An 86,245-nucleotide genomic window follows, 5' to 3' on the forward strand; every position below is an offset into this window, starting at 1 on the left:
AGACTAAAAACGCCACTTCTAGATGTCTTCGTCTTTGTAACCCACCTCGTGTGGTCCTAAAAAAATCGGGCGCAAATACTTAATGCGTATTTGATAATTATATAAAAATAGTATAGTAGACAAAGAGTTTAATTGAATTTTTATACACGATGCTTTATAATATTCCATAGAAAAACCTATAAAAAGAAAGCAGGGTCATGATGAAATCAGAAATACTTGCGGCTATTGAGGAAAATAAAGATCGTTTTTACGAAATCAGTGCATATATAGGGGCCAACCCTGAACTTGGTCATGAAGAATTTAAAGCATGTAAAATTTTAACCGATGAGCTTAAAAAACAAAATTTTGATGTTGTAATTGGAACAGCAGGTCTCCCTACTGCATTTGAGGCTACTTTTGATAGTGGTAAACCAGGTGCAACAATTGGGATCATGTCGGAATATGATGCACTCCCTGAATTAGGCCATGCGTGCGGACATAATTTAATTGGTACAATGGGAATTGCAGCTGGAATTGGCTTATCAAAGGTTATTCATGAGACTGGTGGAAAAGTGGTTGTTTACGGAACACCGGCAGAAGAAACAAAAGGTGGAAAAGTAACCATGGCCGAGCAAGGCATTTTTGACCATCTTGATGTAGCCATGATGGTCCACCCTCTTAGCCATTATGAAAAAAGTGGTGCGTCCCTAGCGATGGATGCAATTCAATTTGAATTTTTCGGGAAAGCGGCACATGCAGCGGCAGCCCCCCATGAAGGAATCAATGCGCTTGATGCGGTTATCCAAACATTTAACAGTATCAATGCATTGAGACAGCATATTACATCAGACGCACGCATTCACGGAATTATTTCTGAAGGCGGACAAGCTGCTAATATCGTGCCGGATTATGCTGTGGCACAATTCTATGTTCGCGCTGCTTCTCGTGCTTATGTAAACGAGCTTGTGGAAAAAGTGAAAAAATGTGCCCAAGGTGCCGCCCTTCAAACAGGTGCGACAATGGAATGGTCATTTTATGAGTTTTCCTATGATGACATGGTTACAAATGAAGCTTTTTCAGATGTCTTCACTGAGACACTAATTGAACTAGGCGTAAATCCGGAGGAAATTCATGAACGTGCTGACGGTGGATCACTTGATATGGGAAATGTGAGCCATGTTGTCCCTTCTATCCATCCATATGTAAAAATTTGTGATGAACCATTTGCTTGCCACACACATGGTTTCCGTGAAGCTGCACTAAGTAACCAGGGAAAAGAAGCAATGATCCTTGGTGCCAAAACAATGGCCCTAACTGGTTATAAAATTTTAACCGAACCACAAGTATTAGAAAACATAAAAGAAGAATTTGCGAAAAATAAATAAGGAACCATAGGGACGGTTCTCTTGGCACCCCAGCCAAGGAATCGTCTTTTTTGTTCTATTTTTTATAAGCAGTAGTGAATTGATTTTCTACTTAAGTGTAGTCATGGTTCTCTTACTCTAAAGTGAACTATCTCTTTTTCACTAGTTTCTGGAAGATAGACAAGATGTAATCTACCTGTAACGAAACTGTAATACTAATCTATTTTTTTGGTTCATAGTAATGAGTCATAGAGAGTTACCCAGCACTTAAAATGACTAGGAGGACTATTACTATGAAAAAAATACTATTAGGACTAGCTATCTTTATAGCTTCTCTATTTTTTGCAGATCAAGCGTTTGCATATACTGTTCAAAAAGGTGACACGATGTCTGACATTGCACGTATGCATGGAATGACTTTGGATGAATTAGCAGTGATGAACCCTCAAGTGGAAAATTTAGACCTGATTGTTGTCGGGCAAAATATAAATACGGAATTAAAACATGATAATGATCCAATATTATTTGAAGGTATGCATATTGAGAAAAATGAAGAAGTTGTTGTTGCTACGCAAGAAACGGTAAAAACTGAGCAAATTGTGACAGAAGTTAAGAGTGTTTCAAGTAACTATAATTTTTCTCCTGAAGAGTTAGATTTATTAGCGAGAATTGTACGAGCTGAGGCTCAATCGGAGCCATTTGAAGGTAAGGTAGCTGTTGCGGCGGTTGTATTAAATCGTTTAGAAAGTCCGAAATTCCCTGATACGATTCAAGGTGTCATTTATCAGCGTGGCCAGTTCCAACCTGTACGAAATGGAGCAATCAATAAAGCTGCAGATGAAGAGTCGAAAAGAGCGGTGCATGCAGCACTAACTGAAATGAGACATATTGCAAAAGAAGCATTGTTCTTCTATAACCCTACCATTGCCACTAGTCGTTGGTTAGATTCAAGAACCACAGCGGTGAAAATCGGACGACATGTGTTTAAATATTAACTTAGATTTTAATTAACTTCGAAAATAAGTAGGAAAGCCTTGATTCGAAAGGTTACCTGTTAAAATAATATGAATGCCTGAACCCTTCGGTTCAGGCATTTTTGAATTTTTTACCTTATTTTCATAAACTGCATTCGCTGGTTAAATAAAGTCGGATAGGATAAAAATCCAAGCATGATGCTTGTCACCGCTGCTGTTGTTAATAGTAAAAAGAGAACCAATAATTGAAATTGAACCGCTTGGATTGGATTTGCTCCTGCAATGATTTGGCCACTCATCATCCCAGGAAGCTGAACCAGTCCAATTGTTTTTTGGCTTTCGATTGTAGGAATCATGCTAGCCTTAATTGATGTAATGAGCTGTCTATGTATTGCTTGTTTTGGCGTACCACCCAAGGAAAGAATTAGCTCAGTTTGTTCCTGATGGGTATCAACCTCAGCTGTAAATCTGTTTAAAAATAAAATCGCAAGTACCATGGAGTTGCCAACTACCATTCCACTGATAGGAATAATATACTGGGCAGTTGCCGGTGTAATGTGAAATCCTAATAGAATCGCCTGAGTGAGAACCTCCATAAAAACCAAGGTTGCAGCAATTTTCCATGTGATACCCTTGATTGCCTTCCCTTTTTTTCTCGCATTCTGAGTAGCCGCAACAATCATTACAACAACCATTAGAAAAATATAAATGAGACTCTCCGTTTCAAAAACAAATTTCAAAATATAACCAACCGCAAATAATTGAATGATTGAACGGATAACCGCGATTGTAGTATCTTTTTCCAAACCTAGATTAAAGGTTTTGGACAAAAAAATGGGAATGAGAACAAAAATGAGTGCGATTGCTAATGCAAGTGTACTCATGCCATCTCCCCCTTCACAAATTGTTTTACTTTTTCATGAGTTGGAGATTTCAATATAGTGCTCTTCCCCGTTTCAATGACTTCCCCTTCCATTAACACCCAAACGTAGTTTCCAATGTCAATTGCCTGCTTTAGATTGTGGGTAATCCAGATCATGGTTACCTTGTACTTCTGATTAATTTTTACAATAAGTTCCTCGATTTCAGTTTTAGAGACCCGATCCAATGCCGATGTGATTTCATCTAGCAACATAATTTTCGGATGATTCACAAGCGTACGGGCAATGGAAACCTTTTGACGTTGTCCGCCCGATAAATCCCGAACATCTCTATGTAAAAATTCATCCTCTAATCCAACGTCATCCAGTAAATCCTTTGCTACTTTTTCCTCCAGTTTTTTACCTTGGAGCGTTAACGGTAAAGCTAAATTTTGATAAACAGTTCCGTTTACCATTGGTGCATTTTGCAGAGCAATACCGACAAACCTTCTTAATTCATGTGGCTCATATGTATGGATGTCTTTTTCATTTATGTATATTTCACCGGAAGTTGGAGACAAAAGACCATTACAAAGCTTCAAAAGTGTTGATTTCCCCGCTCCTGAAGGTCCAACTAAGGTCGTGATTGTTCCTTCATAAAAGGAACCTGTAATATTTTTCAATATATGCTTATTGTCCGCATGGAAATTCACACGATTAAAATGAATGGTTGGTTTAAATGTTTGCACATGGGGTCACTTCCTTTAACGCGATATCTATAAGATAACATACACGTAACATAACTGGAAAAATTTTAATTCATTATTGTTATTATGTACCTTTTTTATCAATCAACATTTAAAATATGGATCAAAAAAAGGAGACTATATGAAATACAGTCTCTTAAATCATTATTGTGAAACAACTTCTACTGCGAGTTCCTCATGATAAATCCATGCGTTCTGCTCTGGGGTTGTCGCTCCAATCCATATAAACAGTGGATCTGGACCGTGTGATCCATTGAAAGTGACAACGAGATGCTTGTACAGTTTGAGATTATATTCATCCTCTTCACGGAAAAAGGAAAGTTGCGGATTGTATAACCGATTTCCTTCAGTGTACTCGTTTCGATATTCACTGTATTCAGGTAAATCTTCGGGGCGCTTTACTTGGCTGAAGGTGACGACAATTTTTCGCGTTTCAAAAAATAATGATACATATTCGTATGATAAACCTGCTGTTCGAATCTCAGGTGTTACATTCAATTCTGGGTGTTGGTTCGCGATGTGGTAGACGGAGTCGAAAACATAAGCGGCGCGTTGTCTGGAGATGAAATTTCTTTCGGTGATAAGGGCATGCTTACCCTCTCTGTCTTTATAAAAACGCTCTAATCCATGTTTTATCCCTTTTATAATTAATTCTCTTTCAGCACTGCTTAAATAGAACTCATTACTAGAATCTAGCAAAACTCAAGCCTCCCTATTCTATCATTTTTCTTATTATACCCTTATGGGGATGTCGAAAAGTGTTAGATTCTAGGAATAATCATAAGTGACTTATATTTTTATTCCGTTTTTATAGAGATGTTTTTGTAACAAATAAAGAGTAGTCCTCCATATTAGAAGATTACTCACTTTCATTTATTAATTTCTACTCCGAACCGAGCAGGGGCTCCCCACTCTCGGGGCAACCCCTTAAAGAAAAATGTTCTTCTTTTAATTGTCTAAACCACTCAAAACATATTTTACTTCTAAAAACTCTTCAATTCCAATATGGCCACCTTCACGTCCAAGACTACTTTTTTATCACTGAACCGTATCGAGATTGAGAACTCATACCCCTTTTATTGTTTATTCTTATATCCGTTCCCAAATAGATGCAATTCCTTGGCCCCCGCCAATACAAACAGCGGATACACCATATTTTCCTTTTCTCCTGTGTAATTCTTTTGCAAGGGTATGTGTGATTCGAGTACCGCTAGCTGCTAGAGGGTGACCTAGAGCAACCGCACCGCCATTTACATTCCCAATTTCAGGATCAAATCCCAGCTCCTTTTGACAGGCTAAATACTGAGCCGAGAAGGCTTCATTAATTTCAATAAGGTCTAAATCTGCCACTGTTAGGCCTGCTTTTTGTAAAGCAAGTTGAATAGCTGGTACAGGACCAATTCCCATATATTTCGGGTCTACGCCAACTACTCCCCAGGAAACAAGTCTTGCAATAGGGTTAAGCCCATTTTTTTCAGCATATTCGCTTGTTGTTACAATTACAGCCGCTGCTCCATCTACCATTCCACTTGCATTACCAGGAGTAACTACACCATTTTTACGGAATCTAGGTTTTAATTTCCCGAGTTGTTCCAGACTTGTTTTTCGAACATGCTCATCTTGAGCAATCACTTTACTACCTTTTTTCTCTTGGATTGTAACTGGTACAATTTCTTCCTGAAGATATCCTCTTTCAATGGCTGTTAATGCTCGTTCATGACTCAAGAGGGCATGGTTGTCAACCTCTTCACGCGTTAGGCCAAATTTTTCGGCCAAATTTTCTGCTGTATCTGCCATTGTACAATCTCCAACTGTGTCATACAAACCATCCCATACCCAGTCTTCAATGACAGGACCTCCAAGTTTGCTTCCCCACCGCATACCTGGTATAACATGTGGTACATTACTCATACTTTCTGTTCCACCTGCGAGTACTGCGTTAGCCTCCCCTGTCAAGATATAGCGGGCAGCTGTTAAGATAGCTTCTACACCACTGCCGCATAATCGGTTAATCGTCAATGCTGGTACGTGAAGGGGCAAACCTGCCTTTAAACCAACATGACGAGCTAGTAAATGCGCGTCTTTACTGGACTGCTGTACGTTTGCGAATACGACTTGTTCGATATCCTCAGGATTGATATTTGCTTTACGAATTGCCCCTTTTGCAGCTTCCAGGCCTAAATCAGTTGCGGAAATCGCCCTGAAGCTTCCGGACATTTCGGTGAAGGCCGTACGTGCCCCCTCTACCAATACGATATTGGTCATCCTTACCCTCTCCTTTTACAATTTTTTTAACGGCGTATCTTAACTGATATAACGTTCAGCCTTAATGACGGTATTGGCAATTCTCCGTTTCACTTCCACTAAGTTTACAGAACTGCTCATAATTAAGCGACTGGCTGTTCGAGTAAATAATTCATTATCACCAAGGTGATTAATGATATTCAAGGCCTTGAGGCCTATCTGTTGAGAGATTTCATGGGTATAAACCACTGTACAATCATATTTTAGAGAGTTTTGTTTTTGGCCAGTCTTTTGAATGGCTTTTTCGGTTCTTAGTATTGAACTTTCAATTGCATATATAGCAATCGCTAAATCAGCTAAAAAAGCAGCAGCTTCTTGTTCGACATTAATATTGAATAAGGATTCTTCTTGCATCGATAGGACAGTGGCATGAAATAATTTTTTCATTAATTGCAATACCTGTTGTTCATGCTGAAGAAGCCCATCTATGACAATATCACCATCTATTTCATCTTCTTCTAATTTCAATGCAGTTGTCGCTATGACGATTCTATTAATTTCGTTTGTTCCTTCAAAGATTCTAGTAATCCTAGAATCACGATAAAGTGTTTCAATTTCATATTCCTCCATGTAGCCGTAGCCACCATGAATTTGTAAGGCCTCGTCAACAACAAAATCTAGAATTTCAGTGGACATGATTTTATTGATCGAGCATTCCATTACATACTGGGATATGATTTTCCCATAGTCATTACTGAATTCATTCCTTTTATTGAATCCGTTCTGCATTGAACCCGCCGTTCTATATACCGCACTTTCATTTGCAAATGTTTTAATCACCATATCTGCAATTTTGTTTTTTATTAAATTGAAATTCGATAGGGGCTGATCAAATTGGAGACGTTCATTGGCATATTTTACAGCTAGTTCAATCGCACGTTTTGCTGTTCCAAGAGAGGTTGCAGCGATTTTATGACGGCCTATATTTAGAACATTAAATGCAATAATATGCCCTCTTCCTATTTCCCCAATAACATTTTCAACAGGGACCTTTACATTGTTTAAGATAAGGGAGCGTGTTGAGGAACCTTTAAGTCCCATTTTCTTTTCTTCAGGACCTGTTGAAACACCTTCATCATTTTTTTCTACAATAAAAGCGGTAATCTTCTGGCCCTCCACTTTTGCATAAACGATAAAAATATCAGAAAACCCAGAGCTTGTGATCCATTGTTTTTCTCCATTAAGAAGATAATAGTTTCCACATTCCGATAATAAAGCTGTCGTTTTTAAACTCATGGCATCTGTCCCGGAAGATGGTTCTGTTAGCGCATAAGCTGCAATTTTTTCACCACTTAAAATTTCAGGAAGGTATTTTAATTTTTGTTCCTTTGAACCAAAATAAGCGATGGGTAATGCACCTATACCTGTTTGACCGCCAAAAGTTATGGAAAACGAACGACCAACCGCCATTTTTTCAGAAATAATTGTGGCACTTACTTTTCCTAATTCTAGCCCCCCATCCTCAGAAGGGATATCTGCTGCAATAAGACCGAGTTCCCCGGCTTTTTCCATGAGGATTAATGTTTCTTTAAAGTCTTGTTGTTCAATTTTCTCTAGCTTGGGATGGACTTCGTTCATAACAAATTTGCCTACCATGTTCTCTACCATTCTATGTTCATCCGTAAAGTCCTCAGGAGTGAAAACATCAATTGGTAATATCTCGTTGTTCAAGAAACTTGTATTTTTCTGTTTTTCAATCTTCATGAACATATCTCCCTACAGTATCAGCCTTTAGAATCATCCTTGCACGGATATCATCAGGGATTGGATGAGCCTTTGGCTTTTCTTTAAAAGAGGTCCATGCTCGCACTTCGTATCCTTCAGCAGCAATTTTGTCCCCTTTTTCAAATACATGCTTTATTCTAAAAGCTTTGTTATATAATTCTTCTACATAGCTTTTGACCGTCACGTGATCCTCAAATAATAGCGGCATATTAAATCGACAATTCGCCTCTAATAATGGTACCCCGATTTGCTGTTCGGCAAAAAGTTGGGAAGCAGGAAGACCTATCGCTGAAAAGTACTCATGTGTAGCTTCATCCATCCATTTATAAAAGTTAGGATAAAAGACAATTCCAGCAGCGTCTGTGTCACCCCAGCGTACTTGAAATGAATAGTTATTTTTCATTGAATTTCACCTTTCTGTATTAATAATCGGTTCATTTTCCTGTGCATTTATTATGTCACGAAGTTTTAACTTTTGAATTTTTCCGCTTGCAGTAACCGGAAAATTTGTTGTGAAAACGATTTTTTCTGGAACTTTATATTTTGCTATATTTTCCATTAGGTACTTTTTGATTTCTTCTTCACTGCTTTCGATACCATTTTTTAATTTAACTACTGCACATACGATTTCTCCCATCGTCGAATCAGGTATCCCTACAACGGCAGATTCAATTACTTTTGGATTCTTTGCCAGTACAGCTTCAATTTCTTGGGGATAAATATTAAAGCCTCCCCGAATAATCATTTCTTTTTTTCTGCCGACAAATTTTAAATATCCATGATCCGTTAACACCCCTAGATCGCCCGTATAATACCATCCATCTTCATCGATTACAGCAGAAGTCTCTTCGGGCATTCCATAATATCCTTTCATTAATCCAAAGCTTTTTATCGCAATTTCTCCTATTTCTCCAACAGAAACTTCTGATCGATCATCATTCACTATCCTCAACTCAACCCCTGGAATCGACTTTCCAAGTGTCTCAAGTATATTTCTTTCTTCATCATGATAGGCTGTCAATGTGACAGTGGCAGTCTCTGTAATACCAAATGATTGACAGAGATTCATACCCAATCGATCGCGAATTTCTTTCACTTTCAAAGGAGGAATAGGTGATGCCCCCACAATTCCTGTTCTTAAAGAAGAGAGATTGAACCGATTTAAATTTTCTTTCTCTAGTAATTTTATAAACATGGCTGGGACGCCATGAAGGATCGTAACATTCTCTTTTTCTATTAATGTAAGAACTTCGTTTGGCAAAAACCTTTCAAGCAAAATGATTCTAGCTCCTACAAATACCGCACAAAACAAATTTACAGCCATTCCAAAGATGTGGAACAAAGGCGCAGGCAGAATGAGAACATCTTGTTCAGAACAGTGTAGCTCAGAAGCAATTGTAACCGCTGATTGGACGACACCACGATGGGTAATCATCACCCCTTTCGGCACGCCAGTGGTTCCTGAAGTGTATAAAATACAAAAGATATCGTTATCAACGTCGATCCTAGTTTCTTCTATTTTATATTCCTCATCAGTTATTAACTCTTGATAAGATGTAAGCCCATCCCTATCAAACCTAACGGTAATTATATCTGGTACAATAAACAAAGCGTCTTTTATACCGAAATTTTTATCAAACTCATCTGTAACAAAAGCCATTTTGGGCTTTGAATTCATTAAGATGTGTTGAATTTCGTATGCTTTATATTTAGGATTAAAAGGAACGATTATGGCCCCAATTTTCGCTGCGGCAAAATATATTACAATGGTTTCATACCAGTTTGGAAGGGCGATAGCCAGCCGCTCCCCTTTGCTGATTCCGAGTCTAGAGAGTGTAGCTGCAAGTCTATCAGCGTCTTGTTTGATTTCACCATATGTTATCCGTTTATTTGTATCAAAAATGGCTTCTTCATCAATAAATTTATTTGCCGTCTGTTCCAAAAGACTGTATACAGATAAAAACGTTGAATCCTTCAATATACACCCACTCCCTCTACCTCCATTTCGGAAGGTTGATAAAAATAAAGTATCCGGATAGTTCGTTTTCGGATACTTTATTTTCATTTATTTGTTTTTGAATTCAGTAGTTTACTTTCCAGCAAAAACTGGTTTTCGTTTTTCAACAAACGCCCGAAGACCTTCTTCCCGATCTTCTGTTGAAAACGCATTAGCAAAACAAGAACTTTCTATAATTAATCCTGATTCAAGATCTGTGTTGCCGCCTGTATTTACCGCTTGTTTCACCATTTGAAGAGCAACTGGTGGTTTTTGTGCCAACTTATTAGCCCAATCCATTGCAGTCTCAAGTAATTCCTCCTTAGGAACGACTTTATTGACAATGTGCAGCTCCAATGCACGATGAGCATCAAACATTTCACCGAAATAGAGAAGTTCTTTTGCAATTCCTTGACCCACTATTCGTTGTAATCGTTGTGTTCCGCCTCCGCCAGGTATAATACCAAGCCCCACTTCAGGGAAAGCAAATTTTGCTTTTTCGGAACTTATTCTTAAATCGCATGCCAGAGCAAGCTCTAGGCCTCCCCCAAGTGCAAGTCCATTTAATGCTGCGATGACAGGCTTTGTCAGATTTTCAATTTTTGAAAAAACAAGTCTTGAGCTTTTATTCATTTTATTAATGCCGACTAGATCAAGATTTGCCATCTCATTAATATCTGCACCTGCTACAAATGCTTTTTCTCCACTGCCAGTAAGAACAATTGACCGCACTTCATCATTTGCTTCAAGCTCATCAAATAACGTTGCTAATTCTTGAAACACCTTCGTACTTAAAGGATTGACCGGTGGACGATTTATTGTCACTACCGCTACATGATTTTCAATATCACAAAGTAAAAATTCAAAACTCAATATATTCGCCTCCCTTAATTATTCGTAATCGTAAAATCCAGCACCCGTTTTCTTCCCATGTCTTCCTGCTCTTATCAATTGTTTTAATAGAAGTGGTGGTGCAAAATAGTCATCGTTAAATTCATCTTTAAAATATTCCATTACATGGTAACCAATATCCACCCCAGCAAAGTCTTGAAGTTCAAAAGGTCCCATTGGATAATTAAGGCCTAGCTTAACTGCTTTATCAATATCTTCATAAGAAGCAACGCCTTCTTGGACAAGTTTAATTGCTTCAATAAATTGTGGAGTCATAATCCGATTGACTATAAATCCAGGTGAATCCTTCTTTACCTCTACTGATTCTTTTGATAGTTTCTTAGATAACGCTTTCAATTCTTGGACTGTTTCATCACTTGTTTTATAGCCTCGTACTACTTCTACTAATCTCATTAGCTGTGCTGGATTAAAAAAGTGCATACCTGCAACAAGCTCTGGTCTGTTGGTTGCAGCGGCAATTTCTGTAATGGACATTGAGGACGTATTAGTTGCTAGTATTACGCCTTCACGAACGATTTGATCAAGTTGAGCAAACACTTCTCTTTTTAAATCTAGATCCTCTAGCACCGCTTCAATAACGATGTCAACTTCCTTCAAATCTTCTAAGTGAGTAGTTGTTTGAATACGTCCCAAAGCTTCTTGTTTCTGGGCTTCCGTTAGTTTTCCTCTTGCAACACTTTTTTCCATAAATTTGTTCATTCGATTTAAAGCACCTTCTAAAAAGCGCTCTTCAATATCACTTAGAATAACATTAAATCCATTCATCGCTGCAAGGTTGGCGATACCAGCTCCCATTGACCCGGCTCCCACAACACCTATAGTCTTAATTGCCATCATCCCATCTCCTTAAAAGCTATTATAATAATTTTCTGTAAACTTATTATAGCTTTAAACGGTACCTATTTAGTACCTACACGATGTAGGAAAAACCTTGCTATTATTCATCAAATTTATGGTTAAATCATTTTTTTACTCATATTAATCGTAAACTGCAAACGATAAAAAATTTTTATTTTGAATATAATAATGTATTTCGTTCTATTTCTTTCCCATACATATCATACAGTTTAAATGCCATCATTAAATTAAACCGTACTTCGGCATCGCTGAGTTGGATGTCTAAGAGAGATTCAATTTTTTCAATTCGATAAAGTAAGGAACTTCTATGAATGAACAGTTCCTCTGCAGTATTTTTGATATTGCCATTATTTTGAAGAAATGCATGCAGGGTGTTTAATAAATCTGTCGTCTTCCCTTCGGAATAAAAAATCAATGGGCCAAGCTGATTGTTGACAAATAAATCAACCGCTGTGGAATAATTTAAATGGTGAAGGACTGTATATGACCCAAGTTCACTAAATAAGGAAAAACCTAAATAATCTAACCTGCTTTTTAAAATATTTAATGCCTGAATAGCTTACTGGTAACTAATATAATAATCATTGATATTTTCCGTCTTATCCCCTACACCCATTAATACTTTACACTGGACAGTTGTTTCTTTTGCCCAATTATTTATTCGTTCATAAAGGGTATTCCAGTATTTTTTTGAGAGATTGTTTTCATCTTTTAACGGTACAACCAGTATATATTTTTCATCGTGATTACCAGTTAAAATAGATGAGTCAAATTCTAGTAGATTCGATTTTATAGAATCCCAAATGATGTTTTTCTTCTCCTGTTGATCAAAAAGGTTGCTGTCGATTATTTCCTTTTGATCAAGTGAAATGGAAAGAACAGCGAGATAATGGATTTGTAACAGATTCCATTGAAAAAGGCTGGCATATTGAAAAATGCCATCTTCTTCTTCGATTTTTTCCACTAACAATCTGCTAAAAAAACTATCTTTTGCTTGTTCATTTGCGTCTAACACTAGTTTTTGCTTAATAAATTGGATCGAACATATATTTCGTGCAACTTCAATTGTTAAGCGGTCAATTTCATCCATTTCCTGTTCCTGGCTTTGTACTGCCAGATACCCAAGTAATCTTCCTCCTCCATTAATCATCCAAAGGGTAATTAAATCTAAACTATTCGGAACTTGGATCGTAAAATAATCAAGACCTTTTGATGTTCCTTTCCCTGTTCTCGCTATTTCAGTAATTTGTTCTAAATAGCTTTCATTTTCCTGATGTGGTTCGATTCCAACAGAAATTGGTCGTAGAAAACGGTCAAATAATAGTACTTGGTTATGAAATAGGTTTGATAACATGCTCGTAATCCCATCAAAGTTGTCCTCCTCAATTGTTTCCTTTACAAGGGATTGTTGATAGTCTAATAGAAATTGAAGACGGTTTTTCTGCTGTTTCTCATTGTTAAATAGCCTTGCATTTTCCAAAACCGCCGCAATTAGGTTGGACAAAAGCTCTAACATTCTCAAGTCATTTTCTGTAAAAACTACCTCTTTATTATTTACAATATGTAAGACACCAATTGTCTTTAAATCAATAACAATTGAGACTGATAATTGTGTTCCACCTGGTTTCTCCAAATAAGGAAAGTATTTATTCAAATGATAATTTTCTTCAATCACGATCCTTTTTGAATGCTTCATCAATCCATAGGATGGGGGTTGGAAATCAAAACAGTTCTCCTTTTCGTTATATAAATAAATACAGGCAAAATCTGCATTTGTTCCTTTCCCTGCTCTTAAGTTGATCTCCTCTACGTGTTTTTCTAATGGGGCATTAAGTGATAGATTTTTGCTAATCCATTCAATCCCTTTAATTTTATTTAACTCTAGGTTTTTTTCACGTGCCATCGACATGGCTACTGCAATATCTTTCCCAAATTCCTCGAACGGTGCTTCCATTTCTAGCAAAGGAACATAATTCAAAAATCCAACAATACAAAATCCATATTGAAAATTATTATAGTTAAATGGTACCGTAAACCAAGTTTTAACATTAGCTTGTTTTAGGATTTTAGAAAGCATACAAAGCTCTGGCGGATCTCCGTTCTCAATGGTTAAACTTAGGCTTAATAATTTTGTTGAACATTGATTAATAGGCAGTGGAAAATAATCTGTCACAGCCGGTATATTTCCACTCCATGCTTTTGGAAGAAAAACTCCATCTTCATTTAGGATGACTCCAACAAAGTCACAGTATAATTCCGACCGAAAACTTTCTGTTAAATATTGGAGAACTTCTTCTTCTGTGTCAAATTTTATCAGGTGTCTTGCCGTAGAGCGTAAGTGATTCTCTAATTTTCTCATTAATTTTTCTTTTTTATCGATGGTCACAGTGGCAGCTCCTTTTTACTTATAGTAGTTATATTTTATAAGTAATATATCGAATTTGCAAAATATTAAAACTATTATTAAATCTTTATTTGACTCAAAAAGCCCCAAGGTTTTAAAACCCTGGGACTTAATAGTTAAACTTTAATTGTTATGCTCCGGTTTTGATCCCTAAGTAAGCGGACATAACCTGAGGATTGCTGCTTATTTCTTGACTAGTTCCATCTAAAATAATTTTTCCTTGTTCTAAAACATATGCTCTGTCTGCTGTTTTAAGGGCAGCCTTTACATTCTGTTCTACTAAAACCACCATTGTTCCTAACGTTTCTTTAATAACCACAAGCGTCTCCAAAATTTCATTAACAATTTTAGGAGCAAGGCCCATGGATGGTTCATCCAATAAAATAACCTTTGGATTTGACATCAAGCCTCTTCCAATTGCGAGCATTTGCTGCTCGCCACCGCTTAGATTCCCTCCAAGATTGTTCAAATGTTTGTCTAGGTTTGGAAACATAGAAAGTATCTGATCTAGATTTTCTTTCGCATGCTTTTTCTCTTTAAAATATTTGGAGTACATTCCAAGCATTAGGTTTTCCTTCACTGTTAGATTTGGAAAAACTTGCCGACCCTCAGGTACGAGACTTAAACCTTTTCCTACGACTTTATGGGCGGGAGAGCCACCAATCACTTCATCGTGAAGAACAACAGTTCCAGCGGACGGACGATAGAGACCTGCCAACGTATTTAAAAGGGTACTCTTCCCAGCTCCATTTGCACCGATTATTGCAACAATTTCACCTGGTTCAACGTGAAAGCTTACATCGTGAAGGATTTGGATTTTACCGATATGAGTAGATACATTTTCAACGTTTAACATTAAACGGCCTCCTCCCCTAAATAGGCAGCAATCACCTTTTCATTTTTTTGGATTTCTTCTGGTGTCCCTTCCGCAATTTTCTTTCCAAAATCAATGACGACGATTCGATCAGCCAGTTCCATGACAGTTGTCATCTTATGTTCAACGAATAAAAAAGAACAACCCTTCTTTTTAAACTCTTGAATATAGCCGGCCATTTTATTTGTCTCCGTATCATTTAATCCAGCCATTGGTTCATCTAACATAATAAATTCAGGTTCATAGACAAGTGCCCTTGCAAATTCCAATTGTTTTTGCTGCCCGAATGATAATTGCCCTGCTTTTTCATATATTAAATCCTCTAGTTCAACCATTTTAATCAATCTTAATGCCATTTGATAGGCAAGTTTTTCGTCCTTTTTAATACGTGGTAGGCGGAATGCTGCATTAAGAACATTCGTTTTCAACTTAACATGGGCTCCCATCATGACATTTTCAAGCACTGTCATATTTTCAAAGATTTGTAGATTTTGAAACGTCCTTGAGATTCCCATTTGTGCCAAGGTTGAAATCTTTTTTCCTGTTAAGTTCTCGCCTTTGAAAAAAACCTCTCCAGTTGTCGGAGGAATAAAACATGAAATCATATTGAACAATGTGGTCTTTCCAGCGCCATTTGGCCCAATAACCGCCACCACTTCTCCAGGCTTGACATGAAATTCAACATCTGAAACGGCCGTAACTCCACCAAATTGTTTTGTTAGCCCCTTTACCTCTAGTAAATTTGACATGTTAAGCACCTTCTTCAGTCATTATTTCTTTATGATCATTTAAGGATTGTTGTTTTTTATTTCTAATCCTTTTAGAAAGCTGAATGAATACATGCATAAGTCCTTTTGGCATAAACATCATGAATAAAACAATGATTAAACCATAGACAACGATTTCTACCTCTCCACTGATTCCAAAATACGTATGACCAACAAATCGAATGAATTCATTCAAAAATACAATGAGTGCAGTACCTAGTATAGCTCCCCAAATGTAGCTTGCTCCCCCAACCATGACCATAATTAAAAATAAAATCGAAGTCGTGATGTAAAATGTGGGAGGAGAAACAAACGTGATATAATGTGCATAAACACTACCTGCAAGCGATGCAAAAGCTGCGCTTAAGGCAAAAATCGCAACCTTATATTTTGACACTTCTACTCCTAATGTTTCAGTCGCAATTTCACTATCATGTATACTCCTTAATAACCTGCCAACATGGGATCGAACAATATTTAAGGATAAGATTAAGACAAGAAAAGCTAAAATCCAGACAAAAAAGTAGAAAACAACTTTGTCTGTAAGCGACAGCCCAAAAATGGAAAGAGTCGGTATTCCAATTAAACCCGCAGCACCACCTGTCCAATCATTTAGTCCAAGGACTAGAATGAAAAATATGATGTTAATCCCGATAGTGGCAAGTGCAAGGAAATGCCCCTTTAATTTTAAAATAGGTATCCCGATTACATAGGCTATCAAAAATGTAGCAACTATCCCTATCAACATCGAAAGCCATGGTGATAGTCCAAAGCTTACCGTTAATACTCCGGATGTATAGGCACCCATTCCAAAAAATGCCGCATGTCCTAGAGAAATCTGTCCTGCAAATCCAATCAATAAACTTAAACCTACTGTTACAATTGAATAAATTCCAATTAAAATGAATAGCGTAAATATATACTGAGATGTAACAACCAGTGGTAATAGTAAAATGATGAGTCCCACAAACAAGAGGGGCTTCCAGCGGCTACCATATAACACATTTTCCAGCTTCAACATCAATATCCCCTTTCGTTATACTCTTTCACCAGAACCCCTGGCAAAAATTCCATTTGGTTTTATAAATAAGACAAGGATGAGTACGAGGAATGTAATGGCATCACTATAAAATGTTGAGATATAAGCGCCTGAAAATGTTTCTAATAATCCGACTAGTAGTGCGCCCGCTACAGCTCCAGGAATACTATGCATTCCCCCTATAACCATCCCAACGAACCCTTTGATCCCGATAAGAAAGCCCATTTCATATGTTGCATCCGTAATTGGGGTTATTAGAATACCAGCAATGGCTCCCAAAGCTGCAGCAAGTGTAAATGCTAAAGCCGACAAGGTGCTTGTATTAATTCCCATTAATTTTGCAGCTCTTGGGTTTCTTTCACTTGCCCGTAATGCGGAACCAATATAGGTTTTTTCAAAAAACAGATAAAGTATGGCTAAAAGAAAAATTAATACCCCAAAAATAACAATGCTCTGTGGATTTATAACAGCCCCCATAAATTGAATTGATTCTACTGAAAGAATCGGTGCGAGCTGATGTGGATTTGTTCCCCAAACGATTAAACCCATGCCCTTTAAAAAGATAGACAGGCCAACTGTAATAATGATTAAAATAATAACCGTGGTATTTCTTGCGTAAAAAATGGCCGTTCTTTCCACAATCAAGCCAATAGCTGCTGTAATAATAATGGCAAGTATCATTGCTGCTACCATTGGCATCCCGGCATTTACAAAGGTAATACAAGTAAGGGCCCCAATCATTGCAAATTCGCCCTGTGCAAAGTTTAAAATTCCGGTTATGTTATAAATTGTTACAAATCCGATTGCCAACAATGCATAAATGCTTCCAACTGTTAAGCCCGTTACGACATATTGCATCAATAAGTCCATACTTTAGCTCCTTCCTTAAAAGCAATAGTAGAAAGATAGTAATGGCAGAAAGTTATTATTCTGCCATTACATTTTCTATCCTATTAAGCGGTGTTCCTTTAATTAATCCTTATTGAATAACTACTCATTATACTTCCAATTGTTATTCTCAATCTCTAAAACTGAAAATCCATCTTGATTTGGACCTACATTTTCCGATTGTAAATCAAAGGTTCCTGTTAATCCTTCATACTTTTCTTTTTTAGTCTTTAGATAATTATGAATAGTTTCAGCGGTTGTATTTCCTTCCTTTATTGCTTCGAGTACAAGGTAGAATCCATCTGCTGCATGTGCTGTAAAATTATCTGGATCACTATTAAACATTTCACGATATTCTTCACGGAAGGCTTTTAATCGTTCTTTTTGATCACCATCTGGTAATTGGTCGACTACACTTAATTTACTCCCGATTATAAACAGATTTTCATTATTATCTTTCACCTGATCTAAGAAACCTTGGTTAGCAGAAGCTGATGATTGAATCATAGGAACGTCAAATCCCAAAGCTTTAAAATTTCGTGCAACAATTCCGGCACCCGGTGTTCTTGACCATACAATGACTACCTCCGGATTCTCTTTACGAACATTCGTTAATTGAATGGTCATATCTGTTGCAGTAGCATCAAATTCCTCATGGGCTACAATTTCAATGTTATTTTCCTTTGCTGCTTCTTCAAATGGTGGAAGTCCGTCTACCCCAAATCCATCACGAGCATTTACCCATGCAACCTTCGTAGCATTTTTTTCTTTTAGGAATTTTATGATTAATTCTGCACTCATATAGTTGCTAGGTGCCATTTGGTAAATCCCTTTGGTTTCTGGATTTACAGGGGCAACGGTTAATAATGGGATTCCAGCAGCAGAAATTTTAGGCAAAATGGCCATTGACGTACTTGCTTGAGTAGCCCCGATTACTGCCACAACACCTTCTGAAATCAATTTATCGGCTGCAATAACTGCCTTTGTGTCGTCCGTTTCATAGTCTTGCATTATGATTTCTATTTTCTTTCCATTTATCGGTCCCTCTTCATCCAACTTTTTCTGAAGCAGTTTTACATAATTTGCTTGTGTTTTCCCTAAAGTGGAGGCTGGACCTGTTTCAGCAAAGATTGCTCCAATTTTTATAACCTCACTATCCTTCCCACCCGAACCTCCTCCATCAGTGCTTTCGGTATTACATGCTGTAATGACTAGCAAAATACTTAAAATGATACTGAGAAAACTAAATTTTTTCATCTCCTATTTCCCCCTAATTTATTTTGTTTCTATTAAAAATAATAGAAAGTAAAGCACTGGAGCCTATTAAAATTCATTAAGACGATTCTAGTTATCGTAGTTGAAGCTCAGTTCTCAATCGTTTTTGAAGTTCAATCTTTTTTATTTTTCCAGACGGAGTCATGGGGAAGTCATCAACTAGAAGGATTCGATCTGGTATTTTATAGTCCGCAATTTTTTCCTTAATAAATTGTTTTAACTCTTTTTCCGTTACCTTCATACCTTGCTTTACACGTATACAAGCACAGGATATTTCACCTAACACGGTATCTGGTAACCCTACAATTGCTATGTCCATTACTGCCGGGTGGGTATAGAAATATTCTTCTACTTCACGTGGATAAATGTTGTATCCACCCCTGATGATCATTTCTTTCTTTCTTCCAACTATTCGAATATAACCATTCTCATCCATAGTTGCGAGATCGCCAGTGTAATACCAGCCATTTTCATCAATGACTTCATACGTTTTTTCCTGATTATTGAAATACCCTTTCATCAGACCAAAGCTTTGGCAGACCAGTTCACCTACTGTATTCATACCTACTTCATATCTGTTTTGGTCAACAATTTTAATCTCAACTCCTGGTAAAGCCCTACCGACTGTTTCCGCTCTCAAAATATCATCATCTTCAAAGCCTGTTAGGGTAAGCGTTGGAGAGGTTTCCGTCATACCATAGCCGATGATGATATTACAGCCCATTTCCTTTCTAATCCTCTTAATAATTTCAACAGGTGCTGGTGCTCCCCCCATTTCACCAGTTCGTAAGGAGGATAAATCGTAATTCTTAAATGATGGATGGTTTAATTCAAGAACAAACATGGTAGGCACACCGGGATGAATGGTAACCTTTTCTTGTTCAATTAGAGATAAAGCTTTCTCTGGCTTAAAGGATTCCATTAAAACCATTCTGGCTCCGGAGGATATGGCTCGTAAAACAAACATAAGACCCATGACATGAAAAACAGGTGTTGGCATTAAAAACACATCTTTCGGTGTACACTTCATCCAGTCTGCACCAGCTACAGCAGTATGTACCATATTTTTGTGTGTCAACATGGCACCTTTAGGTTTTCCAGTTGTTCCTGAAGTATAAAGGATGGCAAAGACATCTTCTTTGTGGTCAATAGGAACATTGGTAAACGGGTGAGCTTTCCCTACTTCAAGTAATCTATCATAGCCAATAACTTCGTCTCCCTCGAAACGAACCCCTATTAAATGTTCTAGAGAGTTTATTTCCTGTTTTAGTCGGTTGTATTGTTCATAGTGATTTATGTTGTCAAACTCTTTGGGGAAGAATACTGCTTTAGCCCCCGAATTTTGAATAATATACTCGACTTCTTCTTTTCTAAAACGTGTATTAAATGGTATAAGAATCGCACCTAATTTTGCAATTGCAAAATCTATGACTATAAACTCATGCCAGTTAGGTAAGCTTACTGCAACCCGGTCACCCTTGTTAATTCCAAGTTGTTTAAGACTGCTTGCTATATATGTAGATTCCATATCTAACTCGGAGTAAGTCATTCGTCTCTTCCCATCAAAGATTACCTCGTTTTCGGGGGCTGACGAAGTGACCGCCTCAAGCAGACTTGAGACCGGCATATCATATCGATTTTCAAACACGAAAGAGTCACCATCCTTACAATTTATTGTAATCGTTTTCAAATTCACAGAAATTACTAAGTCCAAATTGATCGTTGAATATTTTCTTCTATATTACCTAAACTAGGTCTATATATCTAAAATTTCAAATGTTCTGATACCTTATTTTAATTATAGGTGATGAAATTTCAAAAGAATACCAACACGATAAACGAAAAAGCATTAGCATTTTCATCAGATTTGCGGAAAAATAATATGTTTTCCGTTACATTCTTTCAATGCATACTAAAATAGGGTGACCGCCTTTGGAGTCACCCCTAAGAAAAAACCTTAGAAAAGTACATTTCATTAGTTAGTATTTGAAATGACATTGCTTTGTTGAATGATCTCGCTCGCCATAATTGCTTTTCTAATAGGCTCGGGAATTGAAATGGCTTTTAGGTTATCTTCAGAGATGCTTGCGACCGCACGAATCTGATAGCCATTCGCAATTTGCTTATCGTCTTTATAAAACTCATGTACAAAATGGATGACTTTATCACGCATTTCACGAATCGTGGTTTCAATGACTACATCGTCCTCAAAATATAGAGGCTTTTGAAAAGTACACTTGGACTCAAGTAAAGGTATACCTATTCTTTCATCTCTAACTAATTTTGATAATGGAAAACCGATACTTTCAAAATAATAATGTGCTGCCTGATCCATCCATTTATAAAAATTAGGGGAAAATACAATCCCTGCCGCATCGGTATCCCCCCACTCCACCCTAAAGTGATATTTGTGCACCTTCATTTCATAACCCTCACAATCTTTTTCGTATTCTTCCTTCTATAATAGTACTTAATAGTTTCATTTGCTACATTGACGTTTCTCCATATGGAACAAAAGTGTAAGAAGAGTAAAAAGAGGCTGCACTAGGTGCAACCTCTGACCTTTCAAAAAAGTAAATTTAGGGACTCATCAACTAAAACTTAAATCCAAGTATTTTATTTAAATAGATCTTTTGTTGCACATATCCATGTTTTTGCCATTAGCATATTACCCGCGGTGTTCATATGTACACCGTCAATTGTAAGTGGAAAGTCTTTCTTATGTTGCAAGAACGTAATAAATGCCTGATGGGTTGGAACGACAACTGCGTAATATTTTTTAGCTAATCTATGGATGATTTCAATATAAGGTCTTAGCAAGATATTTCCTTTTCCCTGAATATCCTCCGATATCACCGTAGGCTCCATTAAAACGATTGAAGCTTTGGTTTTTTGCTTAATATTATTAAGTAGATGTTCTAACACTTCTTCGAATTGTTGCGGTAACACTTGTTCTATTTCAGGAGAATCCACTTGTCTCCAAACATCATTGATACCAATTGAAATTGAAGCTATATCCGGTTGAAAGGAAATGACATCGTGCTCCCACCGAACAGCCAAGTCTGTAACACGATTTCCGCTAATCCCTTTGTTTATAATTTCCAAATCTCTATCTGGATTAGTAACCTTCAAGTAATCATGAAGCAAACGTACATATCCAGTTCCAATCGGATCACTCTCGCTAATGCCCCACCACGTGATACTATCACCAATAAAGACAATTCGTTGTTTCATGCTCTCCCTCCTACATCTACTTTATCATTCCATTGGTGTAAGTAATCCTCTAGCTTTTCACACACATAATTCAGATAAAAAGCAATCAGGCTAAAGGGATCTTTCATTTCTAAATCCGAGTGGACCTTCAATTGTTCGAGCTCTCTTTTCCAACGCTTTAAGTCAGAGATAATTAAATGTAGATCATCAAAACTTTCAACTTTTTCAGGATCTATCAGCCGGCTCGGAAATAATGGCACATTCCATTTCGATACTTCCGAAAGCGCTGATTCCAGTTTTTCAAGAACTTCTTTGACAAACTTTTGATGCTCATGAAAGATGGAATAAAAGTCTTCTTCAATGTCTTCAATAGAATCACCCCACGTTAATCGTGCAAAATAATAACTGTTCATTAACTGTAAAGATTCCCATGGAAAGTTAAAATCTATTTGTTTGGCATTTTCCTTTGGTAGATATGGAACAATGAGGTTGACCATTTGTTTAATTCCAAGCTTGGAGTAGACTTCAATATCTTCATGAATTCGATGAAATAACGGTGGAAATAGATCACCTAACATAAAGTGATCGCTATAATATTCAAAAATCGTTATTTCTTGTTGAGAGGCTTTCGTTACATGACACCATTTTTGTAAAGCCTTAAATGCTCTTTCCTCATTCGTAAAAGATTGCTGATAATTCCTACCCCAATAGGCGAATAACGTATTTACTGTTTTAGAACTATCCAAATTACCTGGTAACTCTAACATATCCCAAGATAATCCCGCATTGTAAGCTATATGTTCTACTTCAATTCTGGGAATCTGATTTTTTACTTGTTCAGTAAATTCAATGTAACGGGCTAAAAAGTGATCGTCATCCTCTATCCCAAAATCGGCTGGCCATAAAGATAGTCGGCTGACAGAAGGTGTTTCTATAACATAATTATTTATTTTTTCAATTAGCAAGCCTTTCCAGCTATCATCAGAAAAATCAATCTGTTTTTTTTCTGAAACTGAGATACTTTTTAATAAGTAGTGCATACTATGTCCGCCAATTGTAATAGTCAGTCCACGCTTTTCAATCTCTTTTTCTACTACATGTTGTACTTTGTCCCATAGCATAAACGTAAAAAACAGTTCATTCAGATAGTGTTTCGCTGCCCAATCGATTACTTTTAGTAGAAATGAAATATCATCATAATTTTCAATAACTAAGCCTCTTCTTACCATTTTTCCGCTATGGATTTCTGACTTTATAAAACAAACTTCCTTGTACTCGCTTTTTTCTTTAGATAAAAAGTTAACCCACTTATATCCAAAAAACTTTTTACAGATATGATAAACACCATAAAGTACAGATCTCGCATTTGATCCGATAATATAAATCTCGCTTCCCTTTTGAACAAATCGAAAAAAATCCCCTATGGGTTCATCTTTAAATTCAGATTGTTTTATTAAGCCCTGTTCAAAAAAATCTTGTTCCAGTCCTAACACAAATGAATAAGAAATGTCCTGCCCGACCCGAGCTGTATACTTAAGCAACTCTTCTTTTGCAAATAGAATTGGTTTATCATAATTTAGAATGCTACATGAAACCGCCATATTGTACCTCCTTACTCTAGTAGCGCTTGATTTAATTCCCTTAAAATTAGACCTGAAAGGATAATGGCATTCGTCCAACCACTTTCTATCACATATGCACCCCATCCAGTGTCACCATTATTGCCAAAATACTCCTCACCATCTAAATGAAAAGAACGCATCCAGCCACCATTAAATTCCTTTTTAGGAGAAATGATTTGAATGCTGGATAAAAACCGAACCAGTTTCTCATTAACCTCTTTTACCGCTGGGTCCCCAGTTGCTTTCCAAGCCTCCCATGTATTCATGAGTAAGAAGTTATTCGTATACAATTGATCTGCAATCCCTTCATTATTCATTCGGAACACACCCGTATCCTCTGTACCATATCGTTCGGGATCTGGATTATCACTTTCCTCAATTCCACCAAGTTCATGTTGATTGTCGACTAAGTAATCAAGAATTTCATATAATCCTTTCCGAACGGTATCATCCTTTGTAACACCATACAATTGAGCTAAGGATAATAAGAATCTACTATATCCGGCCGTTTTACTATACATGAACTTCAAATCACGTTTATTCTCAAGCATTGTTAACGTGCCTTGATAAGCAGTTTGTAAAAACAGTTCATCCTTTGAAACATAATAGGCTTGGATAAAGGCAGCATGGGCAATCGATTCAAAATGAGGGTTCATACTAGCCAGGGTTGAATTTTTGAAATAAGCAGTGCCATTGTCAATTAGTTCTTGTTCACGAATACATTCCAATCGCAGTCCATTTTTATTTTGCGTTTGTAAAAGAGCATAGGCCGTTAATAAGCCCCTCTCTTTATATATTTGTTTACCTGATTTACGGTATAAATATAATAGAACCAATGCTACCCAACTATTATCATCCGAGAATAGTTGATCTGGTTTATTCCTCGGGCTTTGAAACCATTTCCAAAAACCATATGTACCTGAACCCGGATCTGTATCCTGATAGCCCTCTTCAAATAAGTAGTTTAGTAAATTATGAGATTTTTCTACCCATTTACGTTCCTTCTTATATTCTCCGTATAGGTAAAATAAAAGTGCAGTATGTGCGTGACAATCTGGTCGAAAATCCATACTAATGTCGCTTCGAATCGAATGGACATTTTCATAAACTCCGAGACTTCCATCTTCCTTAGGTAAAATACCAGAGTTTAAAAACCAACTCATACCCTTATCAATTGTTTTTTCAATATCAAATTCCTTTGAAGGTTGAATTATCGGTTGCATAAACCTAAGTGGCACATGATACTCCATTTGAAGCCATTTGATAACATGGTTCCATAACCAATTTGGTCGTAATGTCCAAATCTGTTCATTCCCTAAAAAGGAAAACGACGAAAAAACGGATTTCCCTTTCCCATGTTTTTTCACAACTATTCCAGGGTATTTCCCAACTTCATCAGTTATATGGGTCTCTTCAAAATGACCGATATCCAGAAGTCTTTCCGTGTCAAAGGTAAATCCTGTTAAAAAGGGACCTTGCCAATCAAGGAGCTGACCTTTTTTGCAATATTGGCTATCAGTCGTGATCACTAGTTTTTCTAAACGACGATTAGTCACTGGAAAGTCCTGCTTGAATCCAAAAAGGCGAGACGATGGAAAGTCATTACAATTGATAAGCTCACCATATAAAGTCCCTCCTTGTTGTACAAAATCCCAAAGTGTTTCTAGCATTTCATACGATAATTTCATTGGCGTCCCATTGTCATTACCATTAATAAAGATAAACGAATATTGACTAAGGTTCTGTTGTAAAAGTTGATTGATATCTGAAAAATAATGATTGAATTTAACAAAGCTTTTCATTTGCATACTTTTGTCAACGAGAGCGATCAATACGTATCCACTCCACTCTTTAACTTAATCATATTTTATGAACTTTTGGCCACTCGAGTTCAATTCCAGCCTTCACTAACCGCGACTGAAAATCCTTTCGTTTTTCTTCCAGATTTCTGACTTCATGTGGCAAAATACTATGTTCAATACAATAGGCCGCGAGATGGCCTGCAGCTTCCCCGATATTCCATTCCACTGGATGCAGTCGATAACAGCCATTTGTCAGATGAGTGGTCCCGATATTCTTACTCGCAGGCAATAAATTTTGAACACGGATAGGTATTAAACTGCCAAGCGGAATTTGGAATGGATGGGCTGAAATATCAATATATGTATCCATACCTGTACTCGGATGAAGATCTAAACGGTAGCTCCCAATCCCTACGCTATCGTCAAAATAAGTAGCACTTTCTTTCCCCTTAATTTCACCACTGATATGCTGTTCCTTCACTGTAAATTGTGCTTTAATTCTTCGTGATTCACGGATATATGGGTACATTGCTAAACCATCTTCTGTTCCTAAAATATCTTTTCTTAACCGTATACCAGGATACCCTTTGCCACCATCTGGACGAGGTGCCTCCGTTTGCATCCAATAAAGAAGAGACAAACTTAACTGTTTGGCATTATATAGATGCTTTTCTTTCTCGTCATCGGATACATCAATGATAGGACCTAACCAATAATCATTTTGCGGCCAATTAACAATTGTAATATCACTTTGAAACGTACCTGGTTCAAAATGATTTTTATCGATAATTCGACGGTAATTCCATAATGAAAAGCGATTTGCTTCGTAAAATAACGAGTACTCAATCGGTTCCAATGTATGAGGCACTAGTCCCCACCAGCTTAATTGCTTGGCTGGCCAAAATTCAGCCTGGTAGTTTTTCCAAAATTCATATTGAACAGGCTTCTCAATAGTATGATCTTCGCCTTCAATATGATCAATCGCAAAACAATAGGTAAATGCCTGCATATTAAAGGGGTCTGCATCCTTTGCTGCATGAGCTTCACCTGTTTCGTTCCGTGATTCAGCTCCAATGACATACTCAACACCGGCAAGTGGTAAGACATCTCCCATTTCCGTTGCATCTAAAAAATACTTTCCTTTTAACAGGTAGGAGTGCCCAGTACTTGAATGCTGAACAGTAACTGTTTGTACCTGATCTTGTTCAGTTTCTGCTTGAATGATATTATACTCTGTTAATAACGTTAGCTTTCCATTGCTTATATACGGAGCTAGCATGTCGTAAAGCACCCTTAATGCAACTCTTGGCTCGTGACTAATTTTGCTGACAATAGCATTACCAGGATTAAATTGATCATTCGTTCGTTCGAAGGATTTTACTGAAAAATTAGTATGATAGTATTCTCTTATTTTTCTTCGGAATTTCCGATAGCTTCTCGTTGCTCCAAAGCTTTCAATCCAAGGATGCTCATCTGGTGGGACCCCTTGGTTTGTTAATTGACCACCAATCCACTTCGTCTCCTCGGTTAAAACCACGTTTTTTCCAGATTGTAAAGCAGATAATGCAGTAGCACATCCTCCGAGACCTCCACCAATAATCACTATATCTGCCTGTAGTTCTTTTGAGACTGTCAATACATCACCTCATTTTTGTCCAGTTTACATGTGATTAAATCAATTTTACGGGTGTTTTTTTCTCGAAAGATTGATAGGCTGCTAATGCCACTTCTACCGCTTTCAATCCTGATTGCCCTGTTGCTAGTGGGGATCTTCCTTCTTTAATACTAGCAACGAAATCCTCAATCAGGCCAGCGTCCATATCATCTCCCCAGCCAACCCACTTGACCCCATCCTGATTGGAGTAGAAATCGATTTTTTGGGAAAACGCGTCAATCTTTAAAGTGCCATTGGTACCGATAATTTCCATTGTTACATCGCCCCAGGTAGGATAGGAACTATTTCTTGACCAACTGCAATCTAGAGAGGCAAACATTCCGTTTGTAAATTCCATTGTAAGAATTCCACAATCATCTATCGGATGGTCAATATAGACATTCCCAATTTCAGCGTAAACTTCTTTCACTTCTGCCTCTGTAAACCACCTCATAATATCGACAACATGAACCGTATGGTCAAGTACCGCGCCACCACCCGATTTCTCCTTATCAATAAACCAGCCCCCAGGATTGGTTCCCCGATTTGTTCCTTTAATGGCTAAAATATCCCCTAATACTCCTTCTTCAATCGCTTTTTTAGCTTGTTGAATTGGTGTATTAAATCGGACAGGAAAAGCTGTTCCCAACAGAACTCCGTGCTTTTCACATACACTAATCATTTCTTCTATATCTTTTACATTGGTGGCTAATGGTTTTTCACATAAAACATGCTTCCCCGCTTTAGCTGCAGAAATTACATGCTGATGGTGAAAACTGTTTTCGGATGTCACAATAACTGCATCAAGATCAGTATCAAGTAAATCCTGATAATTTTTATAATAAACTGTATCAAAAAGCTGTGAGTATTTCTTGCCTCTTTCTTCATTTTCATCGGCGATACCAGATAATGTGACACCTTCCATGTCTATTATAACGGATGCATAACTATTGGCATGCATATGGGCAAAGCTAATGATTCCAATCTTCATGTCAGTTCTCCCCCTTTTGATAGAGTGACAGGTAACCCTGTTTTTAAAGATTTAAGGGCAGCATCTGATATTTCCAATGCTTTATATGCATCTTCTGCTGTAACAATCGGAGTCTCATTCGTTTTTAAACATTTCAAAAAATGCTCAAGTTCAACATAATACGGAGACTTTTTCAAAGGGCTTTGAGGTACTTCAACACCATTTTTTTCCTCATCTAATTGTCTAATCGAAAGTAAAACAGGCTCTTCTTTTAAACTATCATATTCGATAATCCCGCTTTTTCCCGCAAATTCAAATTGAGTTGAAAAAGTTTGGTGTGCCCATGAACCCTCAACATGTGCGATTACTCCAGATTTAAACACCAATGTTACAATGGCATAATCAAGATGTTCAAGATTTCTTTCAGCAATTCCTTTCGCAAATACTCGCTCCACTTCCCCAAAGGTCCAACGTAGAAAATCAAAATCATGGATGATTAAATCTAGTATGACCCCACCACTTTTCGTATGGTCTGAATACCAATCGCTCCATCCTGCTGGAAAATTTCCACCTCTTCTAGTTCGAACGACCCCAATATCACCAATTGCTCCCTTAGCAATAAGCTCTTTTGCTTTTGAGTACTGAGGGAAGAAACGAACAACATGCCCGACAAATAATTTCACATTTTTCTTATCACAGTACTCCAGCATTTCTTTAGCATCTTCAAGTGTGTAAGCTAATGGTTTTTCGCATATGACATCGATTCCAAAATCTGCTGCTTTCATCACATACTCTTTATGCAAAAAAGTCGGAACACAAATATCCATTACATCAATCTGTTCGAGAGTGTTTACCGCATCTTCTACCGTATTAAAAATCTTCGTATCATGACCATTAACAATTTGTTCTGCTTGCTCTTTTCTTACATCAACGATTCCAACAATCTGAACATCATCCATCGAATAGTAGGATTTGGCATGCTCCATCCCCATTGTTCCAGCGCCAATCAATAAAACATTTTGCATAAAATCGACCTCTTTCCTCAATTTCCGGAAGTTACCTTACAAAAAGATTTATACATCTATCGAACCATTTGCAATAACTTCTTTAAACCAGTGGTAGCTTTCTTTTTTTATTCGCTCTAATGAATGAAAGTCTACATATACTAGACCAAAACGTTTGCCATAACCTTCCGCCCACTCGAAATTATCTAATAACGACCATGCTAGATAACCTATGATAGGTATTCCCGATTCAATGGCTCTACTTACAGCAGTTAAATGTTGCTTATAATAGTCAATTCGATCTTGATCATTCACTTTCCCATTGGCAAGTTCATCAACACAACAAGCTCCATTTTCAGTAATAAATAGCGGTACATTCCCATAACGCTCTGCTAGATAATGAAACACTTTATAAAAGCCGTCTGCATAGATGGGCCATCCGATATATGTGTGGTTATAATCGATTTCAATATTCTCAATATCTAGCAATCCAGCATTTTCTTTATAACGAGCGACATTACCGGAATAATAATTAACACCAATAAAATCAATAGGCTGTTGGATGATCTCCATGTCTCCGTCTTCAATATGGAGTTCCGCGCCTTTCTTTTTAAACCACTCCACCAAATATTGTGGATACTCTCCCTTAAAAATTGGATCTAGAAACCAATCAATATTATGTCCAATCTCTCTCCTGCAGGCTTCGATATCTTCTATTCGATCACTAAAAGGTTCCCTCCAAGTTGTATTCGTAGCTGTTCCAATCTGGCCTTCTATTCCTAGTTCTCTAAACACCCTAACAGCTTTCCCATGTGCTAACACCAAATGATGGGAAACATCTACAGCTAACTGTAGGTCCTGATACCCTGGTGCATGAACGCCTCGATAATTTGATAAGAAAGCAGCACATAAAGGTTCATTAATGGTTTGCCAATATTTTACCTTCCCATTGAACTCTCTAAAGATTGTTATTGCATATTGGCTAAAAGCCTCAACAGTATCTCGATTTGCCCAACCACCTTGATCTTGAAGGGCTTGTGGAAGGTCCCAGTGGTAAAGAGTAAGCATTGGCTCGATTCCTTTTTCCACCAATCGATCTACTAAATTATGATAATATTGCAAACCAACTGAATTAAGTTCTCCTTTTCCATTTGGATAAATCCTTGGCCACGACACTGAAAAGCGGTACACATTCGCACCTAATTGATCCAATAAGTCAATATCCTCCGGATAACGATGATAGCTATCACATGCGATGTCACCATTATCACCATTCTTCACTTTACCAGGGGTATGGGAAAAGGTATCCCATATGGATAACCCTCTCCCATCCTCAAATGCTGCTCCTTCAACTTGATAAGCAGCCGTCGCAGTCCCCCATTTCATACTTTTTGGAAACTGAATAATAGGCAAACGTATTCCCTCCTATTAATAGATATAATCACCAATTAAAATTACCCGCTGTTGCAATTCGGTGGTAAAAGTGGTTTCCTAAAGATCCCTCTAGTATTCCGTTTGGACCATCATGTACTAATCTCTTTTCCTCTAATTCTTCAATTCTATCGATTGAACCATCTAACCACTGCTGGATCCTTAATTCTGTAGTTTCCATTCGGGCTACTAACCCTCCATAGCGAAACTCGATAATTTCCCAACCAAATGGTTTATATAAACTAAACCAAACTTCTCTATGCTTCGTATGAAGAATTCGAACCTCGTTAGCCAATTCTTTAACGACTCCTAAAAGGTCGGACATTACTTCCTTATCACCTTGGTCATATGCAGCCTTCAACTGGATTCCTATTTCTGCCTTTATACTTAGAACATTCGCTAATTGTTCATAGAACTCAAAAATGACAATTGCGTTAGCATTTCTTTCCTTTGCGGCCTTTAATTCAGGAGCAAGCTTTTGATAATGTTCATTCATTTTTAACCCACGGATATTCTCATCAAATAGTCCAAAAAGAAGATCTTGCCACAATAGGAACTTTGATGCATTTGATGAGTTCAAATTATTTTCCATCACACCTGGAGTTTCATCTAATTGATTAAGGACGAGAAAATCATCAATATGATTCCCCGTACAAAAATGAAAGCGCTGCGCTAAATGTTCTCTTGTAACTGATTCGTGATAAGTATGCTCCGCATAAAGCTGGATGACAGGAAGTGCAGTTGTTAATGGAGTTTCCGCTCCATTGTCTCCCCATAACGTTGTAAAAACTTCTTGTAATCCATCTTTTTTACACGCGGTCAATGCAGCCTCAGTTGTGACAAATGCTCTTCCGTAATTTGGAGAAATTCCATTCCATGTCCATGCCCCACCAGCAAAAATTGTATCTCTCCCTAACTCTTTATGTTTCTGGATATAAGAACGGTAAAATTCTTCATCCGCATGATAGTAGTCCCAATAAACAAGTTGAACATTTTCTGGTATAGAGTCAATTGCTTCTTTTGGAATATGAACGTCTTCATCATAATATTCACCGTGTTTCGACCCTAAACGGAAATACATGTCACTCCAAATCATTGGCTTTAAGCCTTGACGTTCAGCGATTGATACAACTTGGTCTAAATGTTTGTTCATGATCTCAAAGCGGTTCTCATATCCATTTTCATCTAAATATCGGCCAAGCCCCAGCTGATGAGCTTCATCCATCCCAATGTGAATTCGGTTTGATTTGAATGGTTTTGAAGCTGCCTTAATCATACTTTCAATAAATTGGTATGTTTTTGATTCACCAACTAATAAAATATCAGCTGTATCTCTCATATCTTTTGCATAGCCCCATTTTAATGCCATTGTTAAATGGGCAAGGGTCTGGATACAAGGAATCATTTCAATACCGAGGCTTCCAGCATATTCATCACAAATTTTTAATTCGTCTTCTGTGTATCTGCCACGCATATACCCGAAATATGGATATTCCGGAACCTCATAGGTATCCTCTGTATAAAGCATAACGACATTTAAGCCCATTACCGCTAATTTCCTGAGAAGCCCTTGTACTTCATCTACTTTTAATACTGCATTTCTAGAAACATCAAGCATGACACCACTTGTTTGAAATTGGGGTTGTTCTGTTAACTCAAATTCACCATTTTTTTGATAATTCTCTAACCACAGACCAATTGCACGATAGAAATGGATTTTTTCCTGATAGCCAATTTCACCTTTTCCATCCTTATTGCTAACATGAATAGGACCCACCCTTTGAGTAACAGTTATCGGCAATCCTTTTTCATGTAATTCAATACCCAAATCATCGGTCAATAATACTAAACCTTCAATAATTGAACTAGTTTCACCCAATAAATGAATTTTCATATTTGATACCTCTTTTCGTATTTTTACTATTCGATTATTGATTATGCTGAAAAACAATTTCTCCTCTTAAAATCGTGTAGTCCACTTCCAATTTATTCGATAAAATGACAAGATCAGCATCATATCCAACAGCGATTCTGCCTTTTCGATTACTAACGCCGCATACAATTGCTGGATTATAGGCAGCCATTTGAACAGCCTCTTCAATCGGAATCCCGCAATTGTTAACAATATATTGAACCGCCTTGTCTAGAGTTAAAGAACTTCCTGCAAGACTGCCATTCGCCAATGTTACTTTTCCACCTTGTTTGTAGACGGTCTTACCACCAATTTGATGACAACCATCTGGTAATTGATTCGTTCCAGTGCAATCGGAAATTAATGTGATTTGATCAATACCCTTCATTTTGTATAGCAGTTCTAGGATTTTTGTATGTACATGAAAGCCATCTGCTATGACTTCACAGTGTAATTCTTGTAAATCAAGTGCTGCAAACGCGGCAGTTAATTCGCGATGTGTAATCGGAGCCATCCCATTAAAACAATGCGTAACTCTCGATAGTCCGTATTGAATCGCTTGTTCGATATCATCATATGATGCATCTGTATGTCCTGCCGAAATGGCCACCTTGTTTTCATGAAGGACCTTCATAACCTCTCTTGCATTTGGAAGCTCCGGAGCCAATGTTACAATTCGAATCAAATCATCTGCCAAATGAAGGATGGAATATAAATCCGCAATATCAGGATCTATTATGTACTCTGCTTTTTGAGCACCTTTATATTTTTGATTAATCCAAGGCCCTTCCAGGTGAACACCCAACAGTTGAGCACCACTTCGTTCTTCGGTGACTATTTGTTTACTTAATAAAAGGAAGGTTTTAATATCCTCTAATGTAGCTGCCCTTGATGTTGACAAGAAACTTGTCACACCAAAGGATGGGAGCCCATCTTGAATGCGATAAAAACCTTCCTTTGTACGGTCCATAAAATCATCACCATTTAGACCATGTATATGTGTATCGATAAAACTAGGACAGATCCACCCATCTATTTGATAGAAGGGCAGATCCACATTTTTTAAATCGGCCGTTGTGCCAATGAAATTGATTTTTCCATCTTTGATTTCTATGACCATATTTTTATATACTTTTTTATCGGTAACAACATTTCCTTGTAAGTAATAATGGTTACGCATCATTTGACTCAAAATCCTTTCCATTTACAGCCTATTTTCTTTATAAAATGACTTATTTTTTCATAGACCTTACGAAAAGTGAATTAATTTTGTTAGTGTCGTAGATTCCTTGTTAAACAGTTTTTCAAATTCCTGTGGTGCCTCACTAAATTCAACAGTTTCTGAAATAAACGGACCGACATCAATCCGTTTTTCCTTAATGAGACGAATATATTCTTCAAGGTTCCTTCCTTCTGTCCAGCGAATATATTCATAAGGATAATCAATGGCTTCCCTTTCATAAACTTTGTCGTATCTTCCGGGACCGCCTGCTCGTGATATGAGTAGTTGAGCTTCTTTACCAAACATTAAGTCTCTTGGAAAGTCTGGCTCAATATCACCGACAATGACTGCCTTCCCTTTGTTGCGAATCCATTTCAAACATTCATGAGTGAGTGGAGAGCGTTTACCTCCCGCACATAAAAGGACCGCATCGGCTCCATGAGCTTTCGTATCAATCTGAATGGCCTCTTCCATTTCTTCTATAGTGGCAAACGATTTGATATTTCCTTTCTTTATCATGTCTACTCGACTTTCGTGGAGATCATACGCTATCACATTATAGGCTGCTGCATTGGCTATTTTAGCAATTAATTGCCCTAAAACCCCTAAACCTACAATCACAACTGTTTCACCAAATTGCAGGTTAGCAATTCTTAGTGCATGAATCGCTATTGCTCCTAGTCCACCTAGAGCTGCTTCTTTCGGGTCCACTGATTCGGGTACCTTAGCATACAATGTTTTCGGCACTTGTAAATATTCATCATGGTGAACATAGGGTGCACCGTAACAAGCAACGAGATCCCCTTTTTTAACATCGGTGATTTCGCTACCACATTCAACAACTTCACCCATCGCACTGTAGCCAAGGTGAACCTGTTTGTTTTCGCTATTTGAAAGTATCGTTAGTTCTGTGCCTGGGGAAATGACTGAATACAATGTTTTGACTATAATATAGGAAGGTTTTCCTTCTATACTTGGTATTTCATCTTCAATGATTTCAATTTTCTTGTTGCGAGCTACAATTCTTTTCATTTGAAATCCTTCTTCCATCGATTATTTAGCTAACCATTTTGATAAATTCGCTTTTACAAATTCATCATCATGCAAATGCGGATAACTAGCATAAACACGATCTAACTCTTCTGCTTGACCTGGGCTTAATACTTCTCGATCAACTAAACACCAATTTCCTTGAAGCAATCCCTGTCTTGCTAAGATTTCATTAATACCAGCTATGCTTCCTTTGAAGCTATTTCGAGAATCAAATATCGCTGCATTGGCATCCGTAATTTGTTGACCAAGTGTCAATAGCTTTTTTGGAATGGCATCTTTATCTCTGACCTTTTTCACTTCCTCAAATGTCTCAACAACTCGTTTGGTCCAAACTGACCAATGTCCTAGAAGACCACCAACGATTTTCTTTTCCACAGTTTGATTGCCGACATTAAATTCAAATGTTGTTACCAAATCATTTATGATATTATCGTCATTTCCTGTATATAAAGCAATTTCTTCATTTCGAGGAGAATTGCAAACGGCACGAACTACATCTATTGAACAATATCTGTCAAACGGAGCAATTTTTATCGCATACACATTTGGAATGGCAGCAAAACGCTCCCAAAATTCGTATGAGAAAATTCTTCCGCCAACAGCTGGTTGTAAATAAAAGCCGAATACCGGGATAATTTCTGCTACTTTTTCAGCACGTTCCAGTAACTCATTTTCAGACAGATGGTTTAAACCACCCATACTCAAAAGTCCTAAATCATAGCCAGCCTCTTTGCTAAAAGACGCCTCCGCAACCGCCTGTTCTGTAGGTCCACAAATCCCAGCAACCATGATAAAATCATCAGGAACATTGGCACGTTGTGTTTCTTCAAGGGCAATCGATAACACCTTTTGATAAAGATTGAATTCAGGATCACGAATTTCAAACTGCGTAGTATGAACGCCAACTGCAATTCCACCGACACCAGCATCGATGTAGTAGCGAGTTAATGCACGCTGTCCTGTTTCATCAAGCTTTCTTTCTTCTGTTAATGCAAGCGGATGTGCAGGAATCACAGTGCCCTCATGAAGCTTTTTCTTAACAGCCTCTTTTAACATTAAAATGCACCTTCTCTTTCTTGGAAATGAGTTGGTTTATTGATGGTTTGCCCATCACTAACGACCCAGTCAGCAATCATATCAATCATCTGTTGAACTGTAACCTTTGGATAGCCAAATAATTTATGAGCATAAGAAGCATTGTTAAGTAGTGCTGTTGGGCTTTCACTATTTACAAATAACGGTTCCTTTTCCATTCTTTTTCCGAATTCATTTGCTAACCATCTGACTGAAAGCGTCTCTGGTCCGGTCACATTGATGATTTGTGGAGGATGATTTGTATGTAATAATGAGCGAATGGCATATTCATTTGCATCCCCTTGCCAAATGACATTTACATTTCCCATTCTTAAATCAATTGGTTCACCCTTGAATACGGATTTTGCAATTTCAAGTAAAACTCCGTATCGAAGATCGATTGCATAATTAAGTCTAAAAAGGACAACTGGCGTTTGGTGTTTATGTGAAAAATAAGTAAGCACTCGTTCTCTTCCTAAGCATGATTGTGCATATTCACCAACCGGATTTGGAGACACGTCCTCCGTACAACCATTGCTTAAAACAGAAGTTAAAGGATAAACATTTCCTGTAGAAAACGCGACGATCCGTGAGTCCTTAAATTTTTCAGCCACACGACCTGGAAGGTAAGTATTCATCGCCCATGTACGATGCTCATTTCCGACCGTTCCAAACTTTGTACCTGCCATAAAGATAATATTTTTCACATTCGGAAGGTTTTGAAGGTCTTCCTCCTTCAAAAGATCTGCTTTGATTGTTTCAATTCCATATGCCTCTAATTCTTCTATTAAACTCTCATCTGTAAACCTCGCAACACCAATCACTTTTTTAGGCGAGCCAGACTGATTAACAGCTCTTTTCGTTAGTTTTGCTAAGGTCGGTCCCATTTTCCCACTTACACCTAAAATCATGATGTCCCCGTCGAGTTGCTGGATGTCCTTAATTAAATCTTCACTTGGCGTCGACATTAAATCTTCTATTTCTGCAATCGTTTTCATTTAAATCCTCCTAATATACACTTTTTGTGTGTTCTTGTTCAGTAAATCATTCTTATTTACTAATTACATACATTTTATATTCGACTATATTAAAAGACAAGTCACTTAAAGGTCTTTTAATAAATACATATTTTTATTGACAATTGAAAGTGTTCCTCTTAATCTAAGAGTAACATTATTTAAAGACATTTCTTTAATATGTCTTTTACTGGAGATGAAATGATGAATACAAACCAATTATCAAATAACGCTACGGAAATTATCATCGGAATCGTGAGTCCTGAGGCATTAGTGAACGAAGTTATGAAAGCGCTTGAATCGTTTCCTAATTTCCAACCTTTCTTTCTTCATTCCACAGCATCCACGATTGATACAAAGGATATAGAAAATTTAATTAATAAGGTTGAAGTACTCCTCTTTATGGAATTCCCTACCTATTTGAAGGCCAAACAGCTTTTCAATTTTGCAATTCCAACCCATTATGTTCCGTTAATGGGTACTGGCCTTTATCGTTCATTATTTTTAATAGAAAATAAATATGATATTAGGCACTTGTCAATTGATACAGTTGAAGAGAAGTATATCCAACGGATTTTATATGAATTAGGCGAAACCAATTATGAATTTACATCCATTTCTCCATACAGCCAGAATAATTCATTCGAGGCGATTGTCCAATTTCACCAAGAAAATTTTCAAAAACATAGATCCATTGCGATTACCGGTACTGAAGAAATTTCCCTAAGATTATCCGAATTAGGAGTACCGAACGAATGGGTTATACCTACATACCAAGACTTAATTGTTTCTCTTGAGCGAGCACTGCTTGCAACAGAAGCACGCAAAAATAAAGAATCTCAAATTGTGTTTGGTATTATTGATATTGATAAATTTGATAAAGCTACAGAAAAATACACAACTGAACATGAAGTCCAATTATTTAAGTTAAAATTTCAACAAATGATGCTAAATTATACAAAACTACTTGATGGCCATCTGATCAATTCAGGTGGTGAAGAATTTTCATTTATCACAACACGTGGTATCTTCGAACGAGAAACCCGTGGATATAAATTCATCCCATTATTAAACTCAGCAAAAACAGAGTTAGGTGTATCCATTAGCATTGGTGTAGGATTTGGTCTCTCCGCTGCTGAAGCAGGTAGCCATGCAAGAATGGCCCTTCGTCAATCCAAAGAATTAGGTGGCAATGTCTGCTACATCGTTCGTGAAGACCAAAGTGTCATCGGTCCAGTTGACATTATCACGGATACACAATATGAAAAATATGATCTATCCATTACAGATGCTGAGTTACTTTATAAAGCTGAACAAGCAGGAATGTCAGCAGCATATATGACAAAGCTAATGGCTCGAGTAGCACGTCATAAAAAATATGATTATACTGCTCAAGAGTTAGCTACCACCTTAAACATTACAACACGAAGCGCTCATCGAATTCTATTGAAGTGGATGGATGCCAACTTAGTCGATATTGTAGGCGAAGAAAAGATCACCTACAAAGGGAGACCAAGACGTATTTATCGACTTAGCTTTATCTTAGATGAAAAGGATTAAAAGGAATGAAACGGCGGGAATTGCTTCACCCGCTGTTTTTAAATGTGTCTTCTTGTTAACACACCTATATGTATACCTTTCTCCCCGTCTCCCTGCTTTCATTTGCCGCTTCAATAAAACGAATAATTTCATACGTTTCATGTAATGGTACTCTCGTTTTACTGTCCTTAAAAAAATCCAAAACATTCTCTAACAAACTTGCATAGAAGGGTTTTGAGGAGGAGTTTACTGATACATACTCACTACCTTTTTCAAAATGAACAATCGCACCGAAATCGCCATTTCCGCTTCGATTCCCTCTCACAGTGGAAAATCGACCATCTTCCCATTCTGTAACAATCAAATCAAAATCCAGATTGGACATAGACCGTACATGCTTCGCTCCCCCACCTAAAATCGTATAGAGCATTTCAATCGTATGAATCCCATACCAAAAATAGCCTGGTTGGGTGTCAATTATCTCCATTGGTCCAAAGCAGTCCGCTCCTATTATTCTACCTTTATCCTTAATAGCAAGAACTTTAGTTAGACTTTCTGAAAACCGTAATGCTGAAGAACTCATAAGCGGCGTGTGATATTTCTCGGCAAGTTCCACCATTTCTGCAGCATCAGCACGATTTAAGCAAAATGGCTTATCAACGAAAATCGGTTTCTTAAATTGGCATATTTTGCTGACTTGATCAAGATGAACCCTTCCATCCACTGACTCTAATAAAATGGCATCACATTGCTCTGCCACTTCTTCCATCGTATCAACGATTTGAACACCATATTGCTCCACTTCTTTCGTAATTGAGGCAATACGGGAATAACTTAACTCAAAATCAGATGATTCGACTGGACAGGCCATAACTATCTTCCCACCCTCAATATAAAATGGGTGGGAAGAATCATTCAATAATTTTGTAAAAGCCGTTGCATGTGAAGTATCGAGGCCTATCATTCCTATTTTTAAATTCACACTAAATTCACTCCTTAACGCAACAGGAAACTTATTTTAGACCTGAAAGCTGTATACCTTCTGTAAAGTACTTCTGGAAGAATAAGAAGATTAAGAATGTCGGTATAAATGAGAGTGTGGCCCCAGCCATTTCAATACCGAAGTTTCCTTCTTTGCTCAATGTTGAAGCTAGACCTACAGTGATTGGGTACATCTTTTCATTTGTCATATAAATTAACGGCTGAAATAAATCATTCCAGTTACTTACAAACGCAAACGTTCCAACAGTTGCGATTGATGGAAATGCTAGAGGCATATAAATTTTGCGAAACACTTGAAAGTCATTGGCCCCATCCATACGTGCAGCTTCATCCAACTCCATAGGAATTCCTTGCATGAATTGGCGAACTAAAAATACACCCATAATTGCCCAAAGTTCCGGAACAATCAATGATTGGTATTCATTAATCCAACCAAATTTAGAAAACATGATAAATTTTGGAATGATAAGGAGTTGGGAAGGAATCATAATGACGGCCATGAACGTCCAGAAAATAAATTCCCTTCCGATAAATTGCTTTCTTGCGAAAATATATCCGAGTAACCCTGCGAAAAACATTTGTGAAAAGACTGGGATAATTGTGATTACGACAGAGTTAAAAATCCATCTTAAGAAATTATCGTTACGAAATAGGTACGTAAAGTTATTTATTGACACACTATCTGGAATCCAAAATAAGGGATCCATCGCTGCATAGGTCGTTTCTTTAAGGGAACTTAATACCATGATCAAAAATGGCAGAAGAAAGCAAAATCCCAAGAAGTACATGACAAGATATTTTAATATTTTTTTTAACAAGTTCGTTCATCTCCCTTACAATCACGCTCTCCTTTAATAAATACCTTGATCCTTTCCAAAATATTTTTTCTGAATAAGCGAAATGATTAAGATTATCGCAAATAATACATAAGATAAAACGGCTGCATAACTAAAGTTCAAATTCGTGAATCCTAATTGATATAGATAAAATACAATTGTACTTGTCGAGAAGTTTGGTCCCCCGTTCGTTAATAAAAATGCAGAGTCAAAGATCTGGAACGAACCAATTGTTGTAATGATTAACACATAAAAATGAATCGGTTTTAATAATGGGAAAGTAATCATCCAAAAGGATTTTAACGGTGAAGCACCATCGATTTTTGCGGCTTCATACATATCTTTTGGTATGGACTGTAGCCCTGCAAAATAATAGATCATTGTACTTCCAGAGACTTTGAAAATACTCAAACCTGCCAATACAATCAGGGCTTGTGACGAATCAGATAAAAACAATTGGGCATCAACACCCAAAAAGCTAAGCAAGTAGTTAATAAATCCTGATTTCGTTCCTGAAAATAGCCATTCCCAAATACCTGCTACTACAACAAATGATGTAACAACAGGTAGGAAAAAGATCCCTTTAAAAAATTTTGTAAATCGAATTCCTGATTTAATGACGAGCGCTAAAATCAAACCAAGTGCCATTGTCGGAAGTATATAATAGAAGGAAAATAATACAGTGTTCCAAATTGATTTCAAAGCAATCTCATCTTGAAACAATTGCTTCCAGTTTCGTAATCCCACAAACTCAGAAGTACCAATAATTCGATAATTAAGAAACGTTAATATGAAACTATAAATAAATGGAATGACTTGAAAGATTAAAAAATGGATTAAGACTGGAGTCAGTACAATATAGACAAGACCATTTCTTTTCCATTCATCTTTCAACCTTTTCTTTAAAGGAGGCTTGACCTTTTTTACATTTGTTAGAGGTACTTTGTTATGAGTTTCTATAACCTTTTCCAAGCTATCACCTTATTTCTTTTTTTGATTAACAATGCATGATTTAATAAATAGAGAGTTTTATTCACCAAGGAATAAAACTCTCTTAATAAGAAGCATTGGTTTACGGCTTCGCTAATTCAGCTTCAATTTTTTCAGCTGCTGCATCTGCGGCTTCTTTAGGAGTTTTTTCTCCAGCCATCATGGCTTGTATTTCAGCCTGAATAAATGGCATGATTGCACGACCTTTTGGATGAATTACGCCAGGTAATGCGTATTGTGTATATTGCGCTAACTGACTCATATATTCATTTGAATCAAAGATATCCTTTGCCTCTTCTTGTACTGGGATGTATTGGGTTACCGTATTAAAGACACGTTGATTTTCTGCATTTGTAACAGCCTTAACAAATTCCGCTGCTGCGTCAGGGTTGTCACTATTGGATGGTACGACAAACATTCCAGTTGTACCGTATGTTAATTGCTTTTCACCAGTTAATGGTGGTGCAATTGCAAAGTCAAAGTCTCCTTCTTTTTCTAACATTGTAATGCTAATTCCAGATCCAAGTTGTGCCAATATTTTTCCACCGAACCATAATTCATCTTGTGTGGTTGCTGTAATAGAATCCTCTGGAAGATATCCTTTTTGATAGAAATTGTTAATCATCTCGAACGCTTTCAAACTTTCTGAGCTATTGATCAACACTTCATTGTCCTCTGTTACAACATCTCCTCCAGCTTGCCAAATCCATGGATAGATTGTTCCGTTCATGGAACCTCCACCTAAATAATTTAATGCATAGAAATCTTTTTCTTTTGCTTTAGCAGCCCAAGCTTCAAACTCTTCCCATGTTTTTGGGAGATTTGCTGGATCTTCACCTATTGCTTTAACGACGTCTAGATTATAGATGAATGTATACGCTTCTTGTAAAACTGGCAATCCGTACTTCTTACCCTTCCAAGTTGTAGCCGTTAGTGCTGTATCAACGTAACCTTCAAGATCTGATTCGTCTAAATATGGATCCAATTCATGCAACATTCCTACATCTGCATATTGTGGCATTTGGTCAGGAATAGCATAGAAAACATCTGGTCCATTGTTAGCGGCTAGTGCTGTTAGTACTTTTTGATCTCGGTTAGCCCAAGGAATTGTTTCAATATTAACCTTTACATCGGGAAACTCTTCATTGTAATTTGCAGTGATTTCTTTCCACATTTCCTCTTCCTTTGTTGCATCAGCTGTATAAGGATGCACCCAAACAGTTATTTCACCATCAACTTTACCTGAATCTTTCCCTTTATCTGGAGTTGTTGACGAATCATCACTACAAGCCGAAAGAAGTAAACTACCTGAAAGCAATAAAGCCATGAACGAAAAACGTTTCTTTTTCATCTACGAATTACCCCCTATTAAGTTCATTAATAAAATTTTTTTAGCTAAAAACCTTCCAATTTATCGTTGTTTTTCCATCCCCCCTTTTAAACTGCTACCTTTCTTTGACTGAAAATACTCATAATTGGAAGCGGTAACAACGGATATTAAAAAAATATGGAGCTTCTCTTGCTTGATATCTCTTATTCTAGTTTGTTTGGCATATTGTGACAAGTCTATTAAAGGTCTTTAATAGGAAATGAAATTTAATTTAGTTCCTATACAAAACATTATGCTTACACATAGTTCCATCCTTGTGGAAATGGAAATGAAATCGGAAAAATATCCTTTACATCTAAATCACCAATTTTGTTCCCTTTTAAGATTAACTCTTCGATGTCATGATTACTCATGATAACAGAGTATCCTTTAAATGTAAGGCGCTTATTGTTCTTATCTACTGTTGATATTTCTAGCTTTCCTTGCAAATATGGGCCTAGTTGGTTTAACAATACATCCAAATTCATAATCTTCATTGTTCCTGGATATGTTTGTTCTACCTTTTCCAGTAAGGAGTCAAGTTTTTGAACAAGGTCCCTTTCAAAGGTAGGTAGGTTCAATACCAATGAATCTAGTCCATATGTAAATGCTTCTGATAGTAGGGTAAGGATTGCTACTGGATCTCCTCCCCATTCGATCACGCGAGAGTCCACCGAATCTTGGTCATGGTATGGTAACCCGAATACTAAAAAAGCTTTTATTTCATGGTTCTCTTCAGCTACAAGGACCTTATGCTTCATTTTAAAAATACTCGCGAACCCAGCAGCCTTATTAAGCTGAGCCATTTCATAAATTGTTTGTTCATAACGTACTTGTCGATTATGGCTTAGATTTCTCAGTTGAAACCAATCATAAGGACCCAGCTCGCGTACTAAATAAGACTTGTTAGATGCAAGATCCCCTTTCCTAATCTTATATTGATTCATTTTCCCATAGAAAGTACAACCTTGCTTAATATAAATTGGTAAATCACCAGAAATAAATAGAACGGATGCGCCAGACTTATTCACATGTTCAAAAATCATTTCTAAAAGTGTATTAGCTAATCCTTGTCTCCGGTAAGAAGGTTCCGTACAAACAGCACCAATTGAATAAGCCTGTACCTCAGCATCTCCAATATGTAGAACAGATGGAACTAATCCAATAAATGAAACTAGTTGATCATCCATAAAGGCACCATAGGATTGGTTTAATGCAGAAGAGAAAACTTGTGGGAAAGCAACTCCCATTGACACATGCCCTTCTTTACGAAAAACCTTATCCGCTAAATCAATTGCCTGTTGAAAGTCATTTTCTTCTAATAAGCGGTATTCAACCATTTGTCCACCTCATCTCTGAAAATTGTTAAATTGGAATCGTCATATCTCCCAAAAATGAAATCGCTAACATTCAATTCATGTTATAATACAACTAAACTAGCTATGACTTAATTTCTATTTTATTTTATTTTCAATAAGTGACAAGTCTATTAATTGTCTTTAAATAGGTTCAGATCAATTTTTTACATCTTTTGTGAAATGTGGTGATTTATTTGGGTGGCTGGGAGAAATTTAATACCTTTGCGATTTGGATGTTGAAGATAGCTTATATCAATATGCTGTGGATTGGTTTTACGATATTGGGATTAGGAGTGTTTGGTCTGTTCCCTTCGACGGGTGCAATGTTTACCATTACTCAAAAATGGATTCGTAAAGAACCTGCTGAGAAGATCTTTCATACGTTTTGGAATGCCTATAAAAAGGAATTCATTTTACTTAATAAATATGGCTTATTTTTTATTCTCATTGGTTATGTATTAGTTTATGACTTTATGTTTGTACAAAAGAATATAGATAAATTACAATTGCTGTTTCCAGTTCTTTTGTTTTTGGCAATTTCGTATATTGTAACTTTATTGTATTTCTTTCCTGTATACACACAATTTGAAATGAAATTCTTTCAATATATTAAACAATCCTTTTTGATTGCTGCTAGTTCCCTATTAGAAACCATACTTATTTTGACAGCATGTATGCTTGTCGGCGTACTCATTAATCTTATACCAGGGCTGATACCGTTTTTTACAGGAAGTGTAATAGCAATTGTTATTACATGGTGTAGTAACCGCGCCCTTTTCAAAATTAATCAAAAAAAAAAGATAGTCACCTATTAACTATCAAAAAGTCAATCAAGAGTGTCGATATCTTTAGACACTCTTTTTTGTGTGCATGTTATCACTTTCATTCGTTAAGGGACTTAAAGTCCGTTAAAAGTCTTGATTATTCCAATTATTCTTTTAAACTTTAAAGTAGCCTTGAAAGGGTTATCATTATGTGCTCATCTAAGGAGGATATCAAAATGGAATTCAGTCAATTGCATTATTATGTACCTACTCCAAAAGCAAGTGAACCATCTGTAATAAAAAGAGATGTAATAATCTATGGCTCGACACCTGCCGGAATCACATCTGCAATTCAAGCGAAGCGGATGGGTCTTTCTGTTGTCATTGCTGAATTCGGAAAAAATATTGGAGGGATCACTGCTAGTGGTTTAGGTGCTTCCGATATTGGTGCTAAGGAAGCAATTGGAGGTTTATCGAGAGAATTCTTTCAGGAATTAGGAAAGTATTACAACACAAACGAACAATGGACATTTGAACCTAAGGCAGCCAAATATGTATTTGAAAAATGGCTAAATGATTATGAAATTGAAGTAATTTTTAATCAACACGTAAATGAAGTTAAAAAAGTGAATGGTAGGATAACAGAAATTAGTATGGAAGATGGAACAACATATAGAGGCAACTTTTTCATTGATGGTAGTTATGAAGGCGACATAATGGCAAAAGCAGGTGTCACTTACATGGTAGGTAGAGAATCGAACGCCACCTATAAAGAGACCTATAATGGGATTCAATTTGGACATCCCCATCATCAATTTGAAAAATGGATTGATCCATATGTAATTGAGGGAGACCCTTCCAGCGGGGTTTTACCAAGCATTACTGAAATAAATCATGATACTCTTGGCTACCAAGGACAAGGTGATCATCGAATCCAGGCATATAATTTCCGTATTTGCTTAACAAAGAATGCTGAAAATCGTGTTCCTTTTCCAAAACCACCATCCTATAACCGGGACCGTTACAAATTATTATTGCGTTATATCCGTGCTGGAGTATGGGATGCCATGAACCTTCATACCATGTTGCCGAATGGAAAGACCGATTTAAATAACTATGGAGGATTTTCAACAGATCATATAGGGATGAATTATGATTGGCCAGATGGAGATTTCGAAACACGTGAAAGAATCTTCCAAGACCATTTTACATATAATCTTGGATTGCTTTACTTTTTAGCAAATGATGAACAGGTTCCTAAAGCAATTCGGAACGAGGTTTCCCAGTGGGGATTAGCTCGAGACGAATTTGAAGAAACGGGACATTGGCCACATCAGCTATATATTCGGGAAGCAAGAAGAATGATAGCAGACTATGTGATGACAGATCATAATTGTTTAGGTCACATGACAGTGGAAGACTCAATTGGACTAGCATCCTATCAAATGGACTCCCATCATGTGAGGAGATTGATTATTGATGGCCGTGTCTATAATGAAGGCGATGTTGAAATACCGATTTCGCCCTATCCGATTTCATATCGCTCGATTCGTCCAAAAGCTGAAGAATGTACAAATTTACTTGTTCCTGTTTGCTTGTCTAGCTCTCACATTGCCTATGGTTCCATTCGTATGGAGCCCGTGTTTATGATTTTAGGTCAGTCTGCAGGGACCGCGGTTGCTCTAGCCTATAAAAATCAAACAACAGTACAAGACATCTCTTACGACGAGTTGAAAACGGAGTTACTCTCTTACGGACAAGTACTCGAATGGGACGATTCAATTGAAGATGACCCAGTGTTACGAATGAAAGAGACATTCGGAAAGAAATAAAGAGAAGGACTACATTTTGATTGCAAAATGTAGTCCTTTTTATTCTTACTCCAAAACCCTTACTATGATTGTTTGCGTCTTTCCAATATTTATAGCTTACGATTTTTTTTTACAAATAACTTGCAAGATTGATAAGAATTTGGGCTTGCTCCTCTGTTAATTTCTTACCGCTTTGAGCTTCTGCCTGGTTGATAAATGCTTGAATCATTCCAGCCTTTGCGTTTGTGTTTCCACTTTCCTCTGCGTCTTGTGCATTTTCAAGCTTACTTGATAATGCATCAGCAAGTCCGGTATCCTTACCTGCAAACTGACGAGCAAGCTCTACCAGCCCCTCGTACGTCAAAGTAACCTGGAAGGTGAAGGTCGTGTTTGCTTTATTGCCAGCTTTGTCTTCAGCAGTGACGGTTATGTCATGGCTTCCTGGTTCAAACTCGTAGGCTGGCCGCTCTATTAACAGTCCTGTGCACGGGTCTTCTGTCAAACCAGACATGAGGTCTGATGCTTTGCAGCTAATTTCAATAGTTTCTGATACGGAATACTCCGGTTGAGCGACAAATTGAACAACCGGGGCTGTCTTGTCGATGCTCACTTCAAGCGTCTGTGGCTCTTCTTTAACACCTGAAAAGTTCGTAGCGTAATAAGTGAGCGTTGTTATGCCTTCCTGAATTATAGGTACTTGAACTGCATTTCCCTTTACCGTTACTTGGTCAACAGCCTGTGCGCCTACAGCTGAATAGGTGATCGAATAGGCATTGTCTGCTGTAATCGAAATAACGGTGTCGCTATTAGTCCAGCCGTTCTCGTTCGGAACTGGATCAAAGCTTGCGAACGTTACAGGAACAACCTTATCCTTAACTTTCACAGTGAAATCGTCATAATACGCTTCCGCTATATTATAACGCGATGTAACAGCTATCAATTTTCCATAGGCCGCATTAGCAGGCGCCTTGCCTCTAAGAACCACCTGTTGCCATTGTGATAAGCGGGATTCGTCTAAATGCGTTTCCAGTGTCGAGATCTCAGCGTTGTTCTTGTCATAGAAGCGAAACATAAAACCTGGCTGACCCGATTCAATGTACAAATTGACTCCTGCTTCGTATTCTTCTCCCGGAATTACAGGAATCTTGTCGCTAATGATGGCTACAGAAGCAGTCCGCAGCGTATCTGTCGTCTTTAAACTATAACTGCCAGTGAAGCTCTTCTCACTGCTAAGCTCATAAGTGTAGCCATTACCAGTAGCAAACATCGGACTCCATCCCGGTATAGCATTCGTACTTCCACTCTCTTCAAAACCGGCGTTATTTATAGGAACCGAAATGTCCGGGAACGGCTCCTTGATCTCCCCGTCCACTTCCATTCGGTAAAGAATGGTGTTTGTCTGTGCATCTGTAAAATAAACGTGGCCGTCTAGACCTAAATCAAAGCGAGATGCATCAGTCAGTGCACGTGACTCCAACGTTTCCGGATCAATCACGGTCAGCTTGTTATTGAAGAGGACATAGAGCAGTCCGTCCTCAGACCATCTGAGAGGATGGTGAGCCCAATGACTGAAATTAAGCTTCGGATAGATTTTCTTGCTTTTTACAACTTGGAATGTATTCGGGTCAAGCGCAAAGATAAACTCATAAGAAGCTCCCCAGATCAATCCGTCAGGCCCTACTGAGAGATCTCCGATAAAGATCGGCTTATCTAAGCCTGGAATGCGAAGCGGAAATTCAGCGACTTTTTCTTCATTTTCCGTATCCCAAACAAAAATCTTCGCTTCAGCTTCAGTTGGCTCTGAGCCAAGACCGCCACGTATAGTCGTAGAGCCAAATAGCTTGCCGTCATGAAACGTTGTGCTTAACACGCTTTGGTTCTCGACAACGTCACGATGCACACGAGTTTCCCCAGTTGAAGGATCATATACTGTTAGAGAACCTCCTAAGGTTCCATAACCAGAAATCGTCGAAATATAGATTTTGTCATTGCCGCCCGTAATGTTTACAAGCCGTTCTTGTTGGTTGCCTAGAACCGCTAGACTTTTCGGATTCGTACTGCTCGGTTCCGCGGATAAATCGTATTCGTATAACGCGCCCTCTGGATATACTCCCAAATACACTTTGTTCCCTACTGTATATACACTGTCAGCCTGCCCAATATTGAACGGCTGAGTCGTATTACTTTCCAGATCGACAAGAGAAGATCTCGCCTGCGATCCTGTTGCTATCAACTGAGTTTCTGAGACCGCACTAAGTTGGTTAACAACTCCTGGCAATCCAGGAACAATAGGTGGGTAGGTATGAACCTGTTTTGTCTCGATATTCATGATTGTTACGCCACCATCATAACGAACGGTTACTAAATTTTTACCGGGCAGCTCAGGCTTGTTCGGAAACTCAACCCAATCCACCCCTCGGAACCCGCTACCGTATGTCATGCCAGTCAATTCTACTTGGTGAGTGGTCAAATCGAATGTTTTCAACTGCTTGTCGGCTAGGAAATACAATTTTCCATCCAATGAATCCGTAGCATGGAGCCCCACTAGATTTTCTAATACAACGTCGAGCCAAGTTTCCGTCTGAGTATCATAGATAAAACCTTCTCCCGGAACCCCGCTGCCGTCCGTATAACGAGCTAGCAAATAACGGTCATCAATGGTGCTTAAGTCATATACCGTTTCTTCTTTTACATTGAGAGAACCCGCAATATTTGTTTTTTCACCGGTTTCAAGATTGACCCTGACAATTTGCTTATGAGCTGTACCTGCATAAATATTTCCACCCTGATAAGCAATTGAACGAACATATTCCTGGTCTAAAGCGCCGATCATCCGGCCATAATCTTTCGTTTGCTTGGTGACAGGATCGTACTGATATACTTTACCTCCTGGATAAGTACCTACGTAAACACGTCCCTGCTCATCCGTTGTAATGCTATTCGGTACGGATTGCCCATCAAATTGGGCTACCAACACTGGTGTTTTCGTTACAGGAGAATAGTTCCATAACTTCGCTCCGCCTCCATCAGCAGCAAGGTATAAAGATCCGTCTGGAGCTATAGTGTGTGCCCATGAGCTTTCCGATGGAGCGATCGGAATGCTGCGGAGCAGCTTGTAATTATCCAGGTCGATGACATTCAAATAGCCTGGTTTTCCTTTCGCAGTGGCATAAAGTACGTTATGCCCGTCTTCCTTACCGACTGTACCGTTAAACACAGCTACCGTATAATTATTAGGATATAGAAGCTCCTCGGGACTACCGTATGTTTTCTGTGAAAGCTTGCTATCTGCTGCTGAAGCTGTTGCTCCACCAAAACCAGCTATAGTGAGAAGTAAGCACATCATGGTTATTAGGGCGCTATGCATACTAATTTTCATTAAAGAGCCTCCTAGATTATAATAGTTAAAGAATTTTCCTTTTATGTATGTCACAGCTGAATTACAAACGCTCACAATAATATTTTTTTAAATTTTCCTCCTTTCAAGAACAAACATTGAACTGGCATATAAGGGGCTAACTACTAGTTACTTCAAACGTGTAGCCTTCCCCTAAGTATTAACCAGTGTTACCTTCCTCGTCACACGCATTACTCCTTTCCCCTTTTGATAGAACTAAAGAATCTATTAAATCTACTTCATTGTATTGATTTCACAAAAGTGAGACAAGTCTGAAAACTGTCTTTAAATGGTCATAATAGAAAACCCGTCTTTGGTATGATATCAAGGTTTTAGACCACCCCTACTTTAGAACTAAAAGTAATATCGTCATTTTAAAGACTAAATTCTTTCATTATCCTTGAGGTGGAATCAGAAAATTTTTAATAGTTTAAAATCCCTTTTTAAGGGAGTATGGAGGTGAGTTTTCAAAAGTTTATATAAGCGATGTCAAAAAAAAGGAGGAATATGCATTGAAAGAAAAATTTAAAATAGTTTCTATCGTATTTCTTGTAACAATACTCGTTTTCTCCACTTTCCCCTACTTCCAGTTATCAGCTTCAGCAGCGGCTGGCAATGAATGGAAAGAACTGATTGTCAAAAATGGTGATTTTGAGACAAAACCAGCATCCGAAACAGAACTTCCATCATGGGTGTATTGGACTGGAGGCTTTAAGACCGGAATGAGCATATCAGAAGATGTTGTATTTGCTGGTAATCAAAGTCTAGCGGTCAATAATAACGGTGTAGTAGGTTTATTCAGCCAAGAAATTGGAATAAAGGAAGGGAATCAATATAAATTAACAGCACAGCTTTATGTCGAAGAATTAACTGGGAAACCTGGGATTTGGCTACGCTGGACAGATGAAAAAGGTACGATTATTTCAAACAACGCACAATATTTTGATGTCCAAGCTTTCAACAAGTGGCAAACGGTAGAAATCCATGCAACGGCTCCTGCAGGAGCAAAAGGACTAAAAGTCTTTATCTATCAATCATCCACATCCAATATGAGAGGATATTATGATGATGTAAAGGTATTTGAAAAAGGATCCAATGTTTTAGATTTCCCTATTGAATACGGTAAAGCTATTAATCATGGTCCTGCTGCTTTGGCTGCTAAATCTCAAGGTGTCGCTATTGGGGATGGAGAACTTTACTATGCAACAAACGGTTCACCAGCAATGTTTTATGCGGCTGATGCTAAAACTGGAAAAAAGATTTTTTCTCAGGAATTGCCAGGTAGTGATGTTGTGTGGGCCATGGTCCTAGGTGCAGATGGAAATGTCTACTTTGCTGGCACCTACAACGGAATTTTATACCGATACGTGGTTGACGAACAACGACTAGAGCAGCTCGGGAAAAATCCATCTGATAATTGGGTTTGGCAGCTCGAGGCTTCAAAGGATGGAAAAATCTACGGGGGAACCTATCCAAATGCGAAGGTATTCGAATATGATATTGAATCTGCACAATTTAAGGATTTAGGAACCTTTTATGAAGGTCAGCAATATGCACGCGGACTTGGAATTACGGAAGAAAGTCTTTATGTCGGAACAGGTACAAGTGCTTATTTAATGAAAATGGATCTGGCATCTGGTGAAAGAACGGAAATTAAATTACCAATTACAGGTGTTTCCACTTCAATTTCGAATATTTGGGAATATGGTAATCTTATTTTTGTTGCCTATGGAACTTCATTGGTGACGATTGACAAGACAACGGGTGAAGAAAAAAATACGATGAATTGGCAGGATGAGAATACATTTGATGGGCTCATTTCATCTCCGTCCCCATATGATGAAAACATACTCTATTTTATTAATAAAAACACGCAACAATTATGGACATATGATATGACAACACATGACACAGAGAAGGTTAAACCAACGGTACAACTACCTGCTACCCCTGCTAAAGCAATACGTTGGATAAAAGATGAGAATGGTAAAGATGTATTAGCAATTATGCATCATCAAATCGAATATTCAATCTATGACCCTACTACAAATTCTGTAAAAGTTAGTTACCCTGATGTTGAAATGCAAGGATTGTTAATGCAAAGCTTAGAAATTGACGAAGACCAAAAGATTTATATGGGTGGGTATCAAGGTTCCTTTGGAGTATTTGATACATCAATTGATAAATACATCCTTCAAGAACGTGATCCTCACCAAATCGAAGGGATTGGATTTTTAAACGGTGATGTTTATCTAGGAACCTATGGCGGTGCCAAAATCTATAAATATGATCCAAACCTCCCTTTTACCTTCTCTGGTGGTAAAAAAGGAGAAAATCCTGAAATGGTAAAAGACATCGAGGAAGACCAAAGCCGACCTTTCACTTTTACATCAGGAGATAATAAACTCTTCATAGGTACCATTTCCGATTATGGAAGGTTAGGTGGCGCACTTACGATATTTGATTCTAAAACCAATGAGTGGAAGACCATTCGTAATATCATTAAAAATCAAAGTATCATTGGATTAGCTTATCAAGATGGGACAGTATTTGGGGGTTCCACTATTGCTGGTGGTCTAGGCATTGATCCAACCGAACCAAAAGCAAAAATGTTTGAATACGATGTTGCAACAGGTACACATGAAGCATTCGATCTCAATGTGGAAGGTTTAGCCAAACCAGAAATGATTGGTGAACTGTCCGCTGGGCCGGATGGAAACATTTGGGGTGTTGCTTGGGGATTGGATGAAACCGGTGTCTATAATACTGTAATTTTTGCCATGAACCCAGATAATCGAGAAATTGTGAAAAGTACACAGCTTTATAAAGGTGTAAACAGAGGAAGCCAATGGCGGCCATTCTTCATTCGTTGGGATAACCAAGGATTCCTTTATACGACAGCTGCTCGTACATTAACAGTTCTCGATCCAGAAACAATGAAAAGTAAGCAATTGATTACAGATAATGTCAATTTGATGGATGTTGATAAGGAAGGCAATATTTATTATTCCTCGGACGAAAACCTGTTTCAATTACCTGTACCGCTTGAAAACGGAACTTTATCTGTCGAGAGTGAGTCATTACTACAAGGTACCGAGCAAAACATTGATTTAGCTGTTACTCTTATCAATGGAAACACGATTGATTTAACCGGAGCTCAAATTGAATGGATCAATTCAAATCCTGATGTCGCTAGTCTTGATAAGGGAAAAATCATTGCAAAAAATGCTGGAACAACTGAAATTTATGCAACGGTCGCGTATAACGGCGGTGAAGTTAGAACGAATACAATTGTGATCACAGTTGGAGTCACAGCCGAGACATTAGCAAAGCAAATAAGTGAACTTGAAAAAGCAGGAACCATTCCACATTCAGTGACACAACAACTAAGCAACCGCTTAGCACAAGCAGAACAGCATTTCAAAAATGGTAAGAAAGATCAAGCCCTAAAACATCTTGGGGATTTCCGTAAGCATCTAGATAACAGCAGCATAGATCGTGAAATCAAACTTACATTACTCAATAATCTAACTGCTATTGAAGAAGCTTTCAAAAAATAATCCATAACAAAAGGTCCTCTGCGTTCGCAGAAGACCTTTTGTTAGTCCTTCTAAAATATCATTTATATAGATTTCCCTTGGTTACCTGGCTTATCAGGTTTCCCCGGTTTATTCGGTTTACCTGGTTTACCTGGTTTATCTGGTTTATCTGGTTTGTCTGGTTTGTCTGGTTTACCTGGTTTACCTGGTTTATCTGGCTTACCTGGTTTGTCTGGTTTACCTGGTTTGTCTGGTTTTCCTGCTTCATTCGACCAGGCGATAGTATAAGTTAAGGTTGATTTACCATCTGTGCCTGTAACTTTTATTTCTGTTTTATCGCTTAATTGTACAATTTCAATAGTGGCACCAGCTTGAGTAGCATCTGCTATGATATCCTCAGTTTGAAGACCAGATAGCGTGTAGTTTAAAGCTCCAGGCTGAAAACCTTCAAGCTCCTCCCCATCAATCGTAATTGATTTTAAGGTTGCATCTGTTTCAGGTACAGCAATTTTATGAAGTTCACTGCCTAATGCATAATAGATGCTTCCATCAACTCCTACGGTCATACTGTTCATGAAATCCTCAACAAGTACTTTATAATCTAGCGTTTCAGGGTCAATCACAATTAGACTGCGGGATAAAGTTGTATATAGCATACCATCCGGACCCCATGCAAGTTGGTAAGGAAACCATTTACTACTATTATATAAGCTTGGGCGAATCACTTTGCTATCTACTACTTCATAGGTTTCTGGATCCATTTTAAAAATAGTTCCTTCGACGGCACCCCATAGGTATCCATCAGGCCCAATTGATAAATCACCAATCATACGAGGAGTAGCATCAATTCCTGGAATCTCAGGAGTAAATTCTGTGATTTTCTCACCTTTTTCTACATCCCAAACAAAAATTTTAGCTTCTTCTGCTATCGGGTTAATTCCTAATCCACCCCATACGGATGTACCACCAAATAATTTACCATCATGATATGCTAAACTAATTATACTTTGGTCTTGAACAACATTTCGTTGTTGGTACCATTCACCTGTATCCCCATCATAGATTGCTAAAACCCCACCTAACACACCATAATCCGGAACAGTTCCAACAAATAATTTGTTATCACCTGATGTAATCGCAAAAGGACGGTCCTGCTCATCTTGGATATCATATTCAAGCTGCGGATTCGTATTTAAGTCCACTGGATGACTTGGGTCAAAACTGTACATGATGGCTCCCACATATGTTCCAAAATACACTGTGTCATTTAAGAATCCGATCCCTTCAGGTTGGGCAAAGGATGAAATATTAACTTCAATTTCATCCGTGAACGGATTATAGACACTCATTCCACGCTGATAGCCGCCCATGTATAGCTTTCCATCTGGACCAGTTTCAAGTGATTGGATGGCAACAGCAGTTGCTGCAAGGTCTAAAGCGACGAAATTCAGTTCATTCGTTTCAGGATTGTATAACATATACTCTCCATATTGTGTAACCATCGCTAATACTGTTTCGCTAGTAGATAACGTAATCCAAGCCATGTCCTTTACGCGCGGAGTATCTGGAAGAATTGGAATGCCTTCAATTAACGTTTCTACGTTTGTATTAAGGTCATACTTGTATAATTGTGTTCCATTTTTATAATAAATCATGTTTGGTTGAGTAGGGTCTGGTTCGGAAACCATATTACTAAATTGGAATGAACCTTCAACTACCAGCGTATCCGGATCAACCACAATCATATTAATAGTCGAAACAGCAACTAGTAGTTTACCATTTACAACCCAAAAATCTTGGATCATTCCATTCTCTCCAGAATGTCCTTCTATGATAAGCTCCTCTTTTTCACCAGTATGTCTATTAATCTTATACAAATGCTTCGTTGTTCCAATTCCAACGTAAATATAATCCCCATCCACTGCTAGGCCACGTGCATAATCCTGGTCTGTAACACTACCAAAATCTTTGAATTTTCCTGTATTGATATCATATTCAAATACACCCGAACCTGGGTATGTTGCACCATAAATTTTACCATCCTCTGTCGCTTCTATATCCCACACCCAAGCGGAAGAAGGGTTCGCACCAAGGTCTTGAACTTCCTTTAATTCCGGTACATACCGGTATAATTTGCCGTCTGAAGTGCCAGCGAAGTAAACATTTTTATCAGGACCAATTGTAATGGCCCACACAGCTTCTGTATTTTCAATCACTTTGGAAAATTTAAGCTCGCCTGTTTCAGCATCTAATACTGAAAAGGTTCCAGGTGCACCATTTGAATGATAATATACCTCATTTTCACCTAAACTATTTTCCTGAATCGCTCCTGCTTGTCCTAATTGAACATGAACCATCTCCCCTAGATTAATAGGATCTGCATATTCACGATCAAATTGAGAATCATCCGTTACTTTTTCAAATGTAACATCGTCAAAATAGACCTCTGTAAAGCTAATGCTACCAGAATAAAATGAAAGTCTTGCATATGCAGCATTCTCTGGAGCTACACTAAATACTTTTAAATCAGTCCATTGATTTTTTGGCAGATTGCCATTTAGTTCCCTATGTTGGGTAATGCTATTATTGTTTGCATCAAAATAACGGATTTCAGATACAACGTTATGTGTCTGACTTACAACATTTGAATAGACCGTTAATAAATAAGATGCCCCCGCTTCAACTGCTATCTTGTCACTCAGAATGCTCACTCCTGCTTTGTCAGAAGTATCAAGTAAATGTACGCTTTGTGCTCCCGAATGAGCTCTATCTGTACTTACTTGAATACCTGGTCCATCAAATTCTGATGCCCACCCCGGAATGTTTCCACCCACAACTGCTTCTTCAAAGCCAGGATTCACCACTTCAGCATGAATATCGTCAACTGGAGGCTCTCCAGTAGAGATTCCTTCTAGCGCCACATCATCAAAATAAGCTTCTGTAATCGAAGGATGCCCAGAGTTGAAGCGAAGTTCAACCTGCGTCGCGCCTTCTGGAACTTCGAAAGGAACTTGAATTTCAGTCCACTTATCTGTTCCTAGAACTGCCGTACCAAAGTTAATAAAAGTTGCGTTGCCTACCTTCTGTCCTTCATCGTTAAAAAAATGAACTTCATAGCCTATATTATGAGATTGCCTAACAACATTCACATATGCTTTTGCAATATAAGACTCTCCTGTCGTAACGGAAATTTTTTCACTGGTTACTTGCAAATTCCCACCCGGATTATTGCTATTTTCATCTTTAAAATATAAACTTTTATTTCCAGTACGGGCTTTCTCCCCACTAAATGCGATACTCGTAGACGGATTATTCGTTACACGACTCCATCCAGGATATACAACTTCTTCTTCAAAGGATGCGTTTGATGGTAACGTTTCTGTAGAATCAGAATCTTTCACAATTTTTACATCATCAAAGTAAGCTTCTGTATTAGAAGGATGTCCTGAATTAAAACGAAGTTCAACCTGCGTGGCACCCTCAGGAACTGTGAAAGGCACCTTGATTTCGGTCCACTGGTTCGTTCCTAGAACAGCTGATTGAAAATTAAGGAAGGTTGCATTTCCTACCTTTTGATTTTCAGCATTAAAATAATGGACCTCATAACCGATACTATGTGATTGGCTGACAACATTTACAAATGCCTTGGCAGTATATGCCTCACCTGAAGTAACAGCTACCTTCTCACTTTTCACTTGTAAATTTCCACCTGGATTATTCGTGTTTGAATCTTTAAAATACAAGCTTTTTGTACCAGTATTTGCTCGATCATCACTAACAGCGATACTCGTTAAAGGATTATTCGTAACAAGACTCCATCCAGGAATCACAACTTCTTCAAATCCTCCATTAAATACTTCACCAGGTAGCGTTCCAGCGGATACCTTTAGCTTACTAGTAGAAGTAAAAGGAGCAATTAATCCAAATAATAGGGTAAAGCAAAATGTGAGCATTACCGTTTTTTTCAACTTTCTACTAAACAAATAACATACCTCCCTTAAATATGTATAAGCGAAACGTTGTTAACCCTCCTTTCGCAAACAACAGGAAGCGTTTACATAAGTTTTTTGTAAGACTTACTCTTATCTCTCAAAAACTTACTTTCTCCCAAACCTTCCTTTATAATGATTCTACTTAACTATATTCCTCATACATATAGGCCGTTTTAACCATACTCTGTCACAAAAGGGACTTTAAGTCTCCATTGGATGGAAATGGTGGTTCAATAAATTCAATTAGTAAAACAAGTTCAAAAATCGTATAGATTTGATTGTTGTATGTTGTCTCTACTCTACAAAAAAAGTCCTCTGCGTTGGACAGAAGACTTTTAATTGCATATTGTATAAAGTTTGCTATTTCCTTAACGTGACGGTTTGGGTGGTTGGCACACATCACATTTTCGTTGGTTATTGTTTTTAAATTTCGTAAATGTTTTTTCAAAATTACTACCGCATGCACATTTAAATAATAACTTTTGGGAAAAACCATGATATTCCGTCGTAAGTAAGCTACTATCTGAATTTTTCTCAACAAATTCTTTAATTTTATCAATAGTCCATCGTTTATTCATTCTCCGACACCTCAATACTAAATCGTTAAATTGTCATTGTATTATTTTTATTTTAGGCAAAAGATTTAACTTTAGTCCTTGTTAAACCAAAGTTCGTCTTTGTTATCAACATCACCATTATAATTGATCAAAATTTCGTCCCCTGCTTTTATATCTGTGTAAGCATAGAAGTCGAATGTGTGATTGTCAAAATTTATTTCATATATGGCATTGGGTTCATAAGAATGATTAAATAACATTCCATAGCCGAGAAGGATCGCAGTATGGTTAATCCCATACTCGAAAGCATAGTCAGCTAGTAAGGTTTTCTCAATGTGTTGATGTTGGTTATTCGGATAAGAAATCACAGGCGCTTCATGGATAAGCTGCCCTTTTTTGATATCTGATGTAGCAAATACTCCTCTATTGAATTCGCCATCACTTAATGTAGATGTTTTTATCTCAATCATGTTGTTTTACCTACCAAACTTTTAAGATTTTCTTTCTAACTGTAACACTAATCCACTAAAATAAAAACCTTAAAACAAAAAAGGATAGTAAACACCCTTTTTAGGAGACCATCCTCTTTGCCTCGAACAGTAACTTTATTCAATAATAATGGTTTGTTCTTTAGTCATTCCATTTGCTTCAACCTTTAGATTAATTTCTCCAGGTTTTTGGGCTTTTAGCTCTCCTGTTTCATAATTGAACAGCGCAGCATATTTACCAGACGTTTCTGCGCGATTAAGCTCTGCTCCACTGCCTATAAATACGGTTTCACTTCCATCCCATTGAACAGTTGCAGGGTAGCGAAGTGGGAAGCTTAGATTGTCTTTTTGATGTCCGGTTGCATTGATTTTTACTGATTCTCCTACTTTTACCCTTGCTGGTGACTGGAGGGTGATGTCCAACAATAATGGATTTACCTCTGCATGGATCCAGTCTGTACCAGAAACAGCACTTTGCCCGTCTGATTGTTCAGATCCTTTAGCCTGAGTAGGTACGGGTGTTGGATCTATACCAAACATGGTCCATTCGTAAAAGCCACCCGCATCACTTGAGCCATAAGGTGCTTTTCCTGAAGGACCGACAACCATATACGGAACGCCTTCAACACGTTCAACACTTACAGTATGAGCATGTCCGCCAACAAAGAGAGCTCCCTTTCCTCCAGACGATTGACGGAATTCTGTTAAAAATTGTTCTAGAAGATTAGATTCTTTTCGGTCACTAAGTTGACTATTTTTCGTTGGTAGCGGGTCCCGAGTCGGATGATGTGCCATTACAACTACGTTTTTCACATTTGGATCTACTGCAGCTTCAGTTAATGCTTTTTTAAGATCAAGCAGCTGTTGGAAATCGCTTGTCCGGAAACTACCACTAGATGAATCCAGTAAAATAAATCTTGTCCCTTTGTGATCAAACGTATAACGATTATTTTCATAGACTTCTAGGAAGTTATCCAATGTACCTGGCCCCATAATTTCATGGTTTCCAGGAATATAATAGATGGGTAGTTTATCCCCAACTTCCTCCTGCAAAATTTGCTCCGCGAGATCAAAATCTTCCTTCCACGCTGTATCAACCAGGTCCCCGTTAATAACTAAGAAGTCTGGGTTTGCAGCTACAATTTGCCTTAGTGATTCTCTTGCCATTTGTACTTGAGAACTATTTGGTGACTTAGCAACAAACTGACTATCTGCAAGTACCGCAAACGTCCAACGACCTTTCTCAATTTCTCCATTTTGAATAATGAGTGGATCTATGTTTTTCGTTTGTTCAGGAACATCGATTGAGGGTGGCACTTTAACAATCACATCATCAAATACTAGTTGACCAGTGTATTGATCGTTTTTGTTTGTTTCAACAGGATAGATTCTCCAAAGCTTCACTGGATATCGTACTCCTTCAGGCACCGTTGCTTCGACATACTTCCATCCAGTCCAATTCACTTGGTCAGCAAGTGTTAATGTATATCTTGTATTTCCTGCATCTTCTATGACTGTACGAAGCCAAGCCCCGTTTCCATCACCTTTTACCCATAGGCCAATTTTCTGAACGTCACCGGGTAGCTCAATCGTTGGTGATGCTTGTAAATAAGCAGCACGAGTAGCCGTTGTTGTTGAAAAATCATATGCAAGCTCTATCCCTTTTCCGTCCCTACCCTCTACATGGCTCATGCTTGCACCAACATCATTTGGGTATTTTGTAAATGACCAACCACTTATATCTTCAAAATCATCGACATTCTTTGTAGCAAGTCCAATTGTAACTGGAAGATATGCTACCTCATCTTGTACGGTGATGGAGATTAACGCAGATGCTCCATTCTTTTTAGGAACTACGGTAAAGCTCCCATCGACATTTTCCATTATTGAAATAATCGTATCATCATAGTCTAAGCTCACATCCCTAGCTTCAATTGGTGCACTGTACCCATCTTTGTCATAGCCGTTAACAGAAAAACTTGCTTGTTTTCCTATTTCAAGACTAAGACGTGCATCCGATGCTTCAATTCTATCTAATTCACCAAGAACAGCAATCTCCATCGAGCCTTTTGCTGACTTCACTTGAGCTTGTGCAATTGCATTTCCAGACTTTTTAGCTCGAAATACTCCATCTTCCTCAAATCCGCCAACATCCGCTGGTAGTGCCTTCCATGAGATATCACCAACTGAAACTGGAGAATAATTTTCATCGTGACCTAGACCAATAAATGTTCGAGTTAAACCTGGAAATACACGTTTACTCTTGTCAGAATCAAATGCCGTTTCAACTGCAAAGCTCTTCAATTCTCCACTTCCAGCCTTTGCAAAAATACCAATTCCATTTGGTACGGAGCGTTCAGTTCCATCTGAAGGCTGATTCACAACTTTTACCTTTTCCGTACCAGGTGTACGAGCAACCATTGTAGTTGAGCCTCCACCATCAAGGTTTAATGCATAATGCACACCATATTCCTTCATCAATTCAGCTAATTCTTTAAACGTCATGCCGCGACTATCTGTTTGACGTCCATCAACAGCAGCTAAAATCATTGTTTTTCGATCCTCTGAAAATCCTACAGCTGTCCGGGGAGCCGATGTTGCATCGTCTAGGTTTGACATGATTTCTCCATTTTCTACAAGTTTAATATTACCTCCAACAGCAAACGAAACATCGATTTCAGACTTAGGAGCATATTCCACACTAACTTCATCGCCAACAGATAAAGTCCTTAATATTTCTGCGCCCTTTTCTCGTCCAACTAATACAAAAGTATTTTCAGGAATTTCGCCACTACCTGCTCCGGCTGATACAGCAGTAACCTTTCCATTCACTACCATTGCCTCATACACAGGACTTCCAGCTTGCGATCTTTCAGCACTTCCCCATACAGATGTGTATAATCCAATACCATCCTTGGATATTCCGTATTGATTAAGGGCATCAAGTGTTATTTCTTTATTGGAAAACTTTACTTTTCCATCTAACAGAATAGTAGAAATATGACCAAGCCCATTTTTGTCTACACTTGCAGTCAGTGTGTGGCTACCTTGTGGGCCTTTAACAATTTCACCTTCACTCACAACAGCACCAAGTGGAGCTTTTGTATTATTAATATCAAAGAAATCACCATTTACGCCTGCGATTGCACCTGCTTCCTTCGCCATGTCAGATAATGGCTTGGCTGACGAAACTCTACCAGGAAATAGTAGGTCTGTTGAAATATTGTCATTTCCAAGTTGGATGGTCATGACTTCTCCGTTTAACCATCCTCGCGCATCAAATCTTTCAAAACTAGTAAGTTCAATACCAGGACCAATTGGTGTATTCGTTTCATTTGAAACGAGTGTTTTTCCCGCTGGGCCAACAAAAATGACGGGTTCTGTTCTGTCAGAAGAGGTTGAACGAGCTTGAGCTACATCTGATGGTTCATTTTCTGCGTGTACAGTAGGCGCTAATGGTACCGTAATTGCAGAGGCAAGTATAACATTTCTCCACCACTTTACATTCATTTGTGAATCTCCTTTCATATAAAATAAAATTTTATAATATACAAAATATTCTTGAAGTGTATTTTCATTATATCAAGAATCTCTTATTAGAATAACTACAGATTATTTAGCTGTTGTTGATGTACTATTAAGTTTTTACAGGAAAAAAGTAGGGAATTTGTTTACAATAATCGTAGAGAAAAAGAGAAATTCGTCGAAAGATAGGTCAATGGTTTTGGAAGAAATAGAGCTGGATTTTTTTAATGCTAAACTCACCTTTAAAAAACAGTAAAAAAGGCCCGAATCTATTTTTTAAAGATTCAAGCCTTTTATAAGGGACAGAACATGCCCTTCGAACCACTGCAACTATAATAAAAAATAAGCTACTAGGGTTCCTATGATCCCCATCCCGATTGCAAATGGCATATTTTGCAATGTAATTCGATATGGGCTTTGTTGCGTACCCATAGCAGTTAATGTTACAAGCAACCCGTATGTTCCTACAGTGAAGGTGGCAACTGAGCCTGTAATTAAAACGAGGGCAATACTCACTGGATTCATCACGTCTAATAATGGTGTTATGATTCCAGTTAAAATACCCACAGTAGCGATTGGGTGAATACCGAACATACTAAAGAAAACAAAGATAACCTGAATTAAGAACAAGATTAGCAACGGATAATCAGAAATATAGAATAGTGGTTTTTGAAGAACTTCCAAAAACGATGTATCCCCTAGACTAGTAGAAAATAAGGATAGTGAGATAAACAATACAATGAAATTCTGCATTGTGTTCGTCTTTGTTTTCCAATTATTCCAGCCAATTGTCCAAAAACTTCTCCTTCTTTTCATGAGTAATGACCAAATGAAAGCAAACGGGAAAATAATGATTGTTACAGTTAAAATAAAGCTTAAGTGAAACAGGTTTCCAATCGAAATAACTAGTATTAGGAAAAAGACTAGTGCAATGATGAACTGGCTCATTTTTTTCACTAATACTTTTTTATTCATTTTTGGTTGCTTATTGATATTTGCGCGTTCAAATTTGTACTTTTTATAATATAAACGTCCAAAAACAGAGTCTAATATGTAGGCAATAATCGCCATCAATAGAAGCCATGGCAAGAGTGTGACATAATCGACCCCTGTAGCAAATATAGAGACTGCGACCATGATCTCCAGTGGGCTCCATAACAGAGCTAACGAGTAACCCCTTAAGGATGCTGTTGTAATAAATGAATTTCGAATCTCTTTACTAAAAGAAGCCAAGCTACTCTTAAGTACATCTTGTGAAATTGTGGCAGCTGATAAATTTAAAAAAGCCGCTAGTATATGTGTAGTTAGTGAACTCCGTGGATAAAGTTTCCCAAGATCCGAGACGTTCACTTTCATCATAAAATTTAAATTCCGGTCGAATCTTCCACCTCTCACAATGCTATTCATCCAAGGTAACATCGCGAGCAGGGTCAATAACGATAGATTTGAAGTTAATAAACTAGGAATGACATGGAACGACTGGCCAGTAGTGAAGAATAAATATCCCCCTACCACTAGAAATGATCCACCGAGAATTTTAAAAAGTCCTGATGCCAAAGGAAATGACACAATCAGCATGAAAATTGCAAGTACTCCCAGTATGTAATTTATAGTCTCACTATCTATAAAAACATTAATTGTGTGGAGTAAAAATACGAATGAATAAAAAATATAAAGATAGCGGAACAATGGGAATTTCATTTTTTCCTCCTTCAATGATGTAAAGGTCAAACAAACAAAGTATAGCATAGGAGGAAAAAACTACAAGAATAATCCGAAATTGTATATGGGAAAAATAAAAAAGAGACTGTACGGACAGCCTCTGTGAATTAATTATTTAGCTTATATTCTCTATTAATCTACTTAATTAAGTCCCTCACCCAGTCGACAAAAATGTAAGCGTTATCAAAATATAGTTCTATATATCTTCAACAACATCTTCCACCCCATCATTACCACCCATCGTAACTTTCGTTTTTAATCGATGTAATCGAAACATCGATAGGAATCCTAGAATCGGTCCGGGTAAAAGAATTAAAAAAGTATATCTCCAGCCAATAATTGATTCAACAAATGGAACAAGGAAAATCACAATTATGGTCAAAACGTAGCCAATAGCCAACTGAATCGTTAATGTTGATCCGACGTACCGCTGGTCTGAATGCTCTGTTATTAAAGCAGAGAACAGGGCTGAATCTGCAATAATACTTACTCCCCATATCACTCCGAATATGGCAACAATCCATGGTGAACTTCCGAAAAAGAATCCGATGAGAAGTGCTATCGTTCCAGAAATGCATAGAGACCATAAAGTTACTTTTTCCCGGCCAATTCGATCGGCGAACACACCGCCAAACCATGCTCCAAAAAATCCGGAGGCTATCACAACAAATGTTACGATTGAAGCGGATGATGAAAAATCGGTCATCCCACTATTTTTAAAACTCTCTGCTAAAAACAATCCAAACCATGACCACATTGCGTAAAGCTCCCACATATGACCAAAGTACCCGTAGTTTGCAAGCCTTACTTTTTGATTTTTAAAAGCACGTGGAATTGCTTTTGGATCAAAGTCTCCAATAGGTAACGGATATGGTCCAACCTTCACAAAAAGCATTAAAATTCCGGATAAAATCGAACACAAGCCCGTAATTGTTAATACCAGCTCCCAAGAAGAAATCCCAATACCTTTAAACAAATGGGGGCCGGCTGAACCAATCGTAAGCGCGCCAACTACCACTCCCATCGCCATACCACGCCGTTTTTGAAACCATGTGGAAACAAGTTTTAACCCCGGGCCGTATACACCAGCCAAGGCAATTCCTGTGATGAAACGGAATAATAGTGCAACGACCAAACTTTTTGCAAGAATAGCTATTAATATTGTTGAAACTCCCGCAACCATAGCTGCGCAAAAGCATAAAATATGAGGCTGGATCCGATCTGGTAGATTCATAAATGCCGAAACCAAAGAACCCACGATAAACCCGAAATTGACCATGATGGTAATATAGCTAACCTCACTGTTACTCAAGTCCCACAAATCCATTAAAGTTGGTAAAACCGCTGTCATGGAAAACCAGGTTGTCATCGTGCCAAGCATGGCAATTGATAACAAAAGCAATTTATTGGTGTGCTTTTTTCCGTATTCGTCCAAGCGGTTCTTACCCATCCAAAATAGCAGTACACATAACCGCCATTCCCTTTAGGCAAAATTCATCATCTTGTTTTCGTACCTTTGTTTTGGTGACACAAATTCTAGGCTGGCAATGAATTGCAGGTTCATTTTTCACCTCTTTTAAAATCATCATGTACCTCCTCGCAAAATTTCCTATTCAGAGTAGGTCTCCTATTGATTGATTTCTCGAACATTTATTCAATTGAATAGTTGTATTATTACATTATTTGGGAAGGTAGGGATTCATGCATCTAAATTTAAAAAGTAAAGACCATATCCGACAAGACCTGCAACCAATTAATTACAGTCCCTTTTCAAGAAAGGTCACTATTACACCTTCCATATTGTTTCCCTATATTTCATAAAATTGATTATCCGGTATGTTAATCGTCTGGCTTTTGGAAATGGGGTAAAATGAAATCAAATATTTTTCTTCATTAATACTAGCGGAAATCTGTTTTACTTCTTTTCGGTATTAACAAAATCCTTTTCTTTCATAATCACACTATGAGGCAAACTAAAAAAGAAGCCTAATTTCCCTATCACGATGATAGAAAATTAGGCTTCGATCCTAAATGATTAGTTAACCGTAAATTTCACTTATCCTAGCTGTAAAATCCCTCAGCTTACACCCTACATCATCTGCTTCACTTTCATAAAATCTTTCTCTTTCTTTAAAATTTGTCTAATCAATTGATCCACTTCTTCCAACTCTGTGCTTGAGTCTTTCCACCAGTTTCTGCTCCAGATGCGGTGGATGGTCCAGCCTTTGTTTTCGAGGAATTTTTGTCGATAGACATCTCTTTCCTTGGCAGACGGAGAACTATGGTACATGGCACCATCACATTCGATTCCAAGTATATACCTGGATTCATTTTCTGGATGTACTACGGCCAAGTCAATTCGATAATTGGACATACCCACTTGGGTGTCTACTTTATACCCCATATCCGTTAACAGTTCGTACACTTGTGTTTCAAAAGGTGAGTCAAAATGAAGCGCCTTTTCCTGTCTGGAAGTGTTCATCTCTTCGTTTAGCTCAGATAGTACCGCTCCGATTCTCTCTTTTTGGAGATTTGAAACAGCTTGGGCATATTCTAAATAGCTTTTGAAAAACTTCGGTCCCACGTTTTTTGTTTTCGATACGTCCAATTCATTTGGTTCAATACTAGAGACAACATAGATGGCTTCTTTTGAACGAGTAACGGCCACATTCAAACGATTTTCTCCACCCTGTTGCCCAAGCGGACCAAATCGATTGTATACCCTGCCATTTTCAGCTTTCGCATAGCCAACCGAAAAGATGATAATATCCCGCTCGTCCCCTTGCACATTTTCAATATTTTTCACAAAAATTTGTTGATCCAATTCTTTTCCCATGACCTGATGATACATGGTATTGAATTCTTCATCTTCCTCTGCCAGCATATCAATGTAATCGAGTATTTTATCCTGTTGTTTCGCGTTAAATGTAATGATCCCAATCGACCTTGTTGCATCCTTTTGTAGAAGTTCCTTTAATAAATGGACGACTGCCTTCGCCTCAACTTCATTACATTGATTAATCCATCTGCCATCAACTTTACGCCATTGAATAGCAGCTGGCTTCTTTAGATGTTCCACGTTTGGCGCGATTTGGATATTACCATTATAGTAGGCGTGATTTGAAAAATTAATCAATTCCTCGGACTTTGAACGATAATGCCATTGCAGTATTTTACTAGGAAAAACCCGTTTTGCTAAGCTTAGTAGACTTTCTGATACAACGAGGTTATCCTCATCAACATCGTCTTCATCGATTTGGATGCTTCCCTTAAACAAATTACTTGGAGGCAATTGTTTTTCATCCCCGGCAATAACAACTTTAGAAGCTCTGTAGACAGATGGAATCCCATTTTCAACCGTTAACTGGGAGGCTTCATCAAAAATGACAAGATCAAATATATTCTTTCCTAATGGAAATATTGCCGATGCCGTTTCGGGTGAGACAAGCCAAACCGGCAATACATCTAATAAACCATCAAGGGCATATTTATTAACAAGCTTACGAACTGGCCAAATTTGTCTTTTCTTCCCCGTTTGGTAAATGATGTCCTTAATCGCTTTTGAATGTTGCACTTTAACATCGCCAAGTGCTTTTATTAAACGATTTTGCAGTACTTTAGCTGAAAGTTCCTTCTTTTCTTCTAAAAGCTCTTTGAACTTTGCTCGCAATCTCTGAAAGCTTTCGGTTCCTATCTTCGTGAGCTCAGGATGTTTTCGTTCGATTTCATCAATCCAGTAAATATAGGTGGATTGCTTTGTATTCTCAACCCACTGTTTGGCCAACTCCGAGTGGGTCTGATTTTTACTTTTATCCGTTAATTCATCAATGAGTGATTTGATAAATGGCATATTATTATCATAGATTCTATCCATATTTCGGAGGTCATCAAAATCCTGAATCACATATTCCTGCTGTTTTTGAAATTCAGATAGCGGAATATCCCCTTTTGAGATTTGATCCTTATACCTTTGTAATTTCTCTTCCTTAAAATAAGAAGATAATTGTTTCATCTCGTTCGTCATGTCATTTGACACATGTGAAAGCTCATAGAGAATTCGTAAGCTCTCCCTTAGCTTTGGCCACTCAGTCGAAGACAAGCCTTTAAATTTATCGCCTTCGATTAATTCTTCAACAATCGTTTTTCCTGTAAATGAGGTCCACCACCACAGTCTAAGTTTCTGGAGCGTTCTTTTCTCCTGAGGATTTAGGTCATCATAGATTTTCTCGAGCTTTCCACCAACCTCCCAGCTATACGCTGGTGTAATCTCATCTTGTTCAAAATGCTCGAGAAATGTAATACTTTTTTCAGCCTTTTCTATGACCTTCATAAGAATCTCAACAATCGTTAAGCGGTCTTTTATTTCTAGCATTGCAAAGGATTTGCGGTCTTTTAATGGATAATTATCCTGTCCAAATCGACTGAAATAATTCCCATATGAAAAAATAGTTGTTAACACATCATCTAAATTACTTTTGTTTAAATCATTAATAATAGCTGTCAAATTTAGAATAACTTCCTGTTGTTTGACCGGTTTTCCGAGACCATACAGGTCGTAAGCTCGATATCCATGAGGCTGTGTTTCATACAATCCCTTGGCTATCGCGTTCAGTTCATCTTCACATTTTTCAATTTTCTGTGATAACTGTTCGTATTCTAATTCCAAATCCTGTGCATACTCATCTTTTACAAGACGATTATGAAGCTTGCGATATAATCCTGTCCGGTCCGTTTTTTCATCATGTAATAGACTTACACTTGCAGAAAGTCCAAGGCTATCAAGTCTTTGATAAACAACATCTAATGCTGCCCGCTTTTGGCAGACTAATAAAATCTTCTTTTTATCTGCAATCGCATTGGCAATAATGTTCACAATAACCTGTGATTTACCGGTTCCTGGTGGCCCATGAACAACCATGCCTTCTGTATGTTCGATGGAATTGATGATTTCTTCTTGTGAAGCGTCTGTGTCAAGCACGAAGAACTTTTCTTTTTCTCTTTTAGGAGGTACTTCAGTAATGCTTTCACCAGCTTCAAGATTATCGGCCGCTGAGGTTGTAACCTCCTCACCAACATTCATTAATTCCCCGGCCAAGCCGAAATCGGATATACCCTCTTCCATTTGCTGTAGAAAGTCTTCATAATCTTTTAAAATTGCAGAGTTCCCCTGAGGAAAATGCCCCAGAATTGCGTAATTATCTAATTGAAACTCTCCTTTTTTAAAATGGGGTATGAGGTCAGTCGTTAGATTTTTAAAAGGCTCCAGTTCCGGGGAATTCGACCAATTGATATTGAGATTGTATTTTTTCAACCATGTTAACCAACCTAAAAAATCCATTTCCGTCGATTGTCCAACAGCTTCATCATACATCTCATCGGGCACATAAAGATTACTCATTTTTTGCATCGCTAAGAAGAGTGGACGATTTAACATCGGCTCTGAATCTTCCATTGGTTGAAGTACCCATTTAGTACCGAGTTCCTTAATTCTATCTAATTTGACATGGTGTAGAAACAGAGGGGCTCGTATGTACGTTCCATCTAACATGGCACCACTTATGAACGGATAGCCAATATATAAATCATACAATCCGGTCTCGTCTTCAATCGATTTTAAATTACGATAAAGGGTTGTTAATTTTCCTGACAAATTCAGAGATTCTTCGTTTCTCACGTTCTGCTTCACTAGTTCCGTTTTACTATTGTTTTTGATAATCGCATCCAAGATATCCTGAGGATTTTTATTGATTTTCGTTACTTCACACAAGTCAAAATTCCATTTGTTGTATACCTTCAGCATTCGAATAGATCGGTTACGTCGACTAATGTCATTTAACCGATCCTTTAAAACCGTTAATTTTTCTTTCAATTTAGATCACCTTATTTTTCAGTTCGTTCATATCCATATTTTCAGTATATACTTCTTTGTGCATGAATATATCAAAAGATGGGATATTGTGGGTGGTATGTTACCATAAAACATAGAAAAAAGAGCACTTCTTCATCTTAAAGAAAAGCACCCTTACTATACTGAGATCATGATTTTTTAGATTTGTTTTTGATTATACTACGATCGCTAATAATTACGATTAATAATTCAACTGTGATTGGCAAGAATGAAATTCGACACTTGAAGGTGAAATTTTTAATAAAAGAATATCTATTTCGGCAATATAGCCTATTAAGTATAGGAATACCATCGCTCCAATTGAAACTATTAATGAAATCTTATGCAAGGAGGTCAAACTACTCATTATTACACTAATTTTAATCAATAAAAGTCTAATCCCAGAAGCATATTGAAATTCAGTACGACTCGATATTCCCAAAACATAAATCAATCCAAAGCAACCTGTTATAACTCCAATATATAATAAATATTTTTCTATTTTTTTAAAAAAGTTTATTTTTTTTCTCCCTAAAACTTATAATAAACTATTCAACAAAAGGCGGAATTTATCCTTGTTATTTTTCCTCTTGATTCTTTTTCCACAACTATCTAGTTCCTGATGATTCAACAAAAATGAATGTCCTAGTTCAACAGGTTATGTTAAAATGAACTGTAATAAATTGGGGGGATAAATGTGGATTACCTATCTGTTATATCTTTTCTAGGGGCAGCAATAGTTCTCACTCTAATGTCAGGACCAGATAACTTGTTCACTCTAGCACAGAGTATAGCAAAGGGCAAAAATGCCGGTTTCTTTACTACACTTGGTCTTTGTACAGGATTATTAGTACATATTACAACTGCGACTATTGGTATTTCAGCCGTGATTTACAATTCCGCTTTTGCATTCACAGTCGTAAAATATGCAGGAGCAGCATACTTGTTATGGTTAGCATATAAGTCTTTCAGAGAGAAGGCTTCGCATTTTAACATTAGCAGCGAAAACAATTTAGACTACATTTCTTTATACAAAAAAGGTGTCATTATGAACCTATTAAACCCAAAAGTTTCTTTATTTTTCCTAGCATTCTTTCCACAGTTTATTAACTACGGGAGTGGACATGTTTCCTTTCAAATGTTTGTTTTAGGTATCATATTTTTAGTCCAAACCTTAGTCATTTTTTCTTTAATAAGCATCTTTGCTGGAAAAGTAGGTTATTTCCTACGTAAAAATCCGACATTATCTAAAAAAATAAACTATATTCAAGGATCCTTGTTCACTCTTATCGGCCTAAAAATTGCCTTTAGTCAATAATGAGAAGCAAAACATGCACCTTTCATTATGTAAAAATAAACCCTGTCCTAAAATTGGACAGGGTTTACATATTAGGAACATTTCACCGAACTTAAGCATAAGAGTACGGTTTAATTACAAAAGTTATTGATACTTAGTTATTATGAGCAATCTGAATTAGATTGCCACACGTATCATCGAAGACAGCAATTGTGACTGGACCTGCATTTGTCGGCTCCATCGTAAATTTTACTCCAAGATTCTTTAATCGTTCATACTCTTTGTGTACATCTGAAACTCCAAACATGGTTGCCGGAATGCCATCAGCAAATATCTTCTTTTGATACTCTTTGGCAGCTGAATGGACATTGGGTTCAAGTAAAAGCTCAGTACCTTCTGGAACCTCTGGAGAAACAAGGGTTATCCATCTATGTTCTCCCATGGGAACGTCATGCTTAATTTCAAAGCCTAGGATTTCAGAATAAAACTCCAATGCCTTGTCTTGATCTTCTACAAATAAGCTGGTCACAATGATTTTCATACTGTTTTTTCCTCCACGATAAATTATGTAAAACAACTTACCATATCATAACACTTTTATCGGTGATTTTAGAAATCGAGCATTCCTAATTAAATTTCATAAAACCTTGCCCATAATCAAATATGGAGAATCATTATGACTTGGAAGAAAGAAATCCTTCACTACCACCCATCCCAATTGTTGATACAGATTACGTGCCGATACATTATTTACTTGAGTTGTTAGTACAGAGGTTTTATTTGTTACTTCTTTAAGTAATTCATGAACAAGCAATTTTCCAAAACCTTGGTTTCTATATTTTGGATGAACAGCTAATTCAACAAACTCAAAACAATCGTCAAGCCATTTTTTATACTCTATTGGATTAAGCTGTTTTGCAAGTAACTCGTGATAAAATTGTCCTGATTGTGATGTATATCCATAAGAAAATCCTAGAATTTCCTCTTCATCTGACTTCATTATATATCCAGAAAACCCGTCATAATTAGAGTGCTTTTTAAATCGTTCCAAAATTGATTGATTCCATACTTCCCTGTAAAGACAATCAATAGATTCTAGTATGTTTTCATCTTTGTCTATTTTTACAACTCTTACCACCTTATTCCCCCCATTTGTTTTTTTCAAACGATTACCTATCATTTGCAGTCCTTCGACGTACAATAAGAATAGAAATAGAATAAGAAATTATTAAAATCACTCCTATTAGGAAAGCGACAAAGAAGCCAAGCATACCTTGTATACCGACCCAACCAATCGTAAATGAAAGAAAAACTAAAACATAACAAAAACCAGCTAGAATGATAGCAACGGGAACGTTATAAGGAAACAAACGTTTCCAGCCTAGTGCTAAAAAAATGGAAAGAATCAGTATAGCAAACGAGATAATAATATGCAGTGACCCCCACCGGAATCCCGCTCTAGATTGTGCATCTTCACCAATGGCAGGTGTATTGTTTAGATCATATAGTGTAATCCATGCAGTAATAACCGCAGTCAATATTACAAGTATGAAAATAGTCCAGTTTATAGCTTTCAGGTAATCTTTATTTTGCATTTAATCCCCCCTAAATTAACTTATTTTGCTTACCAGAAAAAAGTATAGTAGTTTCTTTTGAAACATTACTCCATTTCACAAAAGTACCGATACTTCCCAAATTATCCAAATCGCTAAAAGTAACAGATTCGTTTACTTATAACTTCAACAAAAAGGGGACTTCTCCTTTTTTAGGATAACGATTAAATTAGAAACTAATTTAAAAGCTAGCTTCCGCTTGAGAATGTCATCTTTTGCAAGATATGATTATGACATTGAGGTCAGGCCTTTAAAGCACCCCAAACGACAAAAAGATGAGGTATTTTCCCCTCATCTTTTACGTCTCTATATCATGTCAATATCCGGTGATCAATAAGTAGCTTCTCTTGTTTCGTAATCGACCCGATGTTCACCCTTTTAATAATGGGCCTTACTCGAATGACATCTTGAAGCCTTGAAACCAGCTGGTCGCTAAGCTCATTCTCAGATTCTATGATGATCTCTAATTGATCTTGATTCTCTATCTTTGATACAATCGCTTGAAATCTATTTATTCCTTCACTTTCTAAAACAGCAGCAAGTTGCTTTTCTCTAACGAACATTCCTTTTACTTTGACACCGTCACTTACTCGACCAAGCACACCCGCAATTCGCTTACCTTCGTATCCTTCAATCCACCTAGATAGGTCACCAGTTCCAAAGCGGATAAGGGGATAACTTTTATCAAATAACGTAATAACTACTTCTCCTTCGCCATTTTCGACCTCTTCTCCTGTTAAAGGATCACATATTTGAACAAATGCAGAATTTGTTACCTTTAAACCAGGCCCTTGCTTGTCCTCGAAAGCAACACATCCGCAATCTGCCGTGCCGTAGCCTTCAAAAACCTGTATTCCTTGTTCCTCGCATCTTTTACGCAATTCCTTTGTCGTCATTTCTGCTGTAAAAAATACTTTCTGAATAGCTATTTCCTTCCCAACTGTCCATCCTTTTTCATCTGCTGCATCTAGTAAAATCGCAAAAAAGCTAGGAGTTCCTACATAGCCTGTTACTCGTAAATCTCTAATCACTTGTAATTGCAGTTCCCTATTTCCAGTTCCCGCCGGAATCACTGTTGCACCAAGCTTCCGGAGGGCAGCATCAAACATAAATCCAGCTGGAGATAAATGATAGGAAAACGTATTTTGTACGATATCATTTTCTTTAAATCCCGCGGCTAGAAGCGCTTCAGAAAATCTCCAAAAATCCTCTTCTGTTGATTGAGGATCATAAATAGGACCTGGCGACATAAATATTCGTACCATGTCAGTGGCTGGGACTGTCGTAAGGCCCGCAAATGGTGTCAAATTACTTTGTAAATCCGGTAATCTCTCCTTTTTCAAAACAGGTATTTTAACAAGGTCATCTTCTGTTAGAATTTCTTGTGGTGAGAGTCCTGCGATATCCATTAACCGCCTAAAGCCTTCTGCGTGTTCATATGCATATGACACAGTTTCTTGAATCGATGCCACCTATAGCCACCTCTTTCTTCTTTTGTAGGATTTAATATCTTTATAGGTTTTCGTTCCTTCACTACTTATCCCTAAGTAAAATTCACGTACATCTTGATTCGAAAGGAGCTTTTCTACATCACCCTCCATCACAATCCGGCCGTTCTCCATGATATAGCCGTAATGGGCAATTGATAACGCAATCTTGGCATTTTGTTCTACAATTAAAATTGTCGTTCCTTCTTCTTCGTTAATTCTTTTGATAATACTAAAGATCTCTTTTACTAAAAGTGGAGCAAGTCCAAGTGAAGGCTCATCTAATAGCAACACACTTGGCTTTGCCATGATTCCTCTCCCAATTGCCAGCATTTGTTGTTCTCCGCCAGACAGATATCCCGCTTGATTGTTTTTAAGCATTTCAAGCTTAGGAAAATAGCGATACACCTTTTGAATATCTTCTTTTATATTTTTTCGATCCTTACGTGTATGTGCTCCAGCGATTAAATTATCTTCTACTGTAAGGTGCTCAAATACACGACGACCTTCCATACATTGAAAGATCCCTTTTTTAACAATTACGTCTGCGCCATTACTATGAATCCGCTCGTCATTTAATTCAATAAAACCATCTGTTACTTCTCCATTTTCACTTTTAAGAAGACCTGAAATGGCTTTTAATGTTGTTGTTTTTCCCGCACCATTACTGCCAAGCAAAGCAACAATTTTTCCTTTTGGTACAACCATTGATAGACCCTTTAATACTAAAATGACGCGATCATACACAACCTCAACATTGTTTAATGTCAGCATCTAATCCTCCTTTCATCGAAAAGCGCTGCGATATATTTTTTCAAAAAGGAAGGTGTAAACCACCTCCCTTTTCACTCAATAACCAATATAATCAGTAAATACTTCCCATTTTCCATTTTTCACTTCGGCTAACCGAATTTGATTTGTTCCAGCATGATTATCAGCTGAAAACGAAATTGGTGCTGCTAAACCACCGAATTCAAGGTTCGAGATTTTTTCTAAGCCTTTGCGGATTCCTTCACCAGTTGTTGGATCATCCGCTAATCTCACTCCTTCTACCATAATAGAGGCAGCAACCCAGCCTTGAATGAATTTTTGGTTTTTATCCTCTAACTTTTCACCTTTACTTTCTAAAAATTCCTTGATAACATCCATACCTGGTAGGTCTTCATAAGGGAATGCATGTGTAACAACTCCGATAAATCCTTCTGCGGCATCTCCAGCTAATGGAATTAATCCTTCACCCGTCGACCAGTTTAACCCAATAAACTGTGTATCAATATTCAATTTTTGTGCATCCTTTAAAATTGTTGCTGTAGCTCCCCATGTTTCTTGAATAATTGCATAATCTGGATTTTTCTTCTCCATATTTAACAATTGAGAGGTGGCATCGAGTGCAGTAACATCTACGATTTGCTCATCTACCACTTCTATACCAATCTCTGCTGCAAAGTCTTTTGCATCCTGAATTGGGGACTTACCGAATGCTGTGTCATTATAAAGTAGGGCAACTGTAGGTGTGCCACCACTATGATTATCCTTAATCCACTTTAATGCCGTGCGAGCTTGATCAGAATATGACGCAGCTACTAGGAAATTATACGGACTTTCATCCATGTTTTTAAGGTTTTCAGAATAAGACGCTGAAATGAACGGTAATTTATCTGTTGCTACCTGTTGACGAAGGGCCTCCGTATCCCCAGTACCCCAACCTAAAATAGCGGACACTTTATCCGATGATTTTAATTTTTGGTAAAGCTTCTGTGCCTCTGGAATTTTATACGCGTAATCATCTCCAATTAATTCTAGTTTGTATCCATTTACTGGTTCTTGTGTGCTTAAATACTCAAAATAGGCTTCCTCCCCTTTTGCATATGGTGTTCCAACATCACCAGTTCCACCGGTTAAATCAAATAACCCCCCAATTTTAATTGTTTTATTTTCATCACCTGAAGATTTATCTCCTCCTGAGCAGCCAGCAAGTACACCAATGACTAATAACAAGCCAAAAACAATTGAACCAATTTTCTTCATACTTCTCCCCCTTAGTTCTAAACATTTTTATAAAAAGTGATAAACACTTATTGCCTTATAACCATTTCTTCAAACTAATAGGAAAATGGCCAAAGTTTAAAATAGTTTTTAATATTCTTCCATATTTTCGCAAGTCCTTCTGGCTCATAAATGAGAAATAGGATGATGACCAATCCAAATACTAACTCTTTTAGACCCACTAACACATCAGCTAAATCAGGAAAAATTCCGCTTACCATATCAATACCCGATCGAAGAAAGACTGGTAATAATGTAATAAAGACTGCTCCATATATCGATCCAAACACGCTTCCTAATCCACCGACAAGAACCATCGCTAAATATTCAATCGAAACCGTAATGCTATACAATTCCGGACTCACAATCATCGTGTAATGCCCTAGTAATGCCCCAGCAACTCCTACGAAAAAAGAACTGATTGAGAATGCGAGTACCTTATATTTAAATAAATCAATCCCCATAACTTCCGCAGCTATATCTCGATCTCTTACTGCAATAAATGCTCTCCCTACTCGTGACCGAAAGAGATTTAATGTAAAGATTGTCGTGATTAGCAGCACGACTAGCATTAAGTAGTAGTAGCTTCTTTCACTTGCAAAAATAAAGCCACCAATTGATGGTCTTGAAAGTAAAAGTCCAGCTGTTCCACCTGTTACAGCATCCCATCGAGAAATAACAAACAAAATAATAACTTGTGCTGCCAATGTCGCGATCGCTAAATATAGTCCTTTTAAGCGAAGGGATGGGATTCCAAACAAGGCACCCACAATGGCTGTAATTAATCCTGCCATTGGCATGGCTAGCCAAAAGCTTAAGCCAAGCTTTGCTGTTAAAATAGCAGATGTATATCCACCTACTCCTAAAAAGGCACCCACACCAATTGAAATTTGTCCTGTAAATCCGGTTAAAATATTTAATCCAATCGCCCCAATAGCTGCTATTCCGCATAATGTGGCAAGCCCAATAATATATTCCGAAGAGAGGAAAGGGAATACCGCAAAGAACGCGATGATTGCGAAAATACGAATTCTCACTCGAGTGATTTTCCAAATTCTCATATCTTCTTTATAGGAAACATGGAATTCTCCGCAATCCATCACAAAAGGATTTCGCATATTCTCACACCCTCTCAATTTCTTTTTTACCGAACAAGCCATATGGCTTAAACATTAGGATGAATACCAGCAGAACAAATGGCATTACTTCCTTTAAGCCACCACCTATTAACGGATCTAAATATCCACCAGTCATACTTTCAATAATCCCGATGATTAACCCGCCGATAATTGCACCAGGAATACTATCAAGTCCTCCAAGAATGGCTACAGGTAATACCTTTAATCCAATCGCCGAAAGCGAAGCATTTACACCATTTATATTTCCAAGCAGGATACCACCTACTGCAGAAACAATCGCAGCAATTGCCCATGCGACAGCGAATATCGTCTTTACACTAATCCCCATTGACATCGCAGCTTGCTGGTCATCAGCTGTTGCTCGCATGGCTATTCCAAGCTTTGAATACTTGAAAAACAATGTAAATACAAGAAGCATGAACACAACAATCACAAGTGACCATAGATAAACAGGTGCAACTATAATCCCTGCAAACTGAACCGGCTTCTCCGAAAATATTTTTGGAAATACACGTGTTTCATGCCCCCAAATAATATGAACAACGCCAGCTAGCACACTCGATAAACCAATTGTCGCCATAATCATGGAAATGACCGGTTCTCCAATAAAAGGCCGTAGAACAATCCGTTCTATCACAAACCCTAGAATCGCACTAAATATGAGCGCTAGTAATACAGCAGGAATAAACGGTATGTTGTACGCTGTAATTAGCGTAAGGCAGACATATGTCCCAATTAACAGAAATTCTCCTTGTGCAAAATTGATTGCATCACTGGACTTATAGATTAAAACAAATCCTAACGCTACAAGCGCGTAAACACTACCTACAACGATTCCTGTCACGAGCATTTGTAAAAAAAACGTCATTAAGCGGCTCCCTCCTCTTCTTCCATGAGGATTACCCGAAGTGTTGTTTGAATTAATTGTTCATTTCCATCTCGATATTTAATGCGACCTTCAATATCGATTTGGTCATTCTCTGAGTAAAGTCCCTCAATTAATTGTTCATATTTCCTAGCGACAAATTGCCTACGTACCTTTTTCGTGCGAGTTAATTCCTCATCATCTGCATCCAGCTCTTTATATAAAAGAACGAATTTCTTTATTCGGGCTTTTTCAGGTAGAGTCTTATTGACTTCATTTACTTGCTCTTGTATCAAATCTAGAACTTGATTCTTTGATGATAGATCGGTATAGGTTGTGTAGCCTATCTGCTTTTTTTCTGCCCAATGTCCGACATTTTCCATATCGATATTAATTATGGCAACTACATAGGGACGTTCCCTTCCAATTGCTACAGCCTCTTGTATATAAGGGCTAAACTTTAATTTATTCTCAATGTATTGAGGTGAGAACATCTCTCCTGTATCTAAACGAATGACATCCTTCAATCTGTCGATAATATATAAATGTCCGTCTTCATCTAACCGCCCAGCATCCCCGGTATGTAGCCATCCATCTTCAATTGTTTCGTTCGTTGCTTGTTCATTATCGTAATATCCTACACATACACTAGTGCTTTTAAGTAGTACTTCACCCTGGTCAGATATCTTCACTTCTGTTCCAGGTATCGGAGTCCCTACACTTTCAATCTTTATATCCCCATCACGATGAACAATTGAGATTCCTGATACCTCTGTCTGACCATAGATACTTTTGACATTAACTCCAATGCTATGAAAAAAAGTAAATACATCAGGTCCAAGTGGAGCACCACCTGTATAAGCTCGTTTTAATCGTAAAAGACCTAGGTGGTCACGAATCGCACTAAACAAAAAGTAATCTGCGATTTTATAGGTGATTTTTGTACCAAGCGATATTTCTTCTCTATTAAATTTAGCTCTTGCTACTTTTTCACCAATTGGCTTACACCACTCATACAGCTTCCGTTTTAACCAACCTGCATCTTGTATGCGAACTTGAAATTTCGAGACCATATCTTCATAAATTCTAGGAGGAGAAAACATCACATGAGGCCCAATTTCACGAAGGTTTTCTAAAACAGTTGTGGGTTCTTCCGGGAAGTTAATGGTTACTCCGCTATATAAGCCCATTGAGATTGTCATCATCTGCTCCCCTATCCAGGCAAGTGGTAAAAATGAGAGATATTCATCACTTTCTAATAATGGGTCGAATGAGGTAAGATTTTTTGCCATATCAAAGAGATTTTGATATGAAAGCATCGTTCCTTTCGGGTTTCCAGTCGTACCCGATGTATAAGATAATATAGCGGTATCCTCGTAAACCCCTTTTTTCAATTCTGTTTCGAAATAAGTAGGATCTTCCTGTTCAAAGGATTTACCTAGCTCTTTTACATCATGAAAGAATATGAGATTCTCATCCTGATAGTTTCTCATTCCTCGCGGATCATAATAGATAATCGTCTTAACCTTTGGGATCATTTCTTTAATCTCATACAACTTATCAACTTGTTCTTGATCCTCTGCTACCACAATTGATGCATCACAATTGCCTAAAATATAGGCAATTTCATTTGGGAGAGACTCCTGAAAAATACCAACACCAATGCCACCTAAGCTTTGTGCGGCTAATTCACTAATTACCCACTCTGAACGATTATCCCCGATTATAGCAAGCTTTTCTCCCCGCTTAAATCCCAGTTTGGCTAGTCCCAAACTAAGCAATTTTACATCCTCAAAGAATTCTTGATAAGTTACTTCGTTCCATATTCCAAACTCCTTTTCCCGGTAAGCAACCTTTGATCCATTTTCCTTACTTTTCTCTTGCAACACTTGAGGAAATGTCATGTTGGACATCAAATACCTCCTCCCTGTTCGTTAGCCCACTTGATCTTCTCCCAAATAGGCATTTATAACCTTTTGATTGTTTTGAATTTCGTCTGGTGTCCCATACCCAATTAACTTTCCAAAATCAAGAACAGCAATATGATTAGATAAGTCCATTACCACTCGCATGTCATGCTCAATTAGGATAATCGTTGTTTTCCTTTCAGCATGAATATCAATAATATAGCGAGCCATATCCTCTTTTTCTTCCGTATTCATACCAGCCATTGGTTCATCTAATAATAAAAGCTCCGGATCGAGTGCTAATGCTCTCCCTACTTCGACTCGTTTTTGTAACCCATATGATAGCCTGCCGACAGGGGTATTTCGAATATGTTCAATTTCTAGAAAGTCAATCACATCCTCCACTTTCTGACGATGCTCGACCTCCTCCCTTTGTGCCTTTCCCCAGTACAATCCCCCTGAGAGAATACCTGTTTTCATTCTGACATGCCTCCCAAGCATCAGGTTGTCTAGGACAGATAAGTGGGGAAAAAGCTCAATGTTCTGAAAGGCCCTTGCTATTCCTAGCCCAGCGCGTTTGTGGGGCTTCAGCTGTGTAATTTCTTCACCTTTGAAGGAAATCGATCCATTTGATGGGCGGTACAAACCACTTATACAGTTCAACATGCTTGTCTTCCCTGCACCATTTGGTCCGATAAGTGAAAATATCTCGCCTTCTTTTACCGCATATGAAACATGATCAAGTGCAACGACTCCACCGAAGCGTAAAGTCACATCTTGCATTTTTAAGATTTCCAAACTCCTGCCTCCCTTCGAGAAAGTAATGAAAGCGCTCACAACCTACTATATTTATAATTCATATGCATGTATTTTTAAAAAAGACTATCAGTATTAAAAAGAAATTGATTGAAGGATAGCATAAAATCATAGAGTAGAAGAACACCCTTTAAATCGCTTTCCTTCAACATTTCAATCAGTTGATTAGCTACAACACGTTCAGCAGCTGGACATTTAGTAATCTTTGCTTTGACGATCATATTATTTTCGTTATCATCGAATCTAATAGAATTTGAATAACCCTCTACAGCCTCTAAAAACTTCATTATTCCATAAAATAAAAAATCACCACTTATCGAAAGATATACCAAAAGGTGGTATTCAAATCGAATATTATGGTGATTCTGAAAAGTCTATAGATTTTTTTGCGTTATTCTAACTATTTTGTAAAAAAAATCTAGACATGCCAATCTTTAGGCTTGATGTCCTTATCCATCCATTCCTTTTGTGGTGCTAAGTATGCAGCAGTGGCGATTAAATGATTATTGTGCCAGTTTGCTGCTCCGGAACGAATCATTTCATCGACCAGGACCTGAATGAATTCATCTGGATGAAGTTGGAAAGCGTAGCGTGAAAAATCTTGGAACCAACCACAATTTAATAGGTATTTATCAATTTCTTCTATTGATAATCCGTTTTTAATGATAAGTGTAAATGCAAAAATCCGTTTGCAGGCATGCCATGCAATTTTTTCCGGATTTTTAAGCCACTTTTCAAGTCGTTTTCTTGCTAAATCAATGGAACTAAGTGGATCCTCTATTTTGGGTCCATGGCCTGAATATGCCTGGCTGATTCGGAGCTTGGACACCCGTTCTATACTTTCTATTGATCGTTGGATTGATGAAACACCCTCCCGAAAGATGTTAAACCAGCCAACATCATTTCTGTGAAAGAGATCCCCACAAATGAATATCTCTTCTTCAGGTTCATATAGAGAAATATGTCCTAACGTGTGTCCTGGTGTGTGCAGGACTTGAAAAGTTCTGCTTCCTGTATAAATTTCATCATTATCAGAGAGCTTCAAATCGACGTGGTAAGGTTCTACAGGCTGATCTAACCATTCGGCACTACCAGCCTCACTGTCACACGTATTAATTAAATCAGCATCCCATTTATGAGCAGCAATCTTTACGCCAAAATTTTTTTGAAGATGAAAATTTCCTCCTACATGGTCACTATGATAGTGAGTATTCACAATTAGATGTAATTCCTCTGCTGAAACGCCTGCTTCTTTAATTAAACGCACGGTTTCTTCCGCATCACTTCCAAAACCAGTATCAATAAGGATTGAAAACTGATCCTTGATAAGAACCATGTTTGCACTTGGAAATTTTCTTTCAAAGAAAATAATACTCTTTTTGTCCATATGCTATTCCTCCTTAAGTTCAATGATTATACAATTATGATTGAACGTTCGCTCAATTATATTATATGTTATTTACCGAATAGTTTAATAATTCATACTTTCTCAGCGTGGTTTTTTGGGGTGCTAAGTAGGATTGTTAATACATAACTTTAAAAGAAAAGCAACTGCCATTTGTCTCAGTCTCAAATATGCAATCTCCTTTAATTTTTAATTACATGTCCTATTTATTTACGTTCCTAACCTTCTATAGATAACCTATACTGTTTACCTATAATTTTATGAAAAATAAGTGACAATCCCTTTTAGATATCGCACCCGTAGTAGAATTACCATAATTGAGTTTTATACAACTTTTTTTCCAATCCAATGAGCAAGCAATGCAACTGGGATAATTAAGAGACAAAAAGGTAAGCATAGAAAAATTATTTTCCATGTAATGACTTCATTCAATAGTAAAGAGCGATACAAAACTAAACTGTATGGAATAATAACAATCAGTGAAGTGAGTGCACCAGGTGTAAGGGAGCGAAGAATAATCGATTGAGCAATATGAGTAAAAGCGTGTAGAAAAAAGACTAATGTAATAATGGTAAAAATATAAATATTTCCAAGTAATCCTTGAATTACATATTGATTTGCCATAACTGTTGAACTACTTACGAATAGAAATAAAATTAATACGGCAACTGCGAACTGGGCTGTTGACATAGAAAATTGTTTAATGACTCTTTTCGCAATTCTATCCGGCAATATGTCATATAGAACAGTTGAATTTCTCTTCATCCACCTTTCAACCATAATAATTTCTTCAAAATCATGAAGGATAAACATAATTGGAAATAACCAGATAAGTGTTTGAACATCAAACAACGGTTCCATAATCCACATCCTATCCATAAATTTCTTTTAAATTTACCTGGCGTTCATTCTTCAAACTGCTCCGCTCGATTAGTAATTTCAACACAAATAAGCGATAATCCTTTTTGATCATCGCTCCCGTTGTTTAAAGTATACTTTTCACTAAGTTGCATTAGTAATTTTATAATTTTTATGATTGACTATGGTTGTTATAGGTTCGTCTTTTGCTTTATTGTACCCGTACTCAACAATTACAGAATTTTCTCTTACAACAGTTACCCTTCCTTCATAGTTTTTCCCTTCACGCTTAAATAAAATATTGTCCCCAATTTTAGCAGTTGCCATTTTATCACCTCTGAACTTATTATTTTCAGCAAGGATAAAAAAATACAGGAACAATGAAAATACAAGCTGTAGCTATCGCGAAAAAAGATGGGGTGTCGCGGAAAACCCAATGTTTGATGAGATCTTCATCACACCAAGCTCGGAAAATAGTTTTATTCTGAATTATGGAAGAAAATTCCCCATTACATAAGGGAATATTTATTGATTTAATATCATTCTATTTCAAATAAATAAAACAACAAACACCATAAATGGTAATGCCGACACTGCATAAATCTAATTTGAATATATATCCATATACCCAACAATGGTTTCCCATGATCCTCCAATTGTAGCACCTATTTTTATGAGAAAACATTCCAAATTAACGTTCCTACAGTTGTTAATACTAGAATACTCAGAAATGGCTGCTGATAAGACAACAATATCTTGAGCCAATATATAGTGAGTAAAACTACTTCAGCTGGGTAGTATATGTTTGAGATGGTGTACTTTCATCATCTGCATATTCCCCATTAATAAACAAGGAAGTGAATAGATGAATCAGATTAACGAACGCAATAACTTTGGTGGAAATGTAGAAGAAAGTGGCAATAATCAAGCTGGTAGTAATGCTAATCAAGATGAGAGTGACTTTGGTGAAGTAGCAGGAACTTTTAATGGAGCCGTTACGGGTGCTATGATAGGTGCTCCATTTGGATTAATTGGTACTGTAATAGGCGGTGTAACAGGCGGTGCTATTGGAAACCAGATTGTAGATGCGGCTAATGTCGATGACAAAACAGCTTCCAAAAACCTTGATGAGAGCAATAATAACTCTATAAATAAGTAGCAGGCACTTTACAAAAATGTATTTGTGTTAACTTCACCAAAAATATCGTCAAAAAGACAGTCTTTTTTTCACTAAAGCACCTGTTCGTAATATAAGGTTAGCCAGATTTCTGGTTGACCTTTTTCTATATGGTCTTATTATAACGGTAGTCGGGGTAGAACGCCGCACCCGTGGGACTAGATCCCGTCAACTAAACTGTTCGCCCCCTATTTGTATAAACTGTTTCAGGCTAGTTGGGTCAATAAGGCCTGTTTAACAAACGAACCTATGACATTATAAGAAGCTTAGGGGATACCGACTAATTCAATATTCTAGGAGGAGATAGTCTATGAATCCAGTCATTGGTCTGGATGATCATGTCCTCTAAAGGGAGTGAACAAAAGAATTATCTTATTTACTATTTCACTTATTTCATTATGTATATATTCCTTAATTCTCTATAGTTGATAGTTCTAAAGTACGAGTTTCCATATACCCCTTGTTCATTTCATCATCTTCATAAACATGTACTTCATATGTTAGTAGATTACCTTCTATTGAAAAATCAGCTACTTCTTCCTTAAAAGGGAGTTCCAGAATCGGAGTGAGCTCAAGTGTTGTTAAATTTAAGTGATAGAGATTACCTCCACGAGTTACCGTACCATGAACTAACCCAATCGTCGTTAAAACTGAATCATTGTCATACCATGCAATTTTCTTAGCTGTCCATTGAAGACCATGATTAAAATCAATATTCTCAATCGTATTACTGGTTAGCTCTTTCAATACAATTGTTCCATTCGCTTCAAATTCTCCAAGCCCTTCAATCATCACTTGTTTTTCACCATTCGGCGATAGAATCCATTCATTTGGATCATCAGGTTCCTTTTCACGTCGAACTCGCTTAAATTCATACGGAACTTCAATTACAGCTATAAAATTTGCTTCTTTAGTTGGCCATTTGGCTTCGATATTATAAACATAACGACCCGTTTCATATGGAATTGAGAAACTATTTGATTTTAGTGGTACATACTTATCCCAAAGATAAACCGCAACCTTCGGATCATTGTCAATACGAATTGTAGCTGTTTCGTTTGGGTTTGTTACAATAGAAGGTTGTTGATTAGCATATTCTAACAGAGGTATTCCTTCATATCCTTCTTCATTCAATATCAGTTCATTTTCAGTTCTGCCAATCGTTATAGTCCCTTCATCAATTGTGATTACCTCTACTTCGTCAATCGATGCTTCTGTTTCTCCATTTTCCAATCCAAGACAACCCGAAAGTATAAAAGTAATGAGCAGAAAAAACATAATTTTTCTCAACTTTTCACATCCTTAAACATATTTAAATTCATCCTTATTCAAATAAGTTGCTCCGTAAGTTCAATATTTTCAACAAAAAGTTGATTAATCCTTCTTGGATTAACGGACCCGTTAGGTATACATAAACACTTACAGACAATAGGTCATTATTTCTTACCTTTTCGTTCTAAAAGTATAGGTGCTATATTTAGTAAGATAGAAACAATTGTCAAAAACCATAATGCCCTTTCCATACCAGGTACTACATCTTCTATAGCTGCCCAATCTCTCACTTCTACCCACCGTGATACAAGACTGTATTCTGCACAAAGTGTTAATGCTGTAAATGATAATCCCATTGCCATAGCAAGCTTATAATCCTTTCCTGCTGTATACATATAAAGATTTATAAAAGTTGCGACTATTGCAACAACCCCAAATATCATAAATAACATTACTAGCCTCCATATATTTTTATTTTTGTCGTGTAATAATACTAACGTGCATCATCTCCATTTTTTGCATTACTTTTTTATAAGACATTAATACGTAAAATTTTATTTTATAGTAAATGCACTTCCATTTGTGATTTCATATTGAACAAACCTGCCTCTTTCGTATTATAAGGTTA

At 37.5% G+C, this 86,245-nt stretch carries 67 protein-coding genes and 1 pseudogene; 8 read left to right on the forward strand and 60 right to left on the reverse strand.

Annotated elements, in window-relative coordinates; genetic code table 11:
- Window positions 1-200 precede the first annotated feature (200 nt).
- Both V7112_RS19680 and V7112_RS19685 read left to right on the forward strand, forming a co-directional pair.
- Entirely contained in the window at window positions 201-1,364 is a 1,164-nt protein-coding gene (locus V7112_RS19680) for a M20 family metallopeptidase (RefSeq protein WP_335423033.1), read from the forward strand.
- Between the two features lie 272 nt (window positions 1,365-1,636).
- On the forward strand, window positions 1,637-2,338 hold the full coding sequence (locus V7112_RS19685) for a cell wall hydrolase (RefSeq protein ID WP_335423036.1): 702 nt from the start codon (window positions 1,637-1,639) through the stop codon (window positions 2,336-2,338).
- A gap of 110 nt (window positions 2,339-2,448) precedes the next feature.
- Here the strand turns inward: V7112_RS19685 and V7112_RS19690 are convergent, their stop codons facing one another.
- From V7112_RS19690 to V7112_RS19835, 30 genes are all read right to left on the reverse strand, one after another.
- Entirely contained in the window at window positions 2,449-3,201 is a 753-nt protein-coding gene (locus V7112_RS19690; RefSeq protein ID WP_335423037.1) for an ABC transporter permease, read from the reverse strand.
- On the reverse strand, window positions 3,198-3,926 hold the full coding sequence (locus tag V7112_RS19695; RefSeq protein ID WP_335423038.1) for an ABC transporter ATP-binding protein: 729 nt from the start codon (window positions 3,924-3,926) through the stop codon (window positions 3,198-3,200). The genes V7112_RS19690 and V7112_RS19695 overlap by 4 nt, the downstream gene beginning before the upstream one ends.
- 162 nt (window positions 3,927-4,088) lie before the next feature.
- Window positions 4,089-4,643 (reverse strand): hypothetical protein, encoded by a 555-nt coding sequence (locus V7112_RS19700; protein WP_335423039.1) that lies wholly within the window; start codon window positions 4,641-4,643, stop codon window positions 4,089-4,091.
- A gap of 390 nt (window positions 4,644-5,033) precedes the next feature.
- Complete coding sequence (locus tag V7112_RS19705; RefSeq protein ID WP_335423041.1) at window positions 5,034-6,209, reverse strand: acetyl-CoA C-acetyltransferase; 1,176 nt, start codon at window positions 6,207-6,209, stop codon at window positions 5,034-5,036.
- Window positions 6,210-6,248: 39 nt separating this feature from the next.
- Window positions 6,249-7,952, reverse strand: coding sequence for an acyl-CoA dehydrogenase family protein (locus tag V7112_RS19710; protein ID WP_335423045.1), 1,704 nt, complete (start codon window positions 7,950-7,952; stop codon window positions 6,249-6,251).
- Entirely contained in the window at window positions 7,942-8,376 is a 435-nt protein-coding gene (locus tag V7112_RS19715; protein WP_335423047.1) for an acyl-CoA thioesterase, read from the reverse strand. Before V7112_RS19715 ends, V7112_RS19710 begins: the two co-directional genes overlap by 11 nt.
- A gap of 6 nt (window positions 8,377-8,382) precedes the next feature.
- Window positions 8,383-9,954, reverse strand: a complete 1,572-nt coding sequence (locus V7112_RS19720) for a class I adenylate-forming enzyme family protein (protein WP_438823927.1) — start codon at window positions 9,952-9,954, stop codon at window positions 8,383-8,385.
- A gap of 108 nt (window positions 9,955-10,062) precedes the next feature.
- The gene (locus V7112_RS19725) at window positions 10,063-10,842 is read right to left on the reverse strand and encodes an enoyl-CoA hydratase-related protein (protein ID WP_335423051.1); all 780 of its coding nucleotides are present in this window, start codon (window positions 10,840-10,842) and stop codon (window positions 10,063-10,065) included.
- Between the two features lie 18 nt (window positions 10,843-10,860).
- The gene (locus V7112_RS19730) at window positions 10,861-11,715 is read right to left on the reverse strand and encodes a 3-hydroxyacyl-CoA dehydrogenase family protein (protein ID WP_335423053.1); all 855 of its coding nucleotides are present in this window, start codon (window positions 11,713-11,715) and stop codon (window positions 10,861-10,863) included.
- A 175-nt stretch (window positions 11,716-11,890) separates the two neighbouring features.
- The gene (locus V7112_RS19735; protein WP_335423054.1) at window positions 11,891-12,154 is read right to left on the reverse strand and encodes a helix-turn-helix domain-containing protein; all 264 of its coding nucleotides are present in this window, start codon (window positions 12,152-12,154) and stop codon (window positions 11,891-11,893) included.
- A 144-nt stretch (window positions 12,155-12,298) separates the two neighbouring features.
- Window positions 12,299-14,125, reverse strand: a complete 1,827-nt coding sequence (locus V7112_RS19740; protein WP_335423056.1) for a GAF domain-containing protein — start codon at window positions 14,123-14,125, stop codon at window positions 12,299-12,301.
- Between the two features lie 148 nt (window positions 14,126-14,273).
- Window positions 14,274-14,999 (reverse strand): ABC transporter ATP-binding protein, encoded by a 726-nt coding sequence (locus V7112_RS19745; RefSeq protein WP_335423058.1) that lies wholly within the window; start codon window positions 14,997-14,999, stop codon window positions 14,274-14,276.
- Window positions 14,999-15,766, reverse strand: coding sequence for an ABC transporter ATP-binding protein (locus V7112_RS19750; RefSeq protein WP_335423060.1), 768 nt, complete (start codon window positions 15,764-15,766; stop codon window positions 14,999-15,001). The genes V7112_RS19745 and V7112_RS19750 overlap by 1 nt, the downstream gene beginning before the upstream one ends.
- A gap of 1 nt (window position 15,767) precedes the next feature.
- A complete protein-coding gene (locus tag V7112_RS19755) occupies window positions 15,768-16,805 on the reverse strand; it encodes a branched-chain amino acid ABC transporter permease (RefSeq protein WP_335423062.1) in 1,038 nt (345 codons plus the stop codon).
- 15 nt (window positions 16,806-16,820) lie between these two features.
- Window positions 16,821-17,693 carry a branched-chain amino acid ABC transporter permease gene (locus V7112_RS19760; RefSeq protein ID WP_335423064.1) on the reverse strand — a complete coding sequence of 291 codons (873 nt, stop codon included), beginning with the start codon at window positions 17,691-17,693 and terminating at the stop codon, window positions 16,821-16,823.
- A 120-nt stretch (window positions 17,694-17,813) separates the two neighbouring features.
- Window positions 17,814-18,968 carry an ABC transporter substrate-binding protein gene (locus V7112_RS19765; protein ID WP_335423065.1) on the reverse strand — a complete coding sequence of 385 codons (1,155 nt, stop codon included), beginning with the start codon at window positions 18,966-18,968 and terminating at the stop codon, window positions 17,814-17,816.
- Window positions 18,969-19,059: 91 nt separating this feature from the next.
- Entirely contained in the window at window positions 19,060-20,634 is a 1,575-nt protein-coding gene (locus V7112_RS19770) for a class I adenylate-forming enzyme family protein (protein WP_335423067.1), read from the reverse strand.
- A 327-nt stretch (window positions 20,635-20,961) separates the two neighbouring features.
- Window positions 20,962-21,408 (reverse strand): acyl-CoA thioesterase, encoded by a 447-nt coding sequence (locus V7112_RS19775; RefSeq protein ID WP_335423069.1) that lies wholly within the window; start codon window positions 21,406-21,408, stop codon window positions 20,962-20,964.
- Window positions 21,409-21,602: 194 nt separating this feature from the next.
- Window positions 21,603-22,220: an SGNH/GDSL hydrolase family protein gene (locus tag V7112_RS19780; protein WP_335423071.1), complete on the reverse strand. Its 618-nt coding sequence runs from the start codon at window positions 22,218-22,220 to the stop codon at window positions 21,603-21,605.
- Entirely contained in the window at window positions 22,217-23,800 is a 1,584-nt protein-coding gene (locus V7112_RS19785) for a hypothetical protein (RefSeq protein ID WP_335423072.1), read from the reverse strand. Before V7112_RS19785 ends, V7112_RS19780 begins: the two co-directional genes overlap by 4 nt.
- Before the next feature lie 11 nt (window positions 23,801-23,811).
- On the reverse strand, window positions 23,812-25,653 hold the full coding sequence (locus V7112_RS19790) for a hypothetical protein (RefSeq protein WP_335423074.1): 1,842 nt from the start codon (window positions 25,651-25,653) through the stop codon (window positions 23,812-23,814).
- A gap of 28 nt (window positions 25,654-25,681) precedes the next feature.
- A complete protein-coding gene (locus V7112_RS19795; RefSeq protein WP_335423076.1) occupies window positions 25,682-27,259 on the reverse strand; it encodes an FAD-dependent oxidoreductase in 1,578 nt (525 codons plus the stop codon).
- 34 nt (window positions 27,260-27,293) lie between these two features.
- Window positions 27,294-28,268, reverse strand: a complete 975-nt coding sequence (locus V7112_RS19800) for a Gfo/Idh/MocA family protein (RefSeq protein ID WP_335423078.1) — start codon at window positions 28,266-28,268, stop codon at window positions 27,294-27,296.
- Entirely contained in the window at window positions 28,265-29,272 is a 1,008-nt protein-coding gene (locus V7112_RS19805) for a Gfo/Idh/MocA family protein (RefSeq protein WP_335423079.1), read from the reverse strand. The genes V7112_RS19800 and V7112_RS19805 overlap by 4 nt, the downstream gene beginning before the upstream one ends.
- Before the next feature lie 48 nt (window positions 29,273-29,320).
- Window positions 29,321-30,664 carry a GH1 family beta-glucosidase gene (locus V7112_RS19810; RefSeq protein WP_335423081.1) on the reverse strand — a complete coding sequence of 448 codons (1,344 nt, stop codon included), beginning with the start codon at window positions 30,662-30,664 and terminating at the stop codon, window positions 29,321-29,323.
- Between the two features lie 28 nt (window positions 30,665-30,692).
- Window positions 30,693-32,576 (reverse strand): beta-N-acetylhexosaminidase, encoded by a 1,884-nt coding sequence (locus V7112_RS19815; protein ID WP_335423083.1) that lies wholly within the window; start codon window positions 32,574-32,576, stop codon window positions 30,693-30,695.
- A gap of 34 nt (window positions 32,577-32,610) precedes the next feature.
- Window positions 32,611-33,777: an N-acetylglucosamine-6-phosphate deacetylase gene (nagA, locus tag V7112_RS19820; protein WP_335423085.1), complete on the reverse strand. Its 1,167-nt coding sequence runs from the start codon at window positions 33,775-33,777 to the stop codon at window positions 32,611-32,613.
- Window positions 33,778-33,843: 66 nt separating this feature from the next.
- Complete coding sequence (locus V7112_RS19825; RefSeq protein ID WP_335423087.1) at window positions 33,844-34,848, reverse strand: zinc-dependent alcohol dehydrogenase; 1,005 nt, start codon at window positions 34,846-34,848, stop codon at window positions 33,844-33,846.
- 21 nt (window positions 34,849-34,869) lie between these two features.
- The gene (locus V7112_RS19830) at window positions 34,870-35,925 is read right to left on the reverse strand and encodes a dihydrodipicolinate synthase family protein (protein WP_335423089.1); all 1,056 of its coding nucleotides are present in this window, start codon (window positions 35,923-35,925) and stop codon (window positions 34,870-34,872) included.
- The gene (locus tag V7112_RS19835) at window positions 35,925-36,941 is read right to left on the reverse strand and encodes an NAD-dependent epimerase/dehydratase family protein (RefSeq protein WP_335423091.1); all 1,017 of its coding nucleotides are present in this window, start codon (window positions 36,939-36,941) and stop codon (window positions 35,925-35,927) included. The genes V7112_RS19830 and V7112_RS19835 overlap by 1 nt, the downstream gene beginning before the upstream one ends.
- A 222-nt stretch (window positions 36,942-37,163) precedes the next feature.
- Here V7112_RS19835 and V7112_RS19840 point away from each other — a divergent pair, with 222 nt between their 5' ends.
- Window positions 37,164-38,519 (forward strand): hypothetical protein, encoded by a 1,356-nt coding sequence (locus tag V7112_RS19840; RefSeq protein WP_335423093.1) that lies wholly within the window; start codon window positions 37,164-37,166, stop codon window positions 38,517-38,519.
- A 64-nt stretch (window positions 38,520-38,583) separates the two neighbouring features.
- Here the strand turns inward: V7112_RS19840 and V7112_RS19845 are convergent, their stop codons facing one another.
- The 5 genes from V7112_RS19845 to V7112_RS19865 all read right to left on the reverse strand — a co-directional run bounded on the left by V7112_RS19845 (window position 38,584) and on the right by V7112_RS19865 (window position 44,035).
- Entirely contained in the window at window positions 38,584-39,480 is an 897-nt protein-coding gene (locus V7112_RS19845) for a Gfo/Idh/MocA family protein (RefSeq protein WP_335423096.1), read from the reverse strand.
- Between the two features lie 31 nt (window positions 39,481-39,511).
- Entirely contained in the window at window positions 39,512-40,288 is a 777-nt protein-coding gene (locus V7112_RS19850) for a carbohydrate ABC transporter permease (protein WP_438823928.1), read from the reverse strand.
- A 63-nt stretch (window positions 40,289-40,351) separates the two neighbouring features.
- Entirely contained in the window at window positions 40,352-41,308 is a 957-nt protein-coding gene (locus tag V7112_RS19855) for a carbohydrate ABC transporter permease (RefSeq protein ID WP_335423100.1), read from the reverse strand.
- A 100-nt stretch (window positions 41,309-41,408) separates the two neighbouring features.
- On the reverse strand, window positions 41,409-42,677 hold the full coding sequence (locus V7112_RS19860; protein ID WP_335423102.1) for a sugar ABC transporter substrate-binding protein: 1,269 nt from the start codon (window positions 42,675-42,677) through the stop codon (window positions 41,409-41,411).
- A 275-nt stretch (window positions 42,678-42,952) separates the two neighbouring features.
- Complete coding sequence (locus V7112_RS19865) at window positions 42,953-44,035, reverse strand: GNAT family N-acetyltransferase (protein WP_335423104.1); 1,083 nt, start codon at window positions 44,033-44,035, stop codon at window positions 42,953-42,955.
- Between the two features lie 212 nt (window positions 44,036-44,247).
- Between V7112_RS19865 and V7112_RS19870 the strand changes: the two genes are divergently transcribed.
- Window positions 44,248-44,868 carry a YesL family protein gene (locus tag V7112_RS19870; RefSeq protein WP_335423107.1) on the forward strand — a complete coding sequence of 207 codons (621 nt, stop codon included), beginning with the start codon at window positions 44,248-44,250 and terminating at the stop codon, window positions 44,866-44,868.
- Between the two features lie 185 nt (window positions 44,869-45,053).
- Window positions 45,054-46,649 carry an FAD-dependent oxidoreductase gene (locus V7112_RS19875; protein ID WP_335423109.1) on the forward strand — a complete coding sequence of 532 codons (1,596 nt, stop codon included), beginning with the start codon at window positions 45,054-45,056 and terminating at the stop codon, window positions 46,647-46,649.
- 109 nt (window positions 46,650-46,758) lie between these two features.
- On the opposite strand, the gene V7112_RS19880 is transcribed toward V7112_RS19875, so the two are convergent.
- Window positions 46,759-50,007: a hypothetical protein gene (locus V7112_RS19880; RefSeq protein ID WP_335423111.1), complete on the reverse strand. Its 3,249-nt coding sequence runs from the start codon at window positions 50,005-50,007 to the stop codon at window positions 46,759-46,761.
- A gap of 530 nt (window positions 50,008-50,537) precedes the next feature.
- Here V7112_RS19880 and V7112_RS19885 point away from each other — a divergent pair.
- On the forward strand, window positions 50,538-53,585 hold the full coding sequence (locus V7112_RS19885; RefSeq protein ID WP_335423113.1) for an FIMAH domain-containing protein: 3,048 nt from the start codon (window positions 50,538-50,540) through the stop codon (window positions 53,583-53,585).
- Between the two features lie 62 nt (window positions 53,586-53,647).
- Here V7112_RS19885 and V7112_RS19890 read toward each other — a convergent pair whose 3' ends face one another.
- The 9 genes and pseudogenes from V7112_RS19890 to V7112_RS19930 all read right to left on the reverse strand — a co-directional run bounded on the left by V7112_RS19890 (window position 53,648) and on the right by V7112_RS19930 (window position 69,717).
- A complete protein-coding gene (locus V7112_RS19890; protein ID WP_335423115.1) occupies window positions 53,648-57,547 on the reverse strand; it encodes a carbohydrate binding domain-containing protein in 3,900 nt (1,299 codons plus the stop codon).
- A gap of 377 nt (window positions 57,548-57,924) precedes the next feature.
- On the reverse strand, window positions 57,925-58,134 hold the full coding sequence (locus V7112_RS19895) for a hypothetical protein (RefSeq protein ID WP_335423117.1): 210 nt from the start codon (window positions 58,132-58,134) through the stop codon (window positions 57,925-57,927).
- Between the two features lie 71 nt (window positions 58,135-58,205).
- Window positions 58,206-58,583: an SET domain-containing protein gene (locus V7112_RS19900; RefSeq protein WP_335423119.1), complete on the reverse strand. Its 378-nt coding sequence runs from the start codon at window positions 58,581-58,583 to the stop codon at window positions 58,206-58,208.
- 135 nt (window positions 58,584-58,718) lie between these two features.
- Window positions 58,719-62,111 (reverse strand): phosphodiester glycosidase family protein, encoded by a 3,393-nt coding sequence (locus V7112_RS19905; RefSeq protein ID WP_335423121.1) that lies wholly within the window; start codon window positions 62,109-62,111, stop codon window positions 58,719-58,721.
- Between the two features lie 345 nt (window positions 62,112-62,456).
- Complete coding sequence (locus V7112_RS19910) at window positions 62,457-63,827, reverse strand: hypothetical protein (protein ID WP_335423123.1); 1,371 nt, start codon at window positions 63,825-63,827, stop codon at window positions 62,457-62,459.
- A 217-nt stretch (window positions 63,828-64,044) separates the two neighbouring features.
- Window positions 64,045-65,283 carry an MFS transporter gene (locus V7112_RS19915; RefSeq protein WP_335423125.1) on the reverse strand — a complete coding sequence of 413 codons (1,239 nt, stop codon included), beginning with the start codon at window positions 65,281-65,283 and terminating at the stop codon, window positions 64,045-64,047.
- A gap of 7 nt (window positions 65,284-65,290) precedes the next feature.
- Window positions 65,291-65,434: a hypothetical protein gene (locus tag V7112_RS19920; protein ID WP_335423127.1), complete on the reverse strand. Its 144-nt coding sequence runs from the start codon at window positions 65,432-65,434 to the stop codon at window positions 65,291-65,293.
- Window positions 65,435-65,656: 222 nt separating this feature from the next.
- Window positions 65,657-65,829, reverse strand: a pseudogene (locus tag V7112_RS19925) (D-Ala-D-Ala carboxypeptidase VanY); the annotation flags it as partial.
- Between the two features lie 108 nt (window positions 65,830-65,937).
- Window positions 65,938-69,717 (reverse strand): AAA domain-containing protein, encoded by a 3,780-nt coding sequence (locus tag V7112_RS19930; RefSeq protein ID WP_335423129.1) that lies wholly within the window; start codon window positions 69,715-69,717, stop codon window positions 65,938-65,940.
- Window positions 69,718-70,432: 715 nt separating this feature from the next.
- Here V7112_RS19930 and V7112_RS19935 point away from each other — a divergent pair.
- On the forward strand, window positions 70,433-71,053 hold the full coding sequence (locus V7112_RS19935) for a LysE family translocator (protein ID WP_335423131.1): 621 nt from the start codon (window positions 70,433-70,435) through the stop codon (window positions 71,051-71,053).
- Window positions 71,054-71,186: 133 nt separating this feature from the next.
- On the opposite strand, the gene V7112_RS19940 is transcribed toward V7112_RS19935, so the two are convergent.
- From V7112_RS19940 to V7112_RS20000, 13 genes are all read right to left on the reverse strand, one after another.
- The gene (locus V7112_RS19940; protein ID WP_335423133.1) at window positions 71,187-71,573 is read right to left on the reverse strand and encodes a VOC family protein; all 387 of its coding nucleotides are present in this window, start codon (window positions 71,571-71,573) and stop codon (window positions 71,187-71,189) included.
- Window positions 71,574-71,669: 96 nt separating this feature from the next.
- The gene (locus V7112_RS19945; protein WP_335423135.1) at window positions 71,670-72,170 is read right to left on the reverse strand and encodes a GNAT family N-acetyltransferase; all 501 of its coding nucleotides are present in this window, start codon (window positions 72,168-72,170) and stop codon (window positions 71,670-71,672) included.
- A 31-nt stretch (window positions 72,171-72,201) separates the two neighbouring features.
- On the reverse strand, window positions 72,202-72,627 hold the full coding sequence (locus tag V7112_RS19950; protein ID WP_335423136.1) for an RND transporter: 426 nt from the start codon (window positions 72,625-72,627) through the stop codon (window positions 72,202-72,204).
- Between the two features lie 329 nt (window positions 72,628-72,956).
- Window positions 72,957-74,117, reverse strand: coding sequence for a phenylacetate--CoA ligase family protein (locus tag V7112_RS19955; RefSeq protein WP_335423138.1), 1,161 nt, complete (start codon window positions 74,115-74,117; stop codon window positions 72,957-72,959).
- A complete protein-coding gene (locus V7112_RS19960) occupies window positions 74,118-74,906 on the reverse strand; it encodes an ABC transporter ATP-binding protein (RefSeq protein WP_335423141.1) in 789 nt (262 codons plus the stop codon).
- A 75-nt stretch (window positions 74,907-74,981) separates the two neighbouring features.
- Entirely contained in the window at window positions 74,982-76,160 is a 1,179-nt protein-coding gene (locus V7112_RS19965) for an ABC transporter substrate-binding protein (protein WP_335423142.1), read from the reverse strand.
- A 74-nt stretch (window positions 76,161-76,234) separates the two neighbouring features.
- Entirely contained in the window at window positions 76,235-77,296 is a 1,062-nt protein-coding gene (locus tag V7112_RS19970) for a branched-chain amino acid ABC transporter permease (protein ID WP_335423144.1), read from the reverse strand.
- Between the two features lie 4 nt (window positions 77,297-77,300).
- Window positions 77,301-78,185: a branched-chain amino acid ABC transporter permease gene (locus tag V7112_RS19975; protein WP_335423146.1), complete on the reverse strand. Its 885-nt coding sequence runs from the start codon at window positions 78,183-78,185 to the stop codon at window positions 77,301-77,303.
- Window positions 78,185-80,095, reverse strand: coding sequence for an AMP-binding protein (locus V7112_RS19980; RefSeq protein WP_335423148.1), 1,911 nt, complete (start codon window positions 80,093-80,095; stop codon window positions 78,185-78,187). Before V7112_RS19980 ends, V7112_RS19975 begins: the two co-directional genes overlap by 1 nt.
- Before the next feature lie 21 nt (window positions 80,096-80,116).
- Entirely contained in the window at window positions 80,117-80,872 is a 756-nt protein-coding gene (locus tag V7112_RS19985) for an ABC transporter ATP-binding protein (protein ID WP_438823929.1), read from the reverse strand.
- A 451-nt stretch (window positions 80,873-81,323) separates the two neighbouring features.
- Window positions 81,324-82,292, reverse strand: coding sequence for an MBL fold metallo-hydrolase (locus V7112_RS19990; protein WP_335423151.1), 969 nt, complete (start codon window positions 82,290-82,292; stop codon window positions 81,324-81,326).
- 342 nt (window positions 82,293-82,634) lie between these two features.
- Window positions 82,635-83,171: an HXXEE domain-containing protein gene (locus V7112_RS19995; protein WP_335423152.1), complete on the reverse strand. Its 537-nt coding sequence runs from the start codon at window positions 83,169-83,171 to the stop codon at window positions 82,635-82,637.
- Between the two features lie 141 nt (window positions 83,172-83,312).
- Window positions 83,313-83,495, reverse strand: a complete 183-nt coding sequence (locus V7112_RS20000) for a DUF2187 family protein (protein ID WP_335423154.1) — start codon at window positions 83,493-83,495, stop codon at window positions 83,313-83,315.
- A gap of 538 nt (window positions 83,496-84,033) precedes the next feature.
- Here V7112_RS20000 and V7112_RS20005 point away from each other — a divergent pair.
- Window positions 84,034-84,327 carry a hypothetical protein gene (locus tag V7112_RS20005; protein WP_335423156.1) on the forward strand — a complete coding sequence of 98 codons (294 nt, stop codon included), beginning with the start codon at window positions 84,034-84,036 and terminating at the stop codon, window positions 84,325-84,327.
- Window positions 84,328-84,756: 429 nt separating this feature from the next.
- On the opposite strand, the gene V7112_RS20010 is transcribed toward V7112_RS20005, so the two are convergent.
- Window positions 84,757-85,635 carry a DUF4652 domain-containing protein gene (locus V7112_RS20010; RefSeq protein WP_335423158.1) on the reverse strand — a complete coding sequence of 293 codons (879 nt, stop codon included), beginning with the start codon at window positions 85,633-85,635 and terminating at the stop codon, window positions 84,757-84,759.
- A 146-nt stretch (window positions 85,636-85,781) separates the two neighbouring features.
- A complete protein-coding gene (locus tag V7112_RS20015) occupies window positions 85,782-86,069 on the reverse strand; it encodes a hypothetical protein (RefSeq protein WP_335423160.1) in 288 nt (95 codons plus the stop codon).
- Between the last annotated feature and the right edge of the window lie 176 nt (window positions 86,070-86,245).

Source organism: Bacillus sp. JJ1566 (assembly GCF_036962685.1).
GTDB lineage: Bacteria > Bacillota > Bacilli > Bacillales > Bacillaceae_L > Ferdinandcohnia.

Coding starts and splice junctions, on each gene's coding strand:
- V7112_RS19680 (WP_335423033.1), top strand. CDS start 201: ATGAAATCAGAAATACTTGCGGCTATTGAGGAAAATAAAGATCGTTTT.
- V7112_RS19685 (WP_335423036.1), top strand. CDS start 1,637: ATGAAAAAAATACTATTAGGACTAGCTATCTTTATAGCTTCTCTATTT.
- V7112_RS19690 (WP_335423037.1), bottom strand. CDS start 3,201: ATGAGTACACTTGCATTAGCAATCGCACTCATTTTTGTTCTCATTCCC.
- V7112_RS19705 (WP_335423041.1), bottom strand. CDS start 6,209: ATGACCAATATCGTATTGGTAGAGGGGGCACGTACGGCCTTCACCGAA.
- V7112_RS19710 (WP_335423045.1), bottom strand. CDS start 7,952: ATGAAGATTGAAAAACAGAAAAATACAAGTTTCTTGAACAACGAGATA.
- V7112_RS19715 (WP_335423047.1), bottom strand. CDS start 8,376: ATGAAAAATAACTATTCATTTCAAGTACGCTGGGGTGACACAGACGCT.
- V7112_RS19730 (WP_335423053.1), bottom strand. CDS start 11,715: ATGGCAATTAAGACTATAGGTGTTGTGGGAGCCGGGTCAATGGGAGCT.
- V7112_RS19745 (WP_335423058.1), bottom strand. CDS start 14,999: ATGTTAAACGTTGAAAATGTATCTACTCATATCGGTAAAATCCAAATC.
- V7112_RS19750 (WP_335423060.1), bottom strand. CDS start 15,766: ATGTCAAATTTACTAGAGGTAAAGGGGCTAACAAAACAATTTGGTGGA.
- V7112_RS19755 (WP_335423062.1), bottom strand. CDS start 16,805: ATGTTGAAGCTGGAAAATGTGTTATATGGTAGCCGCTGGAAGCCCCTC.
- V7112_RS19760 (WP_335423064.1), bottom strand. CDS start 17,693: ATGGACTTATTGATGCAATATGTCGTAACGGGCTTAACAGTTGGAAGC.
- V7112_RS19765 (WP_335423065.1), bottom strand. CDS start 18,968: ATGAAAAAATTTAGTTTTCTCAGTATCATTTTAAGTATTTTGCTAGTC.
- V7112_RS19775 (WP_335423069.1), bottom strand. CDS start 21,408: ATGAAGGTGCACAAATATCACTTTAGGGTGGAGTGGGGGGATACCGAT.
- V7112_RS19780 (WP_335423071.1), bottom strand. CDS start 22,220: ATGAAACAACGAATTGTCTTTATTGGTGATAGTATCACGTGGTGGGGC.
- V7112_RS19785 (WP_335423072.1), bottom strand. CDS start 23,800: ATGGCGGTTTCATGTAGCATTCTAAATTATGATAAACCAATTCTATTT.
- V7112_RS19800 (WP_335423078.1), bottom strand. CDS start 28,268: ATGAAGATTGGAATCATTAGCTTTGCCCATATGCATGCCAATAGTTAT.
- V7112_RS19805 (WP_335423079.1), bottom strand. CDS start 29,272: ATGCAAAATGTTTTATTGATTGGCGCTGGAACAATGGGGATGGAGCAT.
- V7112_RS19815 (WP_335423083.1), bottom strand. CDS start 32,576: ATGAAAATTCATTTATTGGGTGAAACTAGTTCAATTATTGAAGGTTTA.
- nagA (WP_335423085.1), bottom strand. CDS start 33,777: ATGATGCGTAACCATTATTACTTACAAGGAAATGTTGTTACCGATAAA.
- V7112_RS19825 (WP_335423087.1), bottom strand. CDS start 34,848: ATGAAAAGAATTGTAGCTCGCAACAAGAAAATTGAAATCATTGAAGAT.
- V7112_RS19830 (WP_335423089.1), bottom strand. CDS start 35,925: ATGTTAAAAGAGGCTGTTAAGAAAAAGCTTCATGAGGGCACTGTGATT.
- V7112_RS19835 (WP_335423091.1), bottom strand. CDS start 36,941: ATGAAAACGATTGCAGAAATAGAAGATTTAATGTCGACGCCAAGTGAA.
- V7112_RS19840 (WP_335423093.1), top strand. CDS start 37,164: ATGAATACAAACCAATTATCAAATAACGCTACGGAAATTATCATCGGA.
- V7112_RS19850 (WP_438823928.1), bottom strand. CDS start 40,288: ATGTACTTCTTGGGATTTTGCTTTCTTCTGCCATTTTTGATCATGGTA.
- V7112_RS19860 (WP_335423102.1), bottom strand. CDS start 42,677: ATGAAAAAGAAACGTTTTTCGTTCATGGCTTTATTGCTTTCAGGTAGT.
- V7112_RS19865 (WP_335423104.1), bottom strand. CDS start 44,035: ATGGTTGAATACCGCTTATTAGAAGAAAATGACTTTCAACAGGCAATT.
- V7112_RS19875 (WP_335423109.1), top strand. CDS start 45,054: ATGGAATTCAGTCAATTGCATTATTATGTACCTACTCCAAAAGCAAGT.
- V7112_RS19880 (WP_335423111.1), bottom strand. CDS start 50,007: ATGAAAATTAGTATGCATAGCGCCCTAATAACCATGATGTGCTTACTT.
- V7112_RS19895 (WP_335423117.1), bottom strand. CDS start 58,134: ATGAATAAACGATGGACTATTGATAAAATTAAAGAATTTGTTGAGAAA.
- V7112_RS19900 (WP_335423119.1), bottom strand. CDS start 58,583: ATGATTGAGATAAAAACATCTACATTAAGTGATGGCGAATTCAATAGA.
- V7112_RS19905 (WP_335423121.1), bottom strand. CDS start 62,111: ATGAATGTAAAGTGGTGGAGAAATGTTATACTTGCCTCTGCAATTACG.
- V7112_RS19910 (WP_335423123.1), bottom strand. CDS start 63,827: ATGAAATTCCCATTGTTCCGCTATCTTTATATTTTTTATTCATTCGTA.
- V7112_RS19920 (WP_335423127.1), bottom strand. CDS start 65,434: ATGATTTTAAAAGAGGTGAAAAATGAACCTGCAATTCATTGCCAGCCT.
- V7112_RS19940 (WP_335423133.1), bottom strand. CDS start 71,573: ATGAAAATCATTGTGACCAGCTTATTTGTAGAAGATCAAGACAAGGCA.
- V7112_RS19950 (WP_335423136.1), bottom strand. CDS start 72,627: ATGCAAAATAAAGATTACCTGAAAGCTATAAACTGGACTATTTTCATA.
- V7112_RS19960 (WP_335423141.1), bottom strand. CDS start 74,906: ATGCTGACATTAAACAATGTTGAGGTTGTGTATGATCGCGTCATTTTA.
- V7112_RS19965 (WP_335423142.1), bottom strand. CDS start 76,160: ATGAAGAAAATTGGTTCAATTGTTTTTGGCTTGTTATTAGTCATTGGT.
- V7112_RS19970 (WP_335423144.1), bottom strand. CDS start 77,296: ATGCGAAATCCTTTTGTGATGGATTGCGGAGAATTCCATGTTTCCTAT.
- V7112_RS19975 (WP_335423146.1), bottom strand. CDS start 78,185: ATGACGTTTTTTTTACAAATGCTCGTGACAGGAATCGTTGTAGGTAGT.
- V7112_RS19980 (WP_335423148.1), bottom strand. CDS start 80,095: ATGTCCAACATGACATTTCCTCAAGTGTTGCAAGAGAAAAGTAAGGAA.
- V7112_RS19985 (WP_438823929.1), bottom strand. CDS start 80,872: ATGCAAGATGTGACTTTACGCTTCGGTGGAGTCGTTGCACTTGATCAT.
- V7112_RS19990 (WP_335423151.1), bottom strand. CDS start 82,292: ATGGACAAAAAGAGTATTATTTTCTTTGAAAGAAAATTTCCAAGTGCA.
- V7112_RS19995 (WP_335423152.1), bottom strand. CDS start 83,171: ATGGAACCGTTGTTTGATGTTCAAACACTTATCTGGTTATTTCCAATT.
- V7112_RS20000 (WP_335423154.1), bottom strand. CDS start 83,495: ATGGCAACTGCTAAAATTGGGGACAATATTTTATTTAAGCGTGAAGGG.
- V7112_RS20005 (WP_335423156.1), top strand. CDS start 84,034: ATGAATCAGATTAACGAACGCAATAACTTTGGTGGAAATGTAGAAGAA.
- V7112_RS20015 (WP_335423160.1), bottom strand. CDS start 86,069: ATGTTATTTATGATATTTGGGGTTGTTGCAATAGTCGCAACTTTTATA.